This is a genomic window from Kocuria sp. 2SI, from assembly GCF_005502825.1.
GTDB classification, from domain to species: domain Bacteria; phylum Actinomycetota; class Actinomycetes; order Actinomycetales; family Micrococcaceae; genus Kocuria; species Kocuria palustris.
On the sequence record NZ_SCNB01000007.1, the window covers coordinates 56,282 to 141,495 of the forward strand.

General features: G+C 68.7%; 67 protein-coding genes, 1 pseudogene and 1 riboswitch (1 of these 69 cut by a window edge). Of the genes and pseudogenes, 40 read left to right on the forward strand and 28 right to left on the reverse strand.

The annotated features are described in order from the left end of the window. The 4 genes from FFS25_RS05800 to FFS25_RS05815 form a co-directional block, all read right to left on the reverse strand. Positions 1-363, reverse strand: partial view of an alpha/beta hydrolase gene (locus FFS25_RS05800; RefSeq protein ID WP_058871882.1) — the 5' portion only. The gene continues 273 nt to the left of window position 1, outside the view; 363 of the gene's 636 nt are visible here — the first part of the coding sequence; its start codon is at positions 361-363; its stop codon lies off the left edge, out of view. Positions 364-1,641: 1,278 nt separating this feature from the next. After that, positions 1,642-2,823, reverse strand: a complete 1,182-nt coding sequence (metX, locus tag FFS25_RS05805; RefSeq protein WP_024290103.1) for a homoserine O-acetyltransferase MetX — start codon at positions 2,821-2,823, stop codon at positions 1,642-1,644. A 1-nt stretch (position 2,824) separates the two neighbouring features. After that, the gene (locus tag FFS25_RS05810) at positions 2,825-4,186 is read right to left on the reverse strand and encodes a bifunctional o-acetylhomoserine/o-acetylserine sulfhydrylase (protein ID WP_137802202.1); all 1,362 of its coding nucleotides are present in this window, start codon (positions 4,184-4,186) and stop codon (positions 2,825-2,827) included. Between the two features lie 67 nt (positions 4,187-4,253). After that, positions 4,254-4,370: riboswitch (SAM riboswitch) on the reverse strand. Positions 4,371-4,438: 68 nt separating this feature from the next. Next, complete coding sequence (locus FFS25_RS05815; protein WP_137802203.1) at positions 4,439-5,224, reverse strand: CPBP family intramembrane glutamic endopeptidase; 786 nt, start codon at positions 5,222-5,224, stop codon at positions 4,439-4,441. 63 nt (positions 5,225-5,287) lie between these two features. Between FFS25_RS05815 and FFS25_RS05820 the strand changes: the two genes are divergently transcribed. After that, a complete protein-coding gene (locus FFS25_RS05820; RefSeq protein ID WP_249933790.1) occupies positions 5,288-7,465 on the forward strand; it encodes a S9 family peptidase in 2,178 nt (725 codons plus the stop codon). 19 nt (positions 7,466-7,484) lie between these two features. Here the strand turns inward: FFS25_RS05820 and FFS25_RS05825 are convergent, their stop codons facing one another. The 4 genes from FFS25_RS05825 to gatC all read right to left on the reverse strand — a co-directional run bounded on the left by FFS25_RS05825 (position 7,485) and on the right by gatC (position 11,802). Then, on the reverse strand, positions 7,485-8,297 hold the full coding sequence (locus tag FFS25_RS05825; protein ID WP_137802205.1) for a CPBP family glutamic-type intramembrane protease: 813 nt from the start codon (positions 8,295-8,297) through the stop codon (positions 7,485-7,487). 107 nt (positions 8,298-8,404) lie between these two features. Further along, entirely contained in the window at positions 8,405-9,904 is a 1,500-nt protein-coding gene (gene gatB, locus FFS25_RS05830; protein ID WP_006215005.1) for an Asp-tRNA(Asn)/Glu-tRNA(Gln) amidotransferase subunit GatB, read from the reverse strand. Next, the gene (gatA, locus tag FFS25_RS05835) at positions 9,901-11,499 is read right to left on the reverse strand and encodes an Asp-tRNA(Asn)/Glu-tRNA(Gln) amidotransferase subunit GatA (protein ID WP_137802206.1); all 1,599 of its coding nucleotides are present in this window, start codon (positions 11,497-11,499) and stop codon (positions 9,901-9,903) included. The genes gatB and gatA overlap by 4 nt, the downstream gene beginning before the upstream one ends. Positions 11,500-11,505: 6 nt before the next feature. Further along, the gene (gene gatC / locus FFS25_RS05840) at positions 11,506-11,802 is read right to left on the reverse strand and encodes an Asp-tRNA(Asn)/Glu-tRNA(Gln) amidotransferase subunit GatC (RefSeq protein WP_137802207.1); all 297 of its coding nucleotides are present in this window, start codon (positions 11,800-11,802) and stop codon (positions 11,506-11,508) included. Between the two features lie 304 nt (positions 11,803-12,106). Here gatC and FFS25_RS05845 point away from each other — a divergent pair, with 304 nt between their 5' ends. Next, complete coding sequence (locus FFS25_RS05845; RefSeq protein ID WP_137802208.1) at positions 12,107-12,880, forward strand: hypothetical protein; 774 nt, start codon at positions 12,107-12,109, stop codon at positions 12,878-12,880. A 367-nt stretch (positions 12,881-13,247) separates the two neighbouring features. Here FFS25_RS05845 and FFS25_RS13930 read toward each other — a convergent pair whose 3' ends face one another. From FFS25_RS13930 to FFS25_RS05870, 5 genes are all read right to left on the reverse strand, one after another. Further along, positions 13,248-13,988: a LysM peptidoglycan-binding domain-containing protein gene (locus FFS25_RS13930; RefSeq protein WP_283957204.1), complete on the reverse strand. Its 741-nt coding sequence runs from the start codon at positions 13,986-13,988 to the stop codon at positions 13,248-13,250. Between the two features lie 528 nt (positions 13,989-14,516). After that, positions 14,517-16,721 (reverse strand): NAD-dependent DNA ligase LigA, encoded by a 2,205-nt coding sequence (gene ligA / locus FFS25_RS05855; RefSeq protein WP_249933796.1) that lies wholly within the window; start codon positions 16,719-16,721, stop codon positions 14,517-14,519. Between the two features lie 175 nt (positions 16,722-16,896). Beyond that, the gene (locus FFS25_RS13935) at positions 16,897-17,943 is read right to left on the reverse strand and encodes a MaoC family dehydratase (protein ID WP_137802257.1); all 1,047 of its coding nucleotides are present in this window, start codon (positions 17,941-17,943) and stop codon (positions 16,897-16,899) included. A 2-nt stretch (positions 17,944-17,945) separates the two neighbouring features. Continuing rightward, positions 17,946-19,415: a 3-oxoacyl-ACP reductase gene (locus tag FFS25_RS05865; protein WP_137802211.1), complete on the reverse strand. Its 1,470-nt coding sequence runs from the start codon at positions 19,413-19,415 to the stop codon at positions 17,946-17,948. Between the two features lie 57 nt (positions 19,416-19,472). After that, positions 19,473-20,849: an acetyl-CoA C-acetyltransferase gene (locus FFS25_RS05870; protein ID WP_137802212.1), complete on the reverse strand. Its 1,377-nt coding sequence runs from the start codon at positions 20,847-20,849 to the stop codon at positions 19,473-19,475. A 92-nt stretch (positions 20,850-20,941) separates the two neighbouring features. On the opposite strand from FFS25_RS05870, the gene FFS25_RS05875 reads away from it, so the two are divergent. Together FFS25_RS05875 and FFS25_RS05880 are read left to right on the forward strand one after the other, a co-directional pair. Then, positions 20,942-21,664 (forward strand): TetR/AcrR family transcriptional regulator, encoded by a 723-nt coding sequence (locus FFS25_RS05875; RefSeq protein ID WP_171004108.1) that lies wholly within the window; start codon positions 20,942-20,944, stop codon positions 21,662-21,664. Between the two features lie 93 nt (positions 21,665-21,757). Next, positions 21,758-23,923 (forward strand): acyl-CoA dehydrogenase family protein, encoded by a 2,166-nt coding sequence (locus FFS25_RS05880; RefSeq protein ID WP_137802214.1) that lies wholly within the window; start codon positions 21,758-21,760, stop codon positions 23,921-23,923. A gap of 289 nt (positions 23,924-24,212) precedes the next feature. Here FFS25_RS05880 and FFS25_RS05885 read toward each other — a convergent pair whose 3' ends face one another. From FFS25_RS05885 to FFS25_RS05900, 4 genes are all read right to left on the reverse strand, one after another. Next, positions 24,213-25,334 (reverse strand): PP2C family protein-serine/threonine phosphatase, encoded by a 1,122-nt coding sequence (locus FFS25_RS05885; RefSeq protein ID WP_024290088.1) that lies wholly within the window; start codon positions 25,332-25,334, stop codon positions 24,213-24,215. Further along, positions 25,331-26,743: an adenylate/guanylate cyclase domain-containing protein gene (locus tag FFS25_RS05890; protein WP_137802215.1), complete on the reverse strand. Its 1,413-nt coding sequence runs from the start codon at positions 26,741-26,743 to the stop codon at positions 25,331-25,333. The genes FFS25_RS05885 and FFS25_RS05890 overlap by 4 nt, the downstream gene beginning before the upstream one ends. 91 nt (positions 26,744-26,834) lie before the next feature. After that, positions 26,835-27,446, reverse strand: a complete 612-nt coding sequence (locus FFS25_RS05895; RefSeq protein ID WP_006215018.1) for a hypothetical protein — start codon at positions 27,444-27,446, stop codon at positions 26,835-26,837. Beyond that, the gene (locus FFS25_RS05900) at positions 27,443-28,327 is read right to left on the reverse strand and encodes a biotin--[acetyl-CoA-carboxylase] ligase (RefSeq protein ID WP_006215019.1); all 885 of its coding nucleotides are present in this window, start codon (positions 28,325-28,327) and stop codon (positions 27,443-27,445) included. Before FFS25_RS05900 ends, FFS25_RS05895 begins: the two co-directional genes overlap by 4 nt. Before the next feature lie 270 nt (positions 28,328-28,597). On the opposite strand from FFS25_RS05900, the gene FFS25_RS05905 reads away from it, so the two are divergent. The 9 genes from FFS25_RS05905 (at position 28,598) to FFS25_RS05945 (ending at position 38,555) form a co-directional block, all read left to right on the forward strand. After that, entirely contained in the window at positions 28,598-28,882 is a 285-nt protein-coding gene (locus tag FFS25_RS05905) for a YciI family protein (protein WP_137802216.1), read from the forward strand. Between the two features lie 187 nt (positions 28,883-29,069). Continuing rightward, positions 29,070-30,653, forward strand: a complete 1,584-nt coding sequence (locus FFS25_RS05910) for an acyl-CoA carboxylase subunit beta (protein ID WP_137802217.1) — start codon at positions 29,070-29,072, stop codon at positions 30,651-30,653. Beyond that, entirely contained in the window at positions 30,650-30,904 is a 255-nt protein-coding gene (locus FFS25_RS05915) for an acyl-CoA carboxylase subunit epsilon (protein ID WP_137802218.1), read from the forward strand. Before FFS25_RS05910 ends, FFS25_RS05915 begins: the two co-directional genes overlap by 4 nt. A 38-nt stretch (positions 30,905-30,942) precedes the next feature. Further along, positions 30,943-32,700, forward strand: coding sequence for a DUF885 domain-containing protein (locus FFS25_RS05920; RefSeq protein ID WP_137802219.1), 1,758 nt, complete (start codon positions 30,943-30,945; stop codon positions 32,698-32,700). A 204-nt stretch (positions 32,701-32,904) separates the two neighbouring features. Next, the gene (locus FFS25_RS05925) at positions 32,905-34,440 is read left to right on the forward strand and encodes a dicarboxylate/amino acid:cation symporter (RefSeq protein ID WP_137802220.1); all 1,536 of its coding nucleotides are present in this window, start codon (positions 32,905-32,907) and stop codon (positions 34,438-34,440) included. 326 nt (positions 34,441-34,766) lie between these two features. After that, positions 34,767-36,290 carry an acetaldehyde dehydrogenase ExaC gene (gene exaC, locus FFS25_RS05930; protein ID WP_137802221.1) on the forward strand — a complete coding sequence of 508 codons (1,524 nt, stop codon included), beginning with the start codon at positions 34,767-34,769 and terminating at the stop codon, positions 36,288-36,290. Beyond that, positions 36,290-36,718, forward strand: a complete 429-nt coding sequence (locus FFS25_RS05935) for a DUF779 domain-containing protein (RefSeq protein ID WP_006215026.1) — start codon at positions 36,290-36,292, stop codon at positions 36,716-36,718. The genes exaC and FFS25_RS05935 overlap by 1 nt, the downstream gene beginning before the upstream one ends. A 242-nt stretch (positions 36,719-36,960) precedes the next feature. After that, a complete protein-coding gene (gene adhP / locus FFS25_RS05940) occupies positions 36,961-37,998 on the forward strand; it encodes an alcohol dehydrogenase AdhP (protein ID WP_137802222.1) in 1,038 nt (345 codons plus the stop codon). A gap of 131 nt (positions 37,999-38,129) precedes the next feature. Continuing rightward, positions 38,130-38,555 (forward strand): ChaB family protein, encoded by a 426-nt coding sequence (locus FFS25_RS05945; RefSeq protein ID WP_137802223.1) that lies wholly within the window; start codon positions 38,130-38,132, stop codon positions 38,553-38,555. Between the two features lie 22 nt (positions 38,556-38,577). On the opposite strand, the gene lplB is transcribed toward FFS25_RS05945, so the two are convergent. Continuing rightward, on the reverse strand, positions 38,578-39,648 hold the full coding sequence (gene lplB, locus FFS25_RS05950; protein ID WP_137802224.1) for a lipoate-protein ligase small subunit: 1,071 nt from the start codon (positions 39,646-39,648) through the stop codon (positions 38,578-38,580). A 273-nt stretch (positions 39,649-39,921) separates the two neighbouring features. Here lplB and FFS25_RS05955 point away from each other — a divergent pair, with 273 nt between their 5' ends. The 3 genes from FFS25_RS05955 (at position 39,922) to FFS25_RS05965 (ending at position 41,836) form a co-directional block, all read left to right on the forward strand. Next, positions 39,922-40,560, forward strand: a complete 639-nt coding sequence (locus FFS25_RS05955) for a Maf family protein (RefSeq protein WP_137802225.1) — start codon at positions 39,922-39,924, stop codon at positions 40,558-40,560. A gap of 132 nt (positions 40,561-40,692) precedes the next feature. Continuing rightward, positions 40,693-41,514 (forward strand): AzlC family ABC transporter permease, encoded by an 822-nt coding sequence (locus FFS25_RS05960; RefSeq protein ID WP_137802226.1) that lies wholly within the window; start codon positions 40,693-40,695, stop codon positions 41,512-41,514. Next, positions 41,507-41,836 carry a branched-chain amino acid transporter permease gene (locus FFS25_RS05965; protein ID WP_137802227.1) on the forward strand — a complete coding sequence of 110 codons (330 nt, stop codon included), beginning with the start codon at positions 41,507-41,509 and terminating at the stop codon, positions 41,834-41,836. Before FFS25_RS05960 ends, FFS25_RS05965 begins: the two co-directional genes overlap by 8 nt. Before the next feature lie 12 nt (positions 41,837-41,848). Here the strand turns inward: FFS25_RS05965 and FFS25_RS05970 are convergent, their stop codons facing one another. Further along, positions 41,849-42,589, reverse strand: coding sequence for a GAP family protein (locus FFS25_RS05970; RefSeq protein ID WP_249933791.1), 741 nt, complete (start codon positions 42,587-42,589; stop codon positions 41,849-41,851). Between the two features lie 146 nt (positions 42,590-42,735). On the opposite strand from FFS25_RS05970, the gene FFS25_RS05975 reads away from it, so the two are divergent. The 4 genes from FFS25_RS05975 (at position 42,736) to FFS25_RS05990 (ending at position 47,541) form a co-directional block, all read left to right on the forward strand. After that, complete coding sequence (locus FFS25_RS05975; RefSeq protein ID WP_137802228.1) at positions 42,736-44,085, forward strand: sensor histidine kinase; 1,350 nt, start codon at positions 42,736-42,738, stop codon at positions 44,083-44,085. Beyond that, positions 44,082-44,849, forward strand: a complete 768-nt coding sequence (locus FFS25_RS05980; protein ID WP_137802229.1) for a response regulator — start codon at positions 44,082-44,084, stop codon at positions 44,847-44,849. Before FFS25_RS05975 ends, FFS25_RS05980 begins: the two co-directional genes overlap by 4 nt. Before the next feature lie 381 nt (positions 44,850-45,230). Next, entirely contained in the window at positions 45,231-47,033 is a 1,803-nt protein-coding gene (locus tag FFS25_RS05985; protein ID WP_058871719.1) for an acetyl/propionyl/methylcrotonyl-CoA carboxylase subunit alpha, read from the forward strand. Positions 47,034-47,106: 73 nt separating this feature from the next. Further along, the gene (locus FFS25_RS05990) at positions 47,107-47,541 is read left to right on the forward strand and encodes a hypothetical protein (protein WP_006215037.1); all 435 of its coding nucleotides are present in this window, start codon (positions 47,107-47,109) and stop codon (positions 47,539-47,541) included. A gap of 33 nt (positions 47,542-47,574) precedes the next feature. Here the strand turns inward: FFS25_RS05990 and FFS25_RS13565 are convergent, their stop codons facing one another. From FFS25_RS13565 to FFS25_RS06000, 3 genes and pseudogenes are all read right to left on the reverse strand, one after another. After that, positions 47,575-48,333 carry an AAA family ATPase gene (locus FFS25_RS13565; protein ID WP_201023901.1) on the reverse strand — a complete coding sequence of 253 codons (759 nt, stop codon included), beginning with the start codon at positions 48,331-48,333 and terminating at the stop codon, positions 47,575-47,577. A 45-nt stretch (positions 48,334-48,378) separates the two neighbouring features. Beyond that, positions 48,379-49,680: pseudogene (locus tag FFS25_RS13570) on the reverse strand (transposase); the annotation flags it as partial. Further along, a complete protein-coding gene (locus FFS25_RS06000) occupies positions 49,565-50,161 on the reverse strand; it encodes a recombinase family protein (protein ID WP_137802231.1) in 597 nt (198 codons plus the stop codon). The pseudogene FFS25_RS13570 and the gene FFS25_RS06000, both read right to left, overlap by 116 nt. Positions 50,162-50,354: 193 nt before the next feature. Here FFS25_RS06000 and cmtR point away from each other — a divergent pair, with 193 nt between their 5' ends. The 4 genes from cmtR (at position 50,355) to FFS25_RS06020 (ending at position 53,357) form a co-directional block, all read left to right on the forward strand. Beyond that, complete coding sequence (cmtR, locus tag FFS25_RS06005; RefSeq protein ID WP_006590980.1) at positions 50,355-50,714, forward strand: Cd(II)/Pb(II)-sensing metalloregulatory transcriptional regulator CmtR; 360 nt, start codon at positions 50,355-50,357, stop codon at positions 50,712-50,714. Continuing rightward, entirely contained in the window at positions 50,711-51,313 is a 603-nt protein-coding gene (locus tag FFS25_RS06010; RefSeq protein WP_137802232.1) for a cadmium resistance transporter, read from the forward strand. Before cmtR ends, FFS25_RS06010 begins: the two co-directional genes overlap by 4 nt. An 83-nt stretch (positions 51,314-51,396) precedes the next feature. Continuing rightward, a complete protein-coding gene (locus tag FFS25_RS06015) occupies positions 51,397-51,633 on the forward strand; it encodes a hypothetical protein (protein WP_137802233.1) in 237 nt (78 codons plus the stop codon). Between the two features lie 323 nt (positions 51,634-51,956). Continuing rightward, positions 51,957-53,357: an MFS transporter gene (locus FFS25_RS06020; RefSeq protein ID WP_058871721.1), complete on the forward strand. Its 1,401-nt coding sequence runs from the start codon at positions 51,957-51,959 to the stop codon at positions 53,355-53,357. A 70-nt stretch (positions 53,358-53,427) separates the two neighbouring features. Here FFS25_RS06020 and FFS25_RS06025 read toward each other — a convergent pair whose 3' ends face one another. After that, entirely contained in the window at positions 53,428-54,945 is a 1,518-nt protein-coding gene (locus tag FFS25_RS06025) for an NAD(P)H-quinone dehydrogenase (protein ID WP_006214265.1), read from the reverse strand. 88 nt (positions 54,946-55,033) lie between these two features. On the opposite strand from FFS25_RS06025, the gene FFS25_RS06030 reads away from it, so the two are divergent. From FFS25_RS06030 to FFS25_RS06040, 3 genes are all read left to right on the forward strand, one after another. After that, a complete protein-coding gene (locus FFS25_RS06030; protein ID WP_137802234.1) occupies positions 55,034-56,914 on the forward strand; it encodes an ATP-binding cassette domain-containing protein in 1,881 nt (626 codons plus the stop codon). Between the two features lie 361 nt (positions 56,915-57,275). Then, a complete protein-coding gene (locus FFS25_RS06035; protein ID WP_212742720.1) occupies positions 57,276-59,141 on the forward strand; it encodes an ATP-dependent nuclease in 1,866 nt (621 codons plus the stop codon). After that, positions 59,138-60,865, forward strand: a complete 1,728-nt coding sequence (locus FFS25_RS06040; RefSeq protein ID WP_212742721.1) for a UvrD-helicase domain-containing protein — start codon at positions 59,138-59,140, stop codon at positions 60,863-60,865. The genes FFS25_RS06035 and FFS25_RS06040 overlap by 4 nt, the downstream gene beginning before the upstream one ends. 358 nt (positions 60,866-61,223) lie before the next feature. Here FFS25_RS06040 and FFS25_RS06045 read toward each other — a convergent pair whose 3' ends face one another. Continuing rightward, positions 61,224-64,607 carry a DNA polymerase III subunit alpha gene (locus FFS25_RS06045; protein WP_137802236.1) on the reverse strand — a complete coding sequence of 1,128 codons (3,384 nt, stop codon included), beginning with the start codon at positions 64,605-64,607 and terminating at the stop codon, positions 61,224-61,226. A 14-nt stretch (positions 64,608-64,621) separates the two neighbouring features. Next, positions 64,622-64,924, reverse strand: coding sequence for a DUF6504 family protein (locus FFS25_RS06050; protein ID WP_137802237.1), 303 nt, complete (start codon positions 64,922-64,924; stop codon positions 64,622-64,624). A 442-nt stretch (positions 64,925-65,366) separates the two neighbouring features. On the opposite strand from FFS25_RS06050, the gene FFS25_RS14130 reads away from it, so the two are divergent. Beyond that, positions 65,367-65,723, forward strand: a complete 357-nt coding sequence (locus FFS25_RS14130) for a chorismate mutase (protein WP_137802238.1) — start codon at positions 65,367-65,369, stop codon at positions 65,721-65,723. Between the two features lie 121 nt (positions 65,724-65,844). Here FFS25_RS14130 and FFS25_RS06060 read toward each other — a convergent pair whose 3' ends face one another. Then, the gene (locus FFS25_RS06060) at positions 65,845-66,459 is read right to left on the reverse strand and encodes a TetR/AcrR family transcriptional regulator (protein WP_137802239.1); all 615 of its coding nucleotides are present in this window, start codon (positions 66,457-66,459) and stop codon (positions 65,845-65,847) included. A 382-nt stretch (positions 66,460-66,841) separates the two neighbouring features. On the opposite strand from FFS25_RS06060, the gene FFS25_RS06065 reads away from it, so the two are divergent. The 9 genes from FFS25_RS06065 (at position 66,842) to FFS25_RS06105 (ending at position 77,460) form a co-directional block, all read left to right on the forward strand. After that, positions 66,842-68,275, forward strand: a complete 1,434-nt coding sequence (locus FFS25_RS06065) for an FAD-binding oxidoreductase (RefSeq protein WP_137802240.1) — start codon at positions 66,842-66,844, stop codon at positions 68,273-68,275. 104 nt (positions 68,276-68,379) lie between these two features. Next, on the forward strand, positions 68,380-69,360 hold the full coding sequence (locus FFS25_RS06070; RefSeq protein WP_137802241.1) for a methionyl-tRNA formyltransferase: 981 nt from the start codon (positions 68,380-68,382) through the stop codon (positions 69,358-69,360). A 99-nt stretch (positions 69,361-69,459) separates the two neighbouring features. After that, on the forward strand, positions 69,460-70,653 hold the full coding sequence (locus tag FFS25_RS06075; RefSeq protein ID WP_137802242.1) for an acyl-CoA dehydrogenase family protein: 1,194 nt from the start codon (positions 69,460-69,462) through the stop codon (positions 70,651-70,653). 76 nt (positions 70,654-70,729) lie between these two features. Continuing rightward, positions 70,730-71,218, forward strand: coding sequence for a cupin domain-containing protein (locus FFS25_RS06080; protein WP_212742722.1), 489 nt, complete (start codon positions 70,730-70,732; stop codon positions 71,216-71,218). After that, the gene (locus FFS25_RS06085) at positions 71,218-72,396 is read left to right on the forward strand and encodes an MFS transporter (protein WP_137802244.1); all 1,179 of its coding nucleotides are present in this window, start codon (positions 71,218-71,220) and stop codon (positions 72,394-72,396) included. The genes FFS25_RS06080 and FFS25_RS06085 overlap by 1 nt, the downstream gene beginning before the upstream one ends. A 57-nt stretch (positions 72,397-72,453) precedes the next feature. Further along, on the forward strand, positions 72,454-73,176 hold the full coding sequence (locus tag FFS25_RS06090) for an SDR family NAD(P)-dependent oxidoreductase (protein ID WP_171004109.1): 723 nt from the start codon (positions 72,454-72,456) through the stop codon (positions 73,174-73,176). A gap of 480 nt (positions 73,177-73,656) precedes the next feature. Further along, on the forward strand, positions 73,657-74,988 hold the full coding sequence (locus tag FFS25_RS06095; RefSeq protein WP_171004110.1) for an NAD(P)/FAD-dependent oxidoreductase: 1,332 nt from the start codon (positions 73,657-73,659) through the stop codon (positions 74,986-74,988). Next, positions 74,985-76,172, forward strand: a complete 1,188-nt coding sequence (locus FFS25_RS06100; RefSeq protein ID WP_137802247.1) for an FAD-dependent oxidoreductase — start codon at positions 74,985-74,987, stop codon at positions 76,170-76,172. The genes FFS25_RS06095 and FFS25_RS06100 overlap by 4 nt, the downstream gene beginning before the upstream one ends. Next, positions 76,165-77,460 carry a cation:proton antiporter gene (locus FFS25_RS06105; protein ID WP_171004111.1) on the forward strand — a complete coding sequence of 432 codons (1,296 nt, stop codon included), beginning with the start codon at positions 76,165-76,167 and terminating at the stop codon, positions 77,458-77,460. Before FFS25_RS06100 ends, FFS25_RS06105 begins: the two co-directional genes overlap by 8 nt. On the opposite strand, the gene FFS25_RS06110 is transcribed toward FFS25_RS06105, so the two are convergent. Then, a complete protein-coding gene (locus tag FFS25_RS06110; RefSeq protein WP_137802249.1) occupies positions 77,447-77,791 on the reverse strand; it encodes an ArsR/SmtB family transcription factor in 345 nt (114 codons plus the stop codon). The genes FFS25_RS06105 and FFS25_RS06110 overlap by 14 nt on opposite strands. Positions 77,792-77,856: 65 nt before the next feature. Here FFS25_RS06110 and FFS25_RS06115 point away from each other — a divergent pair, with 65 nt between their 5' ends. Then, positions 77,857-79,086 carry an MFS transporter gene (locus tag FFS25_RS06115; RefSeq protein WP_171004112.1) on the forward strand — a complete coding sequence of 410 codons (1,230 nt, stop codon included), beginning with the start codon at positions 77,857-77,859 and terminating at the stop codon, positions 79,084-79,086. Beyond that, the gene (locus FFS25_RS06120) at positions 79,086-80,102 is read left to right on the forward strand and encodes an iron-sulfur cluster-binding domain-containing protein (RefSeq protein ID WP_137802250.1); all 1,017 of its coding nucleotides are present in this window, start codon (positions 79,086-79,088) and stop codon (positions 80,100-80,102) included. Before FFS25_RS06115 ends, FFS25_RS06120 begins: the two co-directional genes overlap by 1 nt. A 123-nt stretch (positions 80,103-80,225) precedes the next feature. Here the strand turns inward: FFS25_RS06120 and mobF are convergent, their stop codons facing one another. Then, positions 80,226-83,798 (reverse strand): MobF family relaxase, encoded by a 3,573-nt coding sequence (mobF, locus tag FFS25_RS06125; protein ID WP_249933793.1) that lies wholly within the window; start codon positions 83,796-83,798, stop codon positions 80,226-80,228. Positions 83,799-84,226: 428 nt separating this feature from the next. On the opposite strand from mobF, the gene FFS25_RS06130 reads away from it, so the two are divergent. Continuing rightward, the gene (locus FFS25_RS06130; RefSeq protein WP_137802251.1) at positions 84,227-85,156 is read left to right on the forward strand and encodes an FAD-dependent oxidoreductase; all 930 of its coding nucleotides are present in this window, start codon (positions 84,227-84,229) and stop codon (positions 85,154-85,156) included. Positions 85,157-85,214: the final 58 nt, after the last annotated feature.

Below are 85,214 nucleotides of genomic sequence, written 5' to 3' on the forward strand. Positions count from 1 at the left end.
GATCTCGCTCGGCATGGCCCGCACCAGCGACGTGGCGATCGACATGCCCTGGGAGAACCCCAGCAGCGTGGTCGACGGACGCCCCTCGGCCTGCTCCCGCAGCCATCCCACGAGCGGCTCGACCGCGGCGCGGATGGCATCGGGGCCGAAGGCCTCCTCGTCGTAGAGCGGGAACCAGCTGTAGCCGGGAGGCTGGGCCAGCGGGGCGCGCACCGAGGCCACCACGAAATCCTGCGGCAGCTGCGGCACCAGGCCCATGAGGTCCTGCTCGTTCGAGCCGAAGCCGTGGAAGAGCACCAGCAGGGGCGCCTCCGGGGACTCGGCGGGGTCACGGTTCCACATCACGACGGGGTTCTCGCTCATGCCGACCATCATGGCATCCGCGCGCAGCACGCCCCGCTTCCGTCGCTCCTCTCGCTCCCGCGCGGAGGAACTGCCGCTGAGGGGACGCAACGAACGTCTTCCCGCGCCTGAATCGTGTCGCACGCGTCCCTTCACGAGATCTCGCACTCGGGCGGCGGCTCGTCAGGGCCCTGCGAGCTCCCGCGCCCGGACCGCTTGCCGATGTGCCCGCACCAGGGTGACGATCCTTGGCTCGCATCCAGGATCCGTCGGATCCACGACGTCGAGATCCGTGTGCACCACACGCAGCTCCGTCCACCCGGCCGCTTCCGCAGCCCGCTGCCGCTCCACATCCCGAAGTCGCTGCCGCGGGTCCTCGTGGACCGCACCGTCGACCTGCACGGCCAGCCGGTGCCTGCGATCCGCGAGGTCAGGGTGGACCCGACGGCCACCCGGGGATCGGATCTCGACATCAGCCTCCCACCCGGTGAAGCGATGGTCCTCCAGCACGAGCCGCGTATAGGTCTCCAGCGGCGAGTCCACTCCGACGACCGCGAGCGTCTGTCGATGCGGCCAGGTCCAGCAGTGTTCGGGCCGGGGACGTGAGGCGGACCGATCCGTCGGTCCAGAGATCCTCGGCATGGAACTGACTCCGGTGCCCGACAACGCCGCGTCCTCGAGGCCTTGATCCTGTCGAGGAGCACAGATGGATGCCGCCGACATGCCCGAGCCTGCCGGGGAGCCGGAAGTCGTGGAGGATGGCGGCCGTCGTGTGGCTGGCTGCCCAGCCTTCCTGCTGCAGAGCCGGGAGGATCCTCAGCAGACCGGATCTGGTGCGGGGGTCAGGGCGCGAATCGGCGCAGGACCACAGGCCCTTGCCCCAGGAGCAGTACTGCCTCCCCGACAGATGACGCTTCGCGACGCCTGCCGCTTCAGCCTCGGCGGTCGTGAAGACGCGGCCCTGCAGGCAGGCAGGTGGACTGTGACGTGGTCTCGGCATGGCAGACAGTGCAGCGGATCACGGCGCCGACCGATGCGAACGGATCCGCTCCCCGCCGTCGTCGCCCCGGTCCAGTGCCCGAAAGGGCGTCTGTGGAGGCATGAACTCCGTACTTCGGATCTCCATTGTCCGGGATTCCGTGTGGACCGGGGATCTCGTGCGCCCAGTACGCCGAGGGGACGCACAAGGCGCACGGGATCGCCGACGGGACGCATCGGACGTCTAATCCGGCGTGAATCGTGACGAATGGGTCCCCTCGGCGGCGAGGAGGGTCGATGCGTCGCTTCGGTAGGGCCCCCTCAGGAGAGGAAGGCGGCTCGGACCAGCTCGCCGATCTGCTCGTGCTCGATCAGGAAGCCGTCGTGCCCGGCGCCGGAGCGGATGGTGCGGTGGGGGACGTCGCCGGGCAGAAGCCGGGCGAGGTCCTCGGACTCCGAGGGCAGGTAGAGCCGATCCGAGTCGACCGAGGCCACGAGCCAGTCGCAGGTGGTGGCCGCGAGCGCCTGCCTGACGCCGCCGCGGCCGCGGCCGACGTCGTGGCCCATGAGGGCGTCGTTGAGCACCAGGTAGGAGTTGGCGTCGAAGCGGCCCACGAGCTTGGCGGCCTGATGATCCAGGTAGCTCTCGATCGCATACCGGCCCCGACGGCGCCCCGGCAGCGGCGCCCCCGGATCCTCGCCGGCCTGCGCCGCATTGCCGAAGCGCGCGTTGAGGTCCGGTGCCGCGCGGTAGGTGGTGTGCGCGATCCGCCGTGCGATTCCGAGGCCCACGGAGGGGATGACGCCGTCGTAGTAGTCGCCGCCGCGGAAGTCGGGGTCGTTGCGGATCGCCAGGCGCTGCGCCTGGCCCCATGCGATCTGCTCGGCGCTCGAGGCGGCGGTCGAGGCGATCACCGCACAGGCCCGCACCTGCTCGGGGAACGTGGCGGCCCACTCGAGGGCCCGCGCACCGCCCATGGAACCGCCGACGACCAGCCGCCAGGACGCGATGCCCAGCTGCTCGGCCAGGCGCTGCTCGGCGCGCACCGAGTCGCGGATCGTCACCGCGGGGAAGTCCGATCCCCACGGAAGACCGGCCCGCGGGCTGTCCTCCGGGATCAGAGTCGACGGACCCGTGGAGCCGTAGCAGCCCCCGAGCATGTTGATGGCGACCACGAAGAAGCGGTCGGTGTCGATCGCCCGCCCGGGCCCGACCAGTCCGTCCCACCAGCCCGGTGCCTCGGCGGAGACACGGTCGAAGGAGGTGGCGTCCTCGGCGACCCGTCCGCGCGTGACATGGGTGTCCCCGGTCAGCGCATGCGGGACGAGCACCGCGTTGGAGGCGCGGTCGTCGAGCTCGCCCCAGGTCTCGTAGGCCAGCTCGACATCGGGCAGCACGGCCCCGGATTCCAGCCCGAGGTCGCCGATGCGGGCGCGGCGCAGCAGCCCCTCGGTGCGGAAGGGCTGCTGCGAGCGCGCGGTCGTGCTCTGGATGGCGGTCACCTCAGACCGATCCCCCTGCGCCGCGCGCCTTGACCGCGGCGAAACCGAGCTCCAGGTCCGCGAGGATGTCGTCGATGTGCTCCAGTCCCACGGACAGCCGCACGAACCCCGGGGCGACGCCGGCGGCCAGCTGCTCCTCCGGGGAGAGCTGAGCGTGCGTGGTGGAGGCCGGGTGGATGACCAGCGAGCGGACGTCACCGATGTTCGCGACGTTCGAGTGCAGGCTCAGCGCGTCCACGAAGGCCTGGCCGGCCTCCGAGCCGCCGTCGAGCACGAAGCCGAGGATCGAACCTGCGCCGCCGGGGACGTACTTCTGCGCACGCTCGTGCCACGGAGAGGACTCGAGCCCGGCGTAGGACACGGATTCGACGCCCTCGTGGGCCTCCAGCCAGGTGGCGACCGTCCGAGCGTTGGCGACGTGGCGCTCCATGCGCAGCGACAGCGTCTCGATGCCCTGCTCGATCAGGAAGGCGTTGAACGGGGAGATGGAGGCTCCCATGTCCCGCAGCAGCTGGGTGCGGACCTTGAAGGCGAAGGACACGTTGGCCCCGAACGGCCCGTTCTCGCCGAAGACCTCCCCGAACACGACGCCGTGGTAGGACTCGTCCGGCTCCACGAACCCGGGGAAGCGCTGCGGGTAGCGGGTGTAGTCGAAGCGCCCGGAATCCACGATGAACCCGCCCACCGAGGTGCCGTGCCCGCCCAGGAACTTGGTGGCGGAGTGGATCACCACGTCGGCGCCGTGCTCGAACGGCCGCAGCAGGTACGGGGTGGCGATGGTGTTGTCCACCATCAGCGGCACCTCGGACTCGTGGGCGATCCGCGAGACCGTCTCCAGGTCCAGGACGTCGTTGCGCGGGTTCGGGATGGTCTCCGCGTAGAAGGCCTTGGTACTGGGCCGAACGGCATCGCGCCAGGCCTGGGGATCGTCCGGATCGGAGACGAACGTGGTCTCGATCCCGAGCCGCGACAGGGTGTGCTTGAACAGGTTGAAGGAGCCGCCGTACAGCGACGGGCTGGCCACGATGTGATCGCCCGCCCCGGCCACGTTGAGGATCGCGTAGGTGGTGGCGGCCTGCCCGGAGGAGACCATGACGGCCGCGGTGCCGCCCTCCAGGGAGGCGATGCGGTTCTCGACGACCTCGGTGGTGGGGTTGGTCAGGCGGGTGTAGATGGGCCCGACCTGGCTGAGTCCGAAGCGACCGGCAGCGGTCTCGGCATCCGGGAAGACGTACGAGGTCGTCTGCTGGATGGGCAGCGCCCGGGCGCCGGTGACGGGATCGGGCTCCTGACCGGCATGGATCTGGCGGGTCTCGAAGCTCCATCCCTGAGGGGCGGAGGGGGTGGGCTGCTGTGCTGACATGTCGGCGACTCCTTGTCTTCCGGGGCCGCGGACCGAGGTCCGACGGACCCGTCGGACCGGGTGCCGTGACCCGCGCTTGCCGTGTACGCGTCGGCGCACCGGCCCGGTCCTCACCCAGGGCACCCCACCGCGGAAGGAGGGTTGCCGGCCAGCTAGCTGGGGCTTGTCGCTGGCTCTCGTGACCTGATTCCCATTCTCGGACGAGCGAGGCTCCGGCGCAAACCCGGGTTCCGTGGCCTGTGGAGCGCTCCGTCAGAACAGCAGGGGCCCGGCTAGGAAGCCGACGGCGTCCAGCAGGAAGTGGGCGATGATCAGCGGCATCACGCGTCCGGTGCGGCGGTAGAGCCACAGGAACACCAGCCCCATGACCACGTTGCCCAGCGCCGGACCGACGCCCTGGTACAGGTGGTAGCTGCCTCGCAGAAGGGCCGAGCCGATCAGCACGGCCGGCCACGTCCATCCCACCCGCAGCAGGCGATCGGCCAGGAACACGACGACGATGATCTCCTCCACGAGCGAGTGTCGCACCGCCGAGGCCAGCAGCAGGATGACCTCCCACCAGGAGGTCCCGCCCGCGTTGGTGACGATCTCGGCGGTGATCCCGAGCTGGCGGCCCGCCTGGTACAGCGCCAGGGTGCCCAGTCCCATGACGACGAAGAGCAGCGTCCCCAGGCCCAGATCTGCCAGCGGGGCTCGGCGGTCCAGGCCGATCCGGTGCAGCAGCCCACGCAGCTGACCGGCCGAGCCCGCCAGCAGATAGAGCGCCAGCAGCGGTGGAACCAGAGCCAAGAGGATCCCGAGGCTGCGGCGCAGGACGTCGAACAGGGGGAAGCCGCTCTGCGGCGCGTTCATGGAGGCCGTCGACTCGGCGATCGAACTGGTGGACAGCGTCTCGGCGAGGTTCAGGACGGACCACAGCGCGCTGGCCCCCAGCGAGACGCCCAGCACCAGCAGGATCTGCAGCCACAGATCGGCTCGCTGGGAGCCGAACGACGGCTGGGCTGGGGCCTGGGAGAGGTGTTCGGTCATGGGCTCCATTGTGGGCCAGGGGCACGACGGCAGCGGCCTGTGCTGTCGGCGCCGGTTCCTACGATGAGCGCCATGACCTCCCAGCACCCGGATCCCTCCCCCGCTCCTCCCGAGACGCCGCGCCGCGACCACGTCCGCGAGTTCCACGGCGACTCCTTCCAGGATCCGTACGAGTGGCTGCGGGAGAAGGACTCCCCAGAGGTCATCGCCCATCTGGAGGCCGAGACCGCCTGCGCGGAGGCCGCCACCGCCCAGCTGGCCCCGCTGCGCGAGCAGCTCTTCCAGGAGGTCCGGACCCGCGTGCAGGAGACGGACCTGTCGGTGCCGTGGCGGCGCGGCGACTGGTGGTACTTCACGCGCACCGTGGAGGGCGGAGAGCACTCGGTGCAGTGCCGCGTCCCGGCTGCTGAGGAGGGGTGGGAGCCGCCGCAGATCGTGGCAGGTCAGTCCCTGCCCGGCGAGCAGACCCTCCTGGACGGCAACGCCCGGGCGCAGCCGCACGAGTTCTGGTCGCTGGGCGCCTTCGACATCACCCACGACGGCACCCGGATGGCCTGGGCCGAGGACACCACCGGGGATGAGCGCTTCACGGTGCGCGTCCACGACTTCGCAGCCGACCGGACGCTCGACGACGAGATCCCCGAGACCTCCTACGGCGCCTTCCTCTCGCCCGCCGGAGACGCCGTCTTCTACACCGAGGTCGACGACTCCTGGCGGCCGTGGCGCCTGCGCCGGCACGTGCTCGGGACCCCGCTGGAGCAGGACATCACCATCGCCCAGGAGGACGACCCCGGCCTGTGGCTGGGGGCCGAGCTCTCCTCGGACCGGCGCTGGCTCGTGCTCGAGGCCGGGTGCTCCGAGTACTCCGAGGTCTCGATCCTGCGCATCGAGGAGGCCGGCGAGCAGGACCCACAGGTGGTCGTGCCGCGCGGGGCCGGCGTTCTCGCCTCGGCGGAGCCCGTGCGGATCGACGGCCGGGACGTCGTCCTGCTCCAGCACGATCGCCAGGCTCCGGATGGACGCCTGAGCCTGATCGAGCTGTCGGACCTGCCCGGCGAGTCGGCGGAACTGCCCGGCGACGGATTCCCTCCCGGCATCGACATCGTGGCGCCCAGGGAGGGACTGCGCGTGCTGGGCTTCGCCGCCACACAGCATCACCTGGTTCTCGAGGTCCGTGAGGACATCCTGCCGGGGCTGCGCATCCTGCCGCTGAAGGGACTCGGCACGGAGAGCCAGGCCGAGCCCCATGTCCTCGAGGTGCCCGGCGAGCTCACGGCTGTCTCCCTCACCGCCGCTGAGCCGGGCTCCCCCGTCCTGCGCTTCACCGCCGAGTCCTTCGTGATCCCGCGGCGCGTCTTCGACCTCATCCTGGATGCGCCGGGGACCGAGCTGCCCGATCCAGTCCTGCGCCGCGAGCAGCCGGTGCTGGGCGACTACTCGGCTGTCGACTACTCCGTGGAGCGCGACTGGGCCCAGGCCGAGGACGGCACGCGGATCCCGATCACCCTCATCCGCCGCCGGGACGCCGCGCAGCCGGCACCCGCGGTGGTCTACGCCTACGGCTCGTACGAGATCAGCATGGATCCGTCGTTCTCGTACTCGCGGATCTCGCTGCTGGACCGCGGTGCGGTCTGGGCCATCGCCCACGTGCGCGGCGGCGGCGAGCTCGGGCGGCAGTGGTACGAGTCCGGCAAGAAGGAGCACAAGCGGCGCACCTTCACAGACGTCGTCGCGGCGACCCGGCACCTGGGCGCGCGCTCGGACATCGACGCCGACCGGGTCGTGCTGATGGGCGGCTCGGCCGGCGGACTCCTGGTCGGCGCCGTGCTGAACCTGGCCCCCGAGCTGTACTGCGGTGCGGTGGCCGCGGTGCCGTTCGTGGACCCGCTGACCTCCATGCTCATGCCCGAGCTGCCGCTGACCGCGCTCGAATGGGAGGAATGGGGCAATCCCCTCGACTCCGCGGAGGTCTACTGGACCATGAAGGCCTATTCCCCGTACGAGAACGTCTCCGCCAGGGACTACCCGCCGATCCTGGCCGTGACCTCGCTGCACGACACCCGCGTCCTCTACGTGGAGCCCGCCAAGTGGGTGGCGGCCCTGCGTCACGAGAACCCGGACAAGCGCGAGCAGATCCTCATGCGCATCGAGATGGCCGGCGGCCACGGCGGAGCCTCGGGGCGCTATCAGCAGTGGCGCGACAATGCGTGGGAGGACGCCTGGGCCCTGGAGCGCCTGGGGCTGGCCTGAGCCGAAGGAATCCGCCCGTTCACGCCGCCCGGCGGTCTGAGCCGGAGGGCCGCACCCGCTCGAGCACCAGGACCGCGGGGATCAGCAGGAGACCGGCAGCGGCAGCGGCGCCGGCGGCGGCCCATGCCCCGAGGGCCTGAGCAGGCCAGCCCTGCAGCACGGCGGCGCCCGTTCCTGCGAGTCCCGCCGCCCAGCCCAGGGGCATCCACAGCGACCTGGTGCGCACGGCAGCCCAGGCCAGCATCAGGCTCAGCACCGCCACCGCGCACGCCGAGGCCGCCAGCCAGGACCAGGTGCCTGCGCTGCGCGTGAGCATGACGGGCAGAAGCCCGAGCACCGTCAGCAGGACCGAGACCGTGATCGCAGTGCCTGACGACCACCGTGCGATCGCCAGCCGCAGCAGCGCACCGCGGAACACGATCTCCAGCGCCGCCGCAGCGACCGCAGCCAGCACAGCGGCCACCGCCGGTCCGCCGAGCCTCGAGACCGCAGCCTGGCCCAGCAGCTCGGGCTGGCCGCCCTGGAGCAGCGGCAGGACCGCCGCCCCGGCGCCACCGAGCGCAGCGCCGATCACGAGCGCGCTCGCCCCGCCCAGCGGCCCGGCTGCCGCGCTGCCCCGATCCCTGGGCGCGGGGAACCCCAGATCACGCACACCCGCCTCGGCCAGGAAGAACCAGATGAGCAGCACCGCGACCGGCAGGGCGAGCGGAACCCACTGCCAGGTGGCATCCCACCGCGCCAGGCGCATGGCCAGCACATAGGAGCCGACGATCGCGGCGATCACCGCCCACAGGGCCCGGTCGTCGCCGCGGTAGTTCCAGATGGTGGTCATGTGTGCTCCTTCAGGGTGTCGTCGGGCCGGGAATGCCGATCCGGGCCGGAGTGCAGATCGCGCCCGGAAGCATGGCTCCCGGGCGCGATCGACCTTCACGAGACGGCTCAGGAGACCCCGAGCTTCTCCAGGATCAGCTCGCGGACACGGCCGGCGTCCGCCTGGCCCTTGGTGGCCTTCATGACCGGACCGATCAGAGCGCCCACGGCCTGGACCTTGCCGCCCTTGACCTTCTCGACGACGTCCGGCATCTGCGCCATGGCGTCGTCGATCGCGGAGAGCAGCACGCCCTCGTCGGAGACCACGGCCAGGCCGCGGGCCTCCACGATCTGCGCCGGGGTGCCCTCGCCCTCGGCCACGTGGCCCAGGACCTGCTTGGCGATCTTGTCGTTGATGGTCTTCTCGCCGATCAGCGACTCGACCTCGGCCACGTGCTCCGGGGTGATCCCCAGGTCCGCGATCTCCACGCCCGCGTTGTTGGCCAGGCGGGCGATCTCGCCCATCCACCACTTGCGGGCAGCTGCCTTGGAGGCGCCGGCCTCGATGGTGGCGGCGATCTCCTCGGTCACGCCTGCGTTGACGACGTCGCGGAACTCCTCGTCCGAGTAGCCCCACTCCTCCTTCAGACGCGCGCGGCGCTGGGCCGGGGGCTCCGGCAGCGAGGCCCTCAACTGCTCCACCCAGGCGGGGTCCGGGCACACGGGCACCAGGTCCGGCTCGGGGAAGTAGCGGTAGTCATCGGCATCCGACTTGGGACGGCCCGAGGTGGTCGAGCGCGTGTCCTCGTGCCAGTGACGGGTCTCCTGGACGATCTTCTCGCCGGCTTTGAGCACCGCGGCATGGCGCTGGATCTCGTAGCGCACGGCGCGCTCGACGGCGCGCAGGGAGTTCACGTTCTTGGTCTCCGAGCGCGTGCCGAACTCGGTGGTGCCCTTGGGCATCAGGGAGACGTTGGCATCGCAGCGCACGTTGCCGCGCTCCATGCGGGCATCCGAGATGTCGAGGTTCTTCACGATCTCGCGGATCGCCTTGACGTAGGCCTTGCCGAGCTCCGGAGCGCGGTCCCCGGCTCCGACGATCGGGCGGGTCACGATCTCCACCAGCGGCACGCCAGCGCGGTTGTAGTCGACCAGCGAGAACTCCGCGCCCTGGATGCGACCGGCACCGCCCTTGTGGGTCAGCTTGCCGGCGTCCTCCTCCATGTGGGCCCGCTCGATCTCGATGGTGAACGGTGTGCCGTCCTCCAGCTCGACGGTGAGCTGGCCGTCGAAGGCGATGGGCTCGTCGTACTGGGAGGTCTGGAAGTTCTTGGGCGTGTCCGGGTAGAAGTAGTTCTTCCGGGCGAAGTGCGAGACCGGGGCGATCTGGCAGCCCAGGGCGAGCCCGAGCTTGATCGCGTACTCCACGGCCTTGCCGTTGACCACGGGCAGCACGCCGGGCAGTCCCAGCGAGACGGGCGTGGTGTTGGTGTTCGGCTCGTCGCCGAAGGTGTTCGGCGCCCAGTCGAACATCTTGGTCGCGGTGTTGAGCTCCACGTGGACCTCGAACCCGAGCACGGGGTCGAAGTCCTCCATGGCCTCCTCGAAGGACAGGATCTGATCGCTCACTTGGCGCCTCCCTCAGTGGTCTCCGACAGCTTGCCCACGGCTTCGACGACGTCCGGCAGGTCCTTCCAGATCGGGCCTCCGTTCGCCTCCTCGAGCAGCCGCTCCAGACCGGCGGCCGCGCGGTAGAGGCGCGCGTCCTCACGAGCGGGGGCCATGAACTGGAAGCCGACCGGCATCCCGTCCTCGGGCGAGAGGCCCGCCGGGATCGAGATCGCCGGGACGCCCGCCAGGTTGGTGGGGATCGTGGCGATGTCGTTGAGGTACATCTGCATGGGATCGGCCTGCTCGTCGACCGAGCCCAGCGGGAAGGCCGTGGTGGGAGCGGTCGGCGAGACGAGGACGTCGACCTGCTCGAACGCCGCGTCCAGATCGCGCTGCACGAGCGTGCGGACCTTCTGCGCCGAGCCGTAGTAGGCGTCGTAGTAGCCGGCCGACAGGGCGTAGGTGCCCAGGATCGTGCGGCGCTTGACCTCCGCGCCGAAGTTCTCCGCGCGCGTGGCGGACATGACGCGCTCGATGGTCACGTGCCCGTCCTTGGGCAGGGCGCGCTGGCCGAACCGGACGCCGTCGTACTTGGCCAGGTTGGAGGAGACCTCCGAGGACATGATCAGGTAGTAGGCGCCCAGGGCGTACTTGAAGTTCGGCGTCTCGATCTCGACGACGCTCGCCCCTGCCTTCTCCAGTGCCTCGACGGCCTCGCGGAAGCGCTGCTCGACGCCGGGCTGGAAGCCCTCGCCGGTCAGCTCCTTGAGCACGCCGACGCGCAGGCCCTTCAGCCCGCCCTCGGCAGCACCTGCCCGTGCGGCCTCGACGAAGCCCTCGGCCGGATCGCTCAGCGAGGTCGAGTCCTTGGGGTCATGGCCGCCGACGACCTCGTGCAGCATGGCCGCATCCAGCACGGTGCGCGCGCACGGGCCGACCTGGTCCAGCGACGAGGCCATGGCGATCACGCCGTAGCGCGAGACCGAGCCGTAGGTGGGCTTCACGCCGACCGATCCGGTCACGGCAGCGGGCTGGCGGATGGAGCCGCCGGTGTCCGTCCCCAGAGCGAGCGGGGCCTGGAACGCAGTGACGGCCGCAGCCGAGCCGCCGCCCGAGCCGCCCGGGATGCGGGTGAGGTCCCAGGGGTTGCGGGTGGGGCCGAAGGCCGAGTGCTCCGTGGTGGAGCCCATGGCGAACTCGTCGAGGTTGGTCTTGCCGAGGATCGGCATGCGCGCCGCGCGCAGCTTCTCGGTGACGGTGCCGTCGTAGGGGCTCATCCAGCCCTCGAGCATGCGCGAGGCCGCCGTGGTGGGCTGGCCCTTGGTCACGATGAGGTCCTTGACCGCGATCGGCACGCCGGCCAGCGGCGGCAGCTGCTTGCCCTCGGCGCGATCCCGATCCACGTCGGCGGCGACCTCGAGGGCCTCCTCCGCATTGAGGTGCAGGAAGGCGTTGAGACCGGCCTTGCCGTGGCTGCGCTCCTGCGCCGCAGCGCCGTCGGTGGCCGCGATGCGGTCCAGGTGCGCCTGCACGGCCTGCACCGAGGTGACCTCACCGGCCTGCAGCTTCTGCGCGAGCTCGGCCGCGGACAGTTCGATGATGTTCTCGCTCATATCGCCTCAGTCCTCATCCAGGATGGCCGGGACCTTGAACTGCCCGTCCTCCGCGTCCGGTGCGCCCGACAGGGCCTCTTCCGGGCTGAGCGTCTGCCCCACGACGTCCTCGCGCATCACATTGCGCAGGGGCAGGGGGTGGCTCGTGGCGGGGACGTCGTCCCCGGCGACCTCGCTGACGGAGGCGACCGACTGCACGATCTGGCCGAGCTCGCCGGCCAGCGACTGCAGCTCATCCTCCGACATCTCGATATGCGCGAGGTCTGCCAGATGGGCGACCTCATCGCGACTGATCGCGGACATGCACGCTCCTTGTTCTTCGGTGTTGCTGTCTTCGGTGTTCACCGTGCTCGTGATGCTCGATGAGGCCCGCGGAGCGATCCTGCCGGTGGCACGGACCGGCAGAGGCTCGACGACGGGGCCAGCGGGGCCCATCCTATCCGCCGACCCGGACAGCCCCGGCTCCGACCGGAGCGACCGCGCCCGGCCCCGCCCACCGAGTAGCACCGTCGGGATGCCGACGACGCCTACCCTGGAGGCAGACGACAGACGCCCCCATCGCCGGGGCACCGCACCACCTGCCCCTGAAGGGCGGAAGGAGGCCCGCATGGCCAAGAAGGACGGCAAGCCGAAGAAGGACCGCGGGGCAGCGCGCCGCGCCAAGGCAGCAGCCCGAGCGGGGACGCGCCCCTCCTCCGGAGCGCGCACGCCCTCGCAGGACGCGGCGAACGCCTGGCGCCAGGGCGTCTCCGAGGCGACCGCCGACACCGTCGATCAGATGGCCGCCCACGTGCAGACCGTGGCCCTGCAGCAGCTGGAGGACTTCGGCGCGTTCCCCGCCTTCCTCATCACCGCTCGCCGCGACGGGGAGTTCGAGCTGGACAGCATCGAGCCCGCCGAGGAGGCCACCACCGTCGACGAGCTCGAGCCCGAGGATGCCGCCGAGCTCACCGAGCTGCACCACTCCGACGATCCCGAGGCCGCCCTGCGCGCCATGGCTCTCGAGAAGGCCCCGGAGCTGCTGGGCGCAGCACTCGCCCTGCCGGCCACACTCCCGGATCGCTCCGGGGCTCCTGCGCTGGTGATCGAGATCGAGCACCGCGACGGCGTCAGCCTCACTCTGGTCCAGGGCTACAGGATTGGCGGCCGCGGCGGCGCCAAGTCCACCGAGCTCGAGGACCCGACCGTGGAGCAGCGCGAGGCTTCCCTCCTGCGTCGGCCCCGCCCTTCCGAGGGTGCGTCTCGCTCCGAGTCCTCCCGTGCCGCCTCGCAGCCCGAGGCTTCCGCGGACGTTGCTCAGCCCGAGTCCTCCGAGAGCGCTTCGCAGACCGAGCCTGCTGAGGGCACCACCCCCTCGGCATCGGGCGACCCGCAGGACTGAGCACCGCCAGCCTCCTCCGGCAGGTCGCCCGCATCGAGAGGCCCGCGCGCGTGATCTCCTCGATCGGCACGCCGACGGCTCCGTCCTCGAGCGGTCTCCGTGTGTGCTCCCGTCAGCCACCGTCGCGGTCACGACCATCGAGTTGCCTGAGCGTGTGCCGGCCCCCATCGACTGGCCCCGTGATGTGCGCTTGAGGCCCCAGAGCCGCACTGAGGCACCACTCGGCGCTCGGCGAGCTCCCGGGATCCCGAAGCTTCCTGAGGACATGCGAGAAGCCCCGCAGCGTGAACGCTGCGGGGCTTCTCGGTCCCTGCTGACGATCAGATGATCGTCAGATCTCCGTCGGTGCGGAGGCTGATCGAGTGGATCAGGCGGGGATGTTCAGGGTCTGGCCCACGAAGATCAGGTTCGGGTCAGCCACGGTGTCCGGGTTGGCGGCGAACAGGGTCTCCCAGTCGGTGCCGTGGGCAGCCGCGATGGAGCCCAGGGTGTCGCCCGAGGCGACGGTGTAGGCGCCGGCAACGGCGGGCTGCTCGGCGACCGGAGCGGCCGGAGCGGTGTACTCGACGACCGGGGCCTGCTCGGCGACCGGAGCCTCGGCGGCGGGGGCCTGGGCGGCGACCGGAGCCTCAGCGGCGGGCGCCTCAGCGGCGGGAGCCTGGGCCACCGGGGCCTCCTCAGCGGCCGGGGCCGGGGTCTCGACGGACTGGGTGGAGACCTGGGTCTCAGCAGCCGGGGCGGGGGTGGAGGCAGCAGCGCCGCTCGAGTAGCCCGAGCCGCCGGACAGGCCCAGCTTGGCGGAGCAGGCGGGCCATGCGCCCCAGCCCTGCTCGGCCAGCACGCGCTCAGCCACAGCCTTCTGCTGGTCCTTCGAGGCGTCCGCGGCATTGCCGGGGCCGCCGAAGGCGGACCAGGTCTGCTGGGTGAACTGCAGGCCGCCGGAGAAGCCGTTGCCCGTGTTGGCGCTCCAGTCGCCGCTGGCCTCGCACTCGACGAGCTGGTCCCACTTGTCGGCGGCCTGCGCGGGGGCAGCCGCACCGAGGAGGGCCGCGCCGCCGAAGACAGCGGCGGTGCCGGCGACGATGGTGTTCTTGATGTTCTTCTTCACGACAGGCTCCATGACGGCGCCGTCTCCGCTCGTGCCGTCCCCGGCGTCATAGCGTCGCTGTCTTTCCGTTCCAATGGTCTGGGTCTGGGATGCAGCTGTCGACAGCGATGACGGCTGACTGCAACCTGGATTTCGTGTGGCCCTCGACGAGGAGTCGAAGAGCTGGATCGATGCCCGCAGGCTCGCTCCGGAAGTTCGAAGATCACATTACCGTAACGATTCGGCTTGGCAACCCTTTTGAGCTGTGATCTGTGCCAATCTGAAAGGTTGACCCCCGAGGATCCAGGTCCCTTCAGCGGGACGACCGCGAGAGCCGCTCCCTCCCTCCGCGATCCGCCCGGATCTCCGCTGCGCCTCGCGAGGTCACAGCACCATAACAGCAAGGTCACGGTCAGGTCACGACCCGCTGTTGAGGGGACAGCTCGAGCGGAGCCCGCAGCCCCGCCCGAAGGCCCGTTCGACCCACGGCGGCGCAGGTCAGCGGGGCTTCAGGAGGCAGGCGAGATGCTGCTCACATTCGTTGACCAATCAGTCCTCCGCATGGACCTGAGCATCCTCAGCCTCCTCTGAGGGGCCCTGGAAGGCCTCCGGGCCCTCCGCGAGCAGCCGCGTGAAGTCGGCCTCGTCCAGCACCGTGACCCCCAGCGACTCGGCCTTCTCCAGCTTGGATCCTGCCGAGGCGCCGGCCACCAGGAAGTCGGTCTTCTTGGACACGGACCCCGAGGCCTTGCCGCCGCGGGTGAGGATCGCCTCCTTAGCGGAGTCGCGGGAGTAGTCCTCGAGCGTGCCGGTCACCACGATGGTCAGGCCCTCGAGGACCTTGGGAACGGAGTCGTCGACCTCGTCCTCCATGCGCACGCCCGCAGCGGCCCAGGACTCGACGATCTCGCGGTGCCAGTCCACCTGGAACCAGTCGATGACCTCTCGTGCGATCACCGGGCCCACGCCGTCCGTGGCGGCCAGATCCTCCTCCGAGGCCTCGCGGATCCTGTCCATGGAGCCGAAGGCCGTGGCCAGCGAGCGCGCCGCCGTGGGGCCCACGTGCCGGATGGACAGCGCCACGAGCACGCGCCACAGCGGCTGGGAGGTGGCCTTGGCGAGCTCGTCGAAGAGCTTGACCGTGTTGGCGCTGGGCTTGGACGGGTGCTTGGCGCTGCCCTTGGTCCAGAAGTACGGCACGAGCTCGGTGTCTCCCGGCTTGGCCCCCGCGCCGCGCTTCTGCCGCTCGATCTTCACGTCCTTCAGCATCCCGGCGGAGAGATCGAAGAGCTGGGCCTCCGAGGTCAGCGGAGGATCGGCGGGCTCGGCGGGACGCGTCAGCGCTACGGCGGCTTCCTCCCCCAGCGCCTCGATGTCGAAGGCGCCGCGACCGGCCGCGTGGAAGACCCGCTCCTTGAGCTGATCCGGGCACGAGCGCGCGTTGGGGCAGCGGATGTCGACGTCACCCTCCTTCGCCGGGCGCAGCTCGGTGCCGCACGACGGGCAGTGGGTGGGCATCACGAACTCGCGCTCGGTGCCGTCGCGCAGGGCGACGACGGGCCCGACGATCTCCGGGATGACGTCTCCTGCCTTGCGCAGAACGACGGTGTCCCCGATCAGCACGCCCTTGGCCCGCACGACGTCCTGGTTGTGCAGCGTGGCCATCTCCACCATGGAGCCGGCGACGAGGGCCGGCTCCATCACGCCGTACGGGGTCACGCGCCCGGTGCGGCCCACGCCCACGCGGATGTCCAGCAGCTTGGTGTGGACCTCCTCGGGCGGATACTTGTAGGCCACCGACCACCGCGGCGTGCGGGAGGTGTGCCCGAGCTGGCGCTGCGTGGCGCGGTCGTCGACCTTGACCACGATGCCGTCGATGCCGTGGTCCAGGGAGTGGCGCTTGTCCCCGTACTCGTCGATGTACTCCACGACCTGGTCGATGCTGCTCAGCACCCGGGAGTACGGGCTCACAGGCAGGCCCCATGTGGCCATCAGGTCGTAGGCCTCCGACTGGGCGCTGATCTCCAGCCCCTCGGCGGCCCCGATGCCGTGCACGTACATGGACAGCGGGCGCTTGGCCGTCTCCGCCGGATCCTTCTGGCGCAGGGAGCCGGCGGCCGCGTTGCGCGGGTTGGCGAACGGGGCCTTCCCCTCCTCCACGCGCTGCTCATTGACCTTCTGGAAGTCCTGGGTGGAGATGAAGATCTCGCCGCGGATCTCGATCTGCTGCGGGAGGTCCTCACCGCGCAGCTGCTGCGGGACGGTGGAGATGGTGGCGACGTTGTGGGTCACGTCCTCGCCGGTGGTGCCGTCGCCGCGGGTGGCCGCGCGGACCAGGCGGCCGTCCTGGTACAGCAGATTGATGGCCAGGCCGTCGATCTTGACCTCGGTGAGCCAGCGCAGCTCGGGTGCCCCGTGCAGGGCCTGGACCTGGGCCTGGGCGCGCTCGAGCCAGGCGCGCAGCTCATCGAGCGAGAAGACGTCCTCGAGCGAGTACATGCGCTCGAGATGGCGGACAGGGGCGAAGGCGGCAGAGGGCTCGCCGCCGACCTCCTGCGTGGGCGAGTCGTTGGACTGCAGCTCCGGATGCAGGGACTCGAGCTCCTCGAGGCGCCGGTAGTCCTGGTCGTACTGGGCATCCGAGACGGTGGGGGCATCCTGCTGGTAGTACTCGACCCGCGCCTGGCGCACGCGCTCCACGAGCTCGGCGTACTCCTCCCGCAGGGCGTCCGCGGGGATCTCCCCTGCCGACATCTCGACGGGCTGGTCCTGCTCGGCTGCGTTCGCGGCCTGCGCCGCGGTCCTGTTCTGCTGGCTCACCCCGTCATTGTGGCGCACTGCTCCGACGACACAGCGTCGACGACGCCGGGACGGGCAGGACCCGCGGGTCCTTCCCGCCCCGGCGATCCGAGAGCGCTCCCGGGACAGCTCAGTAGGCGAGGTGCCGGCGCCGCGAGTGCTCGTCGAGCCTGCGCACGCTGAGCATGGCGTGGGGACGTCCGCGACGGGCATCCCATACCGCGACCTCGGCGGTGCGCAGCTCGGTGCCGCGTCCGTCCCGCTGAACCGCCACGGACGGCGCGCCGGGCAGCAGCAGCGGGGCGCCGAACTCGACGTCCCACCGCAGCGGCGCGGGGGCATCGACCATGGCCAGGGCACGGGAGGCCGTGTACATGCCGTGGGCGATCGCGCCCTTCATCCCGAGCGCCTTGGCCGAGGCCCCGCTGAGGTGGATGGGGTTGACGTCCCCGGAGACGGCCGCGTAGCGCCGACCGGTGTCGGCGCCGAGCTGCCAGCGGGCGGTGGGCAGCGGCGCCTCGAACTCCGGACGCGATGCCTGCTCGGCCTTCTCCTCCTCCGGCAGGCGCACGCCCCGGGCCAGGTACGTGGAGGACCCCGTCCAGGCCAGCTCCTGGGTGTCCTCGGTGCGCAGCTCCGCCACGACGTCGAACTGCGCCCCGGAGCGATGCGGCCGCAGGTTCTGGGCGCGCACCGTGATGCCCACGTGCTCGCCCACCAGCAGCGGCAGCTCGTGCACGACCGAGTTGGACAGGTGCACCAGCCCAAGCAGCGGCAGCGGGAAGTCCTCGCGGGTCAGCAGCGCCATGGCCGCGGGGAACGACAGCGCGTGCAGATAGCCGCTGAAGGCCTCCACGCCGCCGTCGGGCCGCGTGCGGATCGGGGCCCCGACCACCTCGCAGAATCCGCGGTGGGCCTGGTCGTCGATGGGGACGTCGGCCACGAGCAGGTCCACCACCGGCAGCTCGAGCCGAGTCCCGCCGGAGGAGGCGCTGCCCGAGCCCAGCCCAGGGATCGCGCCGGCCGCCTTGGCCCACAGGCCGCGGACCGTGCGGGTGCCCGCGCCGAGTGCCGATCCCCCGGCCGCCCGGGCATAGAGCGGGCCGAGCGCGGGCAGCTGGGGCAGGAGGACGACGTCGCGATCGGCGCCGTCGAGATGCGTCTGCTGGTCGTGCATGCTCACGCTCCCACCAGGTTCTGCCCGCACACGCGCAGGGTCTGCCCGGAGATCCCGGCTGCCGCATCCGAGAGCAGGAACGCGATGGCCTCGGCGACGTCCACCGGCAGGCCTCCCTGCTGCAGGGAGTTCAGGCGGCGGGCGACCTGGCGCCGGGCCATGGGGATCTTGGCGGTCATCTCCGTCTCGATGAAGCCTGGAGCCACCGCATTGGCGGTGCCGCCGCCGGCGGCCAGCTCCGGGGCCAGCGCGGCGACCATCCCGACCACGCCGGCCTTGGAGACCGCGTAGTTGGTCTGCCCGCGATTGCCCGCGATGCCCGAGGTGGAGGCGAGCCCCACGACCCGCAGCCCCTGGGCCAGCGGGTCGGCCAGCAGCTGCTGCGTGATCCGCAGCGGGGCCTCGACGTTGACGGCCTGGACCGAGGCGAAGCGGCCCTCATCCATGTTGGCCAGCATCTTGTCTCGGGTGATCCCGGCGTTGTGCACGATGCCGTCGATCCGCCCGAACCGGGTCCGGCAGTGCTCCAGGATGCGCTGGCCGGCGTCATCGGCGGTCACGTCCAGAGGCAGCGAGGCGGCCCCGATCGCATTGGCCAGCTTGGCCAGGGCGTCACCGGCGGCCGGGACGTCGATCGGCACGACCTGGGCGCCCTGCGCGTGCAGCAGACGGGCGATCTGCTCGCCGATCCCGCGGGCGGCGCCGGTGACCACGATGACCCGGCCCTCGAGCGGTGTCTCCCCCAGCGCGGCCTGAGCCAGCGAGGCGGGTCCGGCCTCCGAGGTGACGGGCAGGAACTGCCCCGAGACGAACGCGCTGCGTCCGGAGAGCAGGAAGTCGAGGCCGCCGAGCACGGAGGGGGCATCGACGGCGACGCCGTCCGCCACCACGATGCCGTTGGCGGTGGCCCCTCCGCGCATCTCCTGGGCCAGCGAGCGGACCAGGCCGACCGCGCCCTGCCGGGCCGCGTTGCGGCGCACGGACTCGGTCCCGGCCTCGCCGGCCGAGGCCGGCACGGCGACGGCCGAGCCTGCTGCCACGCCCTCCGCCGCACGGGAGACCGCCACCACGCGGGCGCCGCGGTCGAGCCGGCGCAGCACGGAGCCCAGCGACAGCGACGGCGCTGTGAGATCCGACGGCCCGTGCGCCTGGCTCAGCACCAGCAGCGCGGCCTGGATCCGCTCGGATCCCTCGGCGACGGCCTGGGCATCCCGGCGGACGTCGTGCCCGCGAGCGCTCAGCGCCTGGGCGAGGGCATCGGCATCAGCCGACGACGACTCGTCCGCGATCACCAGCACGGTGCGCGGCTTCTCCGGCCTCCCGGCTTCGTGGCGGGTCAGCGACACCGGGGCGGGCAGCCCCAGAGCGCCGGCCATGGAGCGGCCGGGGCCGGTGGCGACGACGTCCAGGTAGGCGTCCTGCGACGAGCGCAGGTCGGTCAGGGTTCGCGTCCAGCGCGGGGTCTTGGGCATGCGAGGGCCTTTCGAAGGAGTGCGTGCGAGGTCTCGGAGGTGTGTGCTGCCGGCGGGTCAGTCCTGCGGCTGGGCGCGCAGCAGGGCCACGACGCCCTGGCCGCCGGCGGCGCACACGGAGATCACACCGGTGGTGGGACGGCCCAGCTCGACGGCGCGGGCCTTGAGCTCCTTGGCCAGCGAGGCCACGATGCGGGTGCCGGTGGCGGCGAAGGGGTGTCCGGCCGCCAGCGAGGAGCCGTTGACGTTCAGGCGCGAGCGGTCCACGGGGCCGACCGGCTCGTCCAGGCCCAGGCGCTCGCGGCAGAACTGCTCGTCCTCCCAGGCGGTCAGGGTGGCCACGACCGTGGAGGCGAAGGCCTCGTGGATCTCGACCAGGTCGATGTCCTGCAGGCGCAGCCCCTGACGAGCCAGCAGCCGCGGCATGGCGTAGGCGGGGGCCATGAGCAGGCCCTCGTCACCGTCCACGAAGTCCACGGCCGCCGACTCGACGTCCACGACCTCGGCCAGGCGCGGCATCTTGTGCTCGCGCGCCCAGTCCTCGGAAGCCAGCAGGACCGCCGAGGCGCCGTCGGTCATGGGAGTCGAGTTGCCTGCCGTCATGGTGGCCCCGCCCAGGGACTTGCCGAAGACCGGGGAGAGCCCGGCGAGCTTCTCGGCGGTGGTGTCCGGACGCAGTGTGGTGTCCCTGCGGACGCCGCGGAACGGAGTCACGAGGTCGTCGAAGAAGCCGCGGTCCCAGGCAGCGGCGAGGTTCTGGTGGCTGGCGGCGGCCAGCTCGTCCTGGGCCTGGCGGGTCACGCCCCACTTCTTGCCGGTGATCGCCTGCGACTCGCCCATGGACAGTCCCGTGCGCGGCTCGGCCACGCCGGGGGCCACGGGGGCGAGATCGCCGGGGCGCAGCTTGGACAGGGCCTTGAGCTTGGCGCCGGTGGTCTTGGCGTAGTTCAGCTCGAGCAGCACGCGGCGCAGGCCCTCGCCCACGACGATGGGGGCGTCCGAGGCCGAGTCGGCACCTCCGGCGATCCCGACGTCGATCTGGCCGCAGCGGATCTTGTTGGCGATCAGCGAAGTGGTCTCCATGCCGGTGGCGCAGGCCATCTGGACGTCGATGCCCGGGGTGCGCGGATCCAGTGCGGAGCCCAGCACGGACTCGCGGACCATGTTGAAGGCCTTGGGCTGCTTGAGCACAGCACCTCCGGCGACGGCTCCCAGGCGCTGTCCGGCCAGCCCGGTGCGTGCGACCAGGCCGTCCAGCACGGCGGTGAACATGTCCTGGACCGAGGCCTGGGCGTAGGCGCCGCCGGACTTGGCGAACGGGATGCGGTCGCCGGCCACGACCCACGCCGAGCGCAGGCGGGGGGCGGAATCCTCGGCGCGGCGGGCGAGGTCGGCGGGGGTGGGCACGGACTCGGAGGCTGCGGAGGCGGTCATGCGGATCTCCTGTGGGTCGAGGATCGGTCGATCGCGCATCTTCCTGCGATCTGGGTCACATGATACCGAGAGTACCTGATACTCTCGGTATCGTGAACCGCTCAGCCGTGAAGGAACGCAGCCGCCTCGTGGCCGCCGAGGACCCGCAGCAGGCCGATGGCCGCGCCCGCCGATGGAACCGCCATCGGGAGCAGCGCCGCCTCGAGCTGCTGCGGCTGTCCCGCCGCGCCGTCGCCGAGCTGGGCCCCGGCGCCTCCATGGCGGAGATCGCCGCGGCCTGCAGCACCTCCAAGTCGGTCTTCTACCGCTACTTCAAGGACAAGGAGGGCCTGCGCCGCGAGCTGGCCACCTACGTGGTCGAGCGCATGGCCCAGCGGATGCGCAGCGCGGCCGCGGAGGCCCCGTCGTTCCGCGCCTCGATCCGCACGATCGTGGAGCAGTACCTCTGGCAGCTGGAGAACGCCCCGGACGTCTACCGCTTCGTGACCCAGGGCACGGACGGCTCGAGCGAGGACCCCGTGGGCCGGTTCGCCGCCGCCGTCGCCGATCTGCTCGTGGAGGCCCACCGCCGCCACGCCCCCACCGAGCGATGGCTCGAACCGGCGATGGCCCGCTACTGGGCCGCCGGCGTGGTCGGGATGGCCCGCGGCGCCGGCGAGTCCTGGAGCCTCTCCGAGCCGGATGACCGCAGCAGGGACGAGCGCCCGCAGCTCGATGAGTTCGTGGAGATCGTCACCGGCTGGATCATCGCCGGCACGACCCCGCCCGGCTCCGATGCCGCTGACTCCCAGACCCCGGCGCGCGCCTCGCCCTGAGCCGTCGCCCTCTCACTCGAACTCGCACTGAACCGTCCCAGCACTCCCGACAGGCCGCACAGCGGCCGAGCCGATCCACCGCAGGAGGACACCATGACCACCATCGCCGAGAAGAGCACCACCGCAGCCGCCGAGCAGGCAGCCGGCCCTCACCTGGACCCTGCCGCGGAGAGCGCTGTCGTCGACCACGACGTCCTGCGCGACATCCTGGCCGGACGCTGGGCCGAGCAGCGCCGCCAGGCCCGCCGCCTGGCCGCGGACCCGCGCCTGCACATCGCCCCGGGCACCCATTGGTCCGAGCACCGGGAGAAGACCTTCGACAACCTGTCGATCCTGGCCGAGTCGGATGCCGTGCGCGCCGGGCTGCCTGCCTCCCTGGGCGGTTCAGGAGATCCCGCCTCCTACCTCTCGGGCTTCGAGGAGTTCGTCCTCGCGGATCCGTCGCTGCAGATCAAGGCGGGCGTGCAGTGGGGCCTGTTCGGCTCCGCCGTCGTGAACCTGGGCACCGAGCAGCACCACCAGCGCTGGCTCAAGGACATCTGGTCCCTGAAGATCCCGGGCGCCTTCGCCATGACGGAGACCGGCCACGGCTCGGATGTGGCCTCGATCGCCACCACCGCCACCTTCGACGCCAGCACGCAGGAGTTCGAGATCCACACGCCCCACCGCGGGGCCTGGAAGGACTACCTGGGCAACGCCGCTCTGGACGGCCGCGCCGCCGTCGTGTTCGCCCAGCTGATCGTCGACGGCGTGAACCACGGGGTCCACGCCCTGTTCGTGCCGCTGCGCGATGACGAGGGCGAGTTCCTGCCCGGCGTCGGCGGCGAGGACGACGGCCACAAGGGCGGTCTCAACGGCATCGACAACGGCCGCCTGCACTTCGACCACGTGCGCGTGCCGCGCGAGAACCTGCTCGACCGCTACGGCCATGTGTCCGAGGACGGCACCTACACCTCCCCCATCGAGTCCCCGGGCCGCCGCTTCTTCACGATGCTCGGCACGCTGGTCCAGGGCCGCGTCTCCCTCGACGGTGCGTCGATCATCGCCGCGCGCGCCGGGTTGGACATCGCCCTGACCTACGCCTCGCAGCGCCGTCAGTTCGCCCCGGTCAAGGGCGAGGAGGAGTCGGTGCTGCTGGACTACCACCAGCACCAGCGCCGCCTGTTCCCGCTGGTCGCCAAGGTCCTGGCCGCGGGCTTCGCCCACGACGAGCTGCTCGAGGCCTTCGACGGCGTCTTCTCCGGGCGCAACGACACCGACGAGTCCCGCCAGGACCTGGAGACCATGGCCGCCGCGCTCAAGGCGACCTCCACCCGTCTGGCCCTGGACTCCCTGCAGGAGTGCCGCGAGGCCTGCGGCGGCGCCGGCTTCCTGTCCGAGAACCGCCTCACCGGGCTGCGCGCCGACCTGGATGTCTACGCGACCTTCGAGGGCGACAACACCGTTCTCATGCAGCTGGTGGCCAAGCGCCTTCTCGGCGACTTCGCCAAGGGCATCTCGTCGCTGCCGGCCGCGGGCAAGGCGCGCTGGGCCGCCAGCCGCGCCGCCGAGACCACACTCAGCCGCTCCGGGCTGCGCGGGCTCTCCCAGGTCCTGCGCGACACCGGCGACCCCCGCCGATCGGTCAACTTCCTGCGCGATCCGGAGACGCAGCACGGCCTGCTCTCCGATCGCGTGCGCACCATGGTCGAGGAGGCCGCCGAGAACATGCGCGACGCGGACCGGTCCGACCCGCAGGCAGCCGCCGACGCCTTCGACCGCAACCAGAACCGCCTCATCGAGGCCGCCCGAGCCCACGGGCACCTGCTGCAGTGGGAGGCCTTCACCCGGGCGCTCGACGAGATCGACGACGACGGCACCCGCCAGGTCATGATCTGGCTGCGCGACCTGTTCGGGCTGAGCATCATCGACGAGAACCTGGACTGGTACCTGGCCCACGGCCGCCTGTCGCTGATGCGCGGTCGCATGGTCGATGCCTACCTGCAGCGCCTGGTCGGGCGCCTGCGTCCGCACATCATGGACGTGGTGGCGGCCTTCGACTTCCCGCAGGAGCTGCTGCGCGCCAAGATCGCCTCGGGCGCCGAGGCCCAGCGCCAGCAGGAGGCTGCCGATCACCGCGCCGCCGCGGAGGCGGCCGGCGTGGCCGCCGCGGCCGAGGGCTCGTCCCGGGACTCCTCGGACGCCGAGCACCCCAGCGCTGATCAGACCGCGCCCGCGCAGGCCGATCCCACGCTGGACAAGCCGCTCGAGACCATGTGAGCGCACCGGCTGGGCTCGTGCCGCACGAGCTCAGCCTGACGAGGGGCGGGGCGTCGGGCGTGGAACCCGCCCTGTCATCCCCTCGGCGACATCCAGTGGCGCTGTGGTGTGCCCTGCTCCGTCGAGTGGCGTCGGGGTGTGCTTCTGGACGCGGCAGCGCACACCCCGGGGCCACCCGGTGCAGCGAGGAGCTCCATCGCACACCACGGCGCCACTCGATGGGGGCGGGGGCGGCGGTTATCAGGGGGGCCAGGGCAGCACGGCGCCGCCGACCTGATGGAGGCCGGACCTAGGCGGCGCCGCCGTCGAGCTCGTGGCGCAGCTCGATCGGCACGAACGTGGTGGTGTCCTCGTCGGCCGGGCGCGAGCTCACGGCGTCGGCGACGATCACCGTGACGTTGTCGCGAGCCCCGGTGCGCAGCGTGGCGTTGACCAGGACGTCGGCGGCCTCCTTGGGGTGGGGCACCGAGTGCACCACGCGGGCGATGTGCGCCACGGAGACCTCGCCGGTGAGCCCGTCGGAGCACAGCACCAGGCGATCGCCCGCTCGCGCCGGCAGGACCCACACGTCCGGCTCCCAGACCTGGCCGGTGCCCAGCGCGCGCGTGATCACGTTGCGGCGCGGATGGACCATGGCCTGGGCCGGGGTGATCTGCCCGATCGAGACCAGGTACTGGACCTCCGAGTGATCCACCGTGATCTGCTGCAGCTCAGGCTGCGGGGCCTCCGGCGCGCCCGGCACGGGGGTGAGGCGCTCGGTGGAGGAGCCCTCCTCCAGGCCGACCTGCTGCGGCGGCTCCACGCGCTCGTCCGAGATCGGGATGACGTCCGTGACCTCCACTCCCGCCTCCTTGTAGGCGGAGAACTGATCCGTGGCCCGCTTGGCGACCGCAGCGTGATCTGGCGCGGGGGCCTCCCCCTGGGGGCGCAGCAGGCGGTAGGTGCGCGAGTCGCCGATGTTGAAGACCACCCAGAAGGGATCGCCTCCCATCTCGACCAGCCAGGCACCTGTGACGGTGGTCCCCGCACGCCCGCCGAGCTCGTCCTGGATGGAGCTGTCGGCCTGGTGGAGCACCGCACGCAGCTTGCGCACCAGCACGAGGGCCTCGGCCGGGATCTCCGGATCGAGCTTCATCTCGCGCTCGATCCGCTCGCGGAACCGCGCCACGTCCTCTGGCGGCTCGGGCTCGGCGGGCACCTCGACCTCGGCGGGCCTGCGGGAGCTGAACAGCGCGGAGCCGCCCAGGGTGCGCACGGCCATGGCGGAGGCGACCTCGCCGGCCTCGTGGCCGCCCATGCCGTCGGCGACCGCGCACATGGTCCGGGTGACCACGAGCGAGTCCTCGTTGGTCTCCCGGTGACGACCGCGGTCCGTCGCGGCGCCTGCTCTGATGACGAGCGGAGCACTCATTCGTAGTCAACTTCCAGTTGGGGGCCGGTCCCAGCGGTGATCCGCACGGGGCGGACGTCGCCGAAGCCCCGCACCCTCTGCGGCGGCTGCGGGTCCAGGATGAATCTGTCGTCGTCCTCCAGGACGGAGGCCGTGGAGGCGTCGACGAGGACGCCCCCGGGCTCGGCCAGCGCGACGAGTCGCGAGGCCAGGTTCACGGTGGGTCCGTAGAGATCGCCCAGGCGCGGGAGGACCCGCCCCCAGACGAATCCGACCCTTGTCTTGGGCAGCTCGGGGTCCTCCAGGATGGCACGTCGCAACGCCAGCGCGATCAGCGCGCCCTCCTCCGGGGATTCCGACATGTACATGACCTCGTCGCCGATGGTCTTGATGAGACGGCCCCCGCCTGCGGAGATGATCTCCGCGCAGCGCTGCTCGAAGCGCTGCACGAGAGCCGCGAGAGTGCGCTCGTTCATCTTCCGGGACAGGGTCGTGAAGGAGACCATGTCCGCGAAGCCGATCCCGCGGGCCAGCGGCAGCGAGGCGGACTCGTCGCCCACCTCATCCGGCTGGGGCGCATCCATGGACCTCTCCTGGCGCATGGCCAGGCGCTGGACGGCGCCGTTGAGCTGGCGGCGCCAGGTGTAGAGCAGCAGGTACTCGAGGTCCTCCTGGATCCGCGGCAGCAGCTCGAGCAGCTCCTGCCGAGCCTCTGCATCCGAGTATCCGCGGTTCATCACGAGGTCCTCGACGATGGCCTCGACCTGCCACACGACCATGCGGTCGGTCATCTGCGCCATGGCCCGGATCAGCGACAGCGCCGCCTCCTCGGAGAGCCGATCCGATTCGACGATCCCCGAGATCCGGCGCAGAGCCTGGCTGTCGCGCTGCGTGAAGTAGATCTCGTCGGCACTCATGTTGGGGAAGCCCATGGCTCGCCAGATCTTGCGGGCGCTGAGGATGGACAGCCCTCCGGCGTGGGCGGCGCGCTTGCGGTCCATGGTGCGCTCACCGCCCAGCAGACCGTGCTCCAAGCCGTGGAAGGCCTCGCGGGACTCCGGGGAGCCGTAGACATCGGCCTGCACCGGGTTGTGCATGTTGAGGTTGATCGCCGCCGTCTGCGGGCCGACCTCGGGGGCCTCGAAGGTCTCGTCGAGCTCCCCGTCCACCCGATGCGCGGCAGGATCGCCCGAGGAACCGCTCGACCCCTCGGCCGGCGGCTGCCCGAGGCGACCCCCGGTGGCGGGGCCCACGACGGGCAGCTCGCGCGTGGTCGTCGGGCGCGATGAGCCGTCCTCGGAGCCGGTCCGGGCTGCGGACGGGTGCGCGGGCCGGGCGGCCGGATCGGCGGGTCGCTGCGAGGAGCCGGCCCCGCGCAGGCGCGAGAACCAGGACTGCGCGCCTGGTCGTGAAGGATCGCGATCCGTCATGATGCGCTCCTTCCGCTTCTGCGCCCGGCCTCTGAGGCCGCGGCCGTGCACGTCGACGGGGTCGCGCGCCGGGCCGCTGTGCGCGGGCCGATCACCAGGCGGCCCCTGTGCTCGGCCCCGCCGGAGGATACCCGCCCGGGGCCTGGGGGCTCCACCCGTAGGCGGGTCCGGGGGTTCCGGGGCCCTGCTGACGACGGAAGCGGGCGGACTTCTCCTCGATCAGGCCGGCGAACTCCTGGACGCTCGGCGAGTGGCCCAGCCGCAGGATCCCCGCCTGCCCGAAGTCCGCACTCAGCGTGCCGATCCCGGCACCGCCCATGGGGCCGCGGGCGCGGCTGCCGTGCACGGACACGAGCCAGGCCAGCGGGATGCGCACTCCCCCGGACGGCGCCGACGGTCCCAGCAGCATCAGCCGCTGGTCCGTGAGCACGAAGCGGGTCCTGGCCCAGCGGATCACCGGGCGCAGCACGGCCAGCAGGATCACCAGGAGCAGCAGCAGAGTCACGACCCAGCCCAGGGCGGTGTGGACGGTCGTCCACGGCTGGTCCATGGGGCGCCAGCGGACCTCGAGCGCACGCTGGAGCAGCGAGTGCAGGAACACGGCGATCACGAGCACCGCCAGGGGGCGCCACAGCTTGCTGGCATGGGCCCGCGTGGAGACCACCACCTGCTCGCCGGGGCCGAGCTCGAGCCGTGAGCTCATGCTCGGTCTCCTTCCTCGATCGGGCGCAGATGCACCACGTCGGCGGCCGAGACGGCGATGCGTCCGCCGTCGTGGTCGATCACCAGCGCGCCCCGCTCGTCCAGGCCCACGGCCACTCCCTCGAGCGGGGCCTGCCCGCCGGGCAGCTCGGCGCGCACGCGCCGCCCGAGCGTGGACAGCAGCTGCTCGACGGCTGCGCGCAGCTCTCCGGGCCCGGTCAGCGATTCGGGGGATTCGGCGAAGAGGCGATAGAGGGCGGTGAAGCGCTCGGCGATCTCCACGAGCAGGTCGCCGCGCGAGGCCTCCGATCCCTCGCCGCGCACGCTGGCAGCGCCCTCCGGGGCGACGGCCACGTTGAGCCCGGCGCCCAGCACGAGGGCCGGGGCGGAGCCGTCGTGGACCACGAGCGAGGCCAGCACGCCGCAGATCTTCCGGGAGCCGCTCCCGGTCTCCACGAGGACGTCGTTGGGCCACTTCAGGGAGGCCTCGATGCCCTGAGCGCGCAGGGTCTGGGCGATCGCTGCGGCCAGCAGCACGGTCAGCCAGGGGAAGCTCTGCGTCGGCAGCGGCACAGCCGTGGGACCGGAGCCGTGCGCGGGACGCAGCAGGAGGGAGAAGGTCAGGGCGTCGCCGGGTCCGGTGACCCACTGCCTGTCCAGGCGCCCGCGGCCCGCGGACTGGTGCTCGGCGGCCAGCAGGCTCAGATCGGGCAGCGGCTGTCCGCGACGGGCTGCACGCTGGGCCCGCTCCACCAGCTCGTCGTTGGTCGAGGGGATCTGCGGCAGGACCTCGAACGGCGAGCGCAGGATCTCCGCCAACCGGTCGGTCTGGGCGTCGTCGAGCAGAGGGGCGGCCTGGGCCCGGGGGTCCGTGGGGGTCATCGTCGCTCCTGTCTCGGTCCTTGCCTCGTCCGCCGCTTCTTCCACCGCCGGGCGAGGCCGCGGGCGAGGCCCGTGCTGTCAGTGCCTCGGTCCACGAACCGCCCGGTGCCGACCACCCTTGGGCCGACATCCGCAGCGGGTTGCTCGTGGCGTCCGAGCGGCCCGCTATGTTCGTTCCATACACAGTAGTAGTCGGGCTCCCGGAGCGCCTGCAGGTGACTTCCGGGGAATCCACTGACTGCTCGCCGTCGACCATGACAGGAGAGCGCCATGGCGATCATCGCCGTCACCTACGTCTACGGCGGGGACCCGCAGGCCCTGACCGAGCACCGCCCGCGCCACCGCGACTTCCTGCGCGAGCTGCTCGCCGACGGCTCCCTGGTGCTCGCCGGCCCCTACGACGACGACCTTCCCGCCGGTGCCCTGCTGCTCATGCGCGCCGAGACCCCGGAGGCCGCGCTCGAGCTGCTGGCGCCCGATCCCCTCCTGGAGGTCGGCGTGATCACCGAGCGCACCGCCCGGCCGTGGAAGATCTCGATCGGCCAGCTCGACTGATCCGATCCGGCCGACGGGTAGATCCCGCACGGCCCTGCCGGAGCCCCTGATGTTGTAGATCCCCCACAACGGGTCTGCTCGCAGGCCCTCCCTAGACTGGCCTGCATCCCACCGCCCGCATGCTCCCGCCGCACTGGCCCATCGGCCGGCACGGCGCCCGAGCGCCCCGTATGAGCTCTGAGGTGCCATGACCCACGACCTGTCCACGACGGCGGGCAAGATCGCCGACTTCCGCGAGCGCCGAGAGCGCTCGTACGCCCCGGCCGGAGAGGCCGCCCTTGAGCGACAGCGCTCCCGCGGCAAGGGCACCGCGCGCGAGCGCGTGGACCAGCTGCTGGATCCGGGCTCGTTCGTGGAGTTCGAGGCCCTGCGGGAGCACCGGAGCACCGCGTTCGGCATGGAGTCCAAGAAGTTCGCCGGCGACGGCGTGGTGACCGGCTACGGCACCGTCGACGGCCGACAGGTGGTCGTCTACTCGCAGGACTTCACGGTGCTGGGCGGGTCCCTGTCGGAGGCCAACGGCGAGAAGATCGTCAAGGCGCAGAAGTTCGCGCTGAAGAACGGCTGCCCGCTGATCGGCATCAACGACGGCGGCGGCGCCCGCATCCAGGAGGGCGTGGCGTCGCTGGCCATGTTCGCCGACATCTTCAACATGAACGTGCGGGCCTCGGGGGTCATCCCCCAGATCTCGCTGATCATGGGTCCGTGCGCCGGCGGTGCGGCCTACTCCCCCGCCCTGACCGACTACATCATCATGGTCGACCAGACCTCCCACATGTTCATCACCGGCCCGGACGTCATCAAGACGGTCACCGGCGAGGATGTGGACATGGAGACCCTGGGCGGGGCCCGCCAGCACAACGAGGTCACCGGCACCGCCACCTATCTGGCCGAGGACGAATCCGACGCCCTGGACTTCCTCCGGGAGCTGCTCGAGTTCCTGCCCTCGAACAACCTCGCCGAGGCGCCGCTGCTCGAGCACGACCAGGGCCCCGATCCGACCGAGGACGACCTCGCACTCGACGAGCTGATCCCGGACTCCGCGAACCAGCCGTACGACATGCGCGACGTCATCGCCGCCGTCGTCGACGACGGGCACTTCCTGGAGATGCAGGAGCTCTACGCGCCGTCGGTGCTGATCGGCTACGCCCGCGTGGAGGGCCACACGATCGGCATCGTGGCGAATCAGCCCATGCAGTTCGCCGGCACCCTGGACATCGCCGCCTCGGAGAAGGCCGCGCGGTTCGTGCGCCACTGCGATGCCTTCAACATCCCGATCCTCACGCTCGTGGACGTCCCCGGCTTCCTGCCCGGCACGGACCAGGAGTTCAACGGCATCATCCGCCGCGGGGCCAAGCTCCTCTACGCCTACGCCGAGGCCACGGTCCCGCTGATCACCGTGATCACGCGCAAGGCCTACGGCGGCGCGTACATCGTGATGGGCTCCAAGAAGCTCGGTGCGGACATCAACCTGGCCTGGCCCACGGCCCAGATCGGGGTCATGGGCGCTTCCGGAGCCGTGGAGATCCTCTACCGCCGCGACCTCAAGGCCGCCGCAGAGGCCGGCGAGGACGTCGAGGCCAAGCGCCAGGAGCTGATCACCCAGTACGAGGAGCACCTGCTCAACCCGTACCAGGCCACGCAGCTCGGCTACGTGGACGCGGTGATCGCCCCGTCCGAGACACGCGAGAACATCGTGCGCGGCCTGCGCGGCCTGCGCGACAAGCGCGCCTCCACGCCCGCGAAGAAGCATGGGAACATCCCGCTGTGAGCGCCGAGCAGACGGACGCCGTGGGCACCGGGCAGGACGAGCAGCAGGCTCCCATTCTGAAGTTCGTGGGCGGGAACCCCACCCCGGAGGAGGTCGCGGCGGTGACCGCCGTGGTGCTCTCCGCCACCGCGGAGACGGAGACGGCCGCCGGCGGCAGCGCTGGACGACGCGCCCAGAACCGCAGGGCCCGCCTCGGCCTGCGGCTGCGCCCCGGCCGCGGGGCCTGGCGGCGCACCCTGCCGTTCCGGTGACGTCGGGGCCGTTGCGCACCGCGGCCTAGACTCGGCCCATGGCTTCCGCATCCTTCGACTCCGCGTCCTCGCACCACGAGCAGGAGGCAGCGCAGCAGCCGCGTCGCCGCCCCACGCCGCTGGACGCCGTGGCCGAGGGGTACTTCCGCTCCATGCTGCGGCTGAATCCCGCGTGGGCCATCGAGCTGGGCGCCCCCGACCACGGCTGGGGCTACCGCGACGTGAGCCCCGAGGGCCTGTCGGCGGAGTTCGACGTCACCCGCGCGGCGGCCGCCGCACTGGCGCGCACCGAGCCCGTCGACGACGTCGACCGCGTGACCGCCCACGCCTTGGACTCGCAGCTGATCCTGGACACCCACCTGCACGAGGCCGGGCTGGACGGATCGCGCATCAACAACATCTCCTCCCCCGTGCAGAAGATCCGCGAGGCCTTCGACAACCTGCCCAAGTACACGGAGCAGGACTGGGAGGTCATCGAGCAACAGCTGCGCTGCGTGCCCGAGGCCGTGGACTCCGCGATCGTCGCAGCACGCCATCAGCAGGCCCACGGGCCGGTCACCGCCGCGGCACAGCTGGCCAACGCCGCTTCGCTGGCCGACGGCTATGCCTCCGCGAACGGGTCCTTCATGGACCTGTCCCGCTCCTCCCGGGTGACCCAGCTGCCGCCCGAGCTTCGACGCAGCGTCTACTCGGGCGTCGATCGGGCCCGTCAGGCCTACGTGCGCTTCGCCGCCGAGCTGCGCGAGCTGAGCCGCGAGGCGCCCGAGGAGATGGCGGTCGGACCCGAGGAGTACCGGCTGCGTCTGCGGCAGTTCACGGGACTGAGCCCCGATCTGGCCCAGACCTACGAGTGGGGCATCGACCTGCTGCAGCGCATCGTGGCCGAGATGAGCGCGACCGCCGAGCGGATCCTCCCTGACCACGCCGGCGACGACCGGATCCAGGCGGCCATGGACGCCCTGGATGAGGATCCCCACCGCCAGCTGCACGGCCGCCACCAGCTGCTGACCTGGATGCAGGGCGTGAGCACCCACGCCATGGACGCCCTGTCCGGAAGCCACTTCGAGATCAGCGACGAGATGCGCCGTCTCGAGTGCCGGATCGCACCCACCTCCGACGGCGGCATCTACTACACGCCGCCCTCGGCCGACTTCCGCCGTCCCGGGCGGATGTGGTGGTCGGTGCCGGAGGGCAAGGAGGTGTTCCGCACCTGGGGCGAGCGCACGACCGTCTACCACGAGGGCGTCCCCGGGCATCATCTGCAGTTCTCGCACGTGGTCGCCCACGCGCGGGAGCTCAATCTGTGGCGCCGGCTCGGACTGTGGGTCTCCGGGCACGGCGAGGGCTGGGCGCTGTACGCGGAGCGCCTGATGTCCGAGCTGGGGTTCTTCGAGGACGACGGCGACCGCATGGGCATGCTCAATGCGCAGCGGATGCGCGCGGCCCGCGTGGTCTTCGACATCGGCTTCCACTGCGGGTTCAGGATCCCGAGGCGCCTCGGCGACATCCTGGGCGGAGCCGAGCCGGGCCGGGCCTGGACGCCGGAAGACGGCTGGGCGTTCCTGCGACGCAACATCGTGATGGACCCGGACAGCCTGCGCTTCGAGTGGATGCGCTACATGGGCTGGCCGGGTCAGGCGCCGTCGTACTCGCTGGGGATGGAGGCCTGGGAGCGCTCGCGCCATCATGCGGCCGCCCAGGCCGGTGCGGACTTCGATCTCGCCCGCTTCCACTCCCGCGCCCTGGGCATCGGCTCCGTGGGTCTGGACACCCTGGACTACGCGCTGAGCCTGTAGGCCGCACCCCGACGCGCCGACGTCCCTCCGTGCACGGATAGCGCGACGTCGCGCACGCAGGCACGGCAGATGAGGGGCGAGGTCAACGCACCGCGCGGAGCTGATGTTCCCCTGGGAGTCGGTGGGGAACATCACCGGGATTTTGCGTAACAGCCTGTCATATTCCCTCGCGCGACTTGCATCGACCGTCCTAGCCTTTCATGCATGTCCACCTCGTCCTCCGCGGCAGAGTCCCGCACCGCCAGCGCGCCCGAGCACGACGGATCCCGTCGTCGTCTCCCCGCCCTCCTGTCCAACTTCTCCTTCCAGGTCATCGCGGCCCTGGTCCTGGGTCTGATCCTGGGCCTGATCGCCCGAGCCATCGGCGGCGATCCCGAGACCTCGCCGAACGCCCTGATGTCGGTGCTCGACATCATCGGCAGCACCTACGTCACGATCCTCAAGGCGGCCGTGGTGCCGCTGGTGGTCACGGCCGTGATCGCCTCGATCGCCAACCTGGATCAGGTCACCAACGCCGCCCGCCTGGCGTGGAAGACCCTGCTGTGGTTCTGCATCACCGCGCTGATCTCCGTAGTGATCGGCATGGTCCTGGGCGTCGTCGTCCAGCCCGGGTCGAACCAGTCGATCGAGGCTCCCACCGAGCCCTACTCCGGCACTGAGGGCTCCTGGCTGGGCTTCCTGCAGTCGATCGTGCCGGTGAACTTCCTGGGCCTGGGCGTGGACGCCGAGCTCACCGACTCCGGAGCGATCGACGCCGCCGCCAGCTTCAACATCCTGCAGATCCTGGTGATCTCCATGGTCGTGGGCATCGCCGCGCTGAAGGTCGGCGAGCCGGCCAAGCCCTTCCTGGACGTCATCCGCTCGCTGCTGACGATCGTGCAGAAGGTGCTGTGGTGGATCATCCGCCTGGCTCCGATCGGCACGCTGGGCCTGATCGGACGCGCCGTCTTCGAGTACGGCTGGACGTCCATGGGCTCGCTGGCCGTGTTCGTCGTGACCCTCTACGTGGGCCTGGCCCTCGTGCTGTTCGGCGTCTACCCGCTGCTCATGCGCCTGAACGGGCTGAGCATCCGGCAGTGGCTCTCCGGCGCCTGGCCCGCGATCCAGATGGGCTTCGTCTCGCGCTCATCGCTGGGCACCATGCCGCTGACGCAGCGAGTGAGCGAGCGCAACCTGGGAGTGCCCTCCAGCTACGCGTCGTTCGCGATCCCGCTGGGCGCCACCACCAAGATGGACGGCTGCGCGGCGGTCTACCCCGCACTGGCGGCGATCTTCGTGGCGCAGTTCTACGACGTCCCCCTGGAGCCCATCCACTTCGTGCTGATCGCGCTGGTCTCCGTGCTGGGCTCGGCGGCCACCGCCGGGACCACGGGCGCCACGGTCATGCTGACCCTGACGCTGTCCACCCTGGGCCTTCCGCTGGCCGGCGTGGGTCTGCTGCTGGCGATCGAGCCGATCATCGACATGGGCCGCACCGCCACCAACGTGGCAGGTCAGACGGTCGTGGCCGCGATCGTCGCCAAGCGCGAGGGCATTCTGGACCGCGGGCTCTACGACGCCCCCCGCAGCGGCGGCGACCCGTTCGTCGAGGAGACGACCTCCTCGCAGCAGGCCGTCGCAGCCTCGGACCAGCCCGGCGACGCCGAGACCCGCGTCCCCGACGAGGACGCCTCCGCACACCGGGCCACCGCCCCCGATTCGGCCGCGGCACACGGCTCCGGTCGGGCCTCGCAGGCCTGATCCCCCCTTCCGGGACTCGCCAGGGCTCACCGCTTCCGGGAACCCCCGGCCGGACGACGACGGCGGGCATCTCCTTCTGCAGGAGATGCCCGCCGTCGTCGCATGTCCACGCTCGTCGAGATCCCGCTTCCGTGCACCGCAGATCTGATGCCGGCCCCGCCTCGTGACCAGGCCCGCTCCCGTCACAGCCAGGCAACTGACTCCGAACCTGCGTCATGCCCTGGCGACCCGTCGGCTCGGGATCTACAGTGTGGAAATGTGCTGCAGATCACATCGGCGATGCCTCGTCGCCGCGCAGCCCACCGCGAGAGTCGAAGGAGCCTCCCATGACGGTCTACGCCCACCCCGGACAGCCCGACGCGAAGGTCGAGTTCAAGTCCCGCTACGAGCACTTCATCGGCGGGAAGTGGACCCCGCCGGTCAAGGGCCAGTACTTCGAGGACATCACCCCGGTGACCGGCAAGGCCTTCGCGGAGGTCGGCCGCGGCACCGCTGAGGACATCGACGCCGCGCTCGACGCCGCCTGGGCCGCCGCCCCGTCCTGGAACGCCTCCACCCCGACCCAGCGCGCTCTGATGCTCAACCGCATCGCGGACCGCATGGAGGAGAACCTCGAGAAGATCGCCGTGGCGGAGACCTGGGACAACGGCAAGCCGGTGCGCGAGTGCCTCAACGCCGACATCCCGCTGGCCATCGACCACTTCCGCTACTTCGCCGGCGCGATCCGCGCGCAGGAGGGCTCGCTGTCCCAGCTCGACGAGGACACGGTCGCCTACCACTTCCACGAGCCGCTGGGCGTCGTGGGCCAGATCATCCCCTGGAACTTCCCCATCCTCATGGGCGTGTGGAAGCTGGCTCCGGCCCTGGCCGCCGGCAACTGCGTGGTCCTCAAGCCCGCCGAGCAGACCCCGGTCTCGCTGCTGGTCGTGATGGAGCTGATCCAGGACCTCGTGCCGGACGGCGTCATCAACATCGTCAACGGCTTCGGCGTGGAGTGCGGCAAGCCGCTGGCGTCGAACCCGCGGATCCGCAAGATCGCGTTCACCGGAGAGACCACCACCGGCCGGCTGATCATGCAGTACGCCTCCGAGAACATCATCCCGGTGACCCTGGAGCTGGGCGGCAAGTCGCCGAACATCTTCTTCGAGGACATCGCCCAGGAGAAGGACGGGTTCTACGACAAGGCCCTGGAGGGCTTCGCGTTCTTCGGGCTGAATCAGGGCGAGGTCTGCACCTGCCCGTCGCGCGCGCTCGTGCAGAAGTCCATCTACGACGACTTCGTGGCCGCCGGCGTGGAGCGCGTCGAGAAGATGGTGCAGGGCGATCCGCTGGACACCGACACCATGGTGGGAGCGCAGGCCTCGACCGATCAGCTCGAGAAGATCATCTCCTACCTGGACATCGGCAAGAAGGAGGGCGCTGAGGTGCTCACCGGAGGCGAGCGCCTGGAGCTGCCCGGCGACCTGGCCGGCGGTTACTACGTGAAGCCCACGATCTTCGCCGGCACCAACGACATGCGGATCTTCCAGGAGGAGATCTTCGGGCCGGTGCTGTCGCTGACGTCGTTCCAGGACTACGACGACGCCATCCGCATCGCCAACGACACCCTCTATGGGCTGGGCGCCGGCGTCTGGGCGCGCAGCGCCAACACCTGCTACCGCGCAGGCCGGGCCATCCAGGCCGGTCGCGTGTGGGTGAACCAGTACCACAACTACCCGGCGCACTCGGCCTTCGGCGGGTACAAGTCCTCGGGCATCGGGCGCGAGAACCACCTGATGATGCTCGATCACTACCAGCAGACCAAGAACATGCTGGTCTCCTACTCCGAGAAGGCGCAGGGCTTCTTCTGATGGGTGCTGCGGACCAGTCGGAGGCTCCCCCGGCCGCTCTGGAAGCGCGGCCGGGGCCGGAGGACGACGTCGCGCGGGTGGGCTACACGCAGGCCGCTGTCGATCTGCTGCGCGAGCTGTGGGCGGTCCACGGCCCGCTGATGCTCCACCAGTCCGGCGGGTGCTGCGACGGCTCCGCGCCCATGTGCTTCCCGGTCGGCGAGTTCCGCACGGGAGACGCGGATGTCCTGCTGGGCACCGCAACGCTCGACGACGCCTCCGGGGAGGAGCTCGGCGAGCTGGAGCTGTGGATCTCGCGCGAGCAGTTCGGAGCGTGGAAGCACACTCGGCTGCTCATCGACGCGGTGCCCGGGCGCGGCTCCGGCTTCTCGCTCGAGGCGCCGCTCGGGCGCCGCTTCCTGACGCGCAGCGATCTCTGCACGGTCTGAGGGCTGCGCAGCCCCAGGGCGGCGTCGGATCGACGCTTCCGTGGACCTGATGAACCGATCCGGTCCACGGAAGCGTCGACCCGACGGTCGCCCTCCCCCGTCACCGACACCAAGACCGAGACCGAGAAGACGACCGCAGGCATCGAGACCTGCGAAAGCCGCGGCGGCGCCGTCGTCGCACTTGTGAAGGCTCCGAGACCGATGGGCGGCCTGGGGCCAGGACCGAGAGGAACTGAAGCGTCATGACCGAGAGCACCACAGACACCACGATGTCCGCAGCGGTGGTCACCGCGTTCGGCGAGGACCTGGAGGTCCAGGACCTGCCGGTCCCGGAGCCAGGGCCGGGGCAGGCGCTCGTGCGCCTGATCGCCTCCGGCGTCTGCCACACGGACCTGCACGCGGCGCACGGCGACTGGCCCGTCAAGCCGGAGCCGCCATTCATCCCGGGCCACGAGGGGGTCGGCGAGGTCGTCGCCGTGGGCCCGGAGGTCACCCGAGTGAAGGTCGGCGACCTGGTCGGCAATGCCTGGCTGTGGAGCGCGTGCGGCGAGTGCGAGCACTGCGAAGCGGGCTGGGAGACCCTCTGCGAGCAGCAGAGCAACGGCGGCTACTCCGTGAACGGCTCGTTCGGGCAGTACATGCTCGTGGATGCCCGATACTGCCCACTGATCCCCGACGGCGCGGACACGCACGAGGTCGCCCCGGTACTGTGCGCCGGGGTCACCGTCTACAAGGGCCTCAAGCAGACGGAGGTCCGCCCCGGGCAGTGGGTCGTGATCTCCGGCGTGGGAGGCCTCGGCCACATCGCCGTGCAGTACGCCGTGGCCATGGGCATGCGCGTGATCGCCGTCGACGTCGCCGATGACAAGCTGGCCCTCGCCGAGCGCCACGGCGCCGAGATCACGATCAACGCCATGGGGCCGGATCCCGCCGAGGCTGTCCAGGAGGCCATCGGCGGCGCCCACGGCGTCCTGGTCACGGCCGTGCACCCGGATGCCTTCGGCCAGGCCATCGGCATGGCCCGCCGAGGCGGAACGATCGTGTTCAACGGACTGCCTCCGGGCGATTTCCCCGCGCCGATCTTCGACATCGTGCTCAAGGGCCTGACGATCCGCGGCTCGATCGTCGGCACCCGTCGGGACATGGAGGAGGCCCTCGAGTTCTACTCCCGGGGTCTGATCCACCCGACGTTCAGCAAGCGGCCGCTCGAGGACATCAATGCGATCCTCGACGAGATGATCCACGGCAAGATCGAGGGTCGCGTGGTGCTCGACTACTGAGCGCAGCCCCTCGGCCTCATCAGGCCGGCACGACGCCTCCGCGCATCGGCCTTTCCCGGGCCCCGCGGAGGCGTCGTGCTGTCGTGCCGGGTTTTTATGCTTGCTGATGGACGACCACGGAGGAGGCAGCCATGAGCCCGACCAGCAGTTCCGACAAGCCCGCCGAGCGCGAGGAGATCCCCTCCACGCTCGAGCGCTCCGATCAGAAGGCGCAGGACACCTACGCCGCAGCGCTCGAGAACGCGCGCGAGGAGTACGGCTCCGGAGCCCGCGCGCACCAGACGGCCTGGGCGGCGGTGAAGCGCACCCACGAGAAGGTCGGCGACCACTGGGAGCCCAAGGACGAGAACGGCCCGTCGGACGAGCGCTCCGAGAACGGCGCGCGCACCGGCGGTGAGTCCGCAGGCGGCGTCGACGCCAACGCGACCAAGGACCACCTCTACGAGGTCGCCCAACGACTGGAGATCGAGGGCCGCTCGGAGATGACCAAGGACGAGCTCGTCGAAGCCATCCGGAAGACGAACGACCGGCAGACCGCCCAGGCCCGCGAGGACTGATCCCGCTCGCCGGATCAGGGCCTCACGGCACGCGGTGAGTCCACTCGTCGGTGCCGAACTTCTCGTCCACGAGCTCCTTCGCCCGGGCGAGCTCCTGGTCGATGTAGTCCCCCTCGTGCGAGCGGTAGTGCGACAGGAAGTAGGAGCGGAAGGACTCGATGATGTCCGCCCGCGCCATGCCGGTCTGGCTGCGCATGGGGTCCACCCGCTTCTTGGCGGACTTGATCCCCTTGTCGGAGAGCTTCTCGCGCCCGATCCGCAGGACCTGCAGCATCTTGTCGGCGTCGATGTCGTAGCTCATGGTCACGTGGTGCAGCAGGGTGCCGTCAGCGAACCGGCGCTGGGCCGCCCCGCCGATCTTGCCCTGCGGGGTGGCGATGTCGTTGAGCGGGACGTAGTGCGGCTCCACGCCGATCTCCTGCAGCGCCCCGAGCACCCACTCGTCCAGGAAGGCGTAGGCACGCTCGTTGCTCAGGCCCTCGACCAGGCTGGCGGGCACGATCAGCGAGTAGGTGACGCAGTTGCCGGGCTCCATGAACATGGCGCCGCCTCCGGTGATGCGGCGAGTGACGCCCACCTCCAGCTCACGAGCCGCCTCGGAATCGATCTCGTTGCGCACCGACTGATACGAGCCGATGACCACCAGGGCGTCGTTCCAGTCCCAGAAGCGCAGCACCGGACCGCGACGGCCGGCGGCGACCTTCTCCGACAGGACTTGATCCAGCGCCACGTGCTCGGCCGGCGGCAGGGTCTTCATGCCGATGACCTCGATGTCGAGATCGTCCCAGGACACCGCCGCGCCCACCGCGCGCCGGGCGGCGATCCCCACGGCCTCGGTCGTGAAGCCGATCAGCTCGACGCCGCCGTCGCGCCGGTCCAGCGCCGCCTGGATCGCCGCCGCGATCTCGGCCACCGACGACGACGCGGTCAGCCCGTTCAGCGCATCCGTGAGGTCCTCGAGGGCGTCGTCTGGCTCCAGGAAGAAGTCGCCCGAGACCACGGCGTCGCGGAAGACCGCGTCGTCTCCGTCGCCGTCGACCTCCAGATCGACCACGACCAGCTTCCCGCCGCGGACCTTGTACTCACCGTGCATGACTGAACCTGCCTCTCCGAGCCCGCTCGAGTCTCCGGGCTCTCGACGTGTGCTGCCAGCCTGGCCCAGGGAGGTCTTCCTCGCCAGGGATCTTCGCCACCCGCCGAACTGACGCCTCCCTGCAGGATCCGTGCCGAGTCGACGCTTCCCAGCGCCATTGGGGCCAATCGGCGCAGGGAAGCGTGAGTCCGGCATAGGCGATGCGGGTCGACCGCGACCGCTCACGCCGACGCACGGGAAAGCACCTTCCCAGAGCCTCCTACAGTGGGGACCATGACCGACCCGATCCTGCTGCTGGCCTCCACCTCGCCGTCGCGCGCCAAGCTGCTGCGCGATTCCGGCATCGCCTTCGACCAGCTCGGCTCCGAGGTGGACGAGGACGCCGTCGTGTCCGAGGCCGGACTCACCGAGCCGTCGGAGATCGCGCTGGCTCTGGCGCGAGCCAAATGCGAGGCCGTCGCCGCTCTCCCCCAGGCGGCCGGGCGGCTGGTCATCGGCTGCGACTCGGTCTTCGAGCTCGACGGCCACCCCCTGGGCAAGCCGTACACCGCAGCGGTCGCCCGCGAGCGCATCGAGCAGATGCGGGGACGCACAGGGCACCTGCACACCGGTCACTGGCTGATCGACACCCGCAGCCCCGACGACGGCGGCACCGGGCTCAGCGAAGGCGCCCTGGCCGGGGCGGACGTGACCTTCGCGGCGATGACCGACGACGAGATCTCCGCCTACGTGGACACCGAGGAGCCCCTGTGGGTGGCCGGGTCCTTCACCCTGGACGGGTACGGCGCGGCCTTCATCGAGCGCGTCGACGGGGATCTGCACGCGGTGATCGGGCTGTCGATCAACACTCTGCGGCAGCTGGCTGGACGAGCCGGCGTCCCGGTGCGGCGGCTGTGGGGGCGCGAGGCCTGAGCCGCGGCACGGCCGACGATCGCACCAGGCGCACCGCTGCGTCGAGGGCACGGCCGCGAGCGCTCCAGCACCTGCATCGGACCGGCTCCCGGGAGCCGTTCGTCGTGGTCTGCCCACGGCTAGACTCTCCTGATGACCTCCTCCCGCGGCGCTTCGGAACAGCCGCCCGACCCGCACGCCGGTGCCCGGACCGACGGCATCCTCGAGCAGCTGCGCCTCGGCTGGCTGACGGGTCTGCCTGCCGGGGCGGCGGTGATCCCCGTGGGGCTGGCCTTCGGCGTGCTGGTCATCCAGTACGGCCTGCCCTGGTGGGTCGCGCCGCTGCTGTCTGGAATCGTGTTCGCCGGCTCGATCGAGTTCCTGCTCGCCGGGCTGCTGGCCGCAGGAGCCCCGCTGGTCCAGATCGCGCTGACCGCGCTGATCGTCAACTTCCGCCACGCGTTCTACGCGCTGACATTCCCCCTGCACCGCATCCGCAGCATCCCCGGTAAGACCTACGGCACCTTCGCCCTGACCGATGAGGCCTTCGCCCTCACCTCCGGTCGCGAGGCGCAGCGCTGGTCCGGCACGCGCATCCTGACGCTGGAGGGGACCTTCCAGCTGTTCTGGGTCGCGAGCTCGACCGCCGGCGCTCTGCTGGGCTCGCTGATCCCGCCGTGGATCAAGGGGTTGGACTTCGCGATGACGGCGCTGTTCGTCGTCCTGGCGATCGACGCCTACAAGGCCCGCCGGTCCCTCCCCCAGCCTGTGATCGCGGTGGGCATCGGGCTGGTCAGCGCCGCGCTGTTCGGTGCGAACATGCTGGCCCCTGCCATGGGCGCCTACGTCCTCGCGCTGATCATCGGCTACCTCATCAGCCGTGCTCGCGGGCGGGAGCTGCCGCGCACGGGCGAGCTGGACGTGGTCGATCCCGACGATGGCACGACGGCCGGGCAGGAGCCGCGAGATGTCTGAGCCGAGCTACATCCTGGCCGCCGTGGGCGTGGCCGCGGGCATCACCTGGGCCCTGCGGGCGCTGCCGTTCGCCGTGCTGGCCCCGCTGCAGGAGTCCCGGCTGCTGCCCTACATCGGCGACCGGCTGGGCGTGGGCGTGATGATCATCCTGGTGATCTACGCCCTCGAGGACCTGGACCTGGTCTCGCCGAGCGTCTCCGTCCCGGCGGCGATCGCGCTGGCGGTGACCATCGGACTGCACCTATGGCGCGGGAACATGATCCTGTCCCTGCTGGTCGGCACGGTCACCCACGTGGTGCTGGCGTCACTGTGGCAGGCCTGAGGCCGGCCCGGCTCACCACAGCTGCCCCACACCGCGCACCAGCAGGATCACGCCGACGATCCCCAGCCCCCAGGCCGCGGCATCCGGTGCGGTGCGCACCGCCAGCTCCCGCACCGACGACAGCCCACGGCTCACCCGCTCCCCCAGGGCCAGTCGTCCCAGCGCGAGCAGTGCCGCCGGCAGCACCATGACCGCGCAGTACAGCCCCAGCACGATCCCCGAGGCCACCGGCCCCAGGTCGTAGCGCCCGATCCCAGCCATCGCCGCGAGATACGGGATCATGGTGGCGGCCTCGACCAGCCCGGCCGCCATGGCCAGCAGGCCCACTCCGCGCCAGCTTCCGGCCACGCGATCGGCCCGGTCGATCCACCGCCTCATGGAGGCCTGGGGGTCGCCCCCGCGCTTGCGCACCTGCTCCGGATCCAGCCACCAGCTCAGCCACGCCAGTCCTGCGCCGAGCACCACCAGGACCACCGCCCCGGGGCGCTGCTCGAGCAGCTGTCCGAGCGGAGCCAGCGCCGCCTGGAGCCCCGCCAGCAGGACGAGTCCCAGCATCCAGTAGAAGACGGCGATGACCGCCAGATAGGCCAGCACTCGCAGCGCGATCCCCCGCGCGCTGACGCCTCGCGATCTGCCGCTCATCAGCAGCAGGACCGCTGGCAGGGCCAGGGTCCCCATGCTGGTGGCATCCAGCAGGGCCAGCCCAGTGAGCACCATCTGATCGCCGCTGCTGATCATCGTGAGCTCTCGCATCGCATCCATGGCAACCAGCCTCGCGAGCACGGCCGTGTGCGGGCATCGGCCGTCGGGGGCATCTTCCACGCGGGGCGCCTGGACTTTCGGGGGAGATCTCACCACGACATCCCTGCGGCGCGCGGCGCTCGTATAGCGTGAGCGCCATGACCACCGCCGAGCCCCGCACCGCGGAGTGGCTCGAGCCAGGAGCTGAGCCGCCGCCCGAGCATCAGACAGCCGCAAAGAGCACGTCCCGGCCTGCGGGCCTGGCTGTGCGTCGACGCGACGTCGCGGTCGCCTGCGCGTATGCACTGCTCGCCGTCCTGGCGCAGCTTCTGCTGCCTTTCGAACCCGCCACCCGCGTGCTCGGCATGCCCGTGCCCGGCTGGACGGGGCTCGCACTCCAGCTCACGGCGGCCGCCGCTCTGGTCCTGCGCACGACCAGACCATGGGTCGTCCTGCTGGTCACCGCCCCGGCTGCAGCCGCGTCGGTCGGCCTCGACGCCGGCCCTGTCTCCGCCCTGCTGCTCTTCGAAGCGATCTTCACCTCTGTCCGCTACGGCTCACGTCGCCTCCATCGACTCACGAGCATCCTGTGCCTGGGCGCGACGGCCGCAGCTCTTCTGGCCGCACTGGCCCTGCCCGAGCACCGTGAGCTGTGGACGCAGCTGGTCGTGATGGCCGGCGTCGTGCTGATCCTGCCGCTGCTGTGGGCCGGGGAGGTCCGCGGTCATCAGGAGGCCCGAGCCCAGGCCGAGCGGGCGGCGGAGGCGGAGCGGGAGACGGCCGCTCGTCAGCTGGAGCTCGAGCAAGCGCGCGCCGCGCTGCGCCTCCAGGAGCAGCGCACGCATCTGGCCCAGGAGCTGCACGACGGGGTGACCGGGCACCTATCGGCCGTCGCCCTGCAGACCGGCGCGCTGCGATCGAGCTCGGCCCTGCGCCAGGACCCCGCGGCGCTGGAGCGCTCCCTCGAGGTCGTGCGCACCAGCGCAGTGGAGGCCATGGCCGACATGCGGCGGCTCATCGACGTCCTGCGCACGGATGAGCCCGCCGATGACGACAGCGCTTCCTGGGATGGGCTCAGCGCTCGGCTGCGCGCCCTGCGACCGGAGGCCACGATCGACGTCCGTCCCGCAGCAGCGGCACGACTCGACGCCGCCGGGCTCAGCGGGCAGGCGCTGCGCATCGGCCAGGAGGCGGTCACGAACGTGCTCAAGCACGCCGGACCGGGCCCTGCGTCGCTCCTGCTGACGGACGACGACGGCCGCGTCGTGCTGGAGATCCGCTCGCCCCTGGCCGACCATGCCGTGGCCGACGACGGCTCCGGGATCGGCCTGCCCTCGATGCTCCGACGCGCTCGGGAGACCGGCGGGAAGCTGGAAGCCGGTCCGATCGACGAGCGGACCTGGCACGTGCGCGCGTGCTGGGACGCGCACACGCTCGCATCGGGATCGTCGGAGATGGCGGCCGGACCGACGGAGCCTCACCGACGTGCAGAGGAGCCCGCCCGGTGACCACCGTCGTCCTGGCCGATGACCACGCCGCCATCCGCGCCGGTGTCCGCCTGATCCTGGAGACCGCGCAGCCGCCGATCCGCGTGGTGGGCGAGGCGAGCACGGCGCAGGATGCGCTCGAGCTCGCTGCGCGCGCCCGCCCGGACGTCGTGCTGCTCGACGTCCGCATGCCCGGGGCGAGCGGGCTCACCGTGATCGAGGCCCTGCGGGGCACGGGCGCTGCGATCGTCATGCTGACGTCGTTCGCCCTGGACGACTACGTGCTGGCCGCCCTGCGTGCAGGGGCCGCCGGCTTCCTGGTCAAGACGGCCGAGCCGTCCGAGATCGTCGCCGCAGTGCAGCGCGTGGCGGCAGGCGATGCGGCGCTGTCGCCGGAGGTGATGCGCACCGTGATCGACAGGGCCATCGCCCAGCCGGACGGATCAGGGCAGGCGGAAGATCCGCAGCCTGCGGGGCCTCCCGGGCACACGCAGGCCACGAGCGCACCGATCTCGGCGCAGGCGTCGTCGGTTCGGACGGCAGCGTCTGAGCAGCGGGCTGCCGCGCCGGCGTCGGGCGCATCGGGCTTCACCGAACCGCTGACCGGACGCGAGCGGGAGGTCCTGCGTCTGCTGGCCCAGGGGCTGAGCAATCAGCAGATCGCCGCGCGGCTCGTCGTGGCGGAGTCGACCGTCAAGACCCACGTCTCGCACGTGCTCGCCAAACTGGGGGCCGCCTCGCGGGTGCAGGCCGCGCTGTGGTGGAGCCGTCACGGCGAAGGATGACGCCCCCGCGACCGTCCCTTGTTGTGCGAACGGCACAGCCCCGCTGACGCAGTCTGACGACCCGCCCGAGCCGTGCAGAGCGCGATCTCGGTGCCGTCGGCCCGTCGTCGGCGTGCCGCACTCCCACCGGACCGCCCACGTCAGAGCCCGCACGCACAGGAGACGTCCTGCCCCGGAAGCCGCCCCTGGCTACACTCGAGGCCATCTCATGTGCGCATGCCGCACGGGCTGAAGGAGCCAGCCTCGGCACCGCCAGCTTTGTCGATCCCCTACATCTCGATCCGCGGGCAGATGTGATCGAATGAGCGTCTGATCCGCCCCCTGCCCGGGGGAACGCCGTACCTGCGCGCGAGCCGCGTCTTTTACAGGAGAGCAACCACAGTGACCGCACAGAAGGCCCCCGAGACCGGCACCTCCGCCGCGCGCAGACCCGTCACCAAGGTGCTGATCGCCAATCGCGGCGAGATCGCTGTGCGCGTGATCCGCGCCGCCCAGGACGAGGGGCTGACCTCGGTCGCCGTGTACGCCGATCCCGATCGCGACGCCCTGCACGTGCGCATGGCCGATGAGGCCTATGGCCTGGGCGGCACCACCGCCGCGGACTCCTACCTGGTGATCGACAAGATCCTCGACGCCGCCGCGCGCTCCGGCGCCGATGCCGTCCACCCCGGCTACGGCTTCCTGTCCGAGAACGCGGACTTCGCCGCGGCCGTGATCAATGCCGGGCTGACCTGGATCGGTCCGCCCCCGCACGCCATCTCGTCCCTGGGCGACAAGGTCGCCGCCCGCCGCATCGCCGAGGCCGTCGACGCCCCGCGCGTGCCCGGCACGACCGACCCGGTCGACAGCGCCGAGGAGGTCGTGGCCTTCGCCGACGAGCACGGGCTGCCCGTGGCGATCAAGGCGGCCTTCGGCGGCGGCGGCCGCGGCATCAAGGTCGCCCGCACCCGCGAGGAGATCCCGGAGCTCTACGAGTCCGCGGTGCGCGAGGCCGTCGCCGCGTTCGGTCGCGGCGAGTGCTTCGTCGAGCGCTTCCTGGACGCCCCGCGCCACGTCGAGACCCAGTGCCTGGCCGATGCCCACGGCAACGTGGTCGTGGTCTCCACCCGCGACTGCTCGCTGCAGCGGCGCAACCAGAAGCTCGTGGAGGAGGCGCCGGCGCCCTTCCTCACGGAGGAGCAGAACGAGCGTCTCTACTCCTCGTCCAAGGCGATCCTGCGCGAGGCCGGCTACCAGGGCGCGGGCACCTGCGAGTTCCTGGTCGGCCAGGACGGCGTCATCTCCTTCCTGGAGGTCAACACCCGCCTGCAGGTCGAGCACCCGGTCTCCGAGGAGGTCACCGGGATCGACCTGGTCCGCGAGCAGTTCCGGATCGCCCGCGGCGAGGCCCTGGGCTACGACGACCCCGTCGTGCGCGGCCACTCCATCGAGTTCCGCCTCAACGGCGAGGACCCGGGACGCGGCTTCATGCCGGCTCCGGGCACGCTGTCCACGCTGCGCTTCCCGTCCGGGCCCGGCGTGCGCGTGGACTCCGGCGTGGTCGAGGGCGAGACGGTCTCCGGCAGCTTCGACTCCATGATCGCCAAGCTCATCGTCACCGGCGCCGACCGCGACCAGGCGCTGGCCCGGTCCCGCCGCGCGCTGGCAGAGCTGGAGATCGAGGGCATGGCCACCGTCGTGCCGTTCGACCGCGCGATCGTCTCGGACCCGGCGTTCGCCCCGACCGACGGGCAGCCGTTCGCCGTGCACACCCGCTGGATCGAGACCGAGTTCGTCAACGACCTCGAGGCGTTCGCCGGTGCCCCGGGCTCGGGCAGCGAGGCCGAGGAGCGCCAGACGGTCGTCGTGGAGGTCTCCGGCAAGCGCCTGGAGGTCGTCCTGCCGGCCACCGTGCTGGGCTCCGGCAAGCCCGCCGCAGCACCGGCGGCCAAGAACCGGCGCGAGCGCGGCCGCGGTGCCGCCAAGGCCTCCGGCGACGACCTGACCTCGCCCATGCAGGGCACCGTGGTCAAGCTCGCGGTGAAGAACGGCGCCAAGGTGTCCGAGGGCGACACGGTCGTGGTCATCGAGGCCATGAAGATGGAGCAGCCGCTCAAGGCGCACAAGGACGGCACGGTCTCCGGGCTCGACGTCTCCCCCGGCGACACCGTCTCCGCCGGCACGACCCTGGCCACCATCCGCTGAGCCGCCGGCCCGCCTGGGCCGCCTCGTGAAGGGGCCGGATCGACGCTTCCCTGCGGCGGACCAGCTCGTCTCCGTGGGCGAAGGTGAACCACAGCCCATCCTGAGGGTCTGGGAGCGAGCCGCGCTGCTGCAGCTGCACTACGCGGACAGCCTTCTCGTCTCCCACCTGAGTGCTGCGCAGCTGTGGGGGCTGCCACTGAGCTCCTCACCCGCGCCCTGGACGCACGGATTGCTGGGCGAGGAGTCCCGTTTCGGACCGCTGGAATCCCGGCCGCAGCTGTCCTGCGTGGAGCAACGGCAGCACGAGCACAGCGGGGCGATGCTCCTCCACAAGAGCCTCGGGCTGCGTTCGGTGCTGCTGAGGCTGCTCGTCGTGCGCACTGGATTCGCTGAGCCATCCATGAACCTGCCGGTCATCGTGCGGGATGGGCCGCGGTTCGTGCTGGACCTGGCCTGGCGCGAGCAGCGCACGGCGCTCGAGTACAACGCCTGTGACTTCGTCTGCTGAATGGCGGGGTTCTTCGGTCGCTTCGTGGCGGGGTCAGGTGACACCGATGACCAGGGTGCTCTGTGCGGCTTCGATGACGTCGTTGGTGATGGTGTCGAGTTCGTTGATCTTCAGGACCCGCTGGATCTGGGGGAAGAGGCGTTCGAGGAGCCGGAAGTTGCCGCGGGTGATCCGTGCGATGGCTGCGATGGCTTGGGCGTCGGTGAAGTCGTCGGGGTCGAGGGTCTTGCCGAGGGATCGCCAGTGTCGCTCGAGGACGAACAGCAGTTCGTCTTGTCCCAGGGGCCGGTACTGGTGGGCGAAGCCGACTCGGCTGTAGAACTGGGGGTAGTGGCTGAACTGCTTCTCCAGGCCGGGCATGCCGATCAGGATCAGGGCGATGTCGTCGCGGTCGTAGCGATCGCGCAGCAGTTCCAGAGCGGCGGGACGCAGTCGTTCGGCCTCGTCGACGATGATCAGCTCCACGTAGTTCCTGCCGTGTCGCCATCCCCAGGCCTCGGGAGTGGCCGTGCCGGGAGGTACGAGGTGCTGCTCGATGCACATGTTGGTGCGGGTGATGGCTTGGGTCAGCTCGTCCTTCAGGGTCCGCGGGGTGGTCAGCACGCTGGGGGTGTAGAGCACGGTGCGGCTCCGGTTCAAGGCGGCGTAGATCTTGGCGTCGTTGTCGGAGCGCGGCCCCCAGTAGGTCAGCAGGTCATGAGCCTTCTCGTAGTGTGCGTAGCGGCGCGCGGAGAGTGTCTTTCCTACGCCGGCTGATCCGAAGCACAAACCGATGGTGTGCCTGCGGCGCACGGCCTGGTCGTGGTGCTCTTGGTTGACGGCCTTGCAGACGAATTCGTCGTGATCGAAGACGCGGATCTCGGTGATGTCGCGGGGGTCGTAGCGGATCACGACCGAGCGTCCGACGTAGCCGGCCAGAGTTGGCGAGACGTAGCGCAGGCCCTGGAAGCGGATGCCATCGCGGCGCACGACGCGGGTCTTGGCGACGGTCAACAGCAGTCTGTCGAGGTCTTCCAGGCTCTCGGGCATTCGGGGCAGCCAGCCATCGGCGATCCACGCGCTGCGCGGGGAGGTTCCGAGCTCGCTGTGCGTGCGGTCGTTGTAGGTGGCCACGAACGCCTCCAGGGCGCTATCGAGGGCGGCCAGGGACAGTTTCGGTGTCGGCCAGGGGTGCCCTTCGGTGATGTGTCCGGGCAGGGTGGCGAGTAGCTCGGTGTTGATGGTGCCGAAGAACCGCTCGATCTTGCCCCGTCCCTGGGGTCGGGCGACGGTGGAGTGGATCAGTCGGATGTGGAGGTCGACGGCGGTGTGGGAGAGCTGGTCACTGGTGAAGTCGCTGCCGTGGTCGACGTAGAGCACGTCGGGCAGGCCGCACATCGGCCAGGCCGGGTCGGTCTTGTGCCAGATCGCTTGGCGCAGCGCCAGGGCGGTGTTCATCGCCGACGGTGCGCCCAGGAAGACTATGTAGCCGCAGACCGCCCGGGAGCAGTCGTCGAGGATCGTTGTCAGCCATGGCCGTGCGGGCTTGCCGTCGGTGCCCACCACCAGGATGTCGAGCATGGTGTGATCGGATTGCCACATCGCGTTGGGCAGCTCTGCTTGCCGGCGTAGCACCAGCTCGTGCTTGTCGCGGTAGGACGCTGCGCCCTCCAGGGCGAGGGTGACCATGCCGGGATCCAGGGTCCGCACGATGTCCCACACCACCGAGTAGGAGGGGACCGGCCACCTCCGGGCGGCGCAGATGCCCGTGACTTTGCGATGGATCGTGGCGATGGCCGGCCGCGGCTTGCTCAGTGCCAGGCCCTCGATCAGGTCGACGAGGTCGGGCGGAAGGCGGCGGGAGCCGGCGTCCCCCCGTGAGGCTGTCTCCAGTCCGGCGTAGCCGTCGGCGCGGTAGCGGGCGTGCCAGCGCTCCAGGGTCCGCAGCCCTACATCGGTCTCGCGAGCTAAGCGCGCGAGGGGCACCTGGTCCTCGACGTGGAGCCTGAGGATTCGCCACCGCGCTCGAGCGTCCACGACGCACCTACTGCAAGGCGTTCGCGCGCCCGCGCTCGGCGCGCTGAAGGGCGCGGTAGACCGTGGAGCGGCCCACGCTGAACAGCTCGGCCAGCTCGCCCACGGTGTGCTCGTCGGCAACATGTAGCTGGACGAGGTGAGCTTCTTGCCGGGGGGTGAGTTTCGGTGACTTCCCGCGCAGCCGGCCCTTGGCCTTGGCGACCTTCATCCCCTCGCGGGTGCGGGCACGGATGAGGTCGGCTTCGAACTCGGCGACCATCGCCAACACGTTGAACAACAGTTTCCCCATCGGGTCGGTCGGGTCGTACACCGATCCGGCGATGCTCAGCTTCACTTCCCGCGCCGCGAGGTCGTCGGCGATCTGGTGGGCATCACGGACTGAACGCGCCAGCCGATCGAGCTTGGTGACCACGAACGTATCGCCGTCCCGACAGGCAGCCAGCGCCTGCCGCAGGCCCTCACGGTCGGCGTTGCGGCCCGTGAGCCCGTGATCGACGTAGATGCGCTTGGGATCGACGCCGAACGCCGCGAGTCCGTCACGCTGCGCGGTCAGGTCCTGCTCGTCGGTGGAGACTCGGGCATAGCCGACCTTCAAGGGGGACATGCTCCCCAGTGTGTCATATAGCCTCCCTTCACCGGACAGTTCACCGGACGGGTCTTACGGGACAGCCCGCCAGGCGTGCCGTCGTTCCTCTCGATAAGTAGCGGTGGTGTCCGGTGAGGGTTCCCCTTACGGGCATGCGATCTGGGCTGACGCCTGTGACCGAGTGTTCAGTGCGCGCTGTATAGTTCAGTCCATGCTGACTATTGCTTCGCGTCTCGACGTGATGAACCGCCTGGGTCGTGCACTGGCCGACCCCACTCGATCCCGGATCATCTTGACCCTGCTCGACCATCCCGCTTACCCGGCGGAACTGGCCCGAGATCTGGACCTGACACGCCCGAACGTGTCCAACCACCTGGCATGCCTGCGCGATTGCGGGATCGTCGTCTCCGAGCCCGAGGGTCGTCGGACACGATATGAGATCGCCGATTCGCACCTGGCGCAGGCGCTGACGGCACTGGTCGATGCCACCCTGGCAGTGGACGAAGACGCCCCGTGCATCGATCCCGCCTGCTCGCTTCCCGGATGCGACGCAGCTGGGGAGGGCGCATGATCCTCACCTCGGTCTTGCAGGCGATGGGCCTGTTCGCAGCGACCAACATCGACGACATCATCGTGCTCTCCCTCTTCTTCGCGCGAGGGGCAGGCCAGCGCGGCACTACCGCCCGCATTCTGGCCGGCCAGTACCTCGGATTCGCCGGCATCCTCGGTGCCGCGGTCCTGGTGACCATCGGTGCCGGAGCATTCCTGCCCTCGGCAGCCATCCCGTACTTCGGTCTCATCCCTCTGGGCCTCGGCCTCTGGGCCGCATGGCAGGCCTGGCGCGGAGACGATGACGACGATGAAGACGAGGCCAAGGTTGCCGGCAAGAAGGTCGGCGTGTGGACAGTCGCAGGCGTCACCCTTGCCAACGGCGGCGACAACATCGGCGTCTACACCCCTGTCTTCCTCAGCGTGGAACCTCTCGCAGTAGTCGCCTACTGCATCGTCTTCCTCGCGCTCGTCGCGGTCCTGGTGGCCCTGGCAAAGTTCGTCGCCACCCGCCCCCCGATCGCCGAAGTGCTCGAACGCTGGGAGCACATCCTCTTCCCCATCGTTCTCATCGGCCTCGGCATCGTGATCCTCGTCAGCGGCGGAGCCTTCGGACTCTGACGTAGCGGCAGCGATCCAAACGGCCCCGACCGGGCGCACCCCTCTCGGTTCAGACCGCGACACCTACCTGCAGCCAGTCCTGCGTGATCGCGGCAACAAGACCGCCACGGAGCGCTGCAAAAACCCCGCCACCAAGCGAACGAAGCCACAACAACGCCCGCGTCCATGACGAGGACCGGAAGACCTACGGCGATGAGCAGCACCGGCTGCACCTCCTAGCCGATGCCGGCTGGTACGTCCGCACGGTGGTCGCCGCCGACCTCAAGGATCCGCAGCGCACGGCCGCCTTGCTGTACTGGCTGCGCACGCACCTCGCCTGATCAGCCCTCCTCGCAAGCCCGCGAGCCTGTGCCCTGCGCCTGCATCGGGGGTCGAGATCCCGTTTCCGTGCATCCGCGCCGCCGAGATCCCGCGCAAATGCGGCAGATCGCCGAATCCGCGCACGGAAGCGGGATCTCGACCAGACCTCTGCACGGAAACGGGATTTCGGCGCGCGGCGCGGAGAAGCGCTGGCTCGGCCCGCGTGCAGGCGTGCGGGGGCGTGGCGGTCGGCAGACGACCACATAGTGAGACTGAATATCACGATACGGTCACGGCTCAGTAGCCTGTCGGGCGTTCCCATCACCTCGTGGAAAGCACCGCCATGTCCTCCTCCGCCGAGCCTGCCGCGCCTTCCGCCGCAGCCGTCGACAGCACGCCCCCGGTCAACCGCAGCAAGGTCGTCCTGGCCTCGCTGATCGGCACGACCATCGAGTTCTACGACTTCTACATCTACGCCACCGCCGCCGTGGCGGTCTTCCCCGTCCTGTTCTTCACGGGCGAGAACGACACCGCCAAGCTGCTGGCCTCCATGGCGACCTTCGGCGCCGCGTTCGTGGCCCGCCCCATCGGCTCGGTGCTCTTCGGCCACTTCGGCGACCGCGTGGGGCGCAAGGCCACGCTGATCGGCGCGCTGCTGACCATGGGCATCGCCACGTTCCTGATCGGCCTGCTGCCCACGTTCTACGCGATCGGCATCTGGGCGCCGCTGCTGCTGACGATCCTGCGCTTCTGCCAGGGCCTGGGCCTGGGCGGCGAGTGGTCGGGCGCCGCCCTGCTGGCCACGGAGTACGCCGAGGAGGGCAAGCGCGGCCGCGCGGCCATGTGGCCCCAGCTCGGTGCGCCGTTCGGATTCATCCTGGCCAACGGCTTCATGCTGCTGCTGACCATGGCCATGGGCTTCACCTCCGGCGCGGTCGACGGCCTGGACCACGGCTTCCTGGCCTGGGGCTGGCGCGTCCCGTTCCTGGCCTCGATCGTCATGGTGGCCATCGGCCTGTACGTGCGCTTCGCGATCGCGGAGACCCCGGTCTTCCAGCAGGCGCTGGACGCCAAGCAGGATGTGAAGTCCCCGCTGGGCGAGGTCTTCCGCACCTCCTGGCTGCAGATGATCCAGGGCACCTTCATCATGCTGGCCACCTACGTGCTCTTCTACCTGATGACCGCGTGGATCCTCTCCTACGGCATCGGCTCCCCCGACGCCGGCATGCTCGGCATCCCCTACCGCTCGTTCCTGGTGATCCAGCTGATCGCGGTCCTGCTCTTCGCCGGCATGGTCCCGGTCTCCGGCTGGCTGGCGGACCGCTTCGGGCGCCGCTCCTCGCTGCTGGTGATCACGGCCGCCATCGTGGGCTTCGGGCTGATCTTCGGCTGGTTCATCGCCCCGGAGAACCTCGGCACCGGCACGGAGATCAACATCATCCGCCTGCTGTGCTTCCTGGCGCTGGGCATGGCGCTGATGGGTCTCACCTTCGGCTCCATGTCGGCGGTGCTGCCGGAGCTGTTCCCCACGAACGTGCGCTACACGGGCTCGGGCATCGCCTACAACGTGGCCTCGATCCTGGGCGCTGCGCTGACCCCGTTCGTGGCGGTGTGGCTGACCTCCCGCTTCGGCGTCTCGGCGGTGGGCATGTACCTCTCGCTCGCCGCGGTCATCACGTTCATCGCCCTGTGGTGCTCCCCGGAGACCAAGGACGTGGACATGCGCTCCGTCGGGACCCGCTGAATCCGCCGCCGGCACGACGGGGGCCCTGGAGCTGTCAGCTCCAGGACCCCCGTCGTGCTCGCCGAAGGGCTCACAGGCGCTGGTGCAGGCGACGGGCGGCCTCCGAGATCGTGCCGGACAGCGACGGGTACACGGTGAAGGTCTCCGCCAGGTCATCGACCGTCAGCCCCTTGGACACGGCCACGGACAGCGCGAAGATCAGCTCCGAGGCGCGCGGACCCACGACCACGCCGCCGAGCACCGTGCCGGGGCCCTTGCGGGCGATGACCTTCACGAAGCCGTCGTCCACGGCCATCATCTTGGCCCGCGGGTTGTTCGGCAGCGGGATCTTGTGGACGTCTGCCGCGTAGCGCCCGGAGCGGACATCGCCCTCGGTGATGCCCACGGAGGCGATCTCCGGGGAGGTGAAGATGTTGGAGGCCACGGTGGACAGCCGCAGCGGGCGCACGGCATCCCCCAGGAAGTGCGAGACCGCGATCCGCCCCTGCATGGCCGCCACGGAGGCCAGCGGCAGCTTGCCGGTGCAGTCGCCGGCGGCGTAGATCGACGGCACGGTGGTCCGCGAGACGCCGTCGACCTCGATGTGCCCGGACTCGGAGACGTGCACGCCGGTGTTCTCCAGCCCGAGCCCCTCCGTGTTGGGGACCCCGCCCACGGCCATGAGGCAGTGCGAGGCGGAGATCTTGCGGCCGTCGTTCAGGGTGACCACCACGCCGTCGTCGACGCGCTCCACAGAGGCGGCGCGCGAGCGGGACATGACGTTGAGCCCGCGGCGCTCGAAGACGTTCTCGAGGACCTCGGCGGCGTCGGCGTCCTCGCCGGGCAGCACCTGATCGCGCGAGGAGACCAGGGTGACCTTGGCGCCCAGCCCGTTGTAGGCGGAGGCGAACTCGGCGCCGGTCACGCCCGAGCCGACCACGACCAGGTGCTCGGGCAGGTCCGTCATCGAGTAGAGCTGCGTCCAGTTGAAGATCCGCTCCCCGTCCGGGCGGGCGGAGCCGAGCTCGCGCGGGTGGGCGCCCACGGCGATCAGCACGGCGTCGGCCTCGAGGTCGTACTCCATGCCGTCGGCGGCGACCACATGCACGGTGCGGTCATCGAGCATCGAGCCGCGGCCCTCGACGATGTGCACGCCGTCGCGCTCCAGCCCGCGGCGGATGTCGCGGGACTGGGTCACGGCCAGGCGCAGCAGCCGGGTGTTGACGACCTCCAGGTCGACCTCGAGCCCGTTGAGGCTGTCGTCGTCGCTGGTCGCCCCGGCCACGTGGACGCCCAGGTCCTGCGCCTCGGTGAAGCGGTTCATGGTGTCCGCCGAGGCGATGAGGGTCTTGGAGGGGACCACATCGGTGAGCACGGCGGAGCCGCCCATGCCCTTGTCCTCGATGATCGTGACGTCCGCACCCAGGGTCCGCGCATGGAGAGCGGCCTCGTAGCCTCCCGGGCCTCCGCCGATGATCACGAGTCGTCTGGTGGGCTTGCGCTGAGAGTCCTGGGATGAGATCACAAGGTCATTGTGCCAAAGACGACGGCGACGCCGGGTTCGCGCGTGAGCGCCCTCACCGCCGGCGACAGGCCCGAGCGGTGTCATAGTTCCCGCACCTGCGCGCATGCCGATATATTCGCGGTCGTGAAGACGGGTGCGGCGCGCCCGTCGATGACGCGATCTGGAAGGCCTCATGCACCCCCTGTCCCTGGACCTCGCAGGTCAGAACCGACAGCTCGACCCCCGGCGCCCGTGGACCGTGGGCTCCTCCCAGTTCGCCGATGTCCGCATCGATCACCCAGGCGTTCAGGACATCCACCTAATCCTGCGGTGGTCCGGGGCCTCCTGGACGATCGAGGACCGCGGCTCAGAGACCGGCACCGCGTTCAACGGCTTCCGCCTCCACGCCCACATGGCCGCTCTGCTCGAGTCCCCCGCCCAGATCACTCTGGCCCCGGACACCGGCCGCGGCTTCGTGATCGCCATGACGCCGCAGCTCCCGAGCGCACCGGCTGCCGGGCCGGGCCCGTCGGGTGGGGCCGCCGCAGGCTCGTCGTCGATGACGGCCCCCGGAGCACGGTCCGCGAGCGCCGCTCAGGGGCCGGGACAGGGTTCGACGCCCGCGCACGCCCAGCAGGCACAGGGGCAGCGCAGCGCCTCGCCTCAGGCGCCGGGCCAGCAGGGCTCCATGCAGCAGGCCCCCGGGCAGCACAGCTCTGCGCAGCGAGCTCAGGACCGGCAGGGCCCCGCGAACCGTGCCCCGTCGCACCAGGCGCCCGCACCCCAGCCGCCGGCGGCCGATCCGGCCCAGGCGCGTCCCGTCGATCTGCACTCCGAGGACATCCAGCTGGCCTCGGTCGAGCCGACCGTGTTCGCCCTGCCCGTCGAACAGGCCGCCCAGGACCGACGGAACCGCGAGCGCAGCACTGAGCAGAAGCGCCCGGCCCGGGATCAGTCCGGCCCGTCGCTGGATGACATCCACTCCGCCGAGATCCCCGCGGCCTCGGCCGAGCCCACGGTCTTCGCGGTGTCGATGAACCGGGAGCTGGCGCCGCAGCGGGAGCAGGGCCCTGATGCCGAGGAGGCCTCGGGCGCGGATCCGGCCGTGCAGATCGAGCAGCGCTCGTGGGTCAACCGCCCCGAGGCCGCAGAGATCCTGCGCGCCCCGGAGGAGGACGCCCAGCTGCGCTCCGGCATGCGCCTGTCGCCGGCGTTCCGGGCCCGTGAGATCGGCGGGTCGCTGACCGTCGGACGCGATCCGTCGGCGGACGTGCTGATCGACGGCCTGCTGGTCTCGCGCCGCCACGCCCAGGTCAAGCGCACCGAGCGCGGCTCGATGCTCACCGACCTCGGCTCCACGAACGGCACGTGGGTCAACGGCCAGCGGATCTCCGGGACCGTCGAGCTGCTGCCGGGCGCGCAGGCCGTGATCGGCGGCGTCCCCTTCCGCCAGACCGAGGTCGGCCTGGCGGAGGTCGTGCGCACCGAGGGCAACACCTCGATCATGGTGCAGGACCTGACCTACACGGTCCCCGACCGCAAGAACCCGCGCCAGCGCAAGACGCTGGTCGACGACATCACCCTGGAGATCCCGGACCGGTCGCTGATCGCCGTGATCGGCCCGTCGGGCGCCGGCAAGTCCACGTTCCTGAACTGCATGCTCGGCGACGTCAACCCGGATCAGGGCCGTATCGAATACCACGGTCTGGACATGGCCCAGTTCGGCTCGGCACTGTCTTCGCAGATCGGCATGGTCCCGCAGGAGGACGTGCTGCACCGCGAGCTGACCGCCCAGCAGGTCCTCGAGTCCACAGCCGCGCTGCGCCTGCCCGAGGACGTCGATCGCAAGTCCCGCAAGGCGCGCATCGCCTCAGTGCTCGATGCCCTGGGCCTCACCGAGCACGCGCGCACCCCCGTCTCGCAGCTCTCCGGCGGCCAGCGCAAGCGCGTCTCGACCGCCATGGAGCTGCTCACGGGCCCGCGCTACCTGTTCCTGGACGAGCCGAGCATGCTCACGGGGGATACCCTTCGTGGCTTGCCCCTTCAGACTAGCGGGTACCACCTTGCCGCGTAAGGGCCCCGGCCTGCCGCGGTGTCGAGTCCCCGCCCTCGTCGAGGAATGGAAAGCGCACCCCCAGATTCTGGGTGTCCGCAGCCTACGGTGCGAAGCCCTCGGACCACGGAGCCTCAGTAGGAGTCATGGCCGAGTGTTCGGCCGGCCTCCATCGGCTCCCCGCCCTACGTTGACTATCGTGCGGGGTCGATGCGAGAGGTGTACTGATTGGACGCCACCACCGAGCACTCCACGGCATAATTGGCCCAACCCGCAACGTACTGACCGTCGCCATCGGCAGCTACGCAGTCCCGCGGGATGCCAACATGATCCGAGGTCTCCAATGCGTGTCAGCAGACTACAAATAAAGAACTTCCGAGGCGTGTCTGAAGGGCGCGTTGACTTCAACGGGAACGCACTATTGGTAGCCGGCAACAGTGTTGGGAAATCCACCGTCTGTGAGGCTCTCGATCTTGTCCTCGGACCTGAACGAATGCTGCGCCGCCCGATCGTTGACGAGTACGATTTTTTTGGGGCCAAGTATCAGCCCGAAGGTGAAGACACGCCTCAGATTGAGATCGAGGTAGTGCTCGTCGACCTCGATGCCGCCGCGGAAACTCGTTTTGGCGACAATCTGCGCAAGTGGTCCGAGGCCGATCGCGACTTTGCCGACTACGACCCAGGCGCGGTCGACAGCGCCGATCAGCACCCTTGGTGTCTTCCACTCGTATTCGTCGGCAGGTTCGACCCTGAAGAGGACGATTTCGAGGGCAATACATTTTTCGCACATCCTCCCCCCGTTGTTGACGATCTCTCAGAGGATTCCGAAGTGCTCGGTGAGGGCCGACGTCGATTCAGCCGCGAGGACAAGCGTCATTGCGGCTACTTATACCTCCGCACAACTCGCACCGGCACCCGAGCGCTCAGCTTCCAACGTGGCTCATTGCTCGACACGATCGTCCGGCTCGAGGATCAGGCCACGGGCGAGCTATGGGAACGAGCCCGCACGGCCTTAGCAGACCTCGACGTGCGCGACGAATCTAGACTGGACTCAGTCCTCAACGAAGTCCGCCAGCGAATCAGTCGTTTCATGGCGATCAATGGTGACGAGGTCGGGCTGCACCCGTCAGACCTCACCCGCGAGTCGATCCGCGAAACCCTTCGAGTATTCGTCACTGCCTCGCCAGGCAAGCATGCGGTCCCCTTTAACAGGCTTAGTACAGGCTCGCTGAATCTCCTTGTTTTCGCCCTGCTGACCTACATCGCAGAACTAAAGGGTGACGAGTCAGTGATTTTCGCCATGGAAGAACCCGAAATCGCACTACCTCCACACGCGCAACGGAGACTGGTCGATTTCGTTACCAGCCGAATGGGGCAGGCCATCGTCACCTCTCACTCCCCATATGTCATCGAGCGTTTCGCTTTCGAGAACATTCTGATGCTCAAGCGCACCGATGACGGCGAACTCACCAGTGACCAATTCAGCATCGATGGGCTGATGAAGCCCAAGAAGGTCCGGGAAGAACGCCGGCAGTTTGCCGAGGCTATCTTGGCACGAGGAGTTCTTGTCGTCGAAGGCGGCACTGAAGCCTCGGTCATCCCCGCCGTAGCCGACATCATGGATGCCGACCCAAGCGTTGAGTATACCCACCTCGATCTCGCAGGCGTCAGCATTTACGACGCCAAGAGTGACGGACAAGTGCCGGGATTCGCCCCAGTATTTAAGACTCTCGGAAAACGCTGCTACGGCCTCCACGACACCCCAAACAGCCCGTTCCCGCCGAACGCTACCACTAACGCTCAGCATTTCGACAAATATCTCGTGATTCCGCATAAGAGCATCGAGAAGCTGCTGATCGACGAGATGCCCGAACGACCGAAGCGCTCATTCCTCGCACGAGCATCGTTGCTTCCAGACTATCCATCCGATGCCGGCCTCTTGCCTACGAATGCCGACACGAACGCCGTAGACGCTTTAGTGGAAAGTGTTCTTCTCAAGCGAAAAGGGGCCTACAGCGGCTACGCCGCCATGCTCGTTGCTGAGGCCACAGACGTCAGCGAGCTTCCCCGCTCGTACGTTCAATTCCTGCAAGCCATCGATACTGATATGGCGAGCATCGGCGCGGCAGCAGCCACCGACGAAGCAGCAGGTCTCCACAGCCTCGCGCAAGAGGAACCGGATGGGGCTATTTCCGAGACCGCCGCGGAACCAGAAACTGATCCCAACTCCGGTGTGGAAACACGATGAGGGAAATCGAGCTCGATGAGCGGCGCAAAGCCATCCTGGCTTCAACCGGCCATGTCATTATCGAGGGGGGTCCCGGCTGCGGCAAGACGACGATCGCTCTCCTGAAGGCCGCACAGTGTTGCTCGAATCTTAAGCCTGAGCAGCGAATTCTGTTTCTTAGCTTCTCTCGTGCGGCAGTACGGCAGGTCACCGATCGTATGAAGACCACCCTGAGTTCTGCCCAGCGAGCGGCACTCGAGGTCCGCACCTTTCACGCCTTCTTTCTTAATCTCGTTCGCAGTCACGGACGGCTCCTTACTGGCACACCGGCACGCTTTATCACACCCGAACGGGAAGCGATCATCCGGGCAGACTTCGAGGGTGACGACAACGCCTGGAAGACGGAGAAGCGACGCCTCGCAACCGAAGAGTCTCTCTATGTCTTCGACACCCTGGCACCCACACTTGCCGAACTCCTTGAGCGTAGCAACGATCTACGCAACCTGTATAGCCGGCGGTATCCCATCATCGTGGTCGACGAGTTCCAGGACACTAGTACAGATCAATGGCGAGTCGTACACGCGCTCAGCGCGACAAGCACGATTATCTGCCTTGCCGACCCCGACCAACGGATTTACGATCACATCGAGGGGGTCGACGAGCATCGTCTAGAGGTTGCCAGAATGGCGCTTCAGCCGACGACTTTTGATCTGTCGTCCGACAATCACCGAAGCCCCGCATCTGGGATCTTAGAATATGCGAACGCAGTTCTACGTAACACCCCTACAGAGGCACCACCCAACGTGCGGTTGTTCGGGTATCGGTATAAGAAGCCCGAAGTCATGACGCACCTCATCACCCAGAAGGTGTTCTCGGCACTCTCAAGACAGTTGAATGCTCCGCCCACAATCGCCATCCTTACGCGCGTAAACACCTTCGCAAGCCGGATCTCCGGAAACCTCGCGCTGGAGCAAGAGCAGAACGGCGAGACAGTTGCACCTATCGACCACGTTCTTCACTGGGATCCCGAGCTCGCGGCCGCTTCCGCCCTCGTCGTTGCAAGCATCTTAGAGTGGCCCACCCTTTCTGTTAAGGACGCGGTCGTCAGCACCCTCAACTGCATCGCCGACTATTATCGTGTCAAGCTCGGCCTGGGTACCGCCGGAGCCCGGTCAAAGATCACCACGATTGAGCGTTCCATCAAGGCGGTTCGCAACGAAACAAGACCAGCTTCAAAGACAGCCAAAAACCTTCTCGAGCTAGCGAAAACGGCTCCCCCGCTATCTGGAAGGAGTGTTACGGATTGGCAGACGGCACGGCGTGCGCTCAAGGGTAGTGCTGAGCTCGACGAGCTGGCCGGAAAAGTCCGCCTGATACGCATGCTCAACGCTACGGACGCCGTCGCACGGGCATTGTCGGAAACCTGGAATGGCACAACTGGATACGCTGGCTCAGTTAACACGGTCCGAACAGCCCTGGCCGCCGAAGCGATCAATGTCCAACAAACTGACCAGGTTCCAGTCCATGTAATGACGATGCACAAATCCAAGGGCAAAGAGTTCGACGCCGTCATCATCGTGGAGAATCGACATGACCGGCCGCTCCTCAATCCCCAACCAGGATCGAAGGCTCAAGACGCAGACCGGCGCCTGCTGCGCGTCGCGATCACGCGGGCCCGACACCTCGTTGTGCTGATAAGGCCGAACGGTGCAGTGCCACTCACTCCACCGCTACGGAGTTTATAGCGCCACCTTGTATTCTACGCGGTCGTGCCCGCTGAGTGCGTTCCCGACGATACTTGCCAGGCTCGTGGCCTGCGCCGCCAGGCTCTGCGGCCTCCGATTGCTGACCGCGGAGGCATCACATTCAGCGGTTGCTGACGGTCGAAACGAACTCGATCCAAGAAAGATGGAAGCAAAGCTCGACTGGGCACCTAAATACGCCGACTTTCCGGGAGCGAGCCCGGCATACCATCGACTGGCACGAAGATCACCGAGTAGGTGGGAGAAATCCAAGGACGGAGTTGAGCCAGAGTATCGCTCACGATGCCATTAGTCTCCACCCTGCGCACCGATAAACCGTACCGCAGATGTCAGAGAGCTTTCAGCGGTCACAGGGGGAGACGACTGTGGAGTTGGGGTTGATGCGTCGCCAGTCGTGCCACAGTTGCTTGAGGTCGTGGGCCTGACCGGCTTGGAGGGAGATGCCGCGCTCACCGGTGCGACGGGTGCGGCCCCGGATGATCATGAGTTTCGCGGCGAACAGTGCGGGGCCGGCTTGTTGCTGGGCTTCCTCGAACAGGGCGATGTCGATGCAGCCGGTCCCGTCGTCCAGGCTGATGAACACGGTGCGTTTCCCTGATCGCATCGGCGGAGTCTGGGTAGCGACACGGACGCCGGCGACGAGGACCTCGCTCCCGGAGCGCAGGCCGAGGAGTTCATCGGCCTTGGTGACGCCGAGTTCATCGAGCAGGGGCTGGTAGGTGTCGATGACGTGCCCGTCAACCTCGGTGGAGAGGATCTCGAGGTCGGTGGCGATGCGTTCGCTGGTGCTGGGGTCGGGGATGGTGGAGTCGATGAGCATCTGATCGCTGAACAACGTCACCTGCCCGGCAGGCACGGTTCTGGCTGTCTTGCGGGCGTCGGCGGTGAGCTGGCGGACGTAGGCGATGATTCCACCCCGGGCCGCGCGTCCGTGCTCGTCGAGGGTGAGGCTGTCGAGTGCCCCGACCCTTGCCAGCCGCAGCAGGAGCGGGCGGGAGGGTCGGGCGCGCTGGGAGAAGTCGGTGATCGACGTGTAGGGCTGGCTGGCGACGATGCGGGTGATCTCGGGGTCGGTGATTCCGGTGATGTCGCGTAGCGCGAGGCGGATGCCCTTCTCCTCTGGGGAGAGGCGCTCCACGTGGTAGGAGCGGGTGGAGGCGTTCACGTCGACTGGGAGTAGTCGGATGCCGATCCGGCGGGCCTCGGCGACCAGGAGCCGGCGCGGGTACATGCCCGGGTCGTGCTCGAAGATCCCCGCTAGGAACTCCACCGGATAGTGCGTCTTCAGCCAGGCGGACTGGAACGTCGGCAGCGCGAACGATGCTCCGTGGGCCTTGCAGAATCCGAACGACCCGAAGGCGGCCACGTTGGTCCAGATGCGGTCGATGTCCCGGTCGCTGAACAGCCGCGCGCCCTGGTCGACGCGCTGGCGGGTGCGGGTGCGGAACTCGTGTTCGATGGCGTCGAGGTTGCCGGTCATGGCGCGGCGGACCTCGTCGGCCTGGGCGAGGCTGATGCCCATGCAGTCCGAGAGGATCCGCATGAGCTGCTCGTGATAGATCACCACCCCATAGGTCTCCCGGAGGAACGACCGGAACCTCGGGTGGAGGTAGGTCACGGACGCGTAGTGCAGTTTGCGGTCGATGAACGGCGCGGTCATGTTCGCCTGCATCGGACCCGGCCGGTACAGGCTGATGTCGGCGATGAGGTCTTCGTATTGGTCCGGTTGCATCTTCCCGAGCAGTTCCCGCTGTCCGGGCGACTCGATCTGGAAACAGCCCAGAGTGTGGGTCGACCGGATGAGCTCGAACGTGGCCTCGTCGTCGCGGGGCACCTGCTCGAGGTCCACCCGCCCGTCGGCGGACACGTACGGGGCATCGACCGGCAGCCCGCCTTCGATCGCGGCGGCGGGCCCGTTGACGCGCTGGATCTCCCCGACGGTGTAGGCGAGGGTGGATTGCATCCGAACGCCGAGTACGTCGAGTTTGAGGCAGCCGACGTCGTCGATGTCCGTCTTGTCGAACTGGGACATCGGCAGGGCCATGCCCGAGGGTTGCGTGGCGGTCAGGGAGAGGAGGTCGTTGTCGCCGAGGATCACCCCGCAGGGGTGCATGGAGATGTGCCGCGGGAGCCGGTCGAGACGCTCGGTGAGATCGAGCAGCAGGGCCAGTTGCGCATCGGTGCGGACTCGGGCGGCAACGTCGCGGAGCTCGGGCTTGGTGTCGAGCACGGTGCGGAGGTCGCGGGCGTTGAGCCTCCAGATGTTCTCGGCGACCTGGTTGATCTGCTCCTCGCTCAAGCCCAGGGCGGCGCCGGCGTCGCGGACGGCGCCGCGGGCGCGGTAGGTCGACTGCATCGACAGCAGGGTCACCCGGTGAGCGCCGTACCGGTCGAAGATGCTCCGGTAGATGTCGTGACGGCGCGCGGACTCGACGTCGATATCGATGTCCGGCAGAGTGCTGCGCGCGGTGCCGAGGAACCGCTCGAAGAGCAGATGGTGTTCGAGGGGGTCGATCGAGGAGATGCGCAGGAGGTGGTTGACGAGGCTGCCGGCGCCGCTGCCGCGGGCCTGCACTCGGATATTCATCTGGCGGAGGTGGTCGACGACGTCGGCGACGGTGAGGAAGTAACTCTCGTACCCGAAGCGGTGGATCGTCGCCAGTTCGGCGTCCATCCGGTCCCGCACGCGGGCCAGCGCCTGGCCGTAGGCGTGGGGGTAGCGTTCGGCGGTCGCGGTCTCGCACCGCTGGCGCAGCACTCGCACCGGGTCCTGGCCGGCGAGGCCGATTGCGTCGAGCTCGGGGATCTTCGGCACCCGCCATCGCAGGTCTTGGTCGGGGTCGAGGCGGCACCGGTTGGCGACCCGTTCGGTCTCGGCGAGCAGGTCGGTGGCGTCATCGTGGCGCAGGCCCGCGTATTCGACGATCTGCCGGGCTAGATGCTGCATGGCCTTGGGGGGTTTGAGCCAGGCCTGCGCCGTCTGCTGCTCGAACTGCCCCAAGGGCATGAGCAGAGCGGCGGCGTCGAGGACGTCGCCGGTGATCGCATCACCGGGCTGCAGGTATCGCACGGCGTTGGTCAGCAGTGCGGGTACGCCGAGGGTGCGGGCGAGCTGCAGCATGTCCGCGGCGTGTTGGAGGCTTGCGCGGGTGCCGGGCTTGGTGTGATGGCAGACGATCTCCACGACTACTCCGCCCGGGAGGCGGCGGCGCCATGCCTCGAGCAGCTTCTGGGCGCGGCGGCGGTCACCGGCCTGTACGGCGCCGCCGACATCGGAGCCCGGCCCGAGTAGCACCGTCGCGACCGGCCCGTTCTCGCCTGCGAGGAATGCCCGGACATTGTCGGCGGTGATCCAGGCGTTGCGATGTGCGGTGCCATGCGGGGTGCGGGCGCACTTCTTGCGGCGTGGGGAATGCGCGGCGGAGGTCAGCCGGACCAGACCCGCCCAGCCTGCGCCACCGGTGCGGCCGTGTGCGAGCACGGTGATCTCGTAGAGGTTGTCGTCGCTGTCGCGGGTTTGCAGGTCAACGCCGACGATCGGATCGGTGCCCGCGCGCAGGCAGGCGCGGACGTGGCGGATCGCGCCGTAGATGCCATCACGGTCCGTGATCGCCACGGCATCCGCTCCCGCTGCGACCGCGGCGGCGACGAGGGCTTCGGGGTAGGCGGTGCCGTGATGGGTGGTGAAGCAGGAGGCAACGCGGAGGTGGGTAAAGGTGGGCACGAGCAGACAGGGGGTTAGTCGAAGACCGCTGTCACCGACCACAGCGGGCCGTCCGCAGCGGCGAGGTCAATGATGAGGAGCTCGCCGTTGTCCAGCGCCTTAGCCTGCACCTGCCACATGTTCCGCTCCACCACGAGAGGCTCGGTGTTCTTGGGCGCGCGATCGGCGGGTTCCCACCACGGGATCCGCTCGACCCACGGGATCGGTCTGGAGCGGACCACGAAACGCCGCCCGTCCCACATGAACGTGGTTGGGGCCCCATCCGGGGTCCTCCACACCGTAGCGACCTGCGCTCCCGTTGCCGTCTTCGCAGTCATGCTCCACACCTCCCGATATTCGAACACCCGTTCGAGGGATCAGTGTAGGGCGCCCCTCAGACACAACTCGAACCTGAATGCGGCGGGGCTCTCAGACAACAGGCCCACCCCTCCCGCGGCGTAGCAGGCTGACGGAGGACCCAGTGGGCTTGGCAGCGACGACGGCCCCCGCCGAAGACTCGACGGACAACGTAGCCGTCGATGCAGCCGATCCAACACGGACGGACCAGTTGACGCTCCGCTCACCACATCCGAGACCGCGGCCGAGCGCCGGAAGCTGGCGAGGCGAGAGTTGAACCGATGGCGCGCATCGAGAACCCATGGAAAGATCACGTCCATCAACCAGGTAGGCCACGCACCTGCGCCGATCGCATGCGGGCCGTCGATAGCAGCCAGGTCCACAAAGGTAAGATTGCACAGACAATAATAAGGAGGTGTCGAGGTGACTTATTCACTGCGAGCCATTCGGGGTGGAACGGGCGTCAGCGACGACAATCGAGAAGCGATTCGGCAAGCAACCATGTCTCTTGTCGATGCCGTCCTCAAGGAAAACAGCCTAGCCTGGTCCGATATCGAATGCCTTTGGTTCACGATGACGTCCGACCTTACAAGCGAGATCCCTCCCCTGGTGCTTCGTGAGGCCGGAATCGATGTGCCAGCGCTCTGTGCGGCGGAGGCGAACTGGAGAGGCCAGCCGGAGCGGACAATTCGGGTTCTCGCGTTGGCCAGAGTCCCCGAAGGCGTCTCAGTGCGGAATGTCTTTCAAGACGGCGCGAGTCGCGACCGGCCCAGCTCTTAAGAACCCTCATTAATGACCCCAGGAGCCTTGGCTCGCCCGCCTTGTCGCGCCGGCTCTCAGCCATCCAGCGCCATCTTTCCGGCCCAGTATTACTGCCGCGAGAAGTCAGGGTTAACCGGAGTTAAGCGTTGAGATTAGACGCAAGAGCGGGCGCCTGGAGGCGTGAGAGTGCGAACTCGACCATTTCTTGCACTTCTTCTCGTGTCCCCCCGGTACGGGCTCGTACGGAGATTCCCCACTGCACGGCGACAACGTAATCCGCGAGCGCGCCGGTGTTCGTGTCAGAGGGTAGATCCCCCTCACTGACGGCTCGGTCAAATCTTGACATAAGTCGAGCTCTGTGCTCGTTTCTGATGCGGGTGAGTTCATCGTGCGCGGAACTGGAATCGGGAGTAACTCCAAGCGCTGCTTGCACGATGAGGCAGCCGTTGGGTGTGTCCGGGCCGGTGCTTGCGTCGGCTGCGCTCCGCCAGGTCTCCGTGATGACCTTTATCGCGGTTGGCTGTTCTAGGGCGTCGATCGTGTACGCGGCAACGGTTTCCTGGTAGCGCGCAAGTGCGCGCTCAAATAGCGCTTCTTTGCTCCCGAAGGCCTTGTAGAAGCTTCCTCGCTGTATACCGAACGCATCAGTGAGGTCATTCAGGGTTGTTCCATCGTAGCCCTTTTCCCAAAAGATCAGCATCGCTTTGTCGATTGCGGCGTCAAGATCGAATGCTCTGGGGCGTCCAGGCTTCACGGTCCCTCGTCCCTCCTTCGACTCGAGCAGTCACCGTACTTGACCATCATGCCACACGCCTGTTAGATGGTGACCGTGCGGTCAACAATTGGTCTCCGACGGTCCTTGGCCCCCGCTCGGTACGCAGTTGCCGAGCGGGAGGGCACCGGTGGGCTGAGCAGGCGTAAGTGTGTCGCGCTCAGTAGCGCCACGGCGGCGGTGGCGGTGTCGCGCGGCGGGGCCCCCGACTCTGCGGCCGGTCCGCCAGGTGGTCGCACTGCCGCTCGGGGCCACCCGAGTCACCTTCTTGGAAGGCGTGAGGCCTGCGTGAGTCTCACCATTTTCATACGTTGGCGGCCTCGACAATATTTCTCCAGAACGGCGTCAAGAAGGAAGAATTAGAATGACTCAGGTACCAAATATTGCCGAACAGATCGAGACGATATTAGGCGAGGATCGCGCGCCGCTTCCGCCGCAAAGGAATGTCGGCGAGTACGAGCCGCGCACAACGTACGGCGATCTAAGGCCAGCGTCGGTGGACGAGGTTCGCGCCATCGTTCGGCGTTTCTCCGAATCACCCGATGCACCTCAGCTCTATGCCGTGAGCACGGGGCGCAATTGGGGTCTGGGCTCCAAGGAATCAGCGACCGACGGTGCGACCCGTATCGAGCTCTCCGGTCTGGGCACGATCCGACAGATCGACCTCGAACACGGATGGGCCGTCATCGAGCCAGGGGTCACCCAGCTCGACCTTGCCACCCGGCTCACCGACACCTCACGCATGCTCAACGTGACAGCCTCATCGGGTCACACCAGCATCCTCGGTAACGCCCTCGATCGCGGGGTCGGTCTCTACGGGCCCAAAATCGACGACCTCCTGGGCCTAGAGGTCGTTCTCCCCACCGGAGAGGCCATCAGATCAGGTTGGTGGCCCCGTGACGACGGAGTGGCCACCCCGCTCAACACGCACGGACTCGGCGCTAGCCACCTCGGACTGTTCTCCCAGTCCAACCTCGGCATCGTCACCGCCGGGATCATTCGTCTGCACCCGCGGCCGAGCGCACGCCGCACCCTCAGTCTCACCTTCGCCGAACGCGACTACTCCACGGCCGTCGACGCCCTCCGCGGTATCGCGCTGAACGGGCTCAATCGTGGCGTCATCAAGATCTACGACGACGTGTCCAACCAGTCATACGGCGGTGCCGCGGGCACCTTCACTGCCTTGCTCAACGTCGAGGGCACGCCGGAGACGGTCGAGGCTGTCTCGAAGGTCGTCAGGGCGGAGCTCGAGTCCTCCGGTGCGTTCGCCTCCTACACGGACTCCACCGACGGCACCCTCCGCGGAGACACCGTGTTCGATGTCGTCGACGCCGCATTCTCCGGCGATCCCTCGCACAACGAACGGATGCTGCGCGCGGCGGTCGGCGCCGAGGCGGAGGACGTCGATGAGCACGGAGGCGGATGGCTCTTCTTCCTGCCGTACGTCCCCTTCGATGGCAGTTCCGTGATGCACGCCCGCGAGCTCCTTGCGCAAGTACGGGCCGAGACCGGGGTGGAATGCGGATCGACCGTGAACGCCTTGAACCCCGACGTCATCGACCTGGTCGTCACCATCCGCTTCGCCCGGACCGCGGAAGCGGCTGAACGAGCACACAAGGCGCTCGACCGGCTCTACGAGCTGTTCATCGAGGCAGGCTTCCCGCCGTACCGACTCGATGTCGACCACGCCACGACGACGGATTCGACCGCCGCCAGCCCGGCCAGTGTCGACCTCAAGCGCCAGCTCAAGGCTGTCCTCGACCCCCACTCACTGATCGCCCCGGGCCGATACGCATAAGCCCAGCCGCGCCACGCGCGGGCCGGGCGAACTCCCCCGACCGGACTCCACTGGCCAGGTCTCTGGCCCCGGATCCCGACCTTCGAAAGCTGAGGGACTCACCCATGACACAACCACCCATCACCGTCGTCCTCTTCTCCGAGGTCAACTCCAAGCTCGGAGCACCCTTCCTGGACCTCTTGGCCAACCACCCGCTCGTGGACTTGGCAGCAGTCGTCACCTCTCCTCCGGGGAAGGTCAGCCCTTACTTCACTCAGGACCAGCAGCAAGTCGATCTCGAGCGGCAGGCCACGGCACTCAAGGTCCCGGTCTATCGACCGAGCACCGTCAACGACCCTTCACTGCTCACAGCGCTCCGAGAGATCGCACCGGACTACTTCATCGTCGGGAACTTCCAGCAGATCCTGAAGGAACCGCTGCTGTCCATCCCTCGCGTCCTGCCCGTCAACTTCCACCCGAGCCCGCTGCCGGAGTATGCCGGGATCGCGCCGTTCTACTGGATGATCCGCAACGGCGCGAGGTACTCGGCGATTACGGCACTGGAGATGACCGCGGGTCTTGATAGCGGGCGCATCATCATGCAGCGCCCGCTGCCTCTGACCGGGAGGGACACGGCGATCGAGCTGCGCACCCGGCAGGAGCAGGCGAACGTGGAGATGCTCGCAGATTTGCTCCCGCAGCTTGCCGACGAGACGTTCACGCTCACGCCCCAGGATGAATCGTCTCGTTCCTACTTCGGCTGGCCGAAGGACGAGGATTACCGCCTCGACTTCACGGCCCCGGCCGAGGAAGTCGATCGTGTCGTACGCGCCGGATACCGACACCCCGGCGCCCACGCGCAGACGCCATGTGGTGAGCACCTCACGGTTCTCAGGGTCGACTTCGCCGGCGGTGTCGTCGTTCCGCCCCTGGCCTCGCCCGGCACGTGGATCCGCACAGATCACGGCGTCTTCGTCGCGTGTGCTGACGCCTGGCTCCGGATCGTCACGGTCGAACAGGGCCTCACCGAGATCGCGGCCGCCGACCATCCGCTCGTTGATGAGTTCGTCCGGCAGACCACCGGCGAACTGGCCCACGCGGGATAGCCCGCACGCCTCACCAGGGCCGCCACGGCAGCACCGCGCACTCTGCGGGCCGTGACCGGGCCAGAGCGAGGCGATACCTACCAGCCGAAGGAGAAGGCAGTGCTCGAAACAATGCTGCGTCAGCAGGACCACCACTACTTCGCCGCCGACGCGCGGCTGCACGAGATACTGGACTGGATCAGCGCACACGCTGATGCCCTCGCAGAGTTCGGTGCAGAAGCCCGTCAGGCACGACAGCTACCGCTCGCATGCGTGGCACTCCTGCGCGAGAATGGCCTGTTCGACCTGGCCCTCGACGCGGACGCCGGCGGCGTCGGTCTGACGTCCGCGGGACAGGCCCGGGCATTGGAAGAACTCGCGAAGATCGACGCGAGCATCTCCTGGTGCGTCATGATCGGCATGGACTCGGGCATCTACCGGGGATTCGTCAGCGACGACGTGCGCAAGGAGTACTTCCCCCGGCCCGGTCTCGCCACCGCTGGATGGGTGCACCCACAAGGGCGCGCCGAGGATCTCGGCGACGGCACCTGCCGCATCAGCGGCCGATGGCAGTTCGCCTCCGGGATCGACCACGCCGATGTCGTCATGGCCGGCGTGCTCTACAAGCAGCACGAACAGGACTCCGGCTCATGGCGGATCGCCGTGCTCGACAAGACCCAGGTCACGATCGAGGACACCTGGCACACCTGGGGCCTGCAGGGCTCGGGCAGCCAGCACTATCACGCCGAGAACCTGATCATTCCCACCGAACGCACCCTGTCACTCTTCGAGCCGACGCTGCCCGGCCCGATGCACCACCCTCACGACGGCATCCTCCGCAAGATGGCCGGAATCCCCCTCGGCACCGCAATTGGCGCCCTGCAGGTCGCCGTGGACGCCACGACGAAGAAGACCGCAGGGCTACGGGACAACGGCGGCCACGCGAATGATCGCGTCCTGAACAACGTCGGGCGGATCACCGGCGACATCCTCGCCCTGCGAGCTGCCGTCTACGACTCCCTCACCCAGGCCTGGACTGTCTACACCGACACCCCCGAGAACACCGAGGAAGTCCAGGCCGCCCTCGTCGCAACCGCAGCCGTACGCCAGCGCGCCTTCCGCCGCTGCCGGGAACTCGTGCTCGACGCTGCCGACCTCCTCGGTGCCCGCGGCGTCTACACCGCCTCCAGCGACCTCGGCGCCCGCGTGACCGACATGCAGGTGATGACACAACACGCCGTCGGACAGGAATCCCTCCTCGACCTCGTCGGCAACCGCATCGTCGGCGGCGACGCCACGGACGCCTTCCTCTGACCATCGGCCCGACCCGCGATTGGCTCGAGTAGCCGTCGGCGGGGACCGAGCCCACCAAGCTATGGAGACCACCCAAGTGCCCGACCAGATCACCCAGAACAGCAGCGGCATCCACGTCCCTGCCGGAGCCGGCCCAGCAGTATGGCTCAACGGAGACCTCTACACGAGCAAGCTCGACTCCCGCGACACGCAAGGCCGCCTCACCGTCCTCGAGGCCACCGTCCCGCCCGGAGGCGGGCCACCACGGCACAACCACATCAACGAGGACGAGATCTTCTACGTCCTCGACGGCACCCTCGAGATCACCATCGGCGACGCCGACTACGAAGCCGGACCGGGAAGCCTGGTGTTCGTCCCCCAAGGAGTCATGCACAGCTTCACCAACCGCACCCGCGACTACGCCAAGCAACTCCTTCTCTTCACCCCGGGCGGGTTCGAACGATTCTTCTTCGAGGTCGGACTCACCGCCGAAGCGGGCCGACCCATCCCGGATATCTCCGCCACCGATCAGGATCTCGCCCGCGAAATCGCCGCGAAGTACGGATCCATTCAGGAGGCGCACTAATGCAAGCCAAGCTCTGGCTACTCATGCTCACGCTGCTCGTCGTCACCATGAGCGAGCTGCAGACCGCCGGAATGCTGCCCTACATGGCGCGCGACCTCGAGGTGAGCACCGGCGACATCGGACTACTCGTCTCGGTCTACGCGCTCGGCATGGCCATCGGCGGGCCCCTCCTTGCCATCGCTCTGCGCAAGGGCCCGCCGCGGGGCTCGCTCGTGCTCGTCGTCGCCGCCTACGGCGTCATCGAGACACTGGCCCCGATCATCCACGAATACTGGTGGCTAGCGCTGATCCGACTCCTGACCGGCTGCCTTGCCGGTGCCATGTTCGGACTCTGCGTCTCCTTCGGGGCCCGGCTCGCACCGAGCCCGGACCGAATCGGGCCGAGCATCGCGATCGTCATGAGCGGCCTCATGGTCGGCACCGTCTTCGGCCTGCCCTTGAGCCACTTCATCGCCGAACGGTGGGGATGGCAGGTCAGTTTCTACGCCCTCGGAATCGCCTCCCTCGTCGTCTGCCTCATCGACCGGATCGCACTCCCAGGTCTTCCGGCAGCCGACACCGAATCGGCCTCCCAGGACGCCCGCAATCTCAAGAAGCCAGCACTGTGGTGGAGGTTCATGGTCAGCCTGCTCACCATCGGCGCTACCTACGGGGCATTCTCCTACTTCACGCCACTGCTGGAGCAGAACGCCGGGTTCAGCCCCAATGCAACCACGGTGATTCTCTTCGCCTACGGCCTCTGCACCGTCGTCGGCAACCTCATCGTCGGGAAGTTCGCCGACGACCATGCCGTCGGCGTCCTCCGGCTCGGCCACAGCCTGCTCTTCATCTCCCTGGTGCTCATCTCCCTGTTCAGCGACACCCCGGGCGTGACCCTCACGTTCGTACTCGTCGTCGGTCTCGTCGGCGTCACCATGAACCCGGCCATGATCACCCGCGTCGTCGAAGTCGGCGGCTCCGGGAACCTCGTCTCCACCGTCCACACCGCCGTCATCACCTCCGGCGTGATGGTCGGCACCGCCATCAGCGCAGGAGCCATGGGGATCTTCGGCGAGGACCCTGTCGTCGCGACGTGGACAGGAGCAGTCCTCGCCGTCCTCGCGGCAGGCGTTCTGGCGACCCAATCGACTCGGAAGAAGCAGCCAGCGACTGCCGACGCGGAGATGGCAGACCGGTAGCCAACTCTCTACCCCTACGCAACGAAAGCCGACACACGAACTTAAGGGACCATCACAGTGAGCCACGCGCACCCCACCCGGACAATCCTCATCACCGGAGCTTCCCGGGGAATCGGCAGAGGCATCGTCGATCACTTCGCCGCTCTCGGCTGGAACGTGATCGCCCTCTCGCGGAACCCGAAATCACACGAGCAATGGAACAATGTCCGCCACCTTGCAATCGACGTCACCGACACAGAGAGCGTCACTAGCACCTTCGACACGATCACAGAAATAGCACCCCACATCGATGTCGCCGCCAACTGTGCAGGCATCTTCCAGAAAGGAGACGTGGGGTCGCTCGACCTCACGGAGACAGAAGCGCTACTGAACACCAACGTCACCGGCACGCTGCGATGCATTCAGCACGAGCTCAAACTGATGAGCTCCGGCGGTCTCATCGTCAACTTCGGCTCTGTCATCGGTGGCCACAACGCCCTGCCTGGACTGTCCGCATACGGCGCTTCCAAGGCCGCCGTCGAAGTCATCACAAAGACAGTCGCAAAGGAAGTCGCCCACAAAGGAATCCGAGTCAACGCCCTTTCGCTTGGGGCTATACACACCGACATGGTCTACGAATTCGGCGGAACCAAAACCGAGATCGCGCCCGAGGCAATCCCGCCCCTCGGCCGCATCGGGACGGTGGAAGAAGTTGCCTCAGCCGTCGAATGGCTGGCGAGCGACGGCGGTGGATATGCGACGGGAAGCATCATCATCCTCGACGGAGGTGTAGCTCCATGATGAGCCACGAACAATCGCCCCACACCTCCGTTACGCATAGCTTCGGAGCTATCACTGCTGAGCAGCATTCTTCCAGAGTCATATGGCTGAGAGACGATCCCCACGAGAGGGAATCTCAACCAGCCACGGAACCCTCGACGCCCGAAGACCCCCGGCGAATGGCAAGTCAACCCGTACGCCGATGCCGCTGCAGTCGGGCTACGGCGTGGGCCGGGTCAAGTGGCCCTGCTCCGCGGCTCCGTTACGCGCATGCGGGTGCTCGCCCTGCGGAGAGCACCATCACACACATCACCCATAGCGACGTGACCCCACCCGAACACCCGCAGACGTCATCTCTTTCAATCACGCGGAATGCAGCCTGTTCCTGGCCGCCGGTTGCGCTGTCGCCCCTCACCGCGCCTGTTCACCCCCGCGCTCTCTCCTGTCACTGGCATTGATCGCTCTTCGCCCCATCCACCTACCTTCAAGGAGGAACCCACCATGTCCACCGAGGAACTCTACGACGTCGCCGTCATCGGCTCCGGTCCGGCCGGATCGGTCGCTGCCCGACGCGCCGCGCAACACGGACTGCGCACACTTGTGCTCGAGAAGGAACCATTCCCACGCTTCCACATCGGCGAGTCCCTGCTGCCCTACATGTCTGGTCTGCTCAATCAGCTCGGCCTCCTTGACACCCTCAAGGAAGAGGGGCACACGGTGAAGTACGGTGCGGAGTTCTCCAATGAACACGGCCAGTTCCACCGCGTCTGCTTCGATGACCAGGGTCCCGGCCGCTATCACACCACGTTCCAGGTCGACCGCTCACGGTTCGATGCCTTCCTCCAGGACGCCGCAGTCGCCGCTGGCGCGGAACTGGCCAGTCCTGTGGACGATGTCGACGTCATCCTGGCAGAGGACGCCCAGAACCATCGGGTCACCTTCCGCCAGGACGGACGGGAGCGGACCGTCGACGCCCGCTATGTCATCGACGCCTCCGGACGGGCCGGAGTCATCGCGCACCAGTACGGACTGCGCAAGCCCCTGCAGAAGCTGCGCATGGTCGCTGTCTACCGGCACTATCAAGGCCTGGACGAGGCGACCAACCCTGGGTGGACCGGCGACATCCAGATCGGCAATCACGAGGACGGCTGGGTATGGGCCATCCCGAATGCGCCCGGAGAGCTCAGCGTAGGCGCCGTCATGCGCAAGCAGACGTTGCGTGCTGCCACCGGTCCCCGCGAGGAACTCTTCCAGAAGCATGTCTCTCGCATCCCTCGCATCATGGAACGTCTCGGAGAGGCGACGCCGATCCGCACATCCACGGTGCAGGAATCCGACTTCTGCTACTACGCTGAACAGGTCGTCGGCAACCGGTGGTACATCGTCGGTGATGCGGCCGCCTTCGTTGACCCGGTGTTCTCCGGTGGGGTGTATCTCGCCATGGCCACCGGGCTGCTCGCGGCCAATGAGATCAAGGACGTCCTCGACGCACGTACAACCCCAGAAGAAAGCACCGACAGGTTCACCCGCACGTACAAGACGGGGTACGACACCTACTTCCGGCTCGTTCAAGGCTTCTACGACTACAACTTCGACTTCGGTCGCTTCAAGAGCGAACTGCCCGACCGGGTCGATGACACGTCGGTGTCGCTTCTCCTCGGCGGGGACTTCTGGGGTCTTGCCAACACGTTCTCACACGAACTGCGCAAGAACGACGAGTGGGCCGTGTTCGAGCCCTTCGAACCGTTCTACGGCTGCCCGGCCTATCCCGACCTCGAGCTTGCCGAGCGCGAGGCCTTCATGGCCGCCCAGAAGATGACGGAGCCGGCATGAGCCAGCAGGCCAAACTCCACAGCGATGTGTTAATCGTCGGAGGCGGTACCGCGTCCCTCTTCCTGAGCCGATACCTCTTGAACCATCCACGCCAGCCGACCGTGCAGGTGATCGAACGCGCAGCCTCCGACCAGCGGCGTGCTCAAGGAGTCCTCGTACATCCGATCACTCAGTCACTCATCGAGGACCTTCTCCCGGATCACTCCTGGGGGTGGTCCGGGACCGTGCAGCGCCTCCGAGAGTTCCACGGGCAGACATTGCTTTATGAGCTGGATGCGGGAACGACCGGTAAGGACGCACAACGCCGCTACCCGAGCAACGAACAGCTCGGGGACATCGATCGCGTTCTCCTTAAGGACATCGGAGGCCACCCGCGAGGACAGATCAGGTATCAGGCTGAAGTCACCTCAATCGATCTCACTGAAGACGTATGGCATGTTGACCTCGCCACACCCGAAGGACCGCAGCAGCACACCTCGTCGGTACTGGTTGCCGCGGACGGGCGCGAGTCCACGTTGCGCGACTGGCTGGGCGTGCCCTACGAGCGAGTCGACTTCCCCGGGAAGGTGGATGTCCTCGCGTTTCCCGACCGCCGAGATGACGTTCCAGCCATTTCCATGGTTCTGGGAGCCGGCGGCGCTACCACGGTCGTCGACAACGGAGTCGGTCCCAACACCCTCATCTTCGACATGCGGGCCGATCGCACGCAGCCGCAAACACCGAGCGCCCTTCGCGACGAAGCCGTGGATCGGGCTGCCACCGCGGGATTGTCCATCTCCAACCCTGCCGGCCCTCTCTTCACTACGAGCTTCCGTTCGGCGACAGTGGCCTGTGGCACCTGGCTGGCTCGGCGGGCGCTTGTCTTCGGCGACGCAGCACATGCGATGCACAACCTCGGCGGTCAAGGGTTCAACCTGACGGTCCAGGACGCGGTTGCGCTGGCGCCGGGGATCATCGATCTCATCGATGGTGACGACTCCCGTCTGCGCGCGTACGAAACGTTCCGACTTCCCTACATCACCGAGGTCCAGCGCAGGCAGAACAAGCTCTTCGACGCGTTCGCGGACGATCGCCCAGACGATGTCGGGGAGGGCTGGTTCCAACCGTTGCATCGAAGCTTGGTCGACGGCCAAGACGGGCTGGACTTTTTCCTCGACGGCGCGGTGGAGCAGCGCGATGCATGACGAGACGATGCAGCTGCTCCTGAGCGTCACTGCGGCGTGGCTCATCATCGTCGCCGTCGCGCAGATCTGCGGTCGGCTCGCGCCGCGCATCGGCCAGCCTCCGGTCGTCGGCGAGATGGTCGCCGGTGTTCTGCTCGGGCCCAGCGTGCTCGGAGCATTACTCCCAGACGTCAGCGGATGGGTCTTCAGCGTCGACGTCAAGCCAGTGCTCTACGTGATCGCGATGACCGGGCTGTGCTTCTACATGTTTCTCGTCGGCGTTGAGCACGACCACCAGCCGACGTCGCGGCGGGACGCGGCGACACCAGTCGTCCTTGGCATAGCTGGTGTCATCGTGCCGGTCGGTCTCGGAGCCCTAGCCACCCTGCCCTTCGTCGAAGAATTCCGGCCGGACGGTGTCTCCTCCAGCGTGTTCGTACTCTTCGTGGCCGGCTCTCTGTCGGTGACAGCGTTTCCGATGCTCGCCAGAATTCTCCAGCAACGCCGGATGAACCACACGAGGTTCGGTGCGACAGCAACGCGTGCAGCGGCGATCGACGACGCGCTTGCATGGTGCTTCCTGGCAGTCATTAGTGCCCTCGCCGTTCACGGTTCCGCTGTCGCGGCACTATCAACGATCATCCCAGCCGTGGTGTTCGTCGTCGCCGCTTTCTGGTTGCTGCCGAAGATCTTCCGCAAGCCTATGGAGAACGCCGTCCGCAACGGTCATATCGGTGACGGACTGTTCGTGTCCATCCTGTGTCTCGTACTGGCCGCGGGCTGGTTCACCGACTACATCGGGATCTACTCGGTTTTCGGTGGGTTCATCGCAGGGCTCGCGCTGCCGAAGGTTCCCGGTTTTCCCGCGCTGCTCAACGAGCGTGCCCTGCAGCTCGTGCGCTGCCTCTTCCTGCCGGTCTTCTTCGCCTACTCGGGCCTGAATACCGATCTGGGAACATCGTTCGAGCCCGTCGTTCTCCTGGCACTCGGCATCATGCTCGTCACGGCGTTCCTCTCGAAGGCGCTCGCGTCGATGGCAGTCTTGAAGGCCTTCCGGTGGCCTTGGGGCGAATCTGTGGCGATGAGCGGCCTGATGAATGCTCGCGGCCTGATGATACTGATCTACATCAATATCGGCCTCGGCCTGGGGATTATCGACACGCGACTCTTCTCAGTCCTCGTACTGGTCGCGATCATCACAACGGCGTTGGCCGTGCCGATCTATCGCACTCACTTCAGCGACTCGCGCGAAGCCGACGCACGCATCACCGAGAGGAGCAAAGAGCCCCATGCTGTCAGCCAGTCTTGATTCCGACCTGGGTTATCCCGGCGTCCGGCTCCGCCGCCAACGCGAGCGTGGTTTCCAGCAGCCCAGGGAACCGATCCTTGAGGTCGCCAACCCTCAGATGCACAAAGCAACGCGTTCCCTCCATCCGGGTTCGCGTGATCCCCGCAGAGCGCAGGACCTTCAAGTGATAGCTCAGTGTGCTGGGGGCGATCGGCGCATCCAGCTGCCCCCACGCCCTCTCCTCGCCATCGCTGAGGAGGCGAACCAGGCCCAGGCGAATCGGGTCCGCGAGCGCGTGCAGGACCTCGGGAAGTTTCACCGTCGCTAGGTCCGGATGCGTCGCATGAGCCATGGAGCTAGCGTACACTTTGAAGCATCATTCGACGTTCGACGAACATAGAACATGAAGGAGTTCCCATGACGCAAGACACCCGCAGATCACTGCCCGGGTGGTTGATGCTGCTGTTCATCGCCACCCTCGCCCTCGGTACCGACGAGTTCGTCATCTCCGGGATCCTCCCGGATGTCGCCGGCGACTTCGGTGTGACCGCAGGACGCGCAGGCCTGCTGGTCACGGCCTTTGCACTGGCGTTCTGCCTCGGATCGCCGATCGCTGCCGTCGCCACTGATCGCCTGGACAAGAAGGTGGTCCTCGTCGGCGGTCTGATCGTGTTCGCCATCGCCAATGGGCTGATGGCCGTGGTCGACACGTTCTGGCTTGCGATCGTCCTCCGAATCCTCGCCGGAGTCGCGGCCGGCGCCGTGAGTCCTACTGCCATGGCCATTGCAGGGACACGCGCACCCTCCGGTAGCGAGGGGCGCTACCTCGCCGTGGCAACCGCAGGTCTCACCGTGGCCCTCTTCACCGGTGTTCCCATCGGCACCTGGGTCGGGCAGATGTGGTCGTGGAGAGGCACGTTCATCCTCATCGCCGTCGTCGCACTGATCGTGGCTGTCCTCTCTGCGTTGTTGACGCCGCGTGTGCCCGGAAATGAGCCCACTCCGCTTTCTGTCCGCCTCGGCCCCGTCCGCGACTGGCAGGTACTCTCCCTCGTGCTCGCCATGTTCCTCTGCGGAGCCGGCGGGCTCACCTTCTACAGCTTCCTCGGCACGACCGTCGAACGCGAGCTCGGCGCAGCCCCTGGCAACGTCACCTGGACGCTGCTGCTCGTCGGTGTCGTCGGTGTCGTCGCCGTGTTCGGCGGGGGGTCACTCGCAGATTCCAAGGGGCCGCGAGTCGCTCGTCTCGTCATTGTCGGTGGCCACGCCATCGCGCTGCTCGCCGTCGGCATCTACCTCGCGCTCGGCGGCGGGTTCGGGCTCTGGTTCCTCGTGCTCGTCAGCGTGTGGTCGCTCTTCGCCTGGGCACTGAGCCCGGCCATGCAGGCAAGCATCATCGCAGTCGACCCCCAACGAGCCATGCTCTCCGCCGCGCTCGGCATCAGCGGACTCTACGGCGGCGCCGGTGTCGGCGCAGCCATCGGCGGGGCTCTCATCGACAACCTCGGCGCAGCGTCCATCCCTCTGGTGGCCTCGGCCTTCGTTGCCGCAGCCTGGCTCCTGACCACGCGCAAGGACCGTCCGATTGCGCCCGAGGAGACACCGGCAGCGGCCGGGCCGGATGCCGCAGGGAGCAAGGAGAACTGATGTCCAGCCGCCACCGGCACATCCAACTCCGGATCCGCGATGTGCAGGACCAAGTTGCGGACTCTCGAACTATCGTGCTCGAGCACGCGCATCGTGACTCCACTGATGACTACGCCGCAGGACAGTTCCTCACGCTTCATCTGCCGGTGGGCGCGGAGCGGACGATCTCTCGCAGCTACTCCCTGTCGTCGTGCCCCGTGAGCGACACGTACCCGGCGATCACCATCAAACGCGAGCCCGACGGTGAAGGATCGAACTGGCTCTTCTCACATGCCCGCCCTGGTCTTCTGCTTGACGCGTCACCGGCAAGCGGGAACTTCAAGCTCGACTCCACCACGAGACCGATCCTGCTCTTCGCTGCCGGTGTGGGCGTGACTCCGGTCTTCTCCATCCTCAAGAACGCACTTCGCACCACCGAACGTGGCATCCATCTTCACTACTCCGTGAAGTCACCTGACGAAGCGTTGTTCCTTCCTGAGATCAGGGAGCTGGGCAGCAGGTATTCTCGGCGACTTATGGTCACAATGCATTACACCGAGCGGCATGGGCGCCTCGACTTGGAGCAGGCTGTCGATGTCATTCGCGATCAGACCCAAGCCACCGTCTATGTCTGCGGTCCACCTGCGTATATCGACCTCGTTCGTCGCGCTGCACATGACGCGCATCTTCCGCCGGACCGCTTCGTCACGGAGGCTTTCACCCCTGTTTCCACAATTCCCGCGACAGATTCAGAGCAGCCCGACGCGACCGCCCACGTGACGCTTGGCGGAACCACCCACGTCGTGCCATGGCCACAGGGCAAGCCGCTCGTCGACGCACTATTGGACCACGGGCTCCAAGCACCATTCTCCTGCAGACAAGGAGAGTGCCTCACATGTGAATGCCGCATCACCGGCGGCGAAGGCGAAATGCGACACAACGGGGTCCTGGACGAGGAAGACATCGAGGACGGGTACGCGCTCGCGTGCCAGTTGATCCCCAAAACTGAGGCCGTCCACGTCGAGTTCCCGAGCTGACTGCTGAGATTCGCCGTCCGAGGTCGCGACGCTGCTGATCTGGAACACTGGAAGTCGCGGCCACATTGCTGGGACGGGCCCGCTCGACCAGACTCTTCACGGTGATGCGTCAGCGCCGGCAGATCATAGAGTGCGTCCCGGCCTGTGCTGCGGTCCGTCACGGTGCGGTGCGAAGTCGGTGGGATACGCCTGCGCTGCCCGGGCTCCGCGGAGGGCGGCAGAAGCATACCGATACTCGACGGCCTGCTGAGCGGAGCTGATCTTCTTGGATTCTCCCACGGGCTTCGGGTCGGTGATGCCGTGGCGGTGCCGGTACAAAGCGACCGTGGTGGCGTTCTTCGTCCACAAGGCACGCGCCCGCGGGTCCGCATCTGGCGTGCCGAGGCCCTTGGTCCACGGCTCGCCCTCACTGATTGCGCGGTGGAGAAGTCGGTCCACCGCGGCCTCGATGAGATCTCGCCGCTCAGCAAGCGCGGCGCGCACGTCTTCAGCGATAGGTCCGGGCGGTGTCGGTATGAGTCCAGCGACACGGCGACGGTTCGCGCTTCGGCGAACAGCCTGGTTCAGGGTGGCCCGATCGAGCCACGCGGCCAGTTCTGCGGCCGGGTCCGTGCGGTCATCAGCCGGCGGGATCTCCGGGGCTATCGCGGTCAAGGCCGCGGTGACGTCGTGACCGGTGGCCTCGTGCCGGGCGAGCGCGGCCTCGAGGTATTCGTAGTACGGGCTGGTGAAGACGTCGTCGGCGATTTCGGCGGTGGCAAACGGTGCGACGTCGAGGAGGGCTTCCCACCTCTCGGTCTGGGCTTCCCGGGCGAGGAGGTCGTACTCGTCCAGGAGCGTGGCCAGGGAGGCGTGCTTGTCGGCCTCGACCTGGCGGGTCTCGGTGGCCGAGAGGTCGGCATCGCTGCGGGCGAGCACCCGTGCGAGTTGCTCGAAGCGGGTGAGTTCCTCGGGCGGGTCGAGATGGGGTTCGACCTCGTGCGGGTCCGGCTGGATGATATAGGCATGGTTCTCCCTCATGCCACGGGTCAGGGCGACATAAAGCAACTCGCGCGACGCGGTGTCGGGGTCGACGAGGGTGTGCGCGGTCTCGACGGTCGAGCCCTGGGCGCGATGCACGGTGGAGGCGTAACCGAGCTCGAGATCCTCCCGCACGTAGGCCGCCGGCAACACGAGTCGCTTCCCGCGCGGCCTGTCGCCCTTGCCGAGGCGTCGCACTTCCAGCGCGCCGTCGTCGCGGTGGGCGGTGACCTGCCAGCGGTCACCGTTCTTGACCCACGACTTTCCGGTCGTGAGGCGGCGCTTGTTGCGGCGGGTGACCACGAGATCCCCGACCCCGGCAGTGGTGCCGTCGTGCAACGCCACGCCGGTCTCGTGCACTCGGTGGGCGGCGACGAGGTCGGCTCGGGCGCGGTGGTTGAGCTCGGCGACCATCTCCGCGTTGCCGGCGAGCATGAGCGTGGACAGGCCGGCGTCACGGTCATGCTGCCAGGCGGTGTAGACGGCGTCGAGCATCGCGTCGAGGTCCCCGTCGTGCAGTCGCCGTTCGGTTTCATAGGTGTCGAGGACTGCGCGTTTGCCGTGGCGGAGGTTGCGGGACGCAGTCTTCTCCCAGTCGTGGACGAACCGGCGCACCGTGAACAGTTCCGGCGCGTTCCGCCTGGCGCGCACGAGCATCCCGAACGCTCCGCCCGTCTCCACCGAGGACAGCTGTGCCCAGTCACCGACCAGCACAATCTTTGCCCCGGTCTCGGCTGCATGGGTGGTGAGCCGGTCCAAGGTCAGGGTGCCGGCGAGGGAAGCCTCGTCGACGATCACCAGCTGCCCAGCCCGGAGATCCCACCGGCCCTTGTCGTGTTCGTAGAGGAACTTCGGCACGTTCTCCGCCGTCACTCCGAGGCTCTCGCCGAGGATCTCGGCTGCGGTCGCGGACGGGGCCAGGCCGATTACTGAGTCCTTCCCATACTGGGCGGTCCAGGCCCGATGCAGTCCGCGAAGCGCGGTGGTCTTCCCGGCCCCGGCGGGCCCGACGAGCAGGTCGAGACTCCGCCCGGACGTCGCGATCGCGGTGATGGCCGCCGCCTGGTCCGGAGCGAGCCGGACGCCCTTGACCTTCCGGGAGACATGCCGCTTGACCAGGCGGTCCGGCAGGCGTGGACCGTTCTTTGCCTTCCCGTGTTCAAGGAGGCGGGCTTCGGCGTCGAGGATGTCCTGACTGGTCATCATCACCTGATCGGCGCCCTGGAATCGGTTCGACCCATCCGCCTGCACATACTCCTCTGACACGGCTCGGTCATAGGCCGGGGTCAGCCGCACCGATGCGGACTCGGCCTGCTCGATGATCTGGTCGAGCACCGCAGTGCGCTCGGCAGTAGTGGTGAAGCGGACGCCCATGAGTTGCCGCATGGCTTCGGCGTGCACATGCCAGCGCGCCCATGTCGCACGCCGGTCGGCAACCTCGCGCACGACCACATCCACGATCTCGGCCAGTTGCTTCGTCGCCAAGTCCCCGGCCTGCAACGGTGCCTCGGCGAGCCCGCGCGCAAGGACCTGCTGCGCCCACGTTGTTGCGTCCTCGCCGAGAAGGCCGGTGGCTCGGTCGCGCCAGTCGGCAGTGAGCTCGGCCAGCGAATGCAACTCCTTCTCCGGCCGGGTCTCCAGCGTTGCCTGTTGCCGCAGGCGCGTGATCGTCGTCTTCGACGGGGCATGTCCGTGCTTGGCGACGTACTCCTCGATCAGCCGCTTCGTTGCGGCCGCGATCCCTTCACCGGACCCGCCGGTGGTGCGGCGGGAGAACTCCTCGATCAGCCCGGCGGGCACCCCGTCGATCTCCCACCCGATGGTCCTGTCCTTCCCGCGGTCGACCGACACCCAGTTCACCCCCAACAGGACCGCGGTGTGGTCGGTGAGGAACGCGTTATAGGACGCCGACAAGGCGACCGTGGCCCGGTGCAGGGTCCGCGAGTCCAGCGTCCTCCACCGGCCGTCAATGCCCTGGACCTTGTTCGACACGACCAGGTGGGTGTGGAGCTGAGGGTCGGAGGCGCGGCTGTCGTAGTGATCGAACGCGGTGGCGATCACCCCAGTGATCGGCATACGCGCGATCCCACCCTTGCCCACCCGGGTTGCAGCCACGCGTTGCTCGAGGAGCGCGAGCGTGTCGCGCATTGCCGCATGGTGGGCCTGCACGATCAGTTCCTGGGTCGCTGAGTCTGCAACACCCCAGAGGGCGCTGAGCGACTTCATCGGTGAGAACGTGAGATCGAACCCTGCAACGGCCGTCTTCGGCTTGCGTGCAAGCTCCTCGTCCCGGATCTCGTCGATCGCGTTCTGGCGTTGCATACCATCCAGCGAGGCGTCGAGTTGCTCGATCCGGGCAGCGATCCGTTCGGCCGGCGGGCGCAAACGTGGGAACCGGGAGCCGAGCTTCGCGCCGGTCAGCGGGTGCACGCCCTGCCCGAGCAGCTTTTCCAGCTGCTCCTCGGTGACCGTGTCCCCGTCAGCGAGAGCAGGGCCGCGGCCGGTGTCGAGGCTTTCCAACCCAGAACCCAGCCAGGTGCCCGGCGGGCAGCCGGTCTCGGTGTAATACCGGGTCAGTGGCGTGCCGGTCTCGCGCGTGGCGTCGCCGGTGGCCACGGATTTCATCAGGTACTCGTAGCCGCGCCCGGCCGACATCACTCGGATGGTCATGACCATCGCGCACCGCCTCCCGAGGCGGTCGTGATGGTTGACCGCCTTGACGGTCAGGTGCGCGCCAGCGCACCCCAGCACCCGAGGTGCCAACAGTGTGTGCGGGCTGATCGGGAGACTGCGAGTAGCCGGCCTGCGACTCCACGGCGCTACTCGGCTGGCCCTGTAGATTGAAGAGATGATGCGGACAGAAGGGTGAGCGGCAACGATGCCGTGCTTCGTCTGCGTGGGGAGACACACGGGGCAGCCGTGCGGCTCGGCGAGGAACCTGCTGCGGGCATCAAGCCGCCAGGCTCGTCAGCTCGACCGCGGAGACGTCCTGAGGCACGAGACCGAGGTTCGACAGCGGGTCACCCCCATGGCACCCCGACACCGGGGATGACATCGAGATAATCCACAACGATTCGCGGGATGCTGAGAGTGGCGGATCACGGATGGGAGAAGCAATGAACCTGCCTCACGCAGTCTGGTCGGATGTCTTGATCGTAGGCGGTTCGCTGGTTGGATTGTCTGCGGCGATTGCGTTGGCTCGGTCGGGTCATCACGTCACGGTTCTCGAACGCGCTGGCCGGACTCGCCACGCGATCGGCCCACTTCGCCTCGACGACGACATGCTCCGCAGCGTCATCAACGGAGACGACTATCCTGGTCAAAACACTGCAAGACTTGCGACCCAACCCAGGCGTGACGGCGAGCGGGCTGCGTTCTGGACGGACGTGTACGAACGCCTGGCTTTCGCCGCTGAGTACCAGCAGAATCTGGCCCAGTTTCACGAGACCCAGGTCGTTGAGGTCGGCCAGGACACCGAAACGGCATGGGCCATTACGGACTCGGGAGAGAAGATGCGGGCGCCGATGCTGATCGGTGCCGACGGATCTCGGAGTCTGGTCCGTCGTGCAGTGGCCCCCGAGCACCCTGATGCGTCACCGGCTGGGTACGGCGTCTGGTACGGGACAGCCACGCAGACCGATGTGCAGCACGCTGGTAACCGCCCGAGCGGAGTCGAACTCATGGATCGGGACCGTCAGGTTCTCGTCGGGTTCCCGCTTGACGATCCCTTCGCTGAGCCAGGCGCTGACGAATGGCGTCTCGGCTGGACCTGGTACGGCTCCGCTGGCGACCTCTTTGCCGGGCTACGGGGGTTGCACGGCTCCTTCGATCAAGAGGCGCTGATCGCCGCAAACGTCAACAACGTCCTGCAGGAACGGCTGACCAGCGAAGCCGAGCGAAGATGGCCACCGCTTTGGCAGGCAGCGATCGCCGCGTCGATTCGGGAACAGCGTTTCGGGGCGGTTCCCGTCACTGACTACTGGCCCTTCACAGATGAGTGTGGGTTGGCTGCCGAGATCGGGTCCTCTGGGTGATGCGCAGGATCGGCGTGGTCCTGATGCGCGTTGTGCGCCGAGGATCGCGGGGATGTCA

Coding starts and splice junctions, on each gene's coding strand:
- FFS25_RS05810 (WP_137802202.1), bottom strand. CDS start 4,186: ATGTCAGCACAGCAGCCCACCCCCTCCGCCCCTCAGGGATGGAGCTTC.
- FFS25_RS05815 (WP_137802203.1), bottom strand. CDS start 5,224: ATGGAGCCCATGACCGAACACCTCTCCCAGGCCCCAGCCCAGCCGTCG.
- FFS25_RS05820 (WP_249933790.1), top strand. CDS start 5,288: ATGACCTCCCAGCACCCGGATCCCTCCCCCGCTCCTCCCGAGACGCCG.
- FFS25_RS05825 (WP_137802205.1), bottom strand. CDS start 8,297: ATGACCACCATCTGGAACTACCGCGGCGACGACCGGGCCCTGTGGGCG.
- gatA (WP_137802206.1), bottom strand. CDS start 11,499: ATGAGCGAGAACATCATCGAACTGTCCGCGGCCGAGCTCGCGCAGAAG.
- gatC (WP_137802207.1), bottom strand. CDS start 11,802: ATGTCCGCGATCAGTCGCGATGAGGTCGCCCATCTGGCAGACCTCGCG.
- FFS25_RS05845 (WP_137802208.1), top strand. CDS start 12,107: ATGGCCAAGAAGGACGGCAAGCCGAAGAAGGACCGCGGGGCAGCGCGC.
- ligA (WP_249933796.1), bottom strand. CDS start 16,721: ATGTCGGCAGGGGAGATCCCCGCGGACGCCCTGCGGGAGGAGTACGCC.
- FFS25_RS13935 (WP_137802257.1), bottom strand. CDS start 17,943: ATGCACGACCAGCAGACGCATCTCGACGGCGCCGATCGCGACGTCGTC.
- FFS25_RS05865 (WP_137802211.1), bottom strand. CDS start 19,415: ATGCCCAAGACCCCGCGCTGGACGCGAACCCTGACCGACCTGCGCTCG.
- FFS25_RS05870 (WP_137802212.1), bottom strand. CDS start 20,849: ATGACCGCCTCCGCAGCCTCCGAGTCCGTGCCCACCCCCGCCGACCTC.
- FFS25_RS05880 (WP_137802214.1), top strand. CDS start 21,758: ATGACCACCATCGCCGAGAAGAGCACCACCGCAGCCGCCGAGCAGGCA.
- FFS25_RS05885 (WP_024290088.1), bottom strand. CDS start 25,334: ATGAGTGCTCCGCTCGTCATCAGAGCAGGCGCCGCGACGGACCGCGGT.
- FFS25_RS05890 (WP_137802215.1), bottom strand. CDS start 26,743: ATGACGGATCGCGATCCTTCACGACCAGGCGCGCAGTCCTGGTTCTCG.
- FFS25_RS05895 (WP_006215018.1), bottom strand. CDS start 27,446: ATGAGCTCACGGCTCGAGCTCGGCCCCGGCGAGCAGGTGGTGGTCTCC.
- FFS25_RS05900 (WP_006215019.1), bottom strand. CDS start 28,327: ATGACCCCCACGGACCCCCGGGCCCAGGCCGCCCCTCTGCTCGACGAC.
- FFS25_RS05905 (WP_137802216.1), top strand. CDS start 28,598: ATGGCGATCATCGCCGTCACCTACGTCTACGGCGGGGACCCGCAGGCC.
- FFS25_RS05910 (WP_137802217.1), top strand. CDS start 29,070: ATGACCCACGACCTGTCCACGACGGCGGGCAAGATCGCCGACTTCCGC.
- FFS25_RS05920 (WP_137802219.1), top strand. CDS start 30,943: ATGGCTTCCGCATCCTTCGACTCCGCGTCCTCGCACCACGAGCAGGAG.
- FFS25_RS05925 (WP_137802220.1), top strand. CDS start 32,905: ATGTCCACCTCGTCCTCCGCGGCAGAGTCCCGCACCGCCAGCGCGCCC.
- exaC (WP_137802221.1), top strand. CDS start 34,767: ATGACGGTCTACGCCCACCCCGGACAGCCCGACGCGAAGGTCGAGTTC.
- FFS25_RS05935 (WP_006215026.1), top strand. CDS start 36,290: ATGGGTGCTGCGGACCAGTCGGAGGCTCCCCCGGCCGCTCTGGAAGCG.
- adhP (WP_137802222.1), top strand. CDS start 36,961: ATGACCGAGAGCACCACAGACACCACGATGTCCGCAGCGGTGGTCACC.
- FFS25_RS05945 (WP_137802223.1), top strand. CDS start 38,130: ATGAGCCCGACCAGCAGTTCCGACAAGCCCGCCGAGCGCGAGGAGATC.
- lplB (WP_137802224.1), bottom strand. CDS start 39,648: ATGCACGGTGAGTACAAGGTCCGCGGCGGGAAGCTGGTCGTGGTCGAT.
- FFS25_RS05955 (WP_137802225.1), top strand. CDS start 39,922: ATGACCGACCCGATCCTGCTGCTGGCCTCCACCTCGCCGTCGCGCGCC.
- FFS25_RS05960 (WP_137802226.1), top strand. CDS start 40,693: ATGACCTCCTCCCGCGGCGCTTCGGAACAGCCGCCCGACCCGCACGCC.
- FFS25_RS05965 (WP_137802227.1), top strand. CDS start 41,507: ATGTCTGAGCCGAGCTACATCCTGGCCGCCGTGGGCGTGGCCGCGGGC.
- FFS25_RS05970 (WP_249933791.1), bottom strand. CDS start 42,589: ATGCGAGAGCTCACGATGATCAGCAGCGGCGATCAGATGGTGCTCACT.
- FFS25_RS05975 (WP_137802228.1), top strand. CDS start 42,736: ATGACCACCGCCGAGCCCCGCACCGCGGAGTGGCTCGAGCCAGGAGCT.
- FFS25_RS06000 (WP_137802231.1), bottom strand. CDS start 50,161: ATGTCCCCCTTGAAGGTCGGCTATGCCCGAGTCTCCACCGACGAGCAG.
- cmtR (WP_006590980.1), top strand. CDS start 50,355: ATGCTGACTATTGCTTCGCGTCTCGACGTGATGAACCGCCTGGGTCGT.
- FFS25_RS06010 (WP_137802232.1), top strand. CDS start 50,711: ATGATCCTCACCTCGGTCTTGCAGGCGATGGGCCTGTTCGCAGCGACC.
- FFS25_RS06020 (WP_058871721.1), top strand. CDS start 51,957: ATGTCCTCCTCCGCCGAGCCTGCCGCGCCTTCCGCCGCAGCCGTCGAC.
- FFS25_RS06025 (WP_006214265.1), bottom strand. CDS start 54,945: ATGACACCGCTCGGGCCTGTCGCCGGCGGTGAGGGCGCTCACGCGCGA.
- FFS25_RS06030 (WP_137802234.1), top strand. CDS start 55,034: ATGCACCCCCTGTCCCTGGACCTCGCAGGTCAGAACCGACAGCTCGAC.
- FFS25_RS06040 (WP_212742721.1), top strand. CDS start 59,138: ATGAGGGAAATCGAGCTCGATGAGCGGCGCAAAGCCATCCTGGCTTCA.
- FFS25_RS06050 (WP_137802237.1), bottom strand. CDS start 64,924: ATGACTGCGAAGACGGCAACGGGAGCGCAGGTCGCTACGGTGTGGAGG.
- FFS25_RS06065 (WP_137802240.1), top strand. CDS start 66,842: ATGACTCAGGTACCAAATATTGCCGAACAGATCGAGACGATATTAGGC.
- FFS25_RS06070 (WP_137802241.1), top strand. CDS start 68,380: ATGACACAACCACCCATCACCGTCGTCCTCTTCTCCGAGGTCAACTCC.
- FFS25_RS06085 (WP_137802244.1), top strand. CDS start 71,218: ATGCAAGCCAAGCTCTGGCTACTCATGCTCACGCTGCTCGTCGTCACC.
- FFS25_RS06095 (WP_171004110.1), top strand. CDS start 73,657: ATGTCCACCGAGGAACTCTACGACGTCGCCGTCATCGGCTCCGGTCCG.
- FFS25_RS06100 (WP_137802247.1), top strand. CDS start 74,985: ATGAGCCAGCAGGCCAAACTCCACAGCGATGTGTTAATCGTCGGAGGC.
- FFS25_RS06105 (WP_171004111.1), top strand. CDS start 76,165: ATGCATGACGAGACGATGCAGCTGCTCCTGAGCGTCACTGCGGCGTGG.
- FFS25_RS06110 (WP_137802249.1), bottom strand. CDS start 77,791: ATGGCTCATGCGACGCATCCGGACCTAGCGACGGTGAAACTTCCCGAG.
- FFS25_RS06115 (WP_171004112.1), top strand. CDS start 77,857: ATGACGCAAGACACCCGCAGATCACTGCCCGGGTGGTTGATGCTGCTG.
- FFS25_RS06120 (WP_137802250.1), top strand. CDS start 79,086: ATGTCCAGCCGCCACCGGCACATCCAACTCCGGATCCGCGATGTGCAG.
- mobF (WP_249933793.1), bottom strand. CDS start 83,798: ATGGTCATGACCATCCGAGTGATGTCGGCCGGGCGCGGCTACGAGTAC.
- FFS25_RS06130 (WP_137802251.1), top strand. CDS start 84,227: ATGGGAGAAGCAATGAACCTGCCTCACGCAGTCTGGTCGGATGTCTTG.